Below are 115,343 nucleotides of genomic sequence, written 5' to 3'. Positions count from 1 at the left end.
TGGCGAATATCTCCGTTAATCTCTTGTCTGATATCGATGCAGTAAACCTTAAGCAGGATCCAAATTCTGTACAGTTGGATGGAAAGCTGAATGAACTTGATTTCTTATATAAATTGAATAACAATAATCGGCCTTACCAGTTTAGACTTTCACAATTGTCCAAAAGACAACTACTGGAAGCAAACTACGGTGAATATGCAATAGCTTCTGGGCAGGAATTTCCGATGTTGCTAAAAATGATTATTTCAGATGGACGTCAAGATATAAAAACAGAGATTAATTTTAACAAAGTGACATTTAATGAGCCTGTTGAAATGCCTTTTTCGGTGTCATCGCGATATAAAGTAATCCGATAAGAAGTTATCTATTTCCATTAGATTTATTACTTTCGCATTTAGTTTGCTAGTGTAGATGGATATAATGGAGTTAGGGAAGGAGCAAACACTAAATAAATAGTACTGTAAATGAACTTTAAAAAGACGATATTTAGTATAATAGCATTCATTTTGATGATTGGTATTTCTGCTGCTCAGACCAGAGCCGAGCTGGAAAAGCAAAGGGAAAAACTCACCCGGGAAATCGCTGAATTGCAGAAGACCGTAAAAGAAATTGCCAAGGAAAAATCGTTGACACAACAACAGGTGACAGCTTTGAGTAAGCAGATCAATTTACGTGAACAAAAAATAAATACCATTACTTCCGAGGTAGCGGTAATTAATAAACATATTAACGCAAATACGGCTGCGGTGAATAAATTGAAGGCAGAACTGGAAAAAATGAAACGCGACTATGAAAAGATGGTCATGTTTGCTTTTCGGAATCGGAATGCCTATAACAAACTGATGTTTATTTTTGCTTCCAAGGATTTTAACCAGGGTTTTAGACGTGTAAAGTATTTGCAGCAATTTAATGATTCAAGAAAGTTAAAAGCTGCGGATATCGAAAATACGAAGAAACAGATCGAACAAAAAATTGCGCAATTGCAAGCCGATCGAAATAAGCAGGTCGCGCTGATGAAAGAGCAAGAGAATGAGAAAAGAACGATTTCTCAACAACGCTCAGTTTACTCTGGGCAATTGAGTGAGCTTATCGTTACAGAACGTGGCGTTAAAAAAGATATTACGCAGAAACAAAAAGAGGAGCGTCGCATCAATGCTGCTATTAAAGAAATCATCAGAAGAGAGATTGAAGCGGAAAGAAGACGAGCAGAAGCTGCGCGTCGTGCAGCGGAGGCGGCGGCTGAACGCAATCGGAGAGCAAAAGAGTCTGCAAATGCTCCGAAAGGTAAAAACAATACAAATACTAAAAGCAGTAATACCGCAAGAAAATCGGATTCTGAAGTCTTACGTAGTACACCAGAGGCGATCAAACTTTCCAATGATTTTAGGTCTAATCGCGGTAGCTTACCTTGGCCGGTATCCAACGCGAAGATCATGCAAGGATTTGGTGGTGAAAGTGTTGGTAGAAATGTAAACTGGGATCATGAGTCAGTTAAAATTCAAACATCGAGCGGAGCTGCTGTCAAGGCCGTTTTCGCAGGGGAAGTAAGTAGTGTGTTGACGATGTACGGGCAGCGTATTGTGATGATCAAACACGGTGAATATTTTACTGTATATAATAATTTAGGTAGTGTAAGTGTCTCGAAGGGACAAAAGGTGAGCACAGGCCAGACGATCGGTACGGCAGATGTGGATTCAGATACAGGTGTGCCAATGGTCGATTTCTCTGTCTATCAGGGATCAACACCATTGAATCCGATGTCATGGTTGGCGAGATAAGAAATAATTACTATATTTAATAATTATCACTACATTTGTAGAGAGGGCGAATAGATTTAGTTTAAAAGAATTGAAAAACAAGAAATTATAGATATGTCAACATCATTTTTAATCATGGGTTTGGGAGCGAATGAGATTATCCTTATTGTAATAGCATTGTTACTGTTATTTGGGGGTAAGAAGATTCCTGAGTTGATGCGCGGATTGGGCAAGGGAGTGAAAGAGTTCAAAGAAGGGCAAAAAGAAGATTCTTCGGCTGAAAAGAAACCTGAAGTAGAAGATAACAAATAAGGGTAATTTTACCCGATATTACATAAATACGATTTTGTGAGGAGCAAAATCGTATTTTGTTTTATTTTGGACCTATAGCTGAATAGGCCAAAACCATTTTATACTAAAATCCATTTCTAAACGTTTAGATAATTGTTGATTTTTTTAAAAAAATCAGACCTGGATTTAACAGTAAATTTATGATCGGAAAACAGACGTTAATTTCAATACTAGGAGGGCTGTGTTATGCGTTGCCACTCATGGCTCAGGAAGGCGCTGTAGAAGGCATTAGAGAAGCCACACATCACCTTATCCAAGGGAAGATTGATCGAGAGAAAGAGGAAATTTATCAATACTTGGATAGTATAAAATCAACTGGTAATGGTCGACAGGATGATTCTACCATTGCCGACGAAGAAATACAACTTGTTCGAAAACTAAAAGCAATTGAACGGGAAGTGCCTTTAAACTACTCACCACAGGTAAAAAATCTGATTGCCAAATACACCTCCAAAAATTACAATCCTTATATGTGTAGAATGATGGGGCTTGGACAATATTATTTTCCATTGTTTGACCGTATTATGGATGAAGTGGGAGTCCCGAGAGAACTGAAATATCTAAGTGTCGTTGAATCCTCTTTGAATCCCCGCGACATTTCGAGTGCTGGTGCTACAGGATTATGGCAGCTCATGTATTATGAGGCAAAGACCTACAATCTGACCGTAGATAGCTACACAGACCAGCGTATGGATCCCATCGCTTCCAGTTACGCCATTGCGAAAATACTGAAAGAAGCTTATGAGGAATACGGTGACTGGCTTTTGGCTATTGCCTCATATAATGGTGGGAAAGGTGCTGTTGGACGGGCGATTCAACGTTCGGGTAAAGTAAAACCTACTTTTTGGGATATCGCTCCTTATCTGACGCAACAAACGCAAAACTATATTCCCAAATTCATTGCGATGACTTATGCGATGAAATATGCCGAAGAAAACGATATAAATGCCGCAGATACGGAACTCTCTCTGAGAACCCAAGCATTAGACATCAACAAAAGGATTTCGTTAAATCAGATAGCTGACGCTTTAGATGTATCCAAAGAAACCCTCCGCGCACTAAATCCTAGCTTTAAGAAGAATATTTTAAATGGTACGGAAGAAAATCCTCTGAGATTAGTTTTGCCTGTATCGGATAAGAAAATAGCAACGGAAGAACTTTACGCAGCTCTTAATACACCTGTACCCAATTCTGTAATGACAGGTTCCAACACTAATGAACCTGATGAGCTTTTAAAAGATGGAAAATATAGGGTGAAGGTCGGAGAGACATTTGCTTCAGTCGCGGAAAAATTTGAAGTTACTGTTCAGGATATAAAGTCTTGGAATAACTTGCGCGGAAATAAAATCGTACCCGGGCAAAATCTATTGATCAAGAAGGAAGATAATTTTGTCAATGCCAAATTAGCGCATAATGCCGAAAAATCGGTTAAGAAGAGTCAACAACGAGCTGCTAGCCGTACAGCATATTATGTGGTTAAAAAGGGAGATACCTTATCTCAAATCGCTGATAAAAATGGGGTATCTGTTAATCGGTTAAAAAGTGATAATGATCTGAATGGAAGCCGGATTAAACCGGGAATGAAATTGAAAGTGTCAAAGAAATAGCATGGTTATACTAACCATGCTGCATCTTCTTCGTTATCAAATTCCTCTAGGGTAACAGTGACATGCTCTTTGAGAATAGTAGATAATTTGGTTCCATAGTAGTCACTAAAAATAGGGAATTTGTGATGGCTCCGATCAATTAATACGGCAGTTCTCATCTTCTTTAATGGAACATTGAGAAATACGCCCAAGCCGTAGGCAAGTGCACGGCCACTATTTAATACATCATCAACTAGGATGATAGTCTTGTCTTTTGCAATATCAACAGGCAAATCTGTAGCAGCACTCAGCGATCGGCTTGTTTTCTTCATGGTAACTTTAATCAACAGAATTTCCTTGTCCGAGATGTCCTTTAATATCGCCTGCAGGCGTTGCGCAAATACATAACCTCGATCGGCAATCCCTACTAAAACAAGTGTTTCGTCTTCAAAATTGTCTTCTAAAATCTGATAGGCAATACGGATAGACTTCTGTTTTATTTGTTCTTTATTTAAGATGAGCGTTTTCTTTGAAGACATAATAGTATTTTCAATGATTATAGGGTAAAAATAGGATATTAAATTGTATAAAAAAAGTCCAAAGCCAGTTAAAGCTTTGGACTTTTTTATATCGATAACCGAACCTCTAGTTCAGTTTATTATCTTTTTCTGCTTTCAATATTTCGGCAGTAAGCGATTTATTGTCTTCCGGTAAACGGCCACCGTTATAATAATAGCGTCTCCAGTATGGCTCGTCCAAATTGCTGATCATAACACCCTTGCTAGAAGAAGCATGAGCAAATTTATTATCACCAATATAAACACCCACATGCGTGATGCTTCTGCTTCTGATTTTGAAGAATACCAAATCTCCTGCTTTCAATTCATTCTTCGCTACAGTCTTTACTTGCGAATACTGATTACGGCTATTGTAACCCAATGACGTGTTAAATACTTTGTCATACAATTCGTAAGAAAATTTAGAACAATCAATGCCTCGTTTTGAATCTCCGCCCAAACGGTATGGAGTACCTAGCCATTCGTAAACAAATTGATAAAGTTTTGTGTTTGTTGTTGCTGAGACTGCAACACCCATAATTTGTGAGAAGTATTCTTTGGCGAGGTTATCAGGATCTGATTCAGGTTTGGAGTTTCTGTTGGTTTGTGCCTGCGACACTAGACATAAGCCGATAAATAGCATTGACGCTATAAATTTCTTTGTTTTCATTAAATCGCTTTTTTGTACAACATTTAACTTTTATAATTCAATACTGTCATCTATTTTGGACAGCACTGTTGCGAATATAATACAATATCAGTTTAAGGTCAAATTTTTTTAAAGCTATTTAACGAAATTTTAACAATTTTAACATCTTTCTTAACGCAATTTGGGGATATTGAAATTTAATCGGTGTGTCGAACTTTTACTACAAGCGAGGAGCCGCTTCAAACACTTTAAAATCGTGTTGTTATGCTAGAATACTATCCTTTAAGGCTTGTTTTTGTAAAACTGAAAAAAAATATTAATTTTCTTTAGGAATGTGATAATATTTGTTCTATATTTACAAAACATAAGCAAAAGCAATGAACACAAATACAATTATTACAACGATTATTATTACCACCGGGATAAAACTTAGGAGGAAGTAGTTTCATTGTATATAATTGTAGACACAATATTTCGAAGCGCTTTCCTCAAAAGGGAAAGCGCTTCTTTTTTGTCATAATAAATCAAACTAAACAAACAGTATAGATCAGTATGAAAGTTTTAAAATTTGGAGGAACTTCAGTCGGAACAGTAGAAAGTCTCAAAGCGGTATTGAGTATTGTTAAGAAATCCTACGACGCTAAGGAAAAGCCCCTTGTGGTATTATCTGCGATGTCGGGCGTTACAAATTTACTGACCCAATTAGCAGAAGATGCTGCAGAAGGAAGAAGCTTTACCGATGGACTCAAATCTTTGGAGGATAAACATTTTGCAGTTGTGAAAGAACTACTTGCAGTTAAGTACCAAAACCCAGTCTTCACAAAGCTTAAATTATTTTTTAATGAGATTGAGGATCTTCTCCAGGGGATTTTTGCACTGAGAGAGTTGAGCAATCAAAGCAAAGACCTTATTCTGAGCTACGGCGAACGTTGCTCCAATTATATGGTTTCTAAAGTTATGGAACAGTACATACCAGAGGCTTTATTTATAGATGCTTCACATTATGTAAAGACCGATTCCAGCTTCGGTAACGCGCATTTGAATGAAGTATTGACAGAGCAGCTTGTAAAATCAATGTATATCACTCATAGTGATAAATTATTATTTGTGACGGGCTTTATCGGTAGCAATGAAAATGGCCGCATCACAACTTTGGGAAGAGGGGGATCGGATTATACGGCAGCTATCTTTGGTTCTATATTGGACGCAACAGCAATCGAAATATGGACTGATGTTAACGGGATGCTGACTGCCGATCCCCGGATCGTGAAAAAAGCATTCTCACTCCCTGTGCTTTCTTATACTGAAGCAATGGAGCTATCTTATTTTGGTGCTAAGGTGATTTACCCTCCCACCATGATCCCTGCCTTTTTGAAGAAAATCCCAATTGTCATTCGTAATACTTTTGAACCTGACTTTTCGGGTACAGTAATCCAATTTGAGAGTGGAAAAACAGCATTGCCGATTAAAGGAATTTCCTCTATCTCGGATATTTCTGTGATTAACCTAAGTGGGTCGGGAATGATTGGCAAATCTGGATTCAGTGGGCGGCTTTTTACACTATTGGCTAGAGAGCAAATCAATGTGGTATTGATCACACAATCCTCCTCCGAACACAGTATCACCTTTGCGGTTAATCCATTGGATGCGAAACGCGCGATTCAGCTGATCGGAATGGAATTCGAATTGGAAATTCAGGCAAATAAGTTGGTCATTCCCGCTATAGAGGATAATCTTTCTGTGTTGGCCATTGTCGGTGAAAATATGAAACGGACTCCGGGAATGTCCGGTAGATTATTCGCCGCACTCGGACGGAATGGTATCAACGTAAGGGCTATAGCACAAGGTTCTTCCGAATACAATATTTCGGTCATCATCGGTAAAGAAGATTTGGCCAAAGCGCTCAACGCTGTTCATGATGCGTTTTTTGCGGAACTGAAAAAAACATTGCATGTGTTTAATATCGGTACAGGAAATATCGGTGCAACGCTATTTAAACAATTGAAAGATCAGCACGATTTTCTGCTTGATAAAAATGATATTGAGATCAAAGTTGTTGGGATTTCCAATAGCCGTAAGATGTTATTCAATACCGAAGGTGTGGAGTTAAATAATTGGTCGGCTGAACTTGAAAGCAATGGCTCTGAGGCAGATCTAGCTTTGTTTATCGAGAAGATGAAAGCCCTTAACTTGCCAAACTGTGTGTTTATTGATAATACTGCCAGTAAACTGCCTGCCACCTATTATGAGGATATCTTTAAATCCAATATCTCCATTGTTACCTGTAACAAGATCGCGAATTCTGGAAAATATGCGCAGTATAAAACGCTTCGGGATACTGCACATAAGCATGGCGTGGATTTTTTCTATGAAACAAATGTAGGTGCCGGCCTGCCTATTGTTAGGGTTCTGAAAGATTTGATGCTCAGCGGTGACCGAATCCTAAAGATCGAGGCTATTCTCTCAGGGACCATATCTTATATCTTCAACAATTTTAAAGACGATGCTACTTTTTTCAATGTTGTAAAACAAGCGCAAGAACTGGGCTATACCGAACCGGATCCAAGAGATGATTTGGGGGGAATAGACTTTATGCGTAAAATGTTGATTTTAGCGAGAGACGCTGGTTATGCCGTTGAAGCTGAAGATGTCGATCTTGGGCCGATCCTTCCCGAAGCCTGCCTGAAGGCCGATACCGTGGATTCCTTCTATGCGGAACTACAAAAGGAAAATGTCTATTTTGAAGATATGAAAGCGCGTGCTGCCCGCGAGAACAAAGTAATCCGATATATCGGAAAACTGGAGAATGGAAAGGTTTCCATTGCGATCCAATTTGTGGATGAAAACCATCCTTTTTATGCGTTGTCAGGCAGCGATAATATTATTTCATTTACGACAGAACGGTATAAAGAGCGTCCTTTGGTAGTAAAAGGACCCGGTGCTGGAGCGGAAGTGACTGCTGCAGGTGTTTTTGCAGATTTAGTTAACGTAGGTGCATAAAACTATTTTATAGGAAATAAGGACTTAAGTAATGGCCAATAATTTAAATGTAGAATATCTAAAAGATAAAGTCATCGATTTAGACAAGATGTTACCCGAAGTTCGGGTATTTGCCCCAGCGACTGTAGCGAATATGATCTGTGGTTTTGATATATTGGGCTTTGCCGTAGAGCAGCCGGGAGATGAGGTGATCATGCGGCGCAAACAGCAACCCGGCGTGACTATAAAGCAAATTACAGGCGATGATGGTCGACTCCCGCTCGATCCCGGTAAAAACACGGTTTCGGCTTGTGTTCAATACCTCTTACAAGCACTAAATATTGCCTCCAAAGTAGGGGTAGAAATCGAATTGCACAAGCATATGCCAATAGGATCTGGCTTGGGATCCAGTGCTGCAAGTACCGTAGCAGGACTTTTCGCGATCAATGTTATGCTTGGTAATCCATTGACAAAAGAAGAACTTTTGCCATTTTGTGTCGAAGGAGAACGATTAGCCTGTGGGACGGGGCATGCCGATAATGTTGCACCTGCACTTTACGGGGGCATTACATTGATCAGAGGAAATGAGCCTTTAGATGTTATTTCAATTCCCTCACCGAAGGAATTAGTGGCAGCCGTGGTGTTTCCTCAGGTAGATGTCCCTACACGTGACGCCCGCCAATTAATTAAAGATAAAGTGCTCTTAAAAGATGCTGTGACACAATGGGGCAATATTGCCGGATTGGTGGCTGCATTATTTAAAGAAGACTATGATCTAATTGCCAGGAGTATGAAAGATATTTTGATTGAGCCAACTCGTGCGATCCTTATACCTCAGTTTTATGAAATGAAGGAAATCGCTCTTCGACATGGTGCCCTAAGTTTTGGTATATCCGGTTCGGGCCCCTCCGTGGTCGCAATTACACGGGATGAGCAAATCGCAAAACATATTGCGGACAGAATTCAGGCGCATCTCAAAGAAAATGAAATCGAGAGTTTCGGTTATGTGTCAAAGGTAAATGTCGAAGGACCAAGGGTGTTAAATTAGAGATTTTACTGTACCATGCATTAAAAAACTAGGCAAGGTGCAAAGTATCTTACTGATTGCATAAAATCGTATAATGTGCTCTTTCTGATTAATCAGAATAGATGTACATCAAATAAGTATTAAAAGATGAAATTTTATAGTACAAATAATAAGACATTAGCTGTTTCTTTTAAAGATGCAGTGTTTAATTCGCTTCCAGCGGACAAAGGCTTATATATGCCTGAGCAAATTCCGCAATTGGATCCATTGTTTATCAAAAATATACAACAATATTCCATGCAGGAAATTGCTCTGGAGGTTGCTTCAGCTCTTTTGGGCACTGATATTCCTAAACCAGATCTAAAGAAGATTGTTGATGAAGCGATTAATTTTGAGGCACCCGTAAAATTCCTGAACAACAGTACAGCGGTGTTGGAGTTATTTCATGGACCATCCTATGCCTTCAAGGATTTTGGAGCTCGGTTTATGAGCCGTATCATGGGCTATTTTTCTAAAGCCGATGATAAGTTGCTGGATGTACTTGTCGCAACTTCTGGAGATACAGGCGGAGCGGTAGCCTTAGGCTTCCTTGGCGTAGAGGGAACCCGTGTTACAATATTATATCCTAAAGGCAAAGTCTCCGAGGTTCAGGAGCTTCAGCTGACTACAAATGGTCAAAATATACGTGCCCTGGAGGTAGATGGTACATTCGATGACTGTCAAGCGCTTGTGAAGCAGGCTTTCAATGATCAAGAACTCAATCAGACCTTACGGTTGACTTCGGCTAATTCAATTAATATTGCCCGACTGATCCCACAGACCTTTTATTACTTTTATGCCTATGCACAACTAAGATCTCAAGGGATCAATGAAGTCGTATTTACTGTGCCAAGTGGAAATTTTGGGAATATTGGGGCAGGTTTATTAGCTTATAAAATGGGGCTTCCTGTCAAACATTTTGTGGCAGCAACAAATGTCAACGATACAGTACCGCGATTCCTTTCTTCGGGACAATATGCGCCTAAACCTTCAGTTCAGACATTAAGTAATGCAATGGATGTTGGAGACCCAAGCAACTGGGTGCGGATTCAGGATCTTTTTGCAGGTAATCTAACGGAGCTAAAAGCTATGCTCTCTTCCTATACCTTTACTGACGAGGAAACAAAAGCTGGTATGAATAGGCTTGTTCAAGATGCAAATTATATTGCCTGTCCTCATACAGCTATTGCTTGGTTGGGGGCACAGGCTTATGCGAAAGATCATCCAGGTACCTATGCTTCGGTATTCTTATCGACTGCACATCCTTGTAAATTCCCAGATGCGATAGATGCTGATGTGTTCGCAAAAATTGTATTGCCAGCAGGTGCGGAAACGTTGCAGGGAAAAGAAAAATTAGCAGAACCTTTGGTGGTAAACTTCGAAGCGTTCAAAAAATATCTAATCAACCATAACTAAACGTGGAGGGGGCGATCTTTTGAGCGTCCCCCTTTTTCTCTATTCGTAGGCTATCCTATATCTCTTTTCAAATCTTTAATTCTTGGGGACTTTCACTTTTGGATAGTGTTTTTATAAACTAGTTTTTATCGATTATGGCTTAGGTACTCACTGTTTTTGTTGCTCATGCTATTTATATCATATGTTTCATTTGGATGTCGAAATAATAAGTTAATTTTGCAGTAATGAAATCAGTTTATTTGAATAAGGGTAAGGATAAAGCTGCCTGGCAATTGCATCCTTGGGTATTTTCCGGAGCGATTAAATCATTGTCCGATAAGATTGAAGATGGCGAAATTGTAGGTGTTTACAATGCCGAGCGTGAGTTTATTGCGTACGGCTTGTTTCACAATAGTTCGCGGGTGGCCATCCGCTTATTGGAATGGAATCCACAAGCTCAGATTGATGCGGATTGGTGGTGCATCCGTATTCAAAAGGCCGTGGCAGCTAGACAACATTTGCTGCAGGAAGGCATTACCAATACCGTTCGTTTGATTTTTGCCGAGGCAGACTTTCTTCCGGGATTAATCGTGGATAAGTATGCTGATTTTATTTCTATTCAGGTCCATTCTGTAGGAGTAGAAAAAGTTAAAGATATCATTATAGCGGAGTTAAATACACTGTTAAATCCTACTGGAATCTATGAGCGGAGTGATCTGAAATCTCGTGAACATGAGGGGCTACCAGATACAAATGGCCTTTTGTCTGGCGAGGTACCACCTGAATTTGTGGACGTCATCGAAAATGGCCTTCATTATAAGGTAAATATCATCGATGGACAAAAGTCAGGTTTCTATTGTGACCAACGCGAGAATAGGTTATTAACAGCGCAGTATGTTGCTGATAAAAGGGTATTGGATTGTTTCTGTTATTCTGGTGGATTTACACTGAATAGCTTAAAAGCTGGTGCAAGTGAAGTTGTGTCGGTAGATAGCTCTGCGCTGGCGATTGAAACTCTTGAAAAGAATGTAATCGAAAACGGATTTGAGCCAAGTCGGCATAAAGCAATTTTGTCTGACGTCAATAAGCAATTGCGTAAGTTTGTAGATGAGGGTGAAAAATTCGATTTGATCGTCTTAGATCCTCCAAAGTATGCACCTTCCCGTTCAGCCTTGGAAAGAGCGTCGCGGGCTTATAAAGATTTAAATCGTCGGGGTTTAATGCTGTTGAATAGCGGTGGGTTATTGGCGACATTCTCATGCTCCGGAGCAATGGATATGGACACCTTTAAGCAGGTGCTTGCCTGGGCCGCATTGGACGCTGGTAAAGAGATACAGTTTATTCGACAATTCCATCAACCCGAAGATCATCCTGTTAGGGCCTCCTTTCCAGAAGGAGAATACCTCAAAGGACTGTTGGTACGTGTATTATAAATAAATGCAGATATATAGGTTGATTTGAATAAATCGACCTTTTTAATTTAAAGCGAAATCATGATCAAAGAAAAAGAAACTAGACCTATTTTTTCTATTTTGTTTGCCGTGAGTATGGTGCACCTGCTGAATGATCTTATTCAGGCTGTAATTCCTGCCACATACCCTTTATTAAAAGAAGAGCATCACCTGAGTTTTTCTCAGGTGGGGATGATTACATTAGTATATCAGATTGCCGCTTCAATTTTTCAGCCAGTTGTCGGCTCATTTACGGACAAACATCCTGTTCCATATTCTCAGATTATCGGTATGTCCTTTTCACTTGTGGGCATGTTGTTGTTTTCCCAGGCACATAGCTATGCATGGATATTGTTCTCAGTTTTTCTCGTTGGGATTGGCTCCTCAATTTTCCATCCGGAGTCTTCCCGTGTGGCTTACATGGCCTCAGGTGGCAGAAGGAGTATGGCACAGTCCATTTTTCAGATCGGCGGGAATGCAGGGACAGCGCTAGCACCCATTATAGTTGCTTTTCTGGTCTTACCTCGGGGACAGCAGGCTATTGCCTGGATGTGCTTATTTACAATTGTTGGCCAGTTTATTTCCTATTATATCGGCACTTGGTATAAGCGTCGGCTTGCAAATGTTTCGAGATCGACAAAAAGAGTTATTCGTGTTCCAGATCTTCCCAATTCACGTATTGTCGCAACTGTCATTATCTTATTGTTGTTGATCGTTTCCAAATATTTCTATATCGCAAGTATTACTAATTATTTTCAGTTTTACACGATGAGAAAATTTGGGATCAATGAGGTGGAAGCACAGGTGTATCTGTTTTATTTTCTGATTGCCGTTGCGGTGGGTACCCTACTGGGTGGAGCGTTTGGGGATCGTTTTGGGCGGAAATATGTGATTTGGTTTTCCGTTTTAGGCGTGGCTCCCTTCGCATTGGCTTTACCCTATGTTGGCCTTACAATGACTGGAATATTGATTGTGATCATCGGATTAATATTGTCATCTGCCTTTCCTGCAATTATTGTATACGCACAGGAGCTATTGCCGAGGAAATTGGGGATGGTTTCCGGTTTGTTTTATGGATTTGCATTTGGCATGGGGGGAATCGGGTCTGCGGTACTCGGATGGCAGGCGGATCATACGTCCATTGAATTTATTTACCATCTGTGTTCGTATTTACCCTTAATCGGTGTCGTCGCCTATTTTCTTCCTAATCTACAGAAAACACCCTATAAAGAGATTTAGAATATGATGTATTAAAAAGCGGGAGTATCCAACCTTTTTGGAAACTCCCGCTTTTCTTGAGTTTATTTATATCCCCTTAAAATCTCTTGTGATTAATCAATCCTCAGGGGCTTTTACTTTTTGTATAGTTTTCTCTTTATACTATTTGATACAGTCCATCCATGCTGCTGCCATCAGTTGCGCTCCAGCAAGGGTAGGGTGCACACCATCCGCTGCCCAATAGGCTCCTGGGGCGGATTTTTGTGCGTTATCAAATATTTTTTGATAGGGCAAAAGTATCGCATTAAACTCTTTTGCAATATCGCGTGCCGTCTCTTGGTAGGCTAAAAATTTGGGATACCAGGCATCTGTAATATGGCCTACACCTTTTACGGCAAAAGGTTCTCCAATGATCAGTCTAACATTAGGAAGCTTTTGTAATGTTTCCTGCAACAATTGTTGGTACTGCGATTTATATTCTTCAACAGTGGTTTTTGCACCACGATCTATCGTTCGCCAGAAATCATTTACGCCGATCAAGATGCTTAGCACATTAGGTTTGATTGCTAATGTATCTTCTGCCCAGCGTTTTTGAAGATCAGGAACACGATTGCCGCTGATTCCAGTATTATAAATTTTTAGATTCTTTGCGGCATATTTATTCAATAATTCGCTCGCGGCTAGTAGGGCATAACCGCGACCTAAGGCCGCGGTTTCGTTGGCATTTCTATTATTTCTATCCCGACCTACATCTGTAATAGAGTCTCCCTGAAAAAGGATGATATCTCCGTCATTCAGACTTATTTTTGAAGATTTGAAGTTATCTTCATGGGCGTAAGCTTCATAGCCCAATAAATTGGCTCCAGTCAAAAGTCCGGTGCCAATAATGCTTTTTTTGATAAATGATCTGCGGTTTGTGCTCATTATTAGGTTTTTGTTATACTTAAAGTTACATACTTTAAGCATACTTTTCCAAACCTTTTATAATGATGTTACAGGCTTTTTCAATTTCAGCTTCCGTAATGGTCAACGGGGGCGCCACGCGAAGCGCTGTTTCACAGTGAAGATACCAGTCAATCATGACACCATTTTCCGCGCAGTATTTACTGACGTTATAAACCTGATCAAAGTTGTCCAACTGTAAGCACATCATAAGTCCTTGACCTCGGATTTCTTTAATTGCTGGATGGTTGAGCTTTTCTCTAAATAAGTTGGCCTTATGGGCTACCTGTTCAACCAGTTTTTCCGATTTGATTACGGCGAGTGATGCACGTGCGGCGGCACAGCTCACGGGATGTCCTCCGAATGTGGTGATATGACCCAACATCGGGTTGTCTTTAATGACATCCATTACTTCTTTAGCGGCAACGAAGGCGCCTAATGGCATACCGCCACCAATGCCTTTGGCCAACATCAGAATATCAGGTACAATACCGAAATGTTCGAAGGCAAACAGTTTTCCTGTACGACCAAAACCAGTCTGGATTTCATCGAAAATCAACAGGGTGCCAGTCTCGTCACAACGTTTTCTTACCGCTTGCATATAGGCTATATCGGGAACTCTGACACCAGCTTCCCCTTGAATGGCTTCTAGGATCACGGCAGCAGTTTTATCTGTAATAGTCGCTAGGTCCTGTGGGTCGTTAAATCTAATAAAGTCTATCTCTGGAAGGAGCGGGGCATAAGCCTGACGATAATCATCGTTTCCAATAAGGCTAAGTGCACCTTGTGTGCTTCCATGGTAGGCCTTTTTTGCAGCGATAATCTGTCTTCGCCCAGTATATTTCTTGGCTATTTTCATAGACCCTTCGACAGCTTCTGCACCACTGTTGGTCAGGTATACCGATTGAAAATTTGCTGGTAATTCCGCCAGTAATTCTGTTGCAAACTGGACTTGCGGAGCTTGTACAAATTCACCATATACGGTGACATGCAAATATTGGTCGAGCTGAGCCTTTATTGCTTCGAGCACTTTGGGGTGACGATGCCCGATATTACTCACATTAAAACCGGAGACAAGATCCATATATTCTTCCCCATTTGGCCCATAAAGGTAAACACCCTCGGCCTTAACCACTTCAACCAATCTAGGTGAGCTAGAGGTTTGAGCAGTGTTCATCAAAAATAATTCTCTATTGCTTAGCATGATTATGCAAATGTCCGAAAATAAAAAAGAAGTCTTCAAGACTTCTTTTTTATTTTTGAGGTTATTTCCTCCTATTTTGTAAAGATTTGTAGAGATGTTCCCTAAATTCCTGTTCTACTTCAAAGAATTGTGAAGCTCGGGCGTTGCCTATCACCTTGGCAAATTTTGCGCGGTACTCCTTTTTTATCTGTACTTCTTTGGCATCATATTGCAATACATCCCTCGATCCACCTCTAAAACTATTTTTAGGGGCACCATTTAGTTTCTCTTTCCGGATATCCCATAATGTTTGACTATATTCATTATAGAGTGGAAAGAAATGCTGTGCTTCTCTGGGAGTTAAATCTAGTTCCTTAGTAATATAAGCTATCTTTTCATTTTCAATAGCTTGAAATCGATTTTTGTCTTGCGCAAAGCCCAAGGCAATAGAAAATATACTAAAGAACAATGTTATCCATATGTATTTTTTGTTAAACATCATTATAAGGTATAGTTTAGATAATCTTCTATCTCTTGTTTAGATATATTACTGCCAAATCCTTTCGTTGGAAGATTTGTTTCATCCGTATATTGGGACATATATATTATGTCATCACCTGAGGCCGAGGCAGAAAGATAATTAATAATTTCCTGCTTGGGTATTTCAGATAAATGTTGACTGAGCTGTTCCTCGGCAACATTATCTTGTGCGATCGTATTTTGCTGCTGGAATTGATAACCCCAATAAGCACCTAGACCTAACATGGCTGTGAACGAAGCTGCTACAGCATATCGGGTATACCATTTTTTTTGCTTTCCTAAGCGACGGATCGGAGTTGAATCTCTTTCTTCTTTTATATCCTGAATAGCACCGATAATTTTGTCTGAAAGCGTATCAAAATAATGTGGTGGCAGGTCAAAACCTGTGACAGGAATCGTATCTTTTAATTTTTCTTCTGCAACACGAGCGAAAATAGTTTCTTCAAGATCCGCATGATAATCTACAGGAAGGTCGAAACCATCCGTTGAAATAACATCCTTCAATTCTGCTTCTGCAACACGAGCGAAAATAGTTTCTTCAAGATCCGCGTGATAATTTACAGGAAGGTCGAAGCCATCCGTTGAGATAACTTCCTTCAATTCGGCTTCTGCAACACGAGCGAAAATAGTTTCTTCAAGATCCGCATGATAATCTACAGGAACAGCGAAGCCATCCGATTGGATTTTTTCTTTTAAGTTTTCTTCCGAAATTCGATGAAAGATATTTTCTGTTAGTTTATCTGAATACAGTTCAGGAATAGTGAAGCCATCTCCAGCGACTTGAGCTTTGAGAGAGTCAGCTGCTATTTTGCTCAGCACAACATCAGGGAGTGAATCAAAGTATCCTTCAGGAACCTTAAATACAGAATCATCTGTGCATGCTATCCATTTGACTTGCGCTATTATTTTAGATTCTAAATCACTGAAATAATTTTCAGGCACGCCAAAAGGATTTTCACGCAATGATTCTGGAAGATGATTAGATTCCAGCCCATCATGATATGTGCTATTTTCCTTCATAGTATTTGTTAGAGGCGAATTTCGCTAAAAGGTTTAATCGTGGTTATTAAAAAAAGCCTCTATTTTTTTTACTGCCAAATGGTAAGATGCTTTTAGTGCACCAACACTTGTACCGAGTACATCAGAAATCTCTTCATATTTCATATCTTCAAAATATTTCATATTAAAAACTAATTTCTGTTTCTCTGGCAATGTTAATAAAGCCTGTTGCAATTTCATTTGAGCTTTGTCGCCATTAAAGTAATTGCCATCAGCAAGTGTTTCTGCTAAGTAAGCAGTCGTGTCGTCGTCCAACGACACGTTCTGCTTTTGCTTTTTTTTATTTAAGAATGTAATACATTCGTTTGTTGCGATCCGATATAGCCAGGTATACAATTGTGAGTCTTCACGGAAGTTCCCAAGGTTCTTCCATACTTTGACGAAAATATCCTGAACCACATCATCTGCATCATCATGATCGATTACCATTCTTCGCACATGCCAATAAATCTTTTGCTGATATTTTTTCAACAATAAACGGAAAGCTTCTTCTCGCGTACTTTCTTCGGCGAATTTTGCTATAATTAAAGCGTCATCCATATATTGACCTGTGTAGTTTTGTTATTTTCTTTTGATTACTTTCTGAGCCGCAGCAACGATAGCGTCAGCGTTCAAACCGTATTTTTCCATCAGTTGTGCTGGAGTACCTGATTCACCAAAACTATCGTTGACCGCTACATATTCTTGCGGGCTCGGTAATTCTTTGGCTAATACCTGTGCAACGCTGTCGCCCAATCCACCAAGTCGGTTGTGCTCCTCAGCAGTCACGACACATTTCGTTTTAGCAACCGATTTCAAGATCGCTTCTTCGTCCAACGGTTTGATGGTATGGATATTGATGATTTCGGCGTTGATACCCAATTCTGCTAATTTTTCACCCGCTTGGATGGCTTCCCATACCAAGTGACCTGTAGCGATGATGGTCACATCTGTACCTTCATTCAATAAGATTGCCTTTCCGATGACAAATTCTTGATCAGCCGGAGTAAAGTTAGGAACTACCGGACGACCAAAACGTAAATAAACCGGACCTTCAAATTTCGCTGCCGCAATAGTTGCCGCTTTTGTTTGGTTGAAGTCACAAGGGTTGATTACAGTCATTCCAGGTAACATTTTCATTAATCCAATGTCTTCCAAAATTTGGTGTGTAGCACCATCTTCACCCAAGGTTAATCCTGCATGAGAAGCAGCAATTTTCACATTTTTACCTGAGTACGCGATAGATTGACGGATTTGGTCATAAACGCGACCTGTAGAGAAGTTGGCGAAAGTACCTGTGAAAGGAACTTTACCACCAATAGTAAGTCCAGCCGCGATGCCCATCATGTTTGCTTCAGCAATACCGATTTGGAAAAAGCGTTCTGGGAATTCTTTGATAAAATCGTTCATTTTTAATGAACCGATCAAATCAGCACATAATGCTACTACATTTTCATTTTGTTTTCCAGCTTCCAATAAGCCAGCACCAAAACCTGAACGTGTATCTTTTGACTCTGTGTAAGTATATTTTTTCATTTCTAGTAATCTCCTAAAGTTTCAGTAAGTTGATTCAATGCCGACGCCAATTGTTCGTCATTTGGAGCAACACCGTGCCATTTATGAGAACCCATCATGAAATCAACACCTTTTCCCATCTCTGTGTGCAATAAGATAACCACTGGTTTACCCTTTCCGGTACGTGATTTTGCTTCTTCTAAGCCCGCAACTACTGAAGCCATATCATTTCCTTTAGTCACTTCCATCACATCCCAGCCAAAAGCTTCCCATTTTGCGCGAAGATCACCTAATGACAGTACCTGATCTGTCGATCCGTCTATCTGTGCATTATTGTAATCAACAGTGGCAATCAAGTTGTCAATCTTATTGTGTGGTGCATACATTGCAGCTTCCCAAACCTGGCCTTCCTGCAATTCACCATCACCCATTAATACATAAACTAGATTATTGTCTTTATTCAATCTTTTTGCCTGTGCGGCACCGATAGCAACGGATAATCCTTGACCCAAAGATCCTGACGCAATGCGGATGCCTGGAAGACCTTCGTGTGTCGTTGGGTGACCCTGTAGTCTGGAGTTGATTTTTCTGAATGTTGCCAATTCGCTTGCTTCAAAATAACCCGCATGTGCCAATGTACTGTAAAATACAGGTGAAATGTGTCCGTTTGACAAGAAGAATAAATCCTCTCCTTTTCCATCCATATCAAAGGAAGGATTGCGTTTCATTGCATTGAAATAAAGCGCCACAAAGTAATCTGTACAACCTAAAGAACCACCTGGGTGTCCTGATTGACAAGCGTGTACCATACGTACGATATCACGTCTTACTTGTGATGCAATTTGTTCTAGTTTGTTAATATCTGCACTCATTTTTTTTGTTGGTTTCACAATTGGTCGTAAAGTTAACTATTTTTAAGCTAGATGCTTGTTAAAAAGTGAATTTCTTTATTTAGTATGGGAGTTATAGCGAAGCACATAATGATGCACATAATATTTAGCCAAATAGGTACCTAGCTTGCGAACGGATACCATTTCAATTTTAGACCTTTTCATGTTAAATTTTTTGTACCTTGCTTTTAATTATAAAACCCACAATTTTCAATATGATGCCTAATCAATCTAAACGTTTTCTGTTTGTTGCGACATTTTCCGTACTACACTTCTATTCTTTTGCTCAGGATAAACCCGTTTACCATAAAGATTGGATTGACTTCAACAAAAATGGTAAAAAGGATATCTATGAAGATCCTAAACAATCCGTAGTAAGTCGAGTGGAGGACCTGTTGAGCCAGATGACGACGCAGGAAAAGGCCAATCAAACCGTTACACTCTATGGTTATGGAAGAGTATTGAAGGATGAACAACCTACAATTGCTTGGGACAATGAGATTTGGAAACATGGATTAGCCAACATAGACGAGATGTTAAATAGTCTTGCCTATAATAAGTCGGCAAAAAGCTCTTTTTCTTATCCCTTCAGCCGCCATGCTGTTGCATTGAATAATGTACAAAAGTGGTTTATCGAACATACCCGGCTAGGTATTCCAGTTGATTTTACCAATGAGGGAATACACGGTCTCAACCATGATCGGGCGACGCCATTACCGGCTCCGATTAATATTGGAAGCACCTGGAATACCAAATTGGTCCGAACTGCAGGCGAAATTGTGGGGAGAGAAGCGAAATATTTAGGATATACCAATGTCTATGCTCCGATTCTGGATGTCTCCCGAGATCCAAGATGGGGACGTGTTGTGGAAACTTATGGTGAAAATCCCTTTCATATCGCAGAAATGGGTAAACAGGCTGTATTGGGCATTCAACAACATGGTGTTGCATCAACGTTGAAACACTATGCCGTTTATTCTGTACCTAAAGGGGGACGAGATGGAAATGCGCGGACAGACCCGCATGTTGGTTTTCGTGAAATGCATGAGCTTCATTTATACCCATTTAAACGGGTTGTCCGAGAGGCTAAACCAATGGGTATTATGAGTAGTTACAATGACTATGACGGTATACCAGTCTCATCAAGTAAATATTTTCTGCAAGATTTGCTACGCAAGGATTATGGATTTGAAGGATATATCGTTTCGGATAGTGAGGCCCTGGAGTTTATAAGCAGTAAACATCATGTTGCTGCGGACTATAAGGATGCAATACGGCAAGCCCTAGAGGGCGGACTTAATGTCCGGACGAATTTCGATCCACCGAGTACATACCTGACACCATTGATGGAACTTATCAACGAAGGCAGGCTTGATATGAACATATTGGATCAACGTGTTCGAGAGGTATTGACTGTCAAATTTAAGTTAGGATTATTTGATCATCCGCTTGTCGATAACACAACATTGGCTGACAAGAAAATCCATACACAGGCAGATGAGGATATCTCCCTGCAAGTGAATAGAGAATCCATTGTTTTGCTTAAGAATGAGCAGCAGTTATTACCAATAGATGTCAGTAAGTATAAGCGGATTTTGGTGACAGGCCCTATGGCCGAAGCAACGAATTATACAACAAGTCGTTATGGTCCATCCAATAACCCGATCACAACGATTAAGGATGGGATCCTCGAATATGCTAAAGGTAAAGAAATCCAGGTAAATTACACGAAAGGCATCGATGTTGTTGATAAGAATTGGCCTGAAAGTGAGATTATCCCAACAGATTTGTCCAAAGAGGAAATTGAAAGCATGAAGGCTGGTATCCGTCTTGGAAGCGAGTCTGATCTGATTATAGCCGTCATGGGGGAGTCGGAACGCGAAGTTGGCGAAAGCCGGTCGCGTTCAGATCTAAACCTACCGGGTAAACAGCGTGATTACCTGATGAAGTTAAAAGAAACAGGGAAACCAATCGTTCTGGTACTCGTTAACGGACGTCCACTTTCTATTAATTGGGAAAATAAATACTTATCCGCTATTGTGGAAAGTTGGTTTCTTAGTGGTCAATCTGGACATGTTGTCGCAGAGATGTTGTTTGGTGAGTATAATCCGAGTGGAAAGCTCCCGATTTCTTTTCCAAAATCTGTCGGACAGATTGAAATGAATTTCCCGACTAAACCTGCAGCACAGGCGGGACAGCCAGGGGTTGGCCCTAATGGCTGGGGAAATAGTAGAGTTGTGGGCTTTCTTTACCCTTTTGGTTATGGCTTAAGTTATACAGATTTCCAATTTTCAAATTTGCGTCTAAATAAAAAACAAATTCGCCCAATCGACTCATTGACCGTTACCGTGGATGTGCAGAATATCGGAAAAAGAAAAGGAGCAGAGGTTGTCCAACTTTATATCAAGGACCTTGTATCTTCCGTAACAACTTATGAGATGGATCTCCGCGGTTTCGAAAAAATCGAATTGAACCCTGGTGAGAAAAAGTCTGTTCAGTTTTCGATTTTACCTGCTCACCTCGAGCTGTTGGATCAACATAATAAATGGACTGTAGAGCCTGGGAAATTTGAAATTTTTATTGGAAATTCATCCGCTAATCTACCGTTGAAAGATTCATTTGAGGTGACTAAAGAGTGATGCTCATAGCGCCTGTTTGTGCAAAAGATATATCACCTATGGGGCATACGAGATACAACTAGCTATAAAAAGAAAAAAGGATTCAGCAAAACTTCATATTGCTGAATCCTTTTAAAAATTTTAAAAATTCTTATCGTATCTCTATGATTACATTGCTTCGGCAACAACTTCTGTCACCTCGGGAACCATACGTTTTAATAGTCCTTCAATACCAGCTTTTAATGTGATTGTTGATGAAGGGCAACCGCTACAGGAACCTTTAAGTTCAACGGTCACCACACCTTCGTCGAAAGATTTGAAATGAATAGCACCGCCATCTTGTTCCACGGCAGGGCGTACATAATCATGCAATACCTGTTGTATTTTCACTTCCGTTTCTGTTCCTTCAAAGTTTGTCTCTGTATCCTGATGTACAGTTTTCACCGCAAGCTCAGATTCTACAGCACCTTTTACAAAGTCTTTCAACAAGGCTTCAATATCTTCCCATTCCGCATCTTCCGTTTTGGTAATGGTAACAAAATTGCTTGCAAAAAATACACCATTTACAAAATTGAATTTGAACAATTCCGTAGCGAAAGGTGAATCTTGGGCCGTTTCTTTATTTGGAAAATCTACACTACCATTGATCAATAATTTATTGACCAAAAACTTCATAGTTGAAGGGTTGGGTGTAGATTCGGTATATACGTTGATAGTAGCCATTTAATTTTATTTTTATTCCAAGCAAAGATATATCAAAAGCAGCGTTGTTAAGGTCATCTATAAGTCAAAGCTTACAAAGTGACACCCGTGTAGTTTGAAGGAGTGATAGCCTTTAATTCCGCTTTTACTTCTTCGGACACCTTAAGATTATCTACGAAGGTCGCAATGGTGTCTTTGGTCACATGCGTATTGGTACGTGTTAGATCTTTTAAAGCTTCATAAGGTTTTGGATAGCCTTCTCTACGCAAGATCGTTTGTAACGCTTCGGCAACAACAGCCCAGTTGTTTTCGAGATCATTCGCAAGCGCCTGTTCATTTAAGATCAACTTACGTAAACCTCGCAATGTCGATTTGAAAGCGATTAGGGTATGCGCAAATGGAACCCCGATATTACGTAATACAGTTGAATCTGTAAGATCTCTTTGAAGACGTGAAATAGGTAGTTTGGCGGCTAAATGCTCAAATATCGCATTAGCTATTCCTAAATTTCCCTCTGCATTTTCAAAATCAATGGGATTGACTTTATGTGGCATAGCGGAGGATCCAATTTGGCCAGCAGTGATTTTTTGCTTAAAGTATTCCATGGAAATATAAGTCCATATATCCCGGCATAGATCAATAATTATATTATTGATCCGTTTTAATGCATCACAGCTTGCAGCAAAGTTATCATAATGTTCAATTTGGGTGGTGGTTTGTGAACGGTCCAGTCCTAGAATATTATTGACGAAATTGTTGCCGAAGGCAATCCAGTTGGTCTCTGGATAAGCCACGTGATGAGCATTGAAATTGCCTGTCGCTCCGCCAAACTTAGCTGAATAAGGTACGTTATGTAAAAGTTGTAATTGACGTTCAATACGCTCGATAAAGACATAGAGCTCTTTACCTAAGCGAGTTGGAGAGGCTGGTTGTCCGTGCGTACGGGCGAGCATTGGGATGGCAGACCAGGATGTTGCGAGAGATTTTAGTTCATGAAGCAATTCGTCGATGATCGGTGTATAGCTTTCTTTGATCGCCTCTTTCCACGATAGCGGAATAGCTGTATTGTTGATATCCTGAGAAGTCAGACCAAAGTGAATAAACTCCAGATGCTCCTGAAGCCCTAATTTTTCAAATTGATCTTTTAAGAAATATTCAACGGCTTTAACATCATGATTGGTAACTTTCTCTGTGTTTTTGATCCAGATCGCATCTTCTTCTGAAAAATTACGATAGATATCTCTTAATTTTTCGTTGAGTGTGTTGTCAAAATGTTGTAATTGAGCAATTCCAGATTCGCTCAATGCGATAAAATATTCGACTTCCACACGTACGCGGTATTTTATTAAGGCAAATTCGGAGAAAAAAGCCGCAAGCTCATTGGTATTATTGTAATAGCGTCCGTCAATAGGCGTGACTGCTGTTAAGGATGATAAAGCCATAGATTGAATGATTTTTGGCAAAGGTAAAAAATTGCTTGGAGCTTAGCAATTTAATTGGTGTAGATATAAAAAAAGCCTCCGTACTGGGAGGCTTTTTTATACTTTTTAAATTCTGTTTCAGAGAATTAGTGAGCAGCTTTAGTTGAATCTACAGCAGTTTTAGCTGAATCTACAACAGTTTTAGCTGAATCTACAGCAGTTTTAGCTGAATCTAAAGCAGTGTTTGCTGAATCTAAGGCAGTGTTAGCTGAATCAGTAGCAGCGTCAGTTTTTTTACCAGTTTCACCACATGAAGCGAAGGCTACAGTCAGAGCCAATCCTAAGAAACCTAATTTGAATGCGTTTTTCATTTTATTAAAATTAAAAGTAATTTCTAAATCTTGTTATTTAAGACTTAATACTGGTAATAGAAAAAGGTAACCCCATTTCTTAATAAATTTTTTAAAAAAAAGAGGCTTTTCGTGAGAAAAGCCTCTTTAAATGCGTTATTCAGTTTCTAAAATTATTTTTTAGTAGCAGCTGAATCAACTTTAGTAGCAGCAGAATCAACTTTTTGAGCAGCTGAATCAACTTTAGTAGCAGCTGAATCCAAAGTGTTAGCAGCAGAATCAACTAAAGCAGATGCTGAATCAGTAGCACCTTCAGCTTTTTTCTCAGTGTTGTTACAAGATGCGAAAGCTACAGTTAAAGCTAAACCTAAGAAACCGAATTTTAATGCGTTTTTCATTTTCTAATTTTCTAATTTAAATTGAAATATTTTCTTTTTCATCTCTTAATACACGGAACCCAAAAAGGTAACCCAAAAAATATATTTTTTTTTAAAATCTTTATAAACAGCTGTTAGTCAATTGTTTTTATTTTATTTAATATGTTTTAAAGGCGGCTGTAGATGTTAAAAGTAAGAGTTGTCTAAAAATATGCACAAACGATTAATCAAAGAGACAGTTTTGATATTGTCTTCGCCGCTTATCCAAACAATTTTCAATTATTTTTATTATTTTAAGAGGAAACCAGAAAAAAGAAATTGCAATTATGTTTGATAAAGTTAAGAATATAATGGATTTGGCGAAATCAATTGACTTTGGCAAATTGGAGGAAATCTCAAAAAAAGTGGATTTGGGAGCTGTTATGGATGCAGTTTCTAAGATGGATGATAGGCAGCTGCATGGTCTAATGAAAATGCTAAGCGCAGGAAAGGAAAAAAAGGAATTACCTGCTATCAATGGCGATTTCTATGATATGGATAGCAAATTAAGCGGATCAGACCGCGAACTTCAATTGAAAGTACGGGAGTTTATGGAGGTTGAAGTGAAGCCCATTGTCAATAAATATTGGTTAAGAGACGAGTTCCCTTTTGAAATAGTACCCAAGTTAGCTGCGTTAAATATATGTGGATATACTTACGAGGGTTACGGATGTATGGGAGGAAGCTCGCTGATGGAAGGTGTCATTGCTGCAGAGATTGCTCGGGTAGATGCATCTGTTGCTACTTTCTTTGGTGTACAGAGTGGTTTGGCCATGGGGTCGATTTATATCTGTGGGTCGGAAGAACAAAAACAGGAATGGTTGCCAAGGATGCAAAAGATGGAGGTGATCGGCGCTTTTGGTCTAACCGAACCGGAAGTTGGTTCGGGCGCAGCGGGCGGATTGACAACCACCTGTAAGAAGACTCCTGAAGGCTGGGTTTTAAATGGTCAGAAGAAATGGATCGGAAACTCTACCTTTTCAGATATTACAATAGTCTGGGCCAGGGATCTTGATGATGGAGAAGTAAAAGGTTTTATTGTGCGTAAAGATAATCCTGGGTTCTCAGTTGAAAAGATCAAAGATAAAATGGCTTTGCGCATTGTGCAAAATGGATTGATTACATTAGACAACTGTATCATCCCCGAAACAGATCGTTTGCAAAATGCGAATTCTTTCAAAGATACAGGTAAAGTCCTTCAAATGACGAGAGCGGGGGTTGCATGGATGGCTGTGGGCTGCGCACGGGGAGCCTATGAAAATGCCTTGGATTATACGCGCAAAAGAAAACAGTTCGGCAAGCCTATTGCATCTTTTCAGTTGATTCAAAATCATTTGGTAGAAATGCTATCGAATCTAACGGCAATGCAAACGCTAGTCTTTCGATTATCTGAACTGCAAGATGCTGGACAACTACGGGATGAGCATGCGTCGCTGGCAAAAGTGTTTTGTTCTTTACGGACAAGGGATATTGTGTCCAAGGCGAGGGAAGTCATGGGGGGGAATGGTATCCTGCTAGAGTATAATGTCGCTAGATTCCTTGCAGATGCTGAGGCGATTTATTCTTATGAAGGTACTAAGGAAATCAATTCACTGATCGTTGGAAGAAGTATCACAGGATTTAGTGCTTTTGTCTAAAGCTTGTGCCCTAATTAATTTAGTACGGACAATAATTGATATAAAAAAGGATAGGGTTTTGGTGATCACCAAAACCCTATCCTTTTTTATATTTTACTTGCGCTGAAATCGCATCATGGCAATATCGCCCATGATAAAGGTCAGTGTATTTTCATTGACATCATAACTGTTCACTTTTTCTAATGTAGAAAAGAACGTTGCTTCACCATTGCCTTCGCAAGCCATTTTTGTAGACATGATAGGGCCAAAGCTAATTTGGTGATCATTCGTCTTAAATGTAGCATTGTAATTGTTGCAACTGCTGTTACCATTTATCTTCCCATCCTGTATGTTAAATGTTATCGTTGGTTTGCGGTTGGGATACAGGCCCTCAAGAGCTATACGTGGTCCAGAGATGTAATCAAGCTCCCAGGTCCCGCTTAGATTTTGTTTTTCCTCCATTAACTTAAATTTTGCCAAAGGAGCCATCTTTGCTTTATTTAAACTTAGAATACCATTACTTAGGCTGTAGTTGTCTGCTGTGATTAATGCCTTAGATAAAGCTTGTTCAATCGACATGTCAGGGCAGGCCATCATCGTTGACATCCCTTGTGCAAACTTAATTTTTCCATTGGTTGAAAAGGTCAGTTCGCCACCTATTCCGTTGCAACCACCATTGGCGCTATAACTTTTTTCTTCCAGTTTGAGAAAAGGAACCCGACCGTTGACTTGTCCGGAAACAGCCTTTCCACCGATTTCAATTAATTGCCATTTTTTTCCAATAATGGTAGCGGATGCATTATCCGAATCTGGTTTGCCTGAATTCTTTTTTAATGCTGAACAGCTCGCCAAAGCAAGGACAGCCATCATCAATACCACAAGGTTTCTAAATCTCATCTTTTAAATTTTAATATAAAACATCATTTCTAACGTTTGGTTTGACAAAGTGCTACAAAAGACCATTAACAAAAGAAGGCTTCCTATCGGGAAGCCTTCTTTATCAGTTATATAAATAATGCTATTTATTTTTGTTTTGTTGAGCTTGTTGCTGAGCACGCATCATTTCTTCCATTTTGGCCTGGAAGCTAGATTTTTTCTCAACTTTTGGATTCTTTTTATTTTCTTCCAGTTTAGCTAAGATTTTATCATCATTTACCATTGTACGAATAACCAATTGCGTTAAGAATGTAAACAACGCACTTAGGAAATAGTAATAGTTCAGACCTGCAGGGAAACTGTTTAGGACAAAGAAGAAAATCAAAGGCATGATATAACCCATGTATTTCATTTGACCAGTTGCGCCCGATGTCGCATTGTTATACCAAGTGGTCAACAATGTTGTTAGGGTCATCAAGATACACATCAAAGAGATGTGGTTGAATGATCCAAAAATAGGTGCAAATGTAAACAAGGTATCATAGGTAGACATGTCCTTCATAAACAAGAAGCTCTGTCCTCTCAATTCAAATAAATTAGGAAAGAAATAGAAGAAAGCAATTGTAAATGGCATTTGCAGCACAAGTGGAAGACAGCCTCCGAGTGGATTCACGCCGACCTGTTTATACAGCTTCATCTGCTCTTGTTGCATCAACATCTGATTGTCTTCACCGACTTTCGCCTTAATCTCATCCAACTGCGGTTTCAATACCCGCATTTTGGCCATGGAGACGTAAGATTTGTAAGTCATCGGTGAAAGAATCAATTTCAACATCAGGGTCAACAATAAAATCACGATACCGTAGCTCATATGGAAACCATCTAAGAAATTGAATACCGGTACTGTAATCCACTGATTAATCCAGCGCATAGGTCCCCAACCCATGTTGATGATGGATTGGTAATCATTGCCCTCCGCTTTCAATACATTGTATTGATTTGGACCAAAAAAGAAATTCAATGAATAATTGTTGTCTTTATGATTGTCAAAAGCCAATTCAGCATTGGTGTTGTAAAATTTTACCACATCACCTTCCGTCGCATGCTTTACATCGATTTTCGCATTAACAAATCCATTTTTAGCATTTAGTATATTTGAAAAATAATGTTGTTTAAAAGCAATCCATTGCACTTTCTTTTCCAGTGCTTCATCATCGTCCTTCGATTCAGACAAATGGTCTACTTTACTATCTTCTTGGTAATAAAGGGTAGATTTTTGTCTTTCAGATTCGATATTCTGTTCCTTTTGTCTCAAAATAGTATTCCAGTTCAGCGTCAATGTTTTTTGACTCTGAGGAATTAAGTTTTGAATACCCTTTGTGTTGACATCCAGGCCTACATTGTAACCTTTCCCAGCAATTGAATACACATACTCAATATATTGATCTGCACTGTAGTTCAATTTGAATTTTACCGATTGTTTTCCTTCACCGGATACCTGGATATCCGAAGATTCTGTCGTAAAGAATAAATCGTTTGTTGATACGTTTTGTCCTGCGGCATTGAACTGGAAGCCAAACTTATTGTCTTCACCTTCAAAAAGCATTAATGGTTTTCCGTTGAAATTCTTTTCGCCTTTTAATTCGACTGATTTTACTTTACCACCTTTTGTACTGATTTTGGCAATGATAGCATCATTTTCGAGTGTGATGATTTTTTCAGTTCCAAATTTTGACGCACCAAAAGGTTTTTTCAGTTCAGCTGAATCTGCAATCGCTGCTGTTTGCGCTGTTTTAGCATTTGCGGTAGAGTCATTTGTTGCAGGAAGTCCTTTTGCCGCCTGAGCTTTAGCCTCTTGCCGTGCTTGTTCTTGTTTGATTTCTGATTCCGATGGCTTCATCAGGTAAAATGAACCAGTGATGATGGCAAACATCAGGACCAAACCAATTAGGGTATTTCTATCCATTTTTAATAATTAAACTTAATTAATTCTATCCTTCTCATACTACTTTGATTTCTTGTTGGCCAAAGCAGCGGCTACAAAGCTAACAAAAAGTGGGTGAGGATTTGCAACAGTTGACTTTAATTCTGGATGAAATTGTCCTGCAACGAAAAAAGGATGGTTTTTCAACTCAACAATTTCAACTAGGCCAGTCTCTGGATTGAAGCCAGAAGCGATCATTCCTGCTGCTTCATATTGTTTTAAATAGTCATTGTTAAATTCATAACGGTGGCGGTGTCTTTCGGAAATTTTTGTTTTTCCATAAATTGCAAAGGCCTTGGTTCCTTTTTTAATTTCACAGTCGTAAGCACCTAAACGCATTGTACCACCCATATTAGTGATGTTTTTTTGTTCTTCCATCAGATTGATGACCGGGTTGCTGGTGTTTGCATCCATCTCAAAACTATTGGCATCTTTTAACCCTAATACATTTCTTCCAAATTCAATGACTGAACATTGCATGCCCAAACAGATACCAAAGAATGGGATATTGTTTTCGCGAACATATTTGATTGCATTTAATTTACCGTCCAAACCACGTTCACCAAATCCAGGGGCAACGAGAACACCATCCATGCCTTTTAGTTTTTCGGCAACATTTTCTTTTGTAACGCTTTCAGCGGCGATATAGCTCACTTTTACTTTGCATTCGTTTGTTGCGCCAGCGTGGATAAAACCTTCGGTAATGGATTTATAAGCATCTGGTAGCTCGACATATTTCCCAACCAAAGCAATGTTGACATCATTTGTTGGGTTTTTCAGCTTTCCAAGGAAGTTTTTCCAGTTTTCCAGATCCGGTTCGTTTTTGCTGGAAAGTTTCAGTTTCGTTAATGCCGTTTTATCTAGGTTCTCTTTCAACATAAGTAAAGGGACGTCATAGATCGTCGAGGCATCAATAGATTCAACAACGGCATTGATGTTTACATTACAAAACTGTGCTAATTTTTTACGGATCTCTTGTGACAATTTATGCTCAGTACGGCATACCAAGATATCTGGTTGCACACCATATTCTAGCAATGTTTTCACAGAGTGTTGTGTCGGTTTGGTTTTAAGCTCACCGGCTGCAGCCAAATAAGGAACTAAAGTTAAGTGGATAACCAAAGAGTTATTTGCGCCTAGTTCCCAACGTAACTGTCTTACAGCCTCAACGAATGGCAGGGATTCGATGTCGCCGACTGTTCCACCAAGTTCAGTAATAATAATATCGTATTCATTCGATTCGCCTAAAAGCTGCATGCGGCGTTTGATCTCATCGGTGATATGGGGAATTACTTGAACTGTTTTTCCTAAATATGCCCCCTCACGTTCCTGTTGGATGACGTGTTGGTAGATACGACCTGTTGTTACATTATTTGCTTGTGAAGTAGGGACGTTCAGGAAACGCTCGTAGTGACCCAGATCAAGATCGGTTTCCGCGCCATCTTCCGTAACATAACACTCGCCATGCTCATAAGGATTCAATGTTCCTGGGTCAATGTTAATGTAAGGATCGAATTTCTGGATGGTCACTTTGTAGCCACGTGCCTGGAGAAGTTTAGCAAGGGAGGCTGCAATAATACCTTTCCCTAACGACGAAGTAACGCCGCCCGTAACAAAAATATATTTAGTCATAACAATTAAAGGATTTTCAATTTTATGTGGTCAAAACGACCAATAATAGTTGCTCTATGTACGGGATACAAAGATAGCAATTTTTTATTCAATATTATAATTGAAGATCGACTGAATAATTAAATTAAAAATAGATGTTGCCCAGATTATCGATTGTAGCCTTTAGATTGGGCTGCGATTTTGACTTAATCTCAACACGATAGAACTTATTTGCATTGGAAAAGACAAGTTGATAATGCTTACTGATAGTAATGATTTCAGGATATAATTTACTCAATTCATCAAGAGATGTTGCATAGCGTTTATTCGCATTCCCGTAAATCTGTTGCAGGTAAAAAATATTCCAGGCTGTTTTTTCCAAAGCTAAAAACTGTTCATCCAGGAATTGTTGATTATCTTGTTCCACAAATTTGATATGTCCCCATCGTTCGGGATAATGCATGTTGATCAGACCGATGGGCGACCATACCCAGTTTTCTTCCGCTAGCGGCTTACCCGTATTATCCTTTCTTTTGATATAACCTTTTTCATTGACATCATAGTGCCATTGTACGCGGGAGAAATTTATCTTCCATACTTCATTTGCCTTGATTTGATTTCCTTCACCAAAGTATTTTAGACTTTTGACAGGGATCTTCATTTCGACGGTCCAAAAATTATCTTTGTCGGCTGGATTATTTATTGTTCCAGCATGGTAGACAGCACTCTGGATATCTTTGGTGTCCCAGTTTAAATTAGCTTTTCCACCGAAACGATAAGGTTTGGTCATCAGAAGGTCCATGATCGTGTTCAGCGCATTGACTTCGATTTCAATATATTCCGGAGACTGGAGGTTGGGTTTTAAAAATATCTCAAAATCATTGTCATGATAAATAATGGTGTCTTTCTGTCTAAGATAGCCATTTATATGAGGTTCTTCCAATTTAGCAAAGAGGTAGAGGTTTTCATTATCCCAAAGCATTTTAACACGAGTGTCACATGATGGCGTAGGTTTACTTGTACCTTCGATGTCTTTGAACGCATTTGTCCATGGTGCCTTTGCCCAGGATATTTCGACATCTTTACCGTCAATTTCGATAGGAATTTGAGCTTTTTGGACATAATAGGTCTCGGGCTTAGACTGTAATTGCAGAAAATCACCAATATTTCGCTGTGCAAAAATGGTCATCGACTGTAAAGTAAGGGCAAGTATAAGAAAAACAGTTTTCATTAAAATATTATATGTCTAATTTGCTGCCAAGAAATTCTATGTGTGCAATCGTAATCCTTACACTGTCTATATGAAGTTTTAGACTACCACTGCTTTTTACGTAGGGAAGATTGGCAGCGCTAAAAGTAAGTAAAATGTTTTAGCTAGACAAAGAGGTAGGATTTTTTTTGAGAGATGGGGCTCGATTGTCTTAATTTTATTACAAGGTTTTCTGTATTGCTATCAAGTGATGTTGGCAGAAGTGAAATTATTTCGGGAAGGAAAGCGGTTGATGGCAGAAAATAAAAAAAGGCTTTGAATTTCGTCAAAGCCTTTTTTTATGCCGTGGTAGTCGTAATTAGATTCTTTTTGATTTAATACGAGCAGCTTTACCAGTAAGGCCACGTAAATAGAATAATTTAGCGCGACGAACTTTACCGTAGCTGTTTACTACAATTTTTTCAATGTTTGGTGAGTTTACAGGGAAAATACGTTCAACACCTACACCGTTAGAGATTTTACGAACGGTAAAAGTAGCGTTAGCACCTTCGCTGTTTAATTGGATTACTACACCTTGGTACACCTGCACACGCTCTTTATTTCCTTCGCGAATTTTATAATGAACGCTGATGGTATCTCCGGCTTTGAAAGCGGGAATTTCATTTCTTACTACCGCTTGTTCTTCTACAAATTTTACTAAATCCATGATTTCGAGTAATTATTAACGATTTATATCCTGTAAAAATCGGAATGCAATATTACGACTTATTTTTTGAATACTAAAATACTTTTTGAAAAAACTATTGACTGTTATTCAAATCGGATGCAAAGATATGAAAATGAAATGGATAATCTAAAGTTATTTTGAATATTCCTTTATAGGACTATTAGGACCTGTTTTTACGCTTGATAGTAGCACTGATCTAATCTCATAAATAAAAATATTACTCAATTAATCAGTGATTTAGTGCTAAAATTGAGTTTAGCTCTTGACAAATTGAAAAATTGATTCGATATTTGTGCCACACAAAACAAAGGTGATACCTTTTCGGGGTGTAGCGTAGCCCGGTATCGCGCCACATTTGGGATGTGGAGGTCGTAGGTTCGAATCCTGCCACCCCGACTAAAAAAGCTCTAACAAAAGTTAGGGCTTTTTTTGTTTCTAGGCAGGATGAGAACCTACGACCTATTAAGGAGTTGCTAGGTTCGATCCGGAGGAGGCTCAGGGTGGTGTTTGGGCGTTGTGTGGCTGAGCCAATCCTGCCACCCCGACTAAAAAAGCTCTAACAAAAGTTAGGGCTTTTTTTGTTTCTAGGCAGGATGAGAACCTACGACCTATTAAGGAGTTGCTAGGTTCGATCCGGAGGAGGCTCAGGGTGGTGTTTGGGCGTTGTGTGGCTGAGCCAATCCTGCCACCCCGACTAAAAAAGCTCTAACAAAAGTTAGGGCTTTTTTTGTTTCTAGGCAGGATGAGAACCTACGACCTATTAAGGAGTTGCTAGGTTCGATCCGGAGGAGGCTCAGGGTGGTGTTTGGGCGTTGTGTGGCTGAGCCAATCCTGCCACCCCGACTAAAAAAGCTCTAACGAAAGTTAGGGCTTTTTTTGTTTTAGGTAGATCGAGTACCTGCTACTTCTTAACAAGCTATAAGATTCGAACCAATGGCGGAGGGAAGTGTTTCTTGGCTCCATTATTGTATCCATCCTGTTGCCGATAGCAAGCAATAGAATAGGGAATTAGGGAAAGGAGATGGATTTTTTTCTACAATTTACCTAATTTGGTTGGAATTCTTTAGTTTTGGCTATACTAATTAGTGAAAAATTAAACTATTGTCTCCTCGGCAAAGGAAGGTTTGGAAAAACTCAAAAATACGGATGAACAATGATATTTAACGAAAGAATCGGCGACAACTACCTAAAATACCTGTTTACTGGGGTACTTTCGGCTTTGCTGGTTACAGGGTATGCGCAGGAAGTAAAGAAACAACAGAAAGAGAAGCAACAGCCACAACAAAAAGAACAGCAACAGCAGCAGCATCCCGAACAGGGGACTGCAGGGCAAGTCCAGACGATGGATTCCATTGATGTCGTACGTGACTACCGGCCGATGTTGGCCGATGCCGTCAAGGTGCGTCGGAGCCCAAATATGAAGTTGATTAACCGCGACGCGATCGAAACCGAGCTGCGCCAGATCGCCACCAGCACTTATTTGGCACAACAAAAATATAAACAGGCCTATTATCATGAGTTGATTAAACGTCATCCAAATGCTTCGCAAAGCAATATTGATAATTATCGCATCAGCTATTTGGCCTATGGAGCTGGCGAATACAAAAGAGCGAGCGGTATGCTGGAATCAATAAAATCTTCGGATGCCTTTTATCAGGGTGCGATCATGACTTTGGGCCATATTGCTCTGGAAACAGGTGACAAGCAAGCGGCACGAAATGCCTTTGTCAAAGCAACGACAATGGATCTCGACCGGCAGGTGAAAGCCGATGCGCTTTTTAACTATGCCAAAGTCCTGCTTGCCATGGACTCAACCCAAGCCGCCCAAAAGGTTCTCGAAAAATATATCGCGCAGGAAGTTAAACCTGTCGATCCAGGAGTAAAAAGACAGGAAAGTCCAGAAACACTATCGGCTGAAATCCTTCGGGGGACAACAAACTTCCATGCTGGGGTCAGCTTGCTGGAATCGTTGAAGGAGCGTGGCCGGGAAGTCGATTCTATTTATCAAAAGGTAACTTACTACCGCGGACTGGAGTTTTATAATGAGCGCGCTTTCGAAAATAGCATATCCATATTTATGCGTTCAGAAAAATTTCCGATCGACGCAGAAATGGCAGCCCTGGCTACTTACTGGAAAGCCGAAGCGATGTATGAAGTACGCAAATTCGGAGAAGCGGTGGAAAATTTCTCCCGTTTCCTGAGCTTGCCTGCGGCAAAAAACAACGAGGTCTATAATTATGCTAATTATGGTCTGGCCTATGCTGCCTATAGAAATAACCGGTTTGCACTGGCCGCCGATTACTTTGAACGCTTTCTAAAGGCCGGAGGAAATACAGTGGATGAAAATATACGATATGACGTCATCGCACGTTTGGGCGATTCGTATCTGTGTCTGCGTGATTACGGTCGGGCCAACAGTTACTATGACAGGCTGATCGATGGCAAAGCGCCTAATCAAGACTATGCATTATTCCAACGCGGTGTACTCTTTGGCCTACAGGGCGACAATGAGACCAAGCTCAATACCTTGCGGTCTGTTCTCAAACAATTTCCATCTTCGAACTATGCCGATGATGCGGCCTTTGAAATCCCCTACACCTATTTTACGACTGGAGATTATGATAACGCGCTAAAAGGGCTCCAAGGGATGATCGAAAAGTATCCACGTAGCAGCTATGTCCCACGTGCGCTAATGACCATCGGGCTTGTACAGTACAATAACGATGAACCCGAACCAGCGAAGGCTACTTTCCAACAGGTGGTGGAGAAATATGCGCGAACTGCCGAAGCAGAGCAGGCGATGCGTTTCATTGAAAACATCTACCTCGATCAGGGGGATGCGACGAGCTATATCCGCTATGCGATCGGTAGCAATGTGGGAAATCTGAGCCCAGCGGAACAAGATAACCAGGCTTTCCAGGCCGCACATTCCCTTTTTGCTAGAGGGGAATACGCCGCCGCTGTGGAAGCTATTAATGCCTATTTTGATAAATTTCCGAAACCCAAACAAGAGAAATTTGCGCGGTACATCCGTGGGGTAAGTTCGTACAAGACAGGTCACCCACAGGAGGCGCTGCACGATCTGAATATCATCCTGAACGATTGGACGAGCAAATATACGGAGAATACCCTACTGACAGTAGCAGCACTATATCTGGAGCTAAAGCAATACAATGAGGCCATTGTGCACCTCAAAAAACTGGAACTGAATAACGAATACAAAAAAAACTATGGCTATGCGGTAAGTAACTTGATGGTCTGTTATTTCGAACTTGGCGATATGGAACAGATGGCCAAATATGTGCAGTTGATAAAGGATTACGATAGCGCGACAGAAGAGGAAATTGCCAAAGCACACTTATACAGTGGCAAAGCCTTTCTGCAAGAAAAGAACATCGCCTCTGCCATGAAGGAATTCAATCTGGCGGCCCTAAAGAGCCAAACGGCACTCGGCGCAGAAGCAAGGTACCGTGTGGCACAGCTGCAGTATGATAACAAGGAATACGACAAGGCCCAGGAAACCGCTTTTGATGTCATCAACACTCGGGAGGAACATGAATATTGGGTAGCCAAGAGTTTCATATTGCTTGCTGATACCTATGCGCGTAAAGGCAATACTTTTCAGGCGAAGAGTACGTTGAAAAGTGTGATTGAAAATTATGAAAAAAAGGACGATATTGTCCCCGCAGCAAAAGAACGTTTACAGAAATTGACCAATAAGTAGCAGTAATTTTTTTTGTAAAAAAGGGGCCGTATCAAAATAGCTAGTTTGATACGGCCCCTTTTGTTTATTCCTAACAGTATATAAAACAAAAAAATCAGCAAACTACAGCGACAGTATTTCGGAAAAAACATTTACTGACTTTAGGTAGCAAATGTTATAAGAGCGGGCTTCCCACCAAGAGAAGCTAATTTCGTTCTATTTCCTGAATGACTAATGAAGGCTCAGATAAATGTTTTTTTAATTTCCTGATTGGTAGATATGTAAATACAATCGATAGTACGCCTGCAAGAATAGCGTCCAGAATAGCCATTGCAGTAGCATTTAATTTGTAATGCGTAGACAGACTATATTGTGCCAATAGCAGGCATGCCAACACAAGTAAGCCTGTTACGAAACCATGGAGGATACATAGCTTCGTCATAAATCTATTCTTGTTCAGTTCACTGTCTACTGTTAATGCGATCGACTCCTGTTCTATGGCTGTGATCACCCGCTTGATGATATCCATGGTAAGGACGATCGGTAAAAATATGGCCATGGGAAGTGTCAAACGGGCCAAACTTTGAGATCCAGCAAAAAAATGGGTATATCCAATTTCCTGAAAGCTGGCATAAGCCACCAGGAAATTGAAGAATACATTGGGAAGTATGTAATAAATCGCGCGCTTTCTTAAAAAGCGATTAAGTGTTGTCTTTTTTATTTTCTTGGTTTGAGCAAGTTTTGTCATGTATAATATTATAATGATAAGGTCAAAAAGCCGATAACCTTATCTTTTATTTTAATCGCTTCTTCTTTGGGCAGGAAATCTCCATTGGACATAAACGTAAAATCCATTTGTTGATTAAACGTTGTTGTGACCAAGGTGTTGGAATTCAACCAAGGGAAAGCTACTGTTGGACTGTAGAGGGTTTCCAAGGTGAAATTTTTGTACGCATTTGGCATTTGGATTTTACCCATATTGGAAAGTGTGATGTCATGCCCGCCTGGACTAGATTTTAGCATAGTAATCATGCGCTCCACGAGCGGATGCATCTGCTCCCCCATCCAGAGTAGCTCCTGCGCATTGACTTTTTCCATTTTCTGTGCTAGTTCTGATTTGATGGCATTCGCATTGGCCAAGATATTCTCTTTCCTCTTTTTTAGGGAAAGTTCCACCGTTGGGGCAAAAGCGAACATATGGTCCTGTTTGATCTCAGGAATAAAATGGCGTATATCAACAGGACTGATTACTTTATTTTTTGCCAACTTACCCCGTACCTCCCTAAAAGCCTGAATAAATGCTGTACATAAGACTGCGTGGACTGAAATACCTTGCATTTTACAGACTTTGGTTAAGGCTACCGTTGTTTCCGTATCTAGTTTCCAATGAATTGCATAGTTCTTCCCTGAATTTCTTTTTCTGCTCTTCCTTTGCAGGAAAAAAAAGAGCCTTGCGAACAGTAAATAGCGTTTAGCCTTACGCGATTTTTTCTGCGGCTCAAAGCCCTGCGGAAGGAAATCATTAACCGATTTAAAAAGTGGATAGGGCTGGAGTTCCTGATTAGGATCATCCAACAAACTAAGGAGCTCCCGCATCAACGTGACAATACTGGTTCCATCACAGATACAATGCGGCAATACCCAAAGCAGTTCCGATACATCTTCGCCTTTGATCCAGACCAATTGAGCCAGCGGCTTGTTGTCCGTTTTAAAGGGGCGATACCATTCCCGTTCCGACGCTGTCAGCCAATCCATATCCGTTTGACGTTGGACAATATGGAGTGGAATAGATTCCATGCCTTCCCTGACAACAAAATGGGGCTGTTTGGTATCCATCATCTCTATAACCGAGCGGAGCAAAGGATGTTTCCGTTGAATTTTTACCAGGGCATTCCGAATATGTTCTTCAGCAATCTTCCCTTGGATTTTAGCCGTAAATATACAGTTTAAAGGTGTTTCGGGATCAACATACATGATCCTTTCCACTAGCATTAATTTCCGTTCGATCATGATGCCTCCTGATAATCTAGTTGCTGTCTGATGCGATCTATGATCTCATCACAGATCGCCAAGGCTTCTGTTTCTGGTAAATAGCCTTCGCTTCCCACAAAGGAAAAGTCCATTTGTCCACGAAAGGTAGAAGTGACCATGGTCGTCGTATTGCCTAATGGCCCAATAACGGATGGACTGAAAATGGTGTCCAGGCTGAATTCCTGATATTGATCAGGGATCTGTATGCGCCCCAAGTTTGAAAACATGCAATCGTTGGATGACTTACCTCGTTTTAAAAGTCTGGTAAAGTTCTTTAGCGCATTGTGGGCAGATTCCATCACCATCATGGTGATATAAGGATTGAGCTTCGCTGTTTTGCGTTCCACTTCATCCTGCATCAACCGGAGGTTATCCAAAAAGCTCATTTTCTGCTTCGAAGACATGACAATCATTAATCCGAAAGCAAAAATATGGTCATCTTTTATCTGTGGTGCAAAACGCCTGATATCTACTGGACAGGAAACTTTATTGAATGCCGACGAGCCACGTACTTTTTTAAATGCCTCCAATACTGTTGCACCCAAAAAGGTGTTGACGGTTACTCCTGAAGACTTGCAAAAGGAAATCAGTTGCTTGCTGGTAGTTTCGTCCAGCTTCCAATGGATCAGATAATCATTCTGTCTGTCAATCGCCCTTTTACTGACCGGAATACATTTTATCGCTAAAGCTGCTAGTCTGCCAATGGCTTTTGCCTTAAATCGCTTCTTACCATTCTGTAAAATATGTTCTGGTACGACATCCTCAATACCAAGGATAGGATTTTCCAGTCCGATTTCCGCGGCCGGATTGTCCAGTACTTTTAGAAATTCATACAATAATGCCATGGCCGATCCACCATCACATAAGCAATGATGGAATACAAATAGCATGTCTGAGACTTCTTCGCCCTTAATCCAGACAAATCGGATTAAAGGTTTCGTCTGATAATCGAAGGTCAAATGCCATTCCTTTTTGGATTCCTCTTGCCAGTCGTCTTCACTTTTTCGGTTTACTAACCGTACCGGAATCGATACGGTTAGTTCCGGAACCTGAAACCAAGGTGTATTTTTCTCATCATGTTGGATAAGTGCCCGCAGCCAGGGATGTTTTTCCTGTAATCGGCTCAAGGCATATTTGATATCTTCTTCGCTGAAAACACCACGTAGCCGAAAGGGAATGACGGCGTTGAAGGGTTCAGTTCCATCCCCCAACAGCATGCGCTCACCAAATAATAGTTTTCTTTTCATCGCCTACACCTGTACCAATGTCAAACATTCTTGTTTCACAAAATCTTCCAATAGTGCTACCGCCTGGTCGTTACCGCCAGCGGTTAGAAAGGTCTTTTGTACCTCTTTGGCGGCATTTCGATACTTGGGATTTTCCAATAACTCAAACACCGTGTCCCGCAGGGCATCGATACGCATACGTTTGTATCGGATACTCACACCACAGCCGGCCTGCTCAATAAGTTTGGCTGTATGAAAATGATCATAGGCGATCGGTGTGATCAGCATGGGTAAACCATTGGTAAAGGTGTCGTTCACCGTATTGAAGCCCCCATGGCAAATAACCATGTCCATGTGTGGCATCAAAGCGGATTGGGGAACAAAGCCACTCACAATAAAATTGGAAGGCCATTCTTCAAATATTTCCGGTGGGGTAGCGGCAATAATTGTCACGGGCTGATCGGCAAAGGCCTCGATCAGTTTACCGAAAAATGCTTTTCGAATATCCACGAGTAGTGTACCTAAGGATACAAATACTTTTGGAGTAGTGCTGGCGGCCAAACGCTCCCAGTCAAAAGGGGTATTGTTTGGACGACCTTTGACCGGTCCGACAAATTTCATGTATGGCGGTACCGTTTCAAAACCGGCAAAAGCTTGTGACGTAAATATCAGGTTGAGCTGATGGGAGTGTATAAAGATTCCTTGATCATAAATTCCCACAGCCTTTTGAAGGTCTTTGATCAAATTTTGCTGCCACTCAAATATCTTAGGAGCACTCTTCTCCGTGTCGCCCATGACATCTGGCGGAACGGGCGTCGTCGTCACACAGGGGATCTGGTGTTTATGCGCGAATAACGCTCCCCCAAAAGTAATGCAGTCATTGATGATGACGTTGGGCCGCCATTGGCCAAGAAGACGTTCCAATCCGGGCATCATCATTTTCGCGATGGGGATGTAGGTTTCTTCCAGCGCCAGTTTCATGACTTCGGGGCCCGAACAGGAGGGGCCATCATCCTGACGTTTCAATAGCTGTTGGAGTTCCTCCTGAAAAGGTAGCAGATCCGCTTCAGGATAGATATAACTTCCACCTGCAGGGATATGATGATCAGCTAATGGCGTTATGCCAAACCACCGGACTTCATGCCCACGGGCAAGGAGGCTTGCACCTACACTTAACGTTGGGCTGATATGTCCAAAAAATGGTGGAACAACAAAGAGGAACTTCGCCGGTACATCCGCTCTTGAAGCGATAGGAGTGGCAGTTTGTTCCAAGAGGTCTGCAGCGGTTTTCGTGCCACCCGCATCGACAAAAGATTGACGTACGGTATGTGCAGCTTCACGATAGGTTGGATTATTCAAGATGGTATGGACACTATCTTTTAAATGATGTGCTTTAAAGCGATTGAAATTCAGTCGTTCACCGGCACCGGTACGTACTACGCGACCCGCGACATGTGACTGATCGTAAGCGATCGGGATGACCACAAGTGGCAGACCCTGTGAAAGAGTTTCGGAAACCGTATTATGGCCACCATGGCATACAACAGCATCCAGGTGTGGTAACAGATCCAATTGTGGGATTTGTGGATAAACCATGAAATTTTCAGGCCAGGCATCAAATAGCTGCGGATCTGAAACGACGACGACAGTGAGCTCCGCTCCAGCAAAAGCATCGATAACCTTTTGGAAAAATGCTTTCTTATGCTCATGGTCAAAGGTAGTACCAATACTGACCAGGATTTTTTTTCGATTGCTAGCATGCAATTTATCCCAGTCAAATACAGCCGATCCCCGACGTTCGGCCAGGACAGGTCCTGTGAACTGATAGTTTGAGCTGAGATCCATTTCGCCAAAAAAATAACGGGAGGTTAAGACTAGCGTAAGTAGATCTGAGCAATCCAACGGCTTATCACCCACAACCCCGAGTTCCTGCTGTAAGGCAACAATCTGTTTTTCTTCCCACTCGTGTACTTTCGGAAGCTCGCTGACAATTTTGATCGCGGCAGGGGCTGTAACAGTGGTTGCATAGCGGAGCCCAAGTTTCTTTGCCGCAATCGCAGCAGCAAATAATTGATGGTCACCGATGACTAGATTTGGTGCAAATGTTTCTAATAAGGTAAGGATGCCTTTATAACAATGTCTATTTAAAGGGATAAGTACATCTTCATAAAGAAACTTGATGCTATCAATACCATAGACGATCTTTTTTGAAATGATATCGAGGTACTGTTCACTTTCTTTTTTTTCTTCATCCGTCTGGTCATATTGAATAAGCAAAAGCTTTCCGCCAGCCGGAAGTTTATCGGTTAAGTTTTTGTCGAGACTGATCCAGGCCACCTCATGTCCTCTTTCCAATAGTTCAGCACCAATGCTCAACGTCGGATTGACATGACCTGTCAGTGGGGGGACAACAAACACAAATTTAGCCATGGTTTTGTAATAAAGGGTTAGATAAAAAATCAACGATAGTTTCAGCTATCTGTGTAGGTTCTTGTATGGGGATATTGTGATCTCCCGGAATGAGTTCAAGTTGAGCGCCAGATATTTTTGTTTGCAGCCATTCCCCCGTTGGTTTACAGTTTGATATATCTCCATACAACAGTAAGGTGGATGGCGGTAATGTTGCAGTATCCATTTCATGGAGGAAATATTTTTCCTTGATCATATCCGCTTTGATACTCGTCTGGTTGAATAAAAACTCGTAAAGGCGATGATTTTTTTCAAATTGTCGCTTACCCATTTTCATCTTTGTGGTATCGGTAAAATTGGCGATATAATGCTCCAGAAATTCCTTACTATACTCATCGATGATGTTGCGTGCTTTTTCATCCTGTGGATCCGGAGCCTCCATAACGACGAGTCGTTCCACACGGGTTGGGATCTGCAATGCGGTTTTCAACGCGATTAGTCCACCAAAACTGTAACCCAGCAGATGGACGTTTTGAAGTTGTAGACTATCCAACAAAGCAATCAGATCGAATGACATATTCTCAAGATCATAGCCTTCCGATACACGTTCACTCATGCCATGACTTTTGAGATCATACATAACGACGTGGAAATGCTGCGCTAGGATTGGAGCAATATTAAAATAATAAATAGAGAGGTTGCTGAACATACCATGGATCAGTACCACGGTTTGTTCAGCACCTTTGTTCAGTTCCTGTATATGAACTTTCCTATTGTTGACCGTAATTATTGGCATTCGTGGATATAATTGATGATCATGCGGAGGTCAAGATTAATCAACTGGTCCAGGTCCATCGAAGATAACCAGCCGGTGAAATCAATCTGCTCACCAAAATGCGCTTTGATTTTCTCTGAAAAAGAAACAATTTCAATACTGTCCATTTCAAGGTCCTTTGTAAAGGAACTTTCTGGTGTGATATCCATCTCTTCTACAAATTCTTCGCCGATAACTTCTGTTATAAAGCCTTTTAATAAAGCGAATAATTCTTCGTGATTTAATTTTAATGTGGTGTTTATAGTGTCCATCCGATGATATAATTTTGGTGTTTGATTGTTTTTATTTCTATTTGATTGATCCAAAGATGATCGCCTTGAATACGCTCCACTTCGTATTTTTTAGGGTTGCCTTTTAAGCCTGTACCTAAGAATTTACCATAAGCTTCTTTCGCCACCCAAAAACGGGTCGTCCATTCGGCCTGTTCCCTGTCTTTGAGCAACTCCATTTCTGCATCGGTAAAAACCAGGGGGTAAAACCCAGAACTCCGTTCCGCAATGAGTTCCATGTCAATACCTACAGGGCGATCTGTGCGGGCGATAGCTACGGCATCTTTTACCTTGTGGGCCAGCGAGACATGGATATCTTTTGTGATATCCCCCAAAAGATATGGTTTACCGACTTCATCTGAGCGGATCTCAAAGGTAATGGGATAGCAGGGGAGGTTTTTCTGACGGTTCAACAGCTGTCGCACCGCATCTTTTACGGCGACACGGCTTACCATCCAACTTTTTCGGCGGTTGGGCAGTAGCTGATGGTGGTGCTGTTTTTCCGTTTGGTTGAAATAGCGTTTCAGAATAAAGTCCCAAGAAGCAACCCGGGTGTAGGCTTGGTGAAAGAAGAAAACATCCGGTGCGATTTCCGTTGACAGACGGTTGTGCAGTGGCGACATGGACACGTTCCATAGTGCTTCATCGATTTCCAGCCGTCTGTTTTGCCAGCCACGGATCACACACCATACTTTCCCATTTCGTTCTAGCATGATGTCAGCGATGGCGAACTCATCGTTGAGCTCAGTCAACATACAAGTGCACTCAAACAAACCATCTTGATCATGCATGTTATCGAAAAACTCAATTTCTTTGATTTTAACCGGAAATGCAATGCGATCTTTGGTCAGTGTAAGCTGAAGCCACAAACCGAACAATTGTCCCGCATTATCCAATAGCGAGCCCTTTCCACCATTACCCTTGATCTTGCCAATGATCCCCTTTTGACCTACAGCCGTCACCGCCACAATACCCTGATAGGCTGTTCCATGGAACATATGCTTATCATAGATTTCTTCGGAAGTTCGCGTGATAGGTAGCCTCTCACCAATAGAAAGGTCAACTTGTGGGGGGGCAGGGTGTGCTGCAGACAGCACTACCTCCGCATTTACAAAATTTTCGATATCCAGATAGGCCAGCTGTGGGCGACGCCATTCGCCCTTAACCATTTTTTCAAATGGTTTGGCCACGTTCATCCATTGAAATACACTTACGTGCATAATCTTATGGATCTTGGTCGCAGGTTGTTCCGACTGTGCGATTTCTGCGAGCAACTCAAAGATCATAGTCATCGGAATCACCGGTTCCATGTCCGCTACTTCGGACCATCCCTTTGGCTGTCGCAGCAGGCTATGATCGATCAGGTAGGGATGACTGTCCAAATTGACCTGCAGCATTTTTTCGAAATGTCTTTCAACAGTTTTTTCTAGGATAGGTGGGGCGGCAACGGCTGTTGTAATACCAGAGGCAGCCCGGTTCTGAAAGAGTGTCAATACTTCTTCCTGCATCCGGATCATATCGGCGATATTCTCCTGAAATGCCTGAACCAATGGATGATTGCCCTTTACGGTTGTTCCCACAGTCAGTTGTGGTTGAACGGTATCAAAAGATTTTCCTAAGCTCTTGATCGCATCAAAATTACGGACGATAGGCGAACCGAGCTGTAGCTTCATGCCTTTGCTTGTCGTCTTTTTTATATGGTTATGTACCGCCAGAAAATCCAGCGCCACCGTTTTTCCTTCTACAAATAAAGCCGCAACGATACGTTGTAGCTGAGCAAGTGCTGAACGTGTTACCACACTGGATGCTAAGGTGCTGAAAGCTTTTCCCTTTAGGGTATCGTCAATAAAGCCGATCAGTCCACCAGTACCCACCTGGATGAAGAACCGGACTCCCTCGTCATAAAGCTTTTCCGTTAGCTCGCGGAAACGGACTGGTTGTACAAGGTGTTCGGCACTCAATTGACGGATGGCCTGTTGATCCGAAGGGTAGGGCTTTAATGTTGTTGCCGACCACAAAGGAATCTTTGTTTGCTGAAATTGTACTTTTTCCATACCTGCTAGGATCAGATCCAGCTTGTCTGCCACAAAAGGTGAGTGAAAACCCGACTGGAATGGCAGGATCTGATGGAATATCTGTTTCGCTTTCAACTGAGGTACCAGTTCTTCTAAAGCGGTATTGCTACCGCATAGAATGACCTGATGTGGACAGTTGTCATTTGAAACATAAATATTGGGAATTCCAGTAATCAAAGGTGTAATTTCCTGCAGCCCTGTCCCAATGGCAATAAATTTGGAGTCCTTGAGTTCAAAAGTCTGCGGGTGAAGTACATCAATCAGATCCTTGACCGAACTTGCTTCCGCCAGTTCCGAAGAATAGCCCGCCAGCCATTCTCCTAAGCTATGCCCGGCATTCATGTCCGGATATATTCCCAGTTTTTTTAGGGAATTGTCCAAAATGCTGCAAGAATTAAAAATAGCCAAGGCATCATTCAGGAGTCCTTCACCTTCGGTTTGTATAGGTGCTGATAATCCAAAATAGCGACTGACCGAGTCAATCTCTCCCTTGGCTAAGCCATCTAAACCAGGGAAGACGAAGGCAACCTTGCCTCCCTCTTGTAATAATGGGGCTGAGGTATACCAGATATCCTGCTTATTGCGCCAGGCTTTATCTTTAGAAACGATTTTGATAGCCTTTTCAATCCGTTCTGGGGTTGGATCAAATAGTGCTAGACGATAATTGCCTACACCTACTATGTTGTCGTTATTCCGTAAAGCCGATAATAATTCCGCATGAGTTGGCCGGGCTAGTAATAGCACTGGATCTTTTTTCGGCATATCATAGCCTGTCAAGACCACATGGGCGTTAATACCGCCAAAGCCAAAAGCATTTACTGCGGCCACCTTGGGCAGACCTGTCTTTGACCAGCTTTTTGCTTCCTGCACGGGAGCAAATCGCGTTGTCTGCATGTCGGCGGTCGGGTTTTCGCAATACAGCGTTGGTGGCAATGTATCATGGTATAGGGCCAGACAGGTTTTTATCAGCCCCGCGATTCCTGCAGCCGGCATGGCATGACCAATATTGGATTTGACCGAACCGATTCCAGCCACTTGAGTCGCGTCGTCTTTACCGAAAAATTGCGACAGCGTCTCCAGTTCAGTTTTATCTCCAAGAGGTGTCCCTGTACCGTGAGCTTCCAGGTAACCGATCTGTTTTTCATCCAGTTCAGCATTGATCCAGGCTTGCTGTAGCGCTTTTAATTGTCCCTTCACCGATGGACTCATGACACTTGTACCATGGCCATCACTGCTCACCCCCACACCTTTGATGACCGCATAGATTTTATCCTGGTCACGTACAGCATCTTCGAGTCGCTTTAATACAACAAAACCACAGCCTTCACCGATGAGTAAGCCATCGGCATCCATGCTGAAAGGTTTGATTTGCTGTTTGCGCGACAAGGCTCCCAATTGAGCAAAAATACTCCAAAAGGCAGCATTTTGTCCCGTATGTACTCCGCCTGCAATCATGATGTCACTACGGCCACGCTGCAGTTCCTGTACTGCATGGTCTACAGCGATCAGGGCGCTGGCACAAGCAGCATCTACAGTAAAGGCCACACCACCAAGATTGAAGCGGTTGGCCACAAGCGAAGCTACAAGATTAGGGATTAAGCCCATAGCCGTATCAGCAGCAAAGCGCCCCTTGCGTTCCTGGAATGCTTGTTTTACCTTTTCGATATCAGCCGCTGGCACCTGCGGTAAAAGTTCCTGTAAAAGGGAGGAAATCTGCTCGCCGGTACGTACGATTTCTATGGCACGGGTAGCTCCCGGGCCAGTATAATTTCCTTTCCCGATGACAATTCCCGCTTTTTCCAGTGATACCTGTTTTTGAAATACGCTAGCATCTTCCAATGCTTTCTGTACCAGATCAAGCGTTAACAGGTGATCCGGCTCGGTTCCCTCAACGGCAAGTGGTAAAATGCCAAATGCCGTTGGATCGAACACATAGTCAGAGATAAACCCACCACGTTTGCAATAGAAGCGATCTACAGTCCCCGGACCATCACTAAAATGGACCGGGTCAATGCGGTCAGCCGGAGCGACCTCCGTCGAATCGACTTTATTGATGATATTTTGCCAGAACATATTGGCATCCTGTGCCCCTGGAAAAACACAAGATAAACCAACGATGGCAACATCTGTTTTCTTCATAATCAATAGCTATGACGGTTTACCAATTGTTGCCTGACATAATTAATACTTGGCTTTCCGTACCATATCTGATCTCGTTAAGGAAAATTTCCTTTCCTTCATCCAAAGGAATAAGGGAGATACCTCGGCGTTCGTATTCCGTCTCCAGTGTCTGCGAAACCATCCCGGCACCTTTCCACGGACCCCAGTTGATCGAAATAACTTTTCCTTTCAGTCGCTTATTCAATACATTGGCATAATCATCCAATACGCTGTTTGCTGCGGCATAATCTGTCTGGCCCTTGTTGCCATAAACAGATGCTATACTGGAGAATAAAACGACAAATTGGCAATCCGAACGTAATTGTTCCGCCAATACACGTAAGGGTTTTACTTTGGTGTCAAAGACGCGTCCGAAAGAACTGGTTGTTTTCTGTTTGAAGAGTTTATCTTCCAGCAGGCCGGCACCATGGATCACACCATCGAGCTGTCCATACTGTTCATAAATCTGGTGGAGCAAGGCTGTTAATCCGGCCTCATCACAGAGATCCAGTGATTCATAAATGACGGTGTTTCCTAAACGTTCCATATCGCGGATAGTCCGTAGGATCTGATTGTTCTTATAGATACGGAGGGTCTCTTTCTCAATATGTGCTGGTGCATGGAATAGTCCTGATTGAATAAGGTGCGCCCTGATCTGCTCCTTGGAGGTCATTGTTTCCAGTTCTTTCGGGATCCGGGTGTCTTTCCTTGGATCTGCCGATCTGCCTACAAGGATGTAGGTACAAGGGTAGGAGGCTGACATATGTTTTACCAGCTCGGCGGTAATCCCCTGTCCACCGCCAAGTACAAGGACAACAGATTTTTCATCCAGTTGGATTTGGACTTCTTCGCTGCCTGTAGAAAGTGGCGAAGGTATGATATCGACCGTATGCCGCTGATCATTTTTGTAGATAACCTCTACGGTTTTATCGGTCGTCAAGATCTCTTTTAGTGCAATTTCAGCAATTTGATCTGTTTCCTGTGGTGTGCTTAGGCTGATCAATCGACAGTTGGTCTGCTCAAACTCACGGGCCAGACTTTTAAACAGGCCTGGGTACCCCTGATAGTGGCGCAATGCATGTGTATCATTTGTTTTTTCTACATGTGCTGGGATATCCGAGATCAAATAAACCCATTTGGCCCGGTCCAGATCCATCTTTTTGATCAGATCAACCTGGTCGATAATATTATGTTTGATGGTTGCTGAATAGGTATCTGTAATGATCAGCCCATCGAAGACGGCGAGATCCTGTTCTGGATTGACCAATTCGGCGATGGCACCATGTTTTTCGAGCATGGTTTTGATGGCCAGTGTCTGTTGTCCGTGATCTGGAGCAATGGCAAAACGTTTGCCCTGTAGAATTTCTGTATCTTGTGCTGAGGCTGCATCTGCTGGTGTCAAGTCAAAACGAAGTCTGGACAAGAGCCTCTGCTCAGGAGCTGTTTCACTAACTTCACTGATCCAGGAAGCAAGACCGTTAAGGGTTTTAATCGCTGCTAAGGTTTCCATTAGATCTTCGGCATGTTCGAGATCCTCCCCAAAGCCAATTTTGGTCTTCAGTTCAGCAATGATTTCCATCCGTTTGATCGAGTCTATGCTCAAATCAGCTTCCAGGTCCAAATCCAATCCTAACATTTCTTTGGGATAACCGGTTTTTTCACTGACGATATCCAATATTGCTGTTTGTAATTCCGCAAGGGAGAGCGCAGACTGATTTGATGTTGTGGGGGTAGATACTGCTGTTTGAATGCTAGTTGCTGACTCCGCTGTTGCGCCGCTGAATTCTGTTAACCAGGAAACCAGACCATTTAAGGTTTTTATGGCGGCCAATTGTTCCATGATCGTATCTTCATTGGTATGGTCGAATTTCAGTGTGCCAAGTTCCGTACGTAGGGTACCGATAATTTCCACCCGTTTGATTGAATCGATGCTGAGATCGGCCTCCAGATCCATTTCCATACCCAACATCTCATGTGGATAACCGGTCTTGTCGCTTACTACCTGTAACAATAGTGTTTTAATGTCTTTCGTTGGTGTTTGGACAGCTGTTGCGACAGTGGAATTTTCGCTGAGCGTGGGTTGAACCGTAATGGGGCTTGAAAGATCTGCAGTCACATTTGGTGTGGGGCTTGAATAAACCGGCATAGCTGCTACTTGTGGGGTTTGCCCCAAAAAGGAAAGCATGACATCACGTTGCGCCTGGATCAGCATTTTCATGCTGTTTAAATATTCTTGCAGCATACGCTCAGCAGGTTGTGCTTCTGTCGTTGCAGCTATGGGATTGTTAAGGTTACTCATTTTAATGGGGCTTATGATGGGCAATGCACCATTGACAGGTAAAGATCCGGTGGTTGGATGTGCAGCTTGCCCATTGACACGCCAGATCGTAGGGTTTTTCTTATATAAATTTGGTTGATCTAGCTGAATTTGTTGAACATGACGGCCTTCAAAAAGTTTTTCAATCGAAAAATTGCGACCTGTCCCCAAATATTGTGCGAGCATACAGAGTAGGTGCGTCAATTTGTTGCGGTTGCTGTCTTCTACGTACAGGGTGATCTGATCCTGCTCTAGACAGGATTTGGTCAGGCCGGTCAGTACTTTGCCAGGACCTACTTCGATAAATATCCGTGCGCCATCTGCATACATGGCCTGGAGTTCCTCTACAAAGCGGACAGGTTGAACCAAATGTTCCGTCAACCTTGCTTTTATTTCGGAAGCTGAAGTAGGATATAAGCTTGTTGTAGTGTTTGACCAAACTGGTAGTCGCATTTCTTGGAAAGGAACATCCTTCAACACATTTGCATAAAGTTGCTTTGACTTAGCGACTAAAGGACTATGGAAAGCACAGGCTACTTCCAGTTTTTTAGCGGAGACTCGTTCCTGTTTTAACAGTTCCATGAGTTTCCCGATAGCCGCTGTGCTGCCGGCGACAACACATTGTGTCGGTGCATTGTAGTTTACGGGATAAACGCCTTCCACACGGCCTAGGAGTATTTTTAATCGTTCCGCATCTGCATTGACCGCAACCATGGTACCCGGGTCGCCATTTTCTACTGAATCCAGGATGGATTGGGCACGCTTGCTGCTCAGTTTGACCAACTGATTTTCATCAAACACACCAGCGAAACATAAAGCTGGTAGCTCACCATAGCTGTGCCCCGCCAGCATATCTGGGACGATACCGAGTGACTGGAGGAATTTGGCCAAGGCCAGGTCAACAATACCCAAAAGTGGCTGTGCCAGACGTGTATCTTTAATGGTTTCTTTTTGTTGTTTTAAAGAGTCAGCATCAAACGTAGTTGAAGGAAAAAGCACTTTTTCCAATTCTGGATACTGCGAGATAAGCTTTCGCATTTCAGGGAATACCACAAAGAGATCACGCGCCATATTAATGCGTTGACTACCTTGTCCCGGAAATAAAAACGCTGTTTTACCATCACGTTTATTGACAATAAAAGTGTCTTTGCTTTCAATACCGGATAACACCAGTTCGATTTTCATCATCAGGTCTTCCGCTGTATCAGCAACGATGCTGAGCTGGATCGTTTTTTCAGATGCAACAGCTAAACTGTAGGCGATATCTTTTAGCGGGAGGCTATCGTTGATATCTAAAAGTGCTTTTACCTGACCCAGTTGCCCCTTTGCTTCGTCATAGCTGTCGCCACGGAAAACGAATAGTTCTGATGGCCAGGATTGCAAAGTAATTGTACTATCTTCCTGCGGATGATTCGCAATAACAGCATGGAAATTTGTTCCGCCAAAACCAAAGGCGCTGATGCCAGCATAACGTCTTTTTTCGCCCCATAAACCAGTTTCAGCATGGAAAGCGAAAGGACTTGTTCGTGCATTATAATAGGCATTCGGCTGTTGGAGGTGAAGTGTTGGTGGTTTTACACCATGAAATACTGCTAGGGAAGCTTTGATCAAGCCTGCCAATCCTGCCGCACATTTGGTGTGGCCGATCTGGGTTTTGACCGAACCTAAATGCGTTTGTGCTGGTAAGGCTCCTGAACGGCTGAATAAATTGGTCAGCGCACTCAGTTCTGTTTTATCACCAACAACTGTTCCTGTACCATGCGCTTCAACCAGACCAACAGATGCTGCACTGATACCCGCTTGATTATAGGCACGTTCCAGTGCGCGTACCTGACCGATTTTTCGGGGAGCGGTGAGGCCTAAGGCTTTACCATCACTGGATCCACCCACGCCTTTGATAACGGAGTAGATGCGGTCGCCATCGCGTACAGCATCTTCGTAGCGTTTGAGTACCAATATTGCCACCCCCTCGCCAAGGGCAATGCCGTCAGCATCACTGTCAAATGTGGCACATCGCCCTTTCCGCGAGAGCGCATGTGTGCTGGAGAACATCAGGTAATCGTTAATGCCATTATGCAGATCTGCTCCACCGGCAAGCACCATATCTGATTTACCCAGGATGAGTTCCTGGCAAGCAAGGTCAATCGCTGCGAGCGATGAGGCACAGGCAGCATCCACTGTGAAATTTCGGCCGCCAAGATCCAGTCTATTTGTGATCCGACCAGCGATAACATTGGCCAAAATACCGGGAAAAGAATCTTCTGTGGTATGAGGCAATGCCTCTTTCACTTCCTCATGAAGTTCTCCGAATACCTGTTTGTAGTATCCTCTAAAGCTATAGCTGTTGGCAAGATCATTGCCCCCTTCGGCACCGATGATCACGGAAATATTTTCGCGGTTGATTTGTTTTTCGTCATAACCGGCATCTTCCATGGCACGCTTGGCGACCAATAATGTCAACAACTGTGTTGGTTCAATCGCTGCGAGTGACTGTGGTGGAATCCCGAAAGCCAAGGGATCAAAATCAATTTTCGGAATAAAGCCACCCCATTTGGAATGGGATACATCCGGGCCATCCGAGTCGGGTTTATAGTATAATTCTTTATTCCAGCGTTCGTCCGGAACTTCGGTTACACTGTCTTTCCCAAGAATAATATTGCGCCAATATTCTTCCAGATTTTTGGCCCCTGGAAATATACAGTCCATCCCGACAATAGCAACATCCAAGGGTTTTTCGCTTGATAGAGGTTCTTCAGGTAGTAGCGCGTTCTGGATATACTGCTGGTTATCGATGCCAACATGTTGATGCAGCGCATCTAGGGAGATCACCTTGTTCTGCATGGTTGCGATCTGACCGATCATATACATGCCGAGATCCAATTGTTTACTTTTCGGGATAGCGACTAATTTGTCGCCTTGTCGGTCCACGCCTTTGGCTGCGATACGTAGGCGACCGACGTTTAATTTTTCCAATTTTTCCCAGACTTCCTTCTTATCGACACCGGCAGCCAATAATTTGGATTTTTCTAGGTTGAAGTGTTGTGCAAAGGCTGTATTCAAGCAACGGGTTTCATGTCCTGGTGCTGTCTCCAGGAGGACCGTATCTTTGGCTTGCATCGCTTGTCGCTGAAATTCTTCCTGAATTGCGCTAGTGCTGACTGCTTCCTGTGTATAGAGATACGCAGTTCCCATCAATACACCGACTTTTACGCCGCGGGCGGCTAAAGGAGCCGCCATAATGGAAACAAATGCTGATGAGAATGCATTGTGGATGCCGCCGGCAAAGAAAACACTGATCTGTTCCGGGTGATCCTCTTTTAAGATGCGTTCGATCTGTTTTTCCCAGAGCACAGTGCTCGAAAGAGGACCTACGTGGCCACCGCATTCGCGACCTTCGAAAATGAAATTTTTGGCACCCTCCTTTAGAAACATGTCGAGCAGGGCAGGAGACGGCACGTGTAGAAACGTTGTTATGCCCACTTTTTCAAATACCTTAGCCTGGGCAGGTCGACCACCGGCAATCAGGACAACGGGTGGTTTAGCTTCCAGAATGTAGGCGGTCTGTTCTTCGCGCAGTTCCTGCGGTGCAAAGCCTAAGATGCCCACTCCCCAAGCTTTGTTTCCAGCGAGTTGTTTGGTTTCCATAACCAAGGTTTTCGCTTGTTCACCAGGGAGCAGAGACAGGGCAACAAAAGGGAGTGCTCCAGCTTCCGCTACGGCATTGGCAAAAGCAGGGACATCGCTAACACGGGTCATGGGGCCCTGTGCGATCGGATAACGCAGGCCTAGTTGTTTTGCTAATACATTGTCTCGATCAATCGGCTGTAACGCTTTCGCCTGCTTTAAATGGCCGTACATGGCTTCCTTAAATCCGAAAATAAGCTTTTTCAGTGTTCTGAAATCTTCATAAAGATCGATGGCCAAGGAAATGTCTTGCCCCATTGGGATATAACTCGTAGCAGGATTCAGGTCGGTAAAATATGCCCGGAGTTCGGTCGTAACAACCTGGTCCGATAAGGCTGGCGAGTTCGGACGTACCAGTACACGGTGGTTGGCGATGATTTTAGTTTCAGTTCCGTTTAGTTTTCCACAGAGCGTTTTGAAGTCCTGGGGGACTGAGCTTTCGGGAAAAAGCGCGAGCTGACTATCCAATACAATTCCGGTAGCACCAAGTGCTTTTGCAGCAGCAGCAGTATGCAAACCTATGCCGCCCTGTACCCAAACTGGGATGGACTGAATTTCTTTGATAATCCGTTGGAAGAGTACAAACGTGGATTCATATCCAACGACACCTCCAGCTTCATTTCCTTTTATGATAATTCCTTTTGCGTTAAGCTGTTCCGCTTGTTTGGCTTCTTCCATACTGCTGACCTGATACACTATGGATAGGTGCGGAGCCGTGGGAGCTGGGCTTCCAAAAGGAAGAATGATGACACTTACTTTCTCCGGAATTTCAAGGGATAGAAGTTTATCATTTGGAAAATAAATTCCATAAGTAAATAGAGCAGTCTGATCAAGTTGATTCAGTGCTTCCTGAGCGTTGGCTAAGTTGTGTCCCAAACTTAATACGGGAAATGCACCCGCTTGATGGAGTTTGGGCATGAGATTTACGTCAGGCTTTTCAAAAGGCGTTAATCCAATAATGGTTAAATTTTTCATGCATTGATGATCTTGAAAATATAATAGCAGGAGATCCCATAACAGAAATCAAAACCGTAGTGGTGTTGACGGGAGGGCTGTTATGTTGTAATAAAAGTAATTAATTTTTATTATATTTTTAACAACAAAGGTAATTTAATAATGATTTTTTAACAAAAAAGTAGTAAACGCCTGAGTATTATTAACCATGAGGCTACAAATTTGTTGAAAATCAGTTATAGTCCGTTTTTTAAATGTATGTTTCGAAAAAAATAACTATTTATTTTATGTGTGAATAACTAAAGGAATAATTTTATCTCAAAAGGCTTTTTAATTGTGTTTTACTGTAAATAGGTTGTCATCTTATATTTTTACATTATTTGTATACACTTCTTTGAGTCTTTATAGAATGGATATGGTTACTGATGCGTGTAGTATTCTATTTCGCTTATTGGCTTATATTTAACTTTTAAGTTAAATATAGGAGCTAGCTAATATCTTTCAATAGATCAGCTGATTAGTTTTATTTTTGCATTTTTGCTTGCAAAGAATGCCTAATAAGCGTATATTTGTGCCACACAAAACAAAGGTGATACCTTTTCGGGGTGTAGCGTAGCCCGGTATCGCGCCACATTTGGGATGTGGAGGTCGTAGGTTCGAATCCTGCCACCCCGACAATAAAGCTCGACGAAAGTCGGGCTTTTTTTGTTTTCAAGCAGGAAGAGAACCTACGACTTTTAAAGAAGTTATTAGCATCGATCCAAAAGAGGCACTATCTAATAGCTTAAGGTGATCTAAATGTGGCTTTTTCTTTAGAAATTTAAAAAACTTAATAGGCTAGGGAGGTATTATTTGTCGATATCTCTGTGTGTAGATCATTTTTGTTGTTAAGCTTTCATGACCTAATAATTCTTTTACACGAATCTCACAAGGTATGAACCTTTTCCTTCCTTTTGATGTTTACTTTTGCTAACGAATTATCAAAATAAGCTGTACATTAATATCTAGTTGACAAAATAGCGGGTTAACAGCTAAATTAAAATATTGAATACATTTGGTCGCTACATGTATTTCACATTCCCTAGAAATTTGTAATTTAGTTCTTTGAAAATACATCAGTTACGTTCCTGCTAAATTGAACTTTCGTCTAATTTACCCACTACTGCGCCAATGTATTTTCGCTCGTAATCAATGCCAACGGAACCCATTGGATAAAATTTTTCTGATTGAACTAAAATGAATATTAACTTTTTTTTTACCTTATTTATTTCGTTTTTATTATTGATTTTACCAGAAATGGTCTTTTCTCAATCAACTGATTTTACCATCCAAGAGGTTAAGTTTGAAAGTCAGGGTGTTACTCTCGCGGGGTCAATTTTAAGACCTAAAAACCCATTTGCAGCGGTTGTGATTGTTCACGGGTCTGACCCGGTAAAAAGAGAAATAGAGTTTGCAAAACGTCTTGCTAAAGAAGGTATTGCTGTATTGACCTATGACAAACGTGGAGTTGGAGAATCTGGAGGTGTATATGTTGGACCATCTGTTGGTACGAATAATATAGATACAACTAACCTTAATTTATTATCTAACGATGCAAATGAAGCAGTAAAAACATTTAGAACCTATTTGAAAGGGAAAAAGATACCAATTGGTTTAGTCGGGTTTAGTCAGGCAGGATGGATAATGCCGATTACTGCAAGTAAGAATCATCAAATTGAATTTATGGTTTTATTTAGTTGTCCTACGATAACAACTCTAGAACAACTCCGATTTCAGTTTTATACGAATGGCAATAATAACTTTTGGGAACATCATACAGATGCAGATGCTCGTGAGCATACAAAAAATGACCCAGACAAATATCAATTTGTAGCGACTGACCCAAAAAATTCTTTGAATATGCTTTCAATTCCTGGACTTTGGCTTTTTGGAGAGAAGGATATACAAATTCCCGTAAAGCTGTGTATAGAACAACTAAACTCATTTAAAGTACAAGGCAAACCTTTTGAATACACGTTATTTCCAACATTAGGACATGATACTTCATCTGAAAATATTTCAGAACCCTTCGATATTTCAGTTCAATGGATAAAGCAGAAAACGTTGAGCATGAAACTGTCTAGAAAATGAAAATAGAGTATTGCCCGGCTATTCCACGAGCGGGTAATTTTACTATCTTTTTTAATGCATAATAGCCATCGGCCAAACACCCGCCCCCTTTATTATCTTCGTTATCATGATGTCATGGTTTATTGATGCAATGGTTAATGTGTCGGACCGTATTTTGCATTCTTTTGCAATCTCAATTGGTCACCCAGGTTAAAAAAGCTGTTTTTTCTTGACGCAGCGAAGTTCACGTAGTTTGGTATAATACTTGTAAGTGTACCCAAAAAAATAAATTATGAGCACATTAAAAATGACTTTTAAGAATTGGATGCTGCTATTGCTTGGAGTAATTGCGGTGGGAATGACGTCTTGTAGTAAGGAAACCGTTGATAGCATCGGAAGAGATGCCGCATTGAATATAATCCGTACCGGAAATTGGGAACGCTGGACAAAAACTGTTTCAGGAAATAGCGTTCCTGAGTTAAATGTAACCCGGGAGATGATGGAAGAGGGAGAGACACTTAATTTTGATAAAGACGGTGCTTGGCATAAGAAAAAAGATAATACTGCAGTATCTTACGACTACAGTATGCCCGATGCAAAAACGATGATTTTTGATGGTGTTGAATATAAAATCCAGGAAAATATTGTTTCTACAGTCTCCAAGCTAACATTGGTTAACCAGCAAGGGGCAATTAAAACAACGATGGTAATCAAGAGAAGTTGGTAACCTGATCCGAAGTAGATTGTCGACGGGTTTAAATTAAAGCTGTTGGCAATCTAACTTTTTCATCTATGCATATGATGTTGATGCTTGTTTTAAAATTATTTGTCAATATATCAATGTGTTAAGTTTGTTGGTGAAAATAATTTTGAAAACAAAATATTTTTAGTGTACTTTTGTGCCACACAAAACAAAGGTGATACCTTTTTCGGGGTGTAGCGTAGCCCGGTATCGCGCCACATTTGGGATGTGGAGGTCGTAGGTTCGAATCCTGCCACCCCGACAATAAAGCTCGACGACAGTCGGGCTTTTTTTGTTTTCAAGGGGGAAGAGAACCTACGATCTTATAGGGAGGCTCTTGGGTTCGACCCGAAGGGGGCTCAGGGCAGAGTCTGGGGTATGCGCGGCTGAGCCAATCCTGCCACCCCGACAATAAAGCTCGACGACAGTCGGGCTTTTTTTGTTTTCAAGGGGGAAGAGAACCTACGATCTTATAGAGAGGCTCTTGGGTTCGACCCGAAGGGGGCTCAGGGCAGAGTCTGAGGTATGCGCGGCTGAGCCAATCCTGCCACCCCGACAATAAAGCTCGACGACAGTCGGGCTTTTTTTGTTTTCAAGTGGGGAGAGAACCTACGATCTTATAGGGAGGCTATTGGGTTCGACCCGAAGGGGGATCAGGGCAGAGTCTGAGGTATGCGCGGCTGAGCCAATCCTGCCACCCCGATTAAAAAGCTCTAAAGACTAACAATATGATTACTTTGATGATCAACCTTATTTCTTAATACCAGCTCAGGTCTTTAATATTATACGTACCACTTAGGTTTAATGTAGTGATATCACTACCATGGCAACTAAAATTTTCCAGATATTCCAAGCCGACGATATTTACAGAGGTTAGGGGATTTCTAAAAGCCATAAAGGATCTTAGTTTTGGAAATTTTGTTAGGTCTAAATGGTGACTAATTCTGTTTTCATTAATCCATATCTCCTCGAGCTGAGGACAACTGTCGAATTTGAATTCCTGAATCTTATTTAAATAAGCATGAACTTTTTTAAGTTCTGTAAGCCCACTGATATCGAGACGTGTAAGCTGGTTAAACCCAATGCTAAGCTCCTTAAGTTTTTTCTGGTCCGACAGATCAAGGTGCCGTAAATTATTTTTATTGCAGCTAACGTTAAGTACATTGATGCAGCCTTTAATGTTCATATATTCTAAATGGCTGTCAAATCCATAGATGAATTTGAGGCTAGTCATTCCGGAGAGGTCAACTTCTTTAATATTGTTCTCATAGAAGCCAAGGTCTTCTACGTTGGAAAAATTTTTGATTCCCTCAAGGGAAGTGATGCCCGCGCCATTTACGTAAAGTACTTTAACTGCTTTTGCTTCCGAAAGTTGTATTTTTCCATCGTTATTGGTATCGATTCCTTGGGCTATCAGGCTTCGTGTAAAGTTGATATCTGGAATCTTGACCTCCTGGGCATTAACAAATAAACAGGCATTGAATAAAAAAAAACAGCTTGTTATTAATTTGATAGACATGGTGATAGTTTTAGAGTGTTACATTGACAGTTTGTTCCTCGGATGAAATCTCTGTAAATGATTCCAGACGGTCTACAGTCTCATATAGAAATCGGTATTTTTCCATGATGGGTCTGTCGTAGGAAGAAAGCAGATGTCCGTAACCATTTTTAGTTGTAACTGTTTCAGTTCCCACCTGTCTTTCTCCGATGCCAGATTTTGTTTCATACACCAATGTATTGATGTAATATTTTCCAGGATTTAGACCTTTAAATTCAAAAGAACCGTCGGCTTGGATTTTTGTTAAAATTCGATAGCTATAAGCTTCATTGGACATATAAATATGTTTTTTTCCTTTTTTGTCCTTTTTTTTCAATTCGTACCATTCGTAGAAATAGTCAGTACAGGGATAAAGCTCGACGACATTGACCTTATAGTTGCTATTTCTGGATACCGTGCCACGCAAAGTGGCCTTTCCGTCGCTACTGATCATACGTTTTGCTTGTACGACGTCAAAAGTTGATTTCGGAAAAATTACCTTGGGGGCTTTCTGCGCTTTGATATAGTATGGCACAGAAAATAATAGTAAAAAATTAATAAAAAAAGTTTTCATATAGCCTTATACTGATTGTCTTTAGATTTAATTCGAAACTAGCTATTTTACTGCTATCAAACGTTCCATCTTATAAGATGGTCCTCTTTTTTGAGGTAGCCGCTTTGAGAAAATGTTTATAATCAATTTGTTGCCATGGGAGCGAACCTTGTGTCGTTGAAGCAACTTGGAAACTTTTAAAGTATATTCTTGTCGTATTTAAGATTGTTGAGGTCTTAGGTGTCTAATGAATGTGATTTATACCGGCGTTTTTTTAATGTAAATCAGGTGCCATCTTATAAGCTGGGGCGACTGGGGCGAATCTAAAATATAGTTTTGTCGGTAGCAAAGTGCTATTATAAAATCACATAAATCAAATCGAATGAAAATGAAAAATTTAAAAATTTCAATTTTTAGTGTATTGTTGACGTTTTTTGCGTCGGCCCTGTTTATTGGCTGTGGTAAAGATGACAAGCCATATGACCCAACAGCTGGTTATCCCAAAGATGCTACTGTCAGATATGAAGTGAGCTCCACAACAAACAATACGGCTAGCGTAACCTACACGAACGAAACTGGTGAAGATACAAGTATTGAGAGTGTTGCCTTACCCTTTACTAAAGAAGTGAAGAAAAAAGTAGAATTTGCGGAAATTTTCACTTTATTAAGCTCCATTCCTGTTCGAAACAATGAAAGCGAAGTGTAAGAGTAAAGGTTTTTGTTGATAATAAGCTTGTTGAAGATAAGACGGCCAGTTCCAATAGTGTTAGTGTTGTCGGACAAGCGAGATATCAGTTTGGCCAATAGAATCGAAAAAATAAGGATATTTTAATACTATTTAAGGAAATTTGTTCCGACCAGCTGCAGTTTCCACTGCGGCTGGTCCGCGTTAATTGAATCGTATTGTTTGTCATCAGGAAGGAGGGTAAAGTCACTGAAAATATTGAGTACTGTTATTATATTTAATGCGCTGTCTTCGGAAGGAATTTTTTTATTGATAACTAACACCATAAAATTCCAATAAAAGGATGGGGTAAAACATGCTTCAGCAGTATGTAAATCAGCTCTTGTTTCAGTGTGCTCAAAAGTGAAATTCCAATTTGGTAGATAATAAAAAAGAAAGTATATTGCTTATCTATAATGTTTGTAAATTGACAACATCTATGAATATAGCTGAAGGAACAAAACAGCTGTTTAATGTTAAATTATTCTAACCATCTTCTATGAGTTCGATCTGGCATATTATTTATATCGGCGGAATTTTTATGACTTTGTTCCTTTTCATTTTGCTTGTCAGTAAACCTAAAAAAAATACCGCGGATAAAATTTTAAGCGTTTGGCTTTTTTTTGCTTTTTTCGATCTTATCTTAGTGGGATTGTATGGTTCAGGAGAGATCCAGAAAATGCCCACACTATTTGGTTGGGAAATGCCTTTCCCTTTTTTGCATGGTCCATTTTTGTATCTATATATATTGTTTGTAAGCGGGCAACAGCGGCATAAATGGCTTTACCTATTGCATTTTATTCCCGCAGTGATCGTATCAATTATATTGGCGTTCGTGTTACCTGTAGCAGTAGTGGAATATAAAGAAAAATATTACTTGACGCATGAGTTTGATACATTAATTATGGTTCTGGTGGTTGGCTTTATGATTTCAGGAGTTGTATATATCATCTTATCCTTTATTCTTCTACGTAAACATAAACAGAACATTATCGGTCAGTTTTCCAATACGGAGAAAATTACCCTCAATTGGATGCGCTACCTTATTTCTGGGATGGGAGCGATCTGGATTGTTGTCATATTTGATCCTAACCCTGCTGTTTTTTTTATAGTGATCACATTATTTATTTTTTTCTTTGGGTATTTTGGCATTCGACAGGTCGGAATTTTTTCCCACGTGTTGTCATCACATGAGGTGTTTCTCTTAAAGGATTTGGAAGCTGCTGAAGAAGTAAAAGAGCGCAGCCTTGTATCGGAACCAGCTGAGAAGGTGAAATATGAGAAAACGAGACTGGAAGAATCCGAGGCCGCATACTTTCATATGAAACTGAATACGATCATGAAAGAACAGAAATGCTATCAGGACCCGGAGTTAACATTGGGTGATTTAGCTAAGATACTAGATGTGCATCCTGTTATCCTTTCGCAGATCATCAATTCGAGGGAAGAAAAATCCTTTTATGATTATGTTAATACCTATCGTGTAGAAGCCTTCAAAGAGTTGTTGAGTCGGCCAGAAAGTAGACAATACACTTTATTGGGGCTGGCATTCGAATGTGGTTTCAATTCGAAGACCAGCTTTAATCGAAATTTTAAAAAAATAACCCAACTATCTCCCAGTGCCTATGCACGTCAACAGCAAGTTGTATTCAAACCTGAGGCCTAGGTCATGGATGTAAGGATAGTAATATGAGTTCCGTAAATGCTCAGCTAACTTCAGCTCCTAATAATCGAAATAGGCTTTTTTCTAGAATTGCTGTCGATAATTGTGATGCAGCTCTTAGGCTTTTTTAACATGAGATCCCTTGGATACCAGCGTCGAAACAGTTAAATTGCTGGAAATTTATTGTCAATTAGAATATAAACATAAACAATATGAAAAGAAAAGCGGCATTTCTTTTGGGGCTATTGGCTTCCGCTGCGCTACCGCAGGCAACTTTCGCTAAAGATTCAATCATCGAATCAATTGTCCAGGACCAGGAGATTGACGGAAAGGAATTGATTGGGCGATGGGATATAGAGGTTGACGTTAATGGTACGCCTGCACCTTCCTGGCTTGAGGTGAAATTGTCAGGTTACAAAACCTTAGTAGGTCACTATGTGAGTACTTCGGGGAGTGCAAGACCTGTTTCACAGGTTTTTTATGAAAATGGAAAGTTTAAATTTGCAATACCTCCACAATGGGAGAGCGGAAAGATGAATTTAAGTGTGGAAGGTGAGATTCAAAACGGAACATTACAGGGCACAATAACAGAGCCTGATGGCAAAACACACCGCTTTAAAGGTGTACGTGCACCAGAATTAAAAAGAGCAGCTGCCGTTAAATGGGGAAAACCGATTCAACTTTTTAATGGCAAGGACCTGTCGGGGTGGAAAGCTACTGGCAAAACAAACCAATGGGTTGTGAAAAATGGTATACTAACCAGCCCTCAATCAGGATCTAATCTTGTTTCAGAACAAAAGTTTGAAGATTTTAAATTGCATGTTGAGTTTAAGATCCCGGCTGGAAGTAACAGTGGTGTTTATCTAAGAGGACGTTACGAAGTACAGATTGAGGATAGCCCGAAAGAAGCGCATCCGAATGCAGTGCTGTTTGCAGGTGTATATGGTTTTCTTGCCGCAAATGAGATGGTGAACAAAGGAGCCGGAGAATGGCAGACCTATGATATCACATTGGTTGGACGTCTGGTGACAGTGGTTGCCAATGGCAAAACAGTTATTAGCAACCAAGAGATCCCTGGTATCACCGGAGGAGCTTTGGACAGTAGAGAAGCTGAACCAGGCCCGATTTATTTTCAAGGCGACCATGGACCGGTCGAGTTCCGAAAGGTAATCATTACACCGGCCGTTAAATAGGGCAATATAAATTTATTTTAGAAGAGACTATCTTTTTGATGTGCACCTTAAAAGTTGAACAAAGCTAGAATTTAACTTTTCCGGAGCATTCAATCGAGGGGTAGTCTCTTTTTAGATACCGATCACCACAACTACAATGTCTTCATTCTGGTATGAAGTATAGTACCGGTCGATCGAACCATTCTCTTTGTATTCTTGAAGCTCTTTAAATATTAGTTTTTTTAAGATACCTTTTCCTTTTCCGTGAATAAACTTGATTTCGTTCATTTCCCAATAAATAGCTGCATCCAGGTTGGATCTTAAGAAATCAATGGATTCTAGCATAAGTTCGTCAGCAGAATAGTCTTCCCAATCTTCAAGGAATGCATCTGCATGTAGATCAACTATAGCGGGTGGTTTGCGCATAATTCAATATTTTACAGTGCCGCAAATGTAAAACAAAACAATGACTTAATAGCTGAGGTCAGCTAGGAAATAGACAGCATCGGCAAATTTTTCATGCCATTTTTTGATAATGGCGGCAATTTCATATTCTTCTTCCTCGGCATGAGTAAGCATTAATAGTTCGATTGCATCCAGTAATTGTTTGTGATCCAGAAATAAACCATCATAATCGCGGTAGGCTGAGACGGTTTCCTGAATAAGCTGTAAACTATCGTATCGGATCAGCATCATCGTATGGCGGGAAGAAATACGGTCTATTAGCCATTCTTTTTTGAAATCAGATGCGATATGCCGATCACATGCTTCGTTAAATAGCATTTCGAATTCAACAATCTGACTTTTTAGACCTTGTATAGCGGATTGGAGTTCCTCAAAAGTACTGATAATCCGTTCCTGTGTCTCCATATTTCTTGATATAATTGCCATGATATTTTACTTAAAGTTTATACAGTGTTGGTTATTAATGTTTTAAATAAAAGCATGTAAGGTATATACAAATGGTTTGGAGAAATGTTTTCCTATTCATAAATAATAATAGACGACTGACCTGTAGGATGTTGCCTGATATAAGGTGGAACCTATCTGTTGGAGTTTGTTCCGGAAAAATAGTTTTTGCTTCCTCAATGTGAGAAAATAGGTAATCTGCTTTTTTTTTACGTTATTCGCATAGCATAAAATCGGATTTAAAATTGTATTGAATGAAGGAGAAAGCTATCGGAAATTATCAATTAGAAATTTGTTCCAATTCAGTTGCTTCGGCGATCGAGGCTGAAAAAGGCGGAGCAACACGTGTTGAATTTTGTCAAAACTTAGAGAACGGCGGAACAACGCCTTCTTTTGGCCAATTGAAGTTGGTACGTGAACTTGTGCATATTGGTGTTCATGTATTAATTCGGCCTCGGGGGGGAGATTTTCTATATACCGAAGAAGAGATATTAGAAATGATCGCAGATATTGAGCTATGTAAGGAATTAGGGATGGACGGAGTTGTTATCGGTGCGTTGAATGCTGATGGTACCGTGGATAAGGTCAATACAAAGCGTTTAGTTGATGCTGCACGGCCTATGCATGTGACCTTCCATCGTGCTTTTGATCGTGTCGAAGATCCCTTTGCTGCATTGGAAGATGTCATTGCCCTAGGTATAGATCGTATACTCACTTCCGGTTTGAGAAATTCAGCTTTATCGGGGGTGTCACTACTGCAACGATTGATCAGGCAGGCTGCTGGACGTATCGTGATTATGCCGGGGGCAGGGGTGGACGCATCTAATATCAGGACAATTTTGGAAGAAACCGGTGCCATTGCTATACACAGTTCAGCAAAAGAGAGCCAGCCTTCAAAGATGCAGTTTTCGCAGGATCAGGTTAAGGGAATGGATGAGCCGCAGTGGATAAGCTCAAAAGAAAAAGTCCACCAAATGGTAGACTTATTAAAAAGCCTTTAAAGTATAACTTTAAAGGCTGCTAGTTTCTTTTTGCTTATTTAGCTTCTGCAGCTAATTGATTTAAGATAGCATCGTTTTTAACGATTTGGTTGCTAGCTTTCATTTTTGATCTAGAACCTAACTCTACGTTAGTTCCTAATTTCAAGAACTGAACTTCAACACGTGAAACAGTTTTATTTCTTCTATCTTTTCTTTTTAAACGTGTAACTCCCATTTTGATAATATTTTTATTGTTTAAAATAAAACGAGGTCGGAAGCGGATTCGAACCGCTGTAGGAGGTTTTGCAGACCTCAGCCTAGCCACTCGGCCATCCGACCCTATTTTTTTCCTTTTGAAGGTCTGCAAAAATAAAACTTATAATTGGAATTAAAAAATCTTTGTGATAAAACTTTTGTGTTTTTGAGCATTATTCTGAAAACCAAGCCCGTAGTTTTTAGGAAGCCGATAGTCCAATCCTTATAAACGCCTGTTTTAAATGGATAGCGCGAGTTGAAAAACTTGAAGAGTATCCTACTTACTGTATCTTTTAAAGGACAATCAAAAAAAACGAGATTTAACTTTTTTCTTTTGTTTCGAAGTGAATATTAGTCGCTTACGTATTTTGGAATAGATATTGCAAATGGGTATGTCATAAATCTCATACAGGAAGTATATGAGAGAAAATGATAAAAAAGAATAAAGTAAATTAAATTAGGAAACATGAAAAAACTATTATTATCTGCAGCAATTTTATTTGGTTCATTGGGTGCTTTTGCACAAGGAGGATTGGGATACGGACTACGTGCGGGTGTAAATATTCCTAAATATTCAACTGAAAATGGAAGTTCAGAGTCTAACACAGGCTTTTTTGTGACAGGTTATTTAGATGCGCCTGTATCTCCATATTTCTCTATTCAGCCTGGATTGTCTTTACAAAATAAAGGTGGAAAAGAATCTGCGAGTAACGGTTCTAGCTCTGGGGAATTTAAGCAAAGTATTATGTCTTTGGATATCCCAGTCAATTTAGTGGCTAAACTCCCTACCGGTGGGTCAGGTAATTTCTTCGTCGGAGCTGGACCATATGTGGGATTTGGATTAAGTGGTAAAAATAAAGTCAAAGGTAATGTCGGAGAATTTGGGGCAGAGGGCGAAACTGATGTAAAATTTGGAAGTGGTGATGGTGATCATCTAAAACGTACGGACTTTGGTGTAAACTTCCTGGCGGGTTATCAATTAACGAATGGCTTTCAGATCAATGCCGGTTATGGTTTAGGTTTGACCAATTTAGCACCTAATGGTGGTTCAACCAAAAACCGTGTTTGGTCTGTGGGAATCGGTTTTGGACTATAAGAAATATAAGTACTTAAACTTATTATGAGGAAAGAGTCCCTGCATGTGTAGGGACTTTTTTATTTACCTAAAACTAAGTCATTCGAAATTGTTATTTTTATTCAAAAGAATATGCAATGAAAAGATTTCTCTCCCTACCATTCTATGTAAAGTTAGCCTGTATATTGATTAGTATCCTTCTCTTAGGCTATCTGGCGAAGATCGGCGATACGATACTGATTCCAATGATTTTAGGTTTGCTGTTCTCGCTGCTTTTGATACCGTTGAGCAATTTTATGGAGCGGAAGTTACGCTTTCCAAGGACATTGGCCGGAATACTCAGTGTGATTATTTTTTTTGGTGTATTGGGCTACGGTCTTTTCTTATTGGCCTCACAGCTCACGCTGTTGAAAGAAGATTTTCCAGCATTTAAAGAACAGATTATGGATGGCGCAGGCAAATTGCAAAGTTGGGTCAGCCAACAGTTTGGAATACAACATAAGGAACAAATGGAATTCATTAATAAGACGGCATCCAAATCAGTTGATTCCGGTACCCTGTTTTTAGGAACGGCATTGGTTTCACTTTCCTCTTTGTTTATTTTATTTGTTTTTACATTCCTGTACACTTTCTTCCTACTGATTTATAGAGGTCATATTGTGAAGTTCCTTTTATTTGTCAATCGTGTCGAAGACCGTCCGATTGTTGTGGATGTCGTCAGACAGATTCAATATGTGGTTAAGAAGTATTTGATCGGTCTTTTGATCCAGATGAGTTTGGTTTCACTTTTGGTTTTTATCTGCCTCTCCTTAATTGGTGTGAAGTACAGTTTACTCTTGGCTTTAATCACAGGCGTATTCAACGTACTGCCTTATGTAGGTATTTTCTCATCCATGCTGATTATCTCCATTCTTACTTTCGCTACCTCGTCATTGACCCATGTTGTGTTAGTCATTCTAGCATTGATTATTATACATATGATTGACAGCAATTTTATTGTTCCCAAAATTGTCGGATCAAAAGTAAAGGTCAATTCTCTATTTGCCATGCTTTCCATTATTATTGGCGAAATGGTTTGGGGTATTTCTGGGATGTTCCTGGCTATTCCAATATTGGCAATTCTTAAGATTGTGATGGATCGTATCAAGGAGCTTAAACCTTGGGGATTCTTATTAGGGGAGGAGGATAGTAAGGATGAGCTGTATAGGGATCTTTTTGAGTCCTTAAACCCGAGAGAGAAGAAAATTGTTGATGAGGTGAAGGAGTAATTTCATTCAAATTATTACCCCAATTGTTTGGTTTCATCACTATTTTCTACTACCAATTGAAGGAAGCAAATAGTGATGGTTTAGATTACCATACAACGCCCGCACAAGAACCTTACTAGTTTGGCACAACAAAATTGCAAGGATGGGACAAGCCTGGCACTATCACAAGACTGTCTAAGTACTGCCTATAAACAAGGATCGTACAGGAAAACCAACCTATAAAGCATAGAAAATAGCCGATTGTTGCATCAAAAAACTACGGTTGATTCGCCGCTGTGCTCCCAAGATCTGCCGCGGTGAATCTTAGGTGGCAAGAGGTACTTCGAAGCGAAAAAATAGCAATTGGTAATCACAACTGATGAATACCCTGCGAAATTAAGGCGTTTTTTACTCGTCTGTGGTTTGAAATACAGTAAGACGAGTATCATATTGCATAAAAAAAATAACAGCTCAAAAGGCTTTAAAATGCTTTGGTCATTTATTGGTGCATAGAACTAATTTTCAAAGCGCCTTTCTCCTAGATTTATTCATTTGATGTTACAAAATTACAGGTGAATTGCTGGAGGTAAAAAAGGTAGGAAACGAAAAAAGGGGCTTTTCTTACGAAAGGCCCCTTCTTTTTTCAGTGACTGAAATCTATCACACTTTGATTTCTACTTCAACACCTGAAGGTAATTCAAGTTTCATCAATGCGTCAACAGTTTTAGCGTTTGATGAATAGATATCCAACAATCTTTTGTAAGCACACAATTGGAATTGCTCACGTGCTTTTTTGTTAACGTGTGGTGAACGTAATACCGTGTAGATTTTTTTCTCAGTAGGCAATGGAATAGGACCACTAACAACTGCACCTGTAGGTTTTACTGTTTTTACGATTTTTTCAGCTGATTTGTCAACCAAATTGTAATCGTAAGATTTCAATTTAATTCTGATTCTTTGGCTCATAGTATATGATATTATTAAAAAATGACCGCTGATTAGAGCTATTAACAACCAGCGGTCGGTTTATTTTTGAGTTCTATTATTCAACAGAACCTTTGATTCTACCTTTAGATTTTGCGATTACTTCATCAGCAACGTTACGTGGAGCTTCAGCATAGTGATCAAATTCCATTGTAGATGTTGCACGACCTGAAGTGATTGTACGTAATTGAGTTACGTAACCGAACATTTCAGAAAGTGGAACCAATGCTTTGATTACTTGTGCACCGTTACGTGAATCCAAACCTTGCATTTGACCACGACGACGGTTTAAGTCACCCATTACATCACCCATGTTTTCTTCTGGAGTCAATACTTCAACTTTCATGATTGGCTCCATCAATACTGGTGAACATTTAGGTAACGCCTCACGGTATGCCATTTTAGCTGCCAATTCGAATGACAATGAATCTGAATCGACTGCGTGGAATGAACCATCAATCAAACGAACTTTCATACCAGAAAGCGGGTAACCAGCCAATACACCATTATTCAATGATGCTTCAAATCCTTTTTGAACTGAAGGGATGTATTCTTTTGGAATTGCACCACCCACGATTTCGTTTACGAATTGAAGCGCTGATTTTGAAGCATCGTAGTCTGCGTCTACCGGAGAGATAACAACTTTGATATCCGCAAATTTACCACGACCACCTGATTGTTTTTTGTATACCTCACGGTGCTCAGTAGTACCATTGATAGATTCTTTGTACGCTACTTGAGGAGCACCTTGGTTAACCTCAACTTTGAATTCACGTTTCAAACGGTCGATCAAGATCTCTAAGTGAAGCTCACCCATACCAGAGATAACTGTTTGACCAGTTTCTTCGTCAGATTTAACAACGAATGTAGGATCCTCTTCAGCTAATTTACCAAGACCAATACCTAATCTATCCACGTCAGCTTGCGTTTTAGGCTCGATCGCTAAACCAATTACTGGCTCAGGGAAAGTCATTGACTCTAATACGATAGGCGCTTTTTCGTCACAAAGTGTATCACCAGTTTTGATGTCTTTGAAACCAACAACAGCACCGATATCACCAGCCTCGATGAAAGGGATAGGGTTTTGTTTGTTCGCGTGCATTTGGAAGATACGAGAGATACGCTCTTTGTTTCCTGAACGTGTGTTCAATACATAAGAACCTGCATCTAACTTACCAGAGTAAGCACGGATGAAACATAAACGACCTACGAATGGGTCAGTCGCAATTTTGAAACCTAAAGCTGCGAAAGGCTCATTAACAGATGGTTTACGCTCAATTTCTTCACCAGTATCAGGGTTAGTACCTTTTACAGCCTCAACATCTAGAGGTGAAGGCAATAACTCCATTACTAGATCCAACATGGTTTGAACACCTTTGTTTTTGAAAGATGAACCACAAACCATAGGAACGATAGAATTATCCAATACGGCTGCACGTAATGCATTTAAGATTTCGCGCTCAGTCAATGAGTTTGGATCATCGAAGAATTTCTCCATTAATGACTCATCGTAACCAGCTACTGCTTCTAATAATTTCTCACGGTATTCAGCAACCTCATCCAACATATCATCAGGAATAGGCACTTCAGTGAAGGTCATACCTTTATCATGCTCGTTCCAAACGATACCACGGTTGTTGATCAAGTCAACCACACCTTTGAAAGTATCTTCAGCACCGATAGGCAATTGTAAAGCTACAGCCTCAGAACCCAACATATCTTTTACTTGTTTTACAACTTTCAAGAAGTCAGCTCCTGAACGGTCCATTTTGTTAACGAAACCGATACGAGGTACTTTGTAACCATCAGCTAAACGCCAGTTTGTCTCAGATTGAGGCTCAACACCATCAACTGCAGAAAACAAGAATACCAATCCATCCAATACACGTAACGAACGGTTTACCTCAACCGTGAAATCCACGTGTCCAGGTGTATCGATAACGTTTACTTGGTATTTGTTGTTACGGTAGTTCCAGAATACAGTTGTTGCAGCAGAAGTGATCGTGATACCACGCTCAGCCTCTTGCTCCATCCAGTCCATTGTTGAAGCTCCTTCGTGAACTTCACCAATTTTGTGGTTTACACCTGAGTAATAAAGGATACGCTCAGTTGTTGTAGTTTTACCAGCATCGATGTGTGCAGCGATACCGATATTTCTAGTGAATTTTAAATCTCTTGCCATAATATTTTTAAGCAGCTGGCCACAGGGGCCTTATGTGTTTAAATGTAATGTTAAATAAGTACACCGACCTTGATAAAAGAGTGTTCGTTTATCGGAGGTCGGTGTAATCATATTTTTTTGAATGTCTTCAAAATTAGAATCTGAAGTGTGAGAACGCTTTGTTAGCTTCCGCCATTTTGTGCGTATCTTCTTTCTTCTTAACAGCAGCACCTTCACCTTTAGAAGCTGAAATGATTTCTCCTGCTAATTTTTCGAACATTGTTTTTTCACCACGTTTACGAGCGTATGAAATTAACCATTTCATACCCAAAGCAATTTTACGCTCTGGACGAACTTCCATAGGAACTTGGAAGTTAGCACCACCTACACGGCGTGATTTAACTTCAACAGCAGGCATAACGTTGTTTAAAGCTTTTTTCCAAGCTTCTAAACCGCTTTCTTGTGTTTTTTGTTCTACTAATTCTACTGCATCGTAAAAAATATCATAAGCGATAGATTTTTTACCATCTACCATCATATTGTTTACGAAACGTGTTACCTGAACGTCATTAAACTTTGGATCAGGTAAAATGATTCTCTTTTTCGGTTTTGACTTTCTCATTTTTCTTTCCTCCGTTTAATTATTTCTTTTTACCTTTTGCTGGAGCTGCAGCTGCTTGTCCTGGTTTAGGACGCTTAGTTCCGTATTTAGAACGACGTTGGTTACGACCTGCTACACCTGAAGTATCTAATGCACCACGGATGATGTGGTAACGTACACCTGGTAAATCCTTAACACGACCACCACGGATCAATACGATCGAGTGCTCTTGCAAGTTGTGACCTTCTCCAGGGATGTAAGCGTTGACCTCTTTACCGTTTGTTAAACGTACACGAGCTACTTTACGCATTGCTGAGTTTGGTTTTTTAGGGGTAGTAGTATATACACGTGTACATACACCTCTTCGCTGTGGACATGAGTCCAACGCTGGTGACTTACTCTTATCAACCAGAGCTACTCTACCTTTTCTAACTAATTGTTGAATAGTAGGCATTTACCTGTTTTTGTTTATAAATTTTATACCTAAATTATTTTAAGTTCGCAAAGATACTGATTCCGTTTTGAATATTAAATAGTTAGTGTATAAAATTTAGATTATTTTTTCGAAATAGAAGCTCTCTTTTCCCTGAAGCGAAGCCATTTCCGCCTATGGGTTGACAAGTTCGCGCTCCTTCTCATGCATGCTGTCCTTGGCCAAAATGATTTCGCTGGGTGGAAGTTTCATTTTCCCGTCTGTCGAAATCGGTCCAGCACCCGTCTGTGTCATTCTTCGCAGTAACGAAATGACCAGGTTCATTGTCGAAATGATCACGCCACCTGTCTGCTCGGTTTTGTCCTTGCTGTGTATAATTTAGTCGAGCTGAATTTTTATTTGCCTACATGGAAAAATGATTCCGACGCTGGTCAGACTCAATCTGACATCGCGCAGAATCGATATTTTACTTGTCGAAATGCGGTAAACACAGTGCGAAATGTTTCCTTTTCCCGGAAAGCGCAATAATATGTAAGATTTACCGTGATAATTTTGCCCCTCGTTTAATACTTGTATAATCCAACCTTGCGCTAGCAAGTCTAACAGCTCACAGTGATTAATATGATGTTGTAAAATATGGACAATAATAGTGACGTTGTCTAGCCTTGGCGCTAAAAAATGAGATTTTATGTGTAACTCGTAAAAATCTTTATTGTCTTGAATACTAGTTGCTCTGTGTTTTTTTGTAAAAATATTCTTCTACTGGTTTCTGAGTATATTTACTTTTTTGCGTGTTTATGCTTCTTTTTGGCAAGAGGTTTGTCAAATACGAACAGATAATTAAAAGTAAAAATAAATTAAAAGAATTCAGATTATGAAAATGAAATTGATGTATGCAATCGTATTGGCGCTAGTGACCTTCGCTTTTGTGGGATGTTCTAAGGATAAAGATGAGCCTATTCAAACAGGTGGAAGTATCGATGCAGCAGTAGGTACTTATAAAGGGAGTTTGGATATCGTAGGAGTGGGGGAAAAGTTTAATAAGACTATTAAAGTAACCAAAGTGGGTGATGGTCGTATTAAAGTTGAGGTAGAAGATAGCTCTCTGAAATTACCTTCTCGGGAATTTAACGTAACAAATAATATGGATTATTCAATACAATCGGCAGCTACAGAACCCGGAGCAATGTTTTTATTTGAGGTTAAAAACAAGACAGTTACTTATTTAGCTAAACCGTTAGCTGAAGGTGAAACAACTTTTAAATTTGATGGTACAAAGCAATAAAGTTTAAGAATTGGAAAAGCCGTGTCACCAATCCTGACACGGCTTTTCCAATTCTTAAGTTTAAGACAACAACGTAAAGTCAATCTGTCGTTTATCCAGATCCACTTTCTTCACCCGGATCTGCACCTCATCGCCCAACTGAAATTTCTTTTTCTTCCGTTGGCCAATAATCGCATAGTTCTTCTCATCAAGTACATAGAAATCATCCGTGATATCGCGCAAGCGTACCATGCCCTCACACTTGTTTTCTTCAATTTCCACATACATACCCCATTCAGTTACACCCGAGACAATACCAGTGTATTCTGTACCGATCTGATCCTGTAGGTATTCTGCTTGTTTGTATTTGATGGATGCACGTTCTGCCTCAGCGGCCTTTTTCTCCATCTGCGAAGAGTGCTCCGCCATCTTTTCGTAGTGCTCGGCATTGACCTTTGTACCACCGTCCAGGTAGAACTGCAAAAGACGGTGAACCATCACATCCGGATACCGACGGATCGGGGAGGTGAAATGGGTATAATAGTCAAATGCCAAGCCATAATGGCTTGTTTTCTTAGTCGTATAGATGGCTTTGGCCATTGAACGTACGGCCAAAGAGGTCAGCATATTCTGTTCCTTACTGCCTTCGATCTTGGTCATTATCGCATTGAGGGATTTCGCTGTTTCTTTGTCTGTTTTAATGGTCAACTTATGGCCAAAACGTGCCGCAAACTGCGAAAATGTAGTCAACGTCTCAGGGTTCGGAACATCGTGGTAACGGTATACAAAGGTTAGTTTGTTTTTGCCACGCCCTTGTTTACCAATATATTCAGCTACCTTACGATTTGCCAACAACATAAAATCTTCGATCAGCTTGTGGGCATCTTTACGTATTTTGGTATACACGCCTGTAGGTTTACCGTTTTCATCTAGGGTAAATTTAACCTCTTCACTTTCAAAAGCAATTGCACCATTTTTAAACTTACGCTCGCGAAGGATATAAGCAAGTTCATTCAATTTTAGGATTTCCTGGCTGAAATCACCGGATTTGGTCTCGATGACTTCCTGCGCCTCCTCGTAGCTAAACCGTCTGTCCGAATGGATAATCGTACGGCCAAACCATTGCTCATGGATATTGGCTTTTTCATCCATTTCGAATACCGCCGAAAAACAAAGTTTATCTTCATGTGGACGCAATGAACACACGCCATTGGACAAACGCTCTGGAAGCATCGGAATAACGCGGTCAACCAGATAGACTGATGTCGCTCGGTTGAAAGCTTCTTTATCCAGCTCTGTATCCGGAATCACAAAATGAGACACATCGGCAATGTGTACACCGATCTCATAATTACCGTTCTCCAATTTTTGGAAAGATAGGGCATCGTCAAAATCTTTGGCATCTGCAGGGTCAATCGTAAATGTGGGGACGGTTCTGAAATCACGTCTTTTGGCGATCTCCTCCTTGCTGATTTTCTCCGTGATTTTATTGGCCTCAGCTTCTACTTTCTTTGGGAATTCCAATGGAAAGCCATAGTCAGCCAAGATTGCATTCATCTCAGTATTGTTTTCACCCTTGGTGCCCAGTACATGTTTGACTGTTCCCACAGGATTCTTACTGCCACTTGGCCAGTCGATGATTGAAACCACGACTTTCTCTTTATCTTTGGCACCATTTAGGTTGTCCAGTGGAATAAAGATGTCGTGCAACATCTTGCGGTCATCGGCGATAAAAAATGCGAAATTATTTGAAATGCTGATCGTTCCGGTAAAGTCGGTTTTGGCACGTTGAAGGATTTCAACAACTTCACCTTCTTTTTTGCGGCCACCTTTTCTCTTTTCAAAAGTGTGTACTTTAACAATATCTCCGTGTAGGGCCTGCCTGAGTTTTCGGGGCGCAACATAGATGTCGTTTTCAAATTCATCATCCGGAATAATATAGGCGGAACCATCTGCAGTCATATCCACCTTTCCGGTGACATACACTTTGATCTGCTTGAGGTTAAATTTTCCGCGCTCTACTTCCACAAAAAGCCCGCTTCGCACATTGTCCTGTAAAATATCAGCAATGGCAACTTTGGAATCGTTGTCCGTCAGGTTCAATTTGGAAGAAACTTGTTTATAGTTGAGCGGCTTGTTTCCTGATTTCTCGAAAATATCGATAATCAGTTGTGTTAATACCTCTTTATAGGGATTTTCTTTTCTTGTCTTCATTCGTGTTATTATTTACTCATCTGTGTTCGCAATCAGGGTCATTTGAATGATAGCTGCTGTGCTGAGCCTGCATTACGAACTAGTAGGTCCATTTTTTACTGGGATATTAAATCCTGTATATACAATAAACCGACAATTTGCGTAATCTTTATCCGCAGATTCGCTGGTTGATACAAGGTACGAAAAAAACAGCATTCGACTGTACAATAGCTGGTCGAATTGGAGCTAATCCGATTCCCATACTATAGACAGATCAAGGGAGAAATTGTTTTGAAGCTGTATGTTGCGATTTATTTTTTACAATGATTACATACGCCGAGTGCGTTTACGGCAATCGCCTCGAGACTAAACCCCTCCGGAATAGCCACTTTGGGCAATGTAATTTCATCTAGACAATAGACCGAGTTGCACACCCGACAGATGAAATGTACATGTTGGTCATGATGGTCGTGTTCAGAGCAGTTGGTGGAACACATAGCATAGGTAGCGGTTCCGTGCAGATCAAAGATCTTGTGGATAATACCTTTTTCCTCAAAACTGGCCAATACACGATACAATGTCACACGGTCGATATCCTTACCCAATAATTTCTCCAGTTCTGGCTGGGAAATGGCCGAATCTTTCGTTGAAATAATTTCGAGTACCTTTAAACGAGGTTGGGTAACTTTTAAACTATTTCGTTTCAGAATTTCTGGATATACGGTATTGGATTGTTCCATGGACTTCTTCGTTAAACCTTAGATCAACTACAAAAATAAGCAATTTATCCACATAAGAAAACCGATAAGGTTAAGATTATTGTCATCTTCCCCTTATCGGTTTGAACCTATATCTAAATATAGTCTATTTTATTTACCCGCAGCTTTCGCGTGGTCAGCTAAGAATGTTGCTAAACCGCTATCGGTCAATGGGTGTTTTAATAAGGATAAAATTGCTGATAATGGACCTGTCATTACATCCGCACCGATTTTAGCACAACCCAAGATGTGTGCGCTATGGCGTACGGAAGCAGCTAAGATCTGTGTTGGGTATTGATAATTATCATAAATCAAACGGATATCTTCGATTAATGCCAATCCGTCTGTAGAAATATCATCCAAACGGCCGATAAAAGGAGATACATAGGTCGCACCAGCTTTTGCAGCCAATAAAGCTTGGCCAGCAGAGAATACCAATGTACAGTTTGTTTTAATACCTTTTTTGCTGAAATATTTGATTGCTTTCACGCCATCTTTGATCATAGGAACTTTTACCACGATTTTGCTGTCCAGAGCAGCCAATGCTTCGCCTTCTTTGATCATTTCTTCATAAGTTGTAGAAATAACTTCAGCGCTCACATCGCCGTCAACAATTGCACAGATTGCTTTGTAGTGGTTGATTACGTTCTCATCACCGCTGATACCCTCTTTAGCCATTAAACTTGGATTGGTTGTTACACCGTCTAATACGCCTAAGTCCTGGGCTTCCTTAATTTGCTCTAGGTTCGCTGTGTCAATAAAAAATTTCATTGTGTATATTATTGAATGATAATTATTTGATTATTTTAATGTTCAAAATAATAAGCGCAAAGTTATTGATTATATTCCAGTATTACACATCTATTTCGATGAATTAAATCATTATTTTTCTAAAATAGAATCTCTTACCGTTCTTTTTTGTTATACTTTTATAGTCTATCTTTATAATATATGCAGGTTTTTAGGGCGCTCCATTATAGAAATTTCCGTTTACATGTAATAGGGCAGGCAATTTCCCTGATGGGAACTTGGATGCAGCGGATAGCAATCAGCTGGCTGGTCTATGAACTGACAGGTTCCGTCTTTTGGTTGGGTTTTGTTCAGTTTATTTCCTTATTGCCCTCCTTGGTTTTGTCTCCATTTATCGGAAGTTTTGTTGATAAGCATAAGAAGTATAAGTTGGTGTTATTGACGCAGATCGGCCTGATGATACAGGCGGGTATGCTGACCTTGGTGGTTTACCTCAAGTGGGAGACTGTGCTGTGGCTTTCAGCCCTGGGTTTGATACAAGGGGTCATCAATTCCTTTGATGTGCTCGGTAGACAGTCTTTGATGATGTATCTGGTAGGCGACCGCAAGGACCTGCCAAACGCTATTGCGCTCAATTCGACCATCTTTAACGGAGCCCGCATGCTTGGCCCCGCCATTGGCGGGATTTTACTCAGTAGCTATGGTGAATTGGTCTGTTTTGCTCTGAATTTTATCAGTTTCGTTCCTGTCATTATTACGCTGCTGATGATGCGGGTGGATGAAACCCATGTGCAGCTAAGCAAAGGGAGCAACTGGGAGGGATTGGTCGAAGGATTTCGCTATCTCAAACGTTCGCCGCATATCTCTTCTTTGATTATTATTATGACCTTTTCCAGTTTGGTCGTCATTCCTTACACTTCACTTTTGCCCGCCATCGCAAAAGAAATGTTTCATGGAGATGAGCGTATATTTTCCTGGTTTGAAAGTGCTGCCGGATTGGGGGCCATGATCGGTGCATTTAACATGGCGCGACTGAAATCAGGAACGAATCTACGCTATCAGGTGATGGGAGCTGCAGCGCTGATGGGGCTAGCGCTTCTTTTCTTAGCGCATTCAAGTATGTTACAGATGGCTTTGGTCTATGTGATGCTAGTGTCCTTTGCCATGATGATGCAAAATTCCAGTATCAATACCTATATCCAGACACACGCCATACCCATATATCGAGCCAGGGCTATTTCATATTATGTCATGGCTTTTCAGGGTATATTTCCAATAGGAACACTCATGATCGGTTCCTTAGCCAGCTACTGTGGTCTCCGGGCAACCTTATATCTAATGGGGGGGCTGGGAATAGTCATTGCTTTGCTCTATTATACCTATCTACGGATGCATATTCATAAGCGGCTTTTTCGATTTTAGTATCGAGTAGTTAGATTTTAGGAGTACGAGCCGAGGGCTTACTTACTTTTGATTTTTCGGTCCCGCAAGCGTAATGTTTGTTTTGCGTAATCAATAACAGCCCCATAATCGGCGAAAATATCACCACCCAATACGCCGATCACAGGATCCAGATCCATTTGTTGATAGGCGTAATTGATCGAACTTAGATCAAGTACCGCGGTTTTCAATTTACGGATGTGCCAGGTACCGATTGTCAAACTGGGAATTTCCATGTTAAAGCTTTCCATCGAGTTGGTCCCAAGACCTGTAGATAAGGTTTCTGAGGGTTCCAACAGCAATTGATCTTCCAAAAGATGTCCCAGTTGGGTTTTGTCAAATACGGTTTTAGACGCTCCTGTATCGATGACCATTTTAAAGCTGCGTTCGTATAGTGTCACATCTACCAGAATATGTGTTCCTTGTCCCTGAAGATCTAATATTTGAAAAGGTACTGTTGTCATATTCCCAAACATAGCCAAAAATTTAATTAAAAAAGAAGGTTAGCGGCGGCTTATCCTCCTGCAAACGTAAAATCTTTTCTACAACATGAAAAAAGGCTGTTATTACAAATAACAGCCTCTTCTCGCACTTGTTTATGTTGATTACAATACCTTTATCTCTTTCAATACATTATTCATGGCGCGCACGGCATCGGCACTTTTGCTGAACTTCTCCTTGTCTTCCTCATCCAGTTGTAAGGGAATAATGCGATCCCAACCTTTTTTGTTAATAACTACGGGCACACCGAGATTAATGTCCTCCTGACCAAATTCACCTTCGAGATATACTGAAGCGGTAAATAATTTACCTTGGTCACGGACTATACTTTCTACCACCGCGGCTGTAGCAGCACCGGGAGCATACCAAGCCGACGTACCGATCAGGCTCGTTAATGTCGCGCCACCCACCATCGTCTTTTGGACTATCTCCGCCTGCTCTTCGGCCGTAAGAAAATTACTGACCGGAATGCTGTTCCACGTGGAGTGCTTGATCAGCGGGATCATGGTTGTATCACCGTGACCACCAATGACAATGGCATTGAGATCAGCTGCCGAAGCATTTAATTTTTCACTCAATTGATATTTAAATCGGGCTGAATCCAATGTACCGCCCATTCCGATAATCCTATTTTTAGGCAAGCCGCTCGATTTGAGTGCAAGGTAGGTCATGGTATCCATCGGGTTGGAAACAATGACAATAATGATATCCGGAGAGTGTTTAACCAAATTCTCTACAACTGATTTGACAATATTTGCATTTGTCCCGATCAATTCCTCCCGCGTCATTCCCGGTTTACGCGGAATCCCCGAGGTGATAACCGCAACAGTAGAGCCGGCTGTAGATAGATAGTCATTGGTAACACCCTTTATTTTGGATTCAAAACCCAATAAAGCTGCGGTTTGGGCCATATCTTGCGCTTTCCCTTCTGCAAACCCTTCCTTGATATCCAATAACACAATCTCCTCAGCGACATTTCGACGGATTAAATTGTCAGCTGTAGTTGCGCCTACAGCTCCTGCACCAACAATAGTTACTTTCATATGTAAATTATTTGTTTATTCATGAGCTAATTTCTCCTGCTAAAACATTCATATCGCTTTCGGCAGTGTTTATGGCCGTATGGAATATCCAGTCTATTTTCACGAATGCTTGTGCTATTTTTAGACATGGATATTTCATGAGCATGTATGTGAATGAGTAAATATTGCTTGAATTTAACGAATTATTGTCAGTAAATCAATCAATTTCACTGGAATAACTTGTTTTTTTAGGAAGATAAATGCGGGGTCAGGACTGATTGTGCTATTTTCTATACTTGTTATACAAGATGGTTAATTGATAGGTATCTTGCAAGTGCAAAATTCACCTGCAAGATACCCCGGACACTTGGACCTATGCTTACTTTGCAGGAACTTCGATCTCGATTGTTCCCTCTTCCAATGACAGGATGTTTTTGCCTTGTAGGCTCCCTGTTTTCTTTAAATTTTCGAAGAATTCTTCTGTAGTTCCTGCATGGGCAACTTGGATAGTTGACTTGTCTTTTTTAAATTTTAGGTTTGCGCCTTTTACGCCTTTGCATGAAGCTATGTTGTCCTTAAATTTATCAACATCGTCATAGGATGCTATTCCTACGACATGTATGGTAGTTGCAGGAGACATGGAACTATCGGCCTCTTTTTTGTCTTTTTTCTTGAATAGACCACCAATTGTTTTAAGTGTCTTGCCAGCTCTGTTTACTGTTTCCGCTGCACCTTCAGCCGTATTTAGCGCATAGTCTACCTTGGACTGCGCTAATGCATTGTGGCCTGTGGAGATTGTGATAAATACAATTCCCAATAGTCCACAAATCTTCATGATGTTTGATTTCATAATTTTTTTGAATTTTAATTGTTATTCATTTAACATGTGTACAATATTCTTTGATCTGCTTTGAGAGATAAAGTTATGGCAACTAATGTTCAAAAGCGCTCCACCTTATAAGGTGGTCGCTTTTTGGAGATCGCTGACCGGGTTAGACTTTAAGGGGAAAAGCCGAAATGAATCTATAAAAAGAATGAGCCCGATAAAAATACCGAGCTCATTGTATTGATTATATTCTTGAAGTTGTTCACCTTATAAAAGGCTCTTCATGTCGAAAAAGCCTCTTGATCTACTGAATCTTCCGTCATAGACTGATTTTCGGGCATAGCATAGGTCGTCCGTACGGCCTGATATGGAAACTAGAATGGATAACCGATTGCCAGATTGAACATCAGGTTATCTTTGCGCCATTGCGAACTGCCAAAATCGATGTCCTTAAATACCCAGCGTTCTCCTTTAGGTAAATATGGGATACGGAATGGAATCGAAAAATCCGTTCGGATGATCAGGAAGGTAAAGTCGAAGCGCAAGCCGGCACCACCACCCACCGCGAGTTCATTCAAAAAGTTTTTGCTGAATTTAGCACCAGGTTTGTTCACATCTTCCCGTTGCAACCAAACGTTACCTGCATCAATAAATGCTGCCCAATGGACAAACCCAGCCAGTTTTGAACGATACTCTGTGTTGAACTCCAACTTGATGTCACCAGTCTGATCGGCATAGAATAGTCCATTGCTCAATTTCTCTGGTGCCACTGTCCCAGGGCCGATTGCACGGGCACCAAAGGCCCGGATACTGTTTGGCCCACCGACATAATACTGTTTCAAATAGGGTAGGGAACGCGAGTTACCATAGGAATAACTCAATCCGAGACTTACCCTAGATGCCAATTGCGAATTCTCTGAAAGCTTCATGTAATGCCTGCCATCACCGCTTAGTTTAATATATTGGGAGAAGTAGGCGTCGAATAATTTGAAAGTCTTGCCTTTATTAAAATCGGCTCCTTTGATTAAGCCAAGGATATTACCCGAAAGATCCAAATTGCCTTTGAAATAGAACGTGTTCTTCAAATGTTGCTTCATCGTATTCTGGAACGTGAAGTTATAATTGGGGCCAATCGTAAACTGAGGGTCGATCGCATGTCGTAACGCTGGAATGGTATCCATCTGCTTTTGGTAATTTTCCGAAATGCCTTTAGGCTGCACATAGGTAATTTCCAGCAAGGCAAGATCATGTTGTTTTTCTTCAGACTCTTGCCAGATATAACCATAATCCAATGCAATTGAATTCAAGGTATAGGCTTTACGACGGTTTAAGAATTCATAACGTCCTTTGACATAGGTTTTGGGAATAAAACGACGGGAAGGATCAATGCTTCCGAAAGGACTAAGGATACGTGGAAAAGTCAATGTCGCTTCTGCACCATAACGGTAATAACTCGAATTTAGATCCGCATTTCCTCCAGTCTGGGTCTCATAACCTCCAAAGACATTAAAGCTCAATTGCTCCGCACCCTTAAATGCATTGCGCAGTGTCCAGTTGACATTGACCTCCGTACCGTTGTACACAGAAGCCATTTTTCCCAGTAGCTCTACCCGGAGGGACTTTTTGGGGAGCGGTGTTAGGTAATAATAGACATCAAGTGCGTTTGGCACCTCTTTGCTATCCACAAAGTTGTTTTTGACAAATTTCCAGCTGTTCAGGTTGACCAAATGGCTGATCGTCTGGTTGTGCGCCGTACGGTTGTACGTATCTCCGGGATGAAAAAAGATATGCTTGGCAATAACAGGTTTCCGAAAAGTGCGCCTGCGGTCAATAAAATAATAACTGCTATCGTACAGCTCGGCATTTCGGGTCGATCGTTGATAACCGGAACTGGTCTCCGTGTAGTTCGGAAAAATATAGATCTTATTGATTTTTGAGGGTGTCTTCGCCTGGGCTGGTGTTTCCTTTTTTACCGTCACATACATGTCGACCCTGTTGTTTCGGTGCGAACTGTCCACTTCAACCAAAATATAATCTGGACTAAAATAGTAATACCCTTTGTTTTTAAGATCAACGTCTATGCGGTCACGCTCATTTAATATGACATCCAAACTGTAATTTTTTCCTACTTGAAGCAAACTTTTGTCGGATGATGAACGAATGTCCCGGCCCAGTTGTGTGGTGCTGTCAACATCAAACTTGACCGATCTGATCCGGTAGATCAGGTTCGGTTTGGCGGTGTAGTTTACAGTGGCTTTCTTTTCCTCAACCAGTGTATCAGATGTTACCTCCGCATTAAAAAAACCGATGTTTTCCATGCGGTTACGCAACAGGTTTTCATTGTACTCGCGGTTCACGTCACTCAGCAAGACAGGTTCCTCGCCAATTTTCTTGAAGAATTTTTTGATGATATTTTTATTGGCGGAATCACCGGCCATATTATTAAAATATAACTTAAACGGTACACCAGCCAGACGTTTATTGGGTTTAGGCATCAGTGATGACTGGAGATAGGTTGACAGTTTTTCCTTATTCTCCTTGGAAATTGTATCCGAATCTATGATCACATTACCCTTGACGTATAGACTTTCACCTTCTTTCAGATTCTTGGTGGAAGAACAGGACGCGATAATCGTCGTTAATGTCAATATTCCAATGGCAGATCTCACTTTAGCCCACATGATAACTCCTTTCCTCATCTTCATTTTTAATTGCAGTCGTTTTTATCGTATCCAAATTCGTTTTGGGACTCGGCTGTTTTGGCTGACTTTTGCTCGAATCCAATTGTTGTTTACGTTTTTCCTTTTCGCGTTCTTCAATACGTTTTCTATATTCCGGACTATGCAGCATCAAACTATCTCTGATGACAGTTCTTACGCTATCCCGATAGACCGAATCCGTTTCCATACGTTCCACATTGAAACGTTTTCTGAAGCCTTTACTATCCGTATCATAATACTCTTTGAGTTTTTTTGAACTCATCCAGATTTCTTTAAATTTATTATAATCCATATTGATGATAAAGCCGATACCAGTCTCGACATATTGTCCCTGAAGCGTTACCTGATATTGGTTTTTGCGATAGACGCGGGCAAAATAACGGCCATCTTGGGATAATTGATAATCCAGTTGGATATCACCGGCAATATTATTGGCGGTTTCACCGGGTCTCGTATTGCCCTCAACCTCAAAATTGGAGCCTACCGTAATCTTCAGGCGGTCATTCAGCAGCATTTTGGATACGCCGATATTTAAATCGGTTCGTGTTTGTCCAGCGCCGGTTGCATAATCCTGTTCAGATGTGAGGTTGAAATCCAGCTCTACACCAGTGATCAATTCCGAAGCCAAGCGGTTCAACTGTCCACTAAGGAATGAACTGATGCTATTCCGGACGATAGCCTCGGTACCACCACCGCCAGATAAACTTTCAAATGGGTTGGTCGACATAAATCTTCCCAATACAATAAGTGAGAATACTTGTTTATTGAGCTCCGATGGGTTTTCACGGAGGGTAGTCAAGGCATTGTTGACTTTGCTGACCACATCCTGGGACACAATAGAGTTATTCTCATCCAGATCAATATCAAAACCCAATTGTGGCTGGAAGAGTTTGTCGGTGATTTTTAGCAACACATTGAATGGTACGCGTTGTTTATACAGGTTCGCGTTTTCAGATCCCAATTGTGTGGCGACCAGCTCTAAGGTAGGTGCTTTGGTCGTATAGGCTGCTGTAATATTGAGCCGCGCATCCAATGGGTCCCCGTTCCATGTGATCGTACTTCCTTTTTGGAAGGTAAAATCTTTTTTAACCGGCCCAAAGCTAAAGGAGTAGCTTCCTTTGTCTACGGTAAATGTGCCGGACAAGGTAATTTTACTGCTGGCATCTATACCTGCATTTAATTCGGCCTGACCCTGGATATTCAGGGCATCCTGTGAACCCGCATCCAGGAGAATCTTAAACTTTGCTTCCTTATCTGTCTGTAGGTTCAGATCCACATCCATTCCGGTCAATTTGGTAACAGTCATCGAATCCAATTTCGCAAATACATTCGCACGCGCGGTATCACTCTTGTCAACAAATTCGACCACTCCTTTACGGTCGGCCATGCCCGGATTTTCATTTGGCATGACAAAGGTAAAATCAGTATCACCTAGGACTTTAATTGTTCCATCTACAGCTGGTTTGTCCAGATTTCCTCTGATCCTGAGGTTGGATGTCAGATACATCTTCCCATAGAACATATCATTGTCTGTCTGGGTCGAGTTCAGTACCTCAAAATTGTCCGTATTGACATTGAAATTAAAATCAAAATCAGTGTAGGTTTTGGTATCTATCGAACCCGTAACTTTGGCAATATTTCCTTTCTTATCCTCCAATGCAAATTTCGTGAAACTGATTCCGCTATTATCAAAATGCACAGTCTCATCTTTTGCTTTGAAAAGAGCATTCAACATCGCAATATTAAACTGGGCTTCTTTAAACCTGACATCGCCATCGATCAGCGGTTTGGATGGTGACCCGGTAATTTTCAGTTGACCTTCAAGGTTTCCCTTTGAATCTTTCAGATAGCCCAAACTAAATGCCTGCACCGTCTGCATCGTCAACGGCTGGATATCCAATGTGAAGTCCAGGCTCGATTCGCCTTTCGGAGGACTGATAAAATCGCCACTTAAAACGACATTATTGCCATTTTCGCTAATACTGATCTGCGCATTATAGGTGTTTTCTTTTTCATTGTTGACTTTGATATTCACATTTCCGACAGTATCTTTTCCAACATAGAATTTATCGATGACCAGATCCGAAACAAATACCGGACTGCTTTCCAGACGTGATATTGTCGCCTGTCCATTGATACCACCACCCAGATCTACGATATCACTTTCCAGCATTTTACTTAAGGTTTCGATACGGAAGTTTTTAAAGGAAATATTTACCGGTGAATTCAATACGCTGTCCTGCGAAGAGATATTCAGTTCCTGCCCCTTATTGCTCAGGACAAAATCTTTTGCCTGAATACCGGTGCTTCCAAATTTAAGTACGTTGGCAGGATTTACGTTCCACTTGTCGTAGTTTAGCATTAAGCCATCTTGATGTAGGCTGAAAACAAAAGCACCATTGTCTACCGCCATATCTCCGCCCAAATGGTACTGTTCTTTCTCTTTTTTATCTTTTATCCATAATCCAAAATCCAGATTATTCTGAATGACAGAACCACTAAATACAGTATTGACAAGCTCGATATTGTTGACCTTGATCTTATTGATCAGCGCCGAATAGTATAAGGTGCTGTCCAGGGTATTGATATCCAGTGTCACGTTATTGATCTCTGTTCCACTATAGATTATTTTTGGTGCATCCAGTTTGGCCAGTATCGTTTTGGTCTCACTATTAAACATCCCATCCAGTGTGATGTCTTTCATCTCCGTCAGTTCCGGAACAAAATCCTGGACAAATCTGGTTCGGGTCAGCTGCGCCGAAAATTCAATATTCTGGGGTTCATATTTAGGTACCTTCACAGGTTTTCCGGGTTGATAATAAACTTGCAGAATATCTTGAACAGCATTTTGTAATTCCAGAATCTTATACTTCCCGACCAAGTGGGCATTTAAAAAATCCGATTTTAACAGCAGTAAATTTCTTGCGGTATCCGCTTTTGCTATCAGTGATATACTATCCAGTGAATAATAGGCATCATTGTAGGCAATAGAAGAATTGGTAATATGCGCCTCCCCATTTAAAAAATTGGGGTCTGCTGAAGTAAAATGTCCCACCATTTTACCATGGTATTTGAAATCGTCCTCCATCAGTTTCAGATTTTTGAGATTGATGGTGTCCACCATCAATTCAAAATCCACCTGTGGATACTTAGATTTCATATTAGCGGTAGCATCCAGCTTTAATTTGATATTGGGGTCTGGACTTACAACAGAAGCTTTAATATCTCCTTTGTCTGCGGTTAGATTCATATCGATATTCTGATAACGATAACCTAAAGCGTCTACACGGTTTACTTTGCCGTCGAAATTGGCAACAAGCTTTTTGGGGTCTGTACCATGCCCTTTTAATTTTCCTTCAAATGAAAGTATACCCAAAGTACTATCCATTTTCATGATCTTACCAATATCAAAATCACGGATGCTAACAAAAGCATCGTAAGTTGTATCCCTGCCCGCCATGCTCACTTTCCCATCAAATTTGGCTGTTCCCTTTTCAGTCACCAGGGAGAGGTTCGTGTCAAAAGCGGTCATGCCACCTTTAAAGGTTCCAGTTAATCCAATAGTATTCGGTAACTGGAGGCCTGTTGGTAACATACTTTTAGCGACCAGTTTTTCAATATCCGAGCGACCTGTCGTTAATTTTTTCAGATTGAGGTCCATGGACATCTTATCTACATTGGGTAAGCCCTTTAGTCGCAGGCTTGCGACAACTCTTGTATTGGATAAGGTCTGGAAATCGATATTGGGAATATTTAGGTCATTTAATTTCCCCACCACGCGACCGTCAATATTAAACTTCTTGTCCATCAGGGGTTTCATAACCTGCATTGTATCAAGGAACGGCGCAAAATAGTAAATGTCACGCATATCGACGCGGCTCTTCTTGATTGTCGCATTGACGTAGATCAGTTCGGGTTTCTTTGTAATAATATCCAATGAAGGATAGCTCACTTTGAGGTAATCCCGAATGAGTGTACGTGGAGTCTCCGCATAGAGGTTTTTAATTTCTGCCCCTGTATTGGTATATTTAAAGTCCCCCTTGAGCTGTTTGATGACGAGGCCCGAGTGATCGGATGCGGTCAGTTCATGCAATGACCCACTGATTGAGTCCGCGCTGTAGTATAAATCCGTTAAGTTCGTTTTTATTCCGGGAATCTTGATGTTGAAATAATCAAAACCTTTCATACGGGCTTGGTTGTCATCCCGGTAGGCTAGGCTTGTGTTGTTGATCCTGATATCTTTGGCAGAGACGACCCACTTGATTTTTGTCGTATCAGCAGTCGTGTTGTCCTTTGATGGAGTTTTCTTGGCTATTTTACCAAAAAGCACATCATTGTCGGAACCATCCAGTTGGATGGTTTGAATATCCACCAATTCCTCGTTTAAATCAATCTTGTTGATGTCTGCGCGGAGATTCTTGATGTTAAACTTGGTTTTCAGTGCACTGGATTGATCCTCATAACGGACGAGGATATTGGCCAGATCGGCAATCTGTATCCCTACATCCGGCAGTAGGGTAGTTGTCTGTGCCGTTTTGTCTGTGATACCAAAATCTTTGACCGTTGGTGCCGTGCCATCCACGACTGGTCGCCACTGTTTTACAGTTGCATTTAACCCGTCTATTTTTACCTTCGGTAGATTGAAGGCCATGTTTTTGGTCAGGTCAAATTTCTTGATATTGGTGTTTAGTGTCCCCAAATAAACGTCAGCACTTGTTCCAATAACATCATCCGCATAAACGATATGAAATTTATCAAGCTTTACTTTATCGAGGTTGAACAATAGGGCAGAGGTCGTATCGGCAGTAGGCTTGCTCTCCTTTTCGGAGGCGAATGCTTTGACGATATAGTCAAAGTTAAAAGAACTGTCCGGTAGTGTTCTGCGGATTTTTGCCGTCATCCCTTTTGCTTCGATGCTCTGGATCTCTACCGTATTTTTCAATAACTTGAGCATATTGATATCGACAGCAATGCGCTGCCCTGCAACAAGGGTATCTTTGCTCTGGTCTTCCAGATAGATATCCTCTAACACTAATTTTTTGGGAAAATCAATATTGATGTAACCGATTTTCACCGGTGTGCCTATCTTTCCTTCAACATACTGAGTTACTTTACCCGCAATATAGTTCTGAACGGAGGGTATTCGGATTAAAAATACAATTAGAATAACCAGCGCTATGATTACTCCAATAATCCACAATATTGTTTTGAAAGCAATTCGGGTAAATCTGTTCAACGTATAATTTGATTTAAGTATCTATTAATAAAAATTAAAACGGAAAAAAGTTTGCAAAGTTTTTCAGATATTAACTTATATCGCCGCCATTTCAGCAAACTAAAATAAATTTGCTTGTATATGCAAGTTTAATTTGTGCAACATATGTCGACAAATTTTAAACAATTTCCCACCCATCCCTAAAAACATTGTTATTGAAGGGATAATTTATAAAACACATCAAATAATTGACCAAACCATTTTTGGAGTATAAAGTTTTTTGTTTTTTAATTTTATGCTAACAAAGCATGCGATATCGATCAATTTGTCAACGACATTATTCCATTAGTTTTTTGTATTTTCCCCAATTTTCAAAGATTACCCACAACCAAATGATGAAAAGTACAGCCCAGATAATTAATCCAGTTTGGCTATAAAAGATCATATTATGTGTGAAAATGCCGATTAGTATTGGAAAGATGACCAGTGCGCCTACTGTTCTGGTCTTCGGGAGAATGAACAACAAGCCACCGAGGATTTCAATGATTCCGACCAGCGGCATCAGCCATTTGATGGTGCCGAAAGCTTGAAATACCTTCTGCATATCCATGTCCATGGGCGGCACGGGCATATAATGAAGAAGCTTATCCAGGCCAGCATTGATAAAAAGTAGGCCAAATAAAGCACAAAGGATATTCTTAATGGTTTTCATGATCGTAAATTTTAAGGTCGAATTAATTGACAGTGATTGTTGTTGGCGGTTCTGCGGAATCATCCGGTTTTTCCTCCTCTTTCTTTTCGCTGTTTCGTTCCACCGTGATTGTACATTCAGTCAGCAAGGCCGCTACGGCACCTATGGCTGCAAATACAGGTGCTAAGATTAGACCGATTGCGCCAACAGTAACTGGAAAATTCATGATCTCTTTGCCATGTTTGTCTGAAATACTGATTTTATTCACATTACCCTCTGCAATGATTTCTTTGATCTTTTGTAAAAGGTTTTCACCATTGATTTGAAATGTCTCCTTGAATCCCATGTTGATATAATTTAAGTTCGCTCTTATAAAGTTATTCATTTTTTTTACAGGAATTCCTATAAAGTTAAAAATCGACAGTTGGCAAGGGCAAAAAATATTTATCATTCCATGGAATCACATATGGATATGAAAATGAAAAAGAGAAACCTCACAAAAGTGAATACGCACCCCTTGATATTTGGAGCGTGTATGAGAAGTATGAATAGGTTTTAATAAAATAGGGGCTGTCCTATTTTTTTTGGACAGCCCCTATGAAGAAATATCGTCTATATCTTTTAACCTAAAGTGGTTAAACTATCTTGGAGAATCTTGATTTTAGCTTCTGCATCGGCTTTCTTACTTTTTTCGTTTTCTACGATTTCAGGTTTTGCATTTTGTACAAAACGTTCATTGGAAAGTTTTTTGTCTACGGAGATTAAGAATCCCTCCAGGTAGGCCAACTCCTTGGTAATACGTTCGCGTTCCGCTTCAACATCGACATTGTTTTCTAGGAGTACGTAACATTCATCCTTACCTGCTAGGAAACTTGTTGCACCAGCTACTTTTTCTGTTACAAATGTGACTGCCTCCAGGTTGGCAATTTTCGTGATGATCGCGATGTACTGCGCAAGATCAATGTCAGACTGTTGGTTGATCGCTAAAGGTAGTGCTACCTTCGGTGAGATACCTTTCGAGTTGCGGATATTACGAACTTCAGAAATGATCTGTTGTGCTACAGCAAAATCTTTGATAATCTGCTCATTAAATGCACCCACTTTTGGAAATTCAGCAACAATGATACAGTCCATTTCCTCTTTTGTGCCGAAAAGCTCATCATGCCACAGTTCCTCTGTTAAGAAAGGCATAAAAGGATGTACAAGTGTCAATATACGTTGGAAGAAAGATTTGACCATTTCCAAAGTTTCTGAAGCTATTGGCGAACCATAAGCTGGTTTGACCAGTTCAAGGTACCAGGCACAGAAATCATCCCATACCAATTTATAGGTTGTCATCAAGGCATCTGATAAACGGTAATGCTTGAAGTTTTCTTCAATTTCAGTCAATGCTTGGTTGAATCGTGCATCAAACCATGCTGCGGATATTTTGTCCGACGCGGATGACGGCGCATCAATAACCTCTAAACCTTTTACCAAACGGAATGCATTCCAGATTTTGTTAGCAAAATTGCGCCCCTGTACACACAGTTCCACATCAAATGGTAAGTCATTTCCAGCAGGAGCTGTCAATAACATGCCCATCCGTGTGGCATCAGCACCATACTCATTCATCAAATCAATAGGGTCAGGTGAATTACCCAAAGATTTTGACATCTTGCGTCCTAACTTGTCCCGTACAATACCTGTAAAATAAACATTTTCGAAAGGGAGCTGTCCACGGAATTCATAACCCGATACAATCATACGCGCTACCCAGAAGAAAATAATATCCGGAGCAGTAACCAAATCCTGTGTAGGATAATAGTAGTTGATTTCCGCATTTTCAGGTTCATTGATGCCATTAAATACAGATATTGGCCACAACCAAGCTGAAAACCAGGTGTCAAGCACATCTTCATCCTGACGTAAATCTGCAAGCGTTAGACCCGCATTGCCCGATTTTTGCTGCGCCAGTGAAAGTGCTTCTTCGGCAGTCTGTGCAACGACAAAATCATCGTTACCATCGCCATAGAAGTAAGCCGGTATTTGGTGTCCCCACCACAATTGTCTTGAAATATTCCAATCGGTTACATTCTCCATCCAGTTGCGGTAGATGTTTTTGAATTTCGTCGGATGAAATTTAATGGTATCATCCATGACATTATCCAAAGCTGGTTTTGCCAGGTCCTCCATTTTCAAGAACCATTGGTTGGAGATCTTAGGCTCAATAACAGCACCAGTTCTTTCAGATGTTCCGACATTATTGGTATAGTTTTCGACTTTTTCCAATAGTCCTTTTTCTTCCAGTTCTTTTTCGATCTCTTTACGTACTTTGAAACGATCCATGCCAGCATAATGTAGGCCGTTGTCGTTTAACTTCGCCTCATCGGTAAAGATGTCCACAAATTCCAGATCGTGCTTTTTACCCAATGCATAGTCATTCACATCGTGGGCTGGAGTTACTTTAAGGCAGCCGGTACCGAACTCAAGATCTACATATTCATCTTCAATGATATTCACTTTACGTCCTACGATAGGTACGATCACTTGTTTTCCTTTCAACCAGGTGTAGCGTTCGTCGTTTGGATTGATACATACCGCAGTATCCCCAAAGATTGTTTCAGGACGTGTCGTCGCAACGACAATATATTTGTCCGTTCCTTCAACCTGATATTTCAGATGATATAATTTTCCGTTCTTTTCCTTGTAAACAACTTCTTCGTCAGAGATATTGGTTTTTGCTTCTGGATCCCAGTTAACCATGCGGTAACCACGATAGATTAATCCTTTATTATAAAGGTCAACAAATACACGGATCACAGATTGATATAATTCAGGATCCATGGTAAAACGGGTGCGGTCCCAATCACAGGAAGCGCCTAGTTTTTCCAGCTGCTTTAAGATAATGCCACCATATTTCTCTTTCCATTCCCAGGCATGCTTTAAAAAATCCTCACGGGATAGGGATCTTTTGTCAATCCCTTGCTCCTTTAACATAGCGACGACCTTAGCTTCAGTGGCGATGGATGCGTGATCTGTTCCCGGTACCCAACAGGCGTTTTTGCCCTGCATACGTGCGCGGCGAATCAAAACGTCTTGAATGGTATTGTTCAGCATATGGCCCATGTGCAATACACCAGTGACATTCGGTGGCGGCATTACAATCGTATAGGGTTCACGTTCATCAGGAGTGGAACGGAAAAATCCGTTCGCTTTCCAATAGCTGTACCATTTTTCTTCAGCTTCTTTTGGATTGTAAGTTTTCGCTATGCTCATTTTAAATTTTATATACAAATTTTTTAAGGAATACAAAAGTAAGGAATTCTACGTTATTTTCCTTGTTATCATTGATCTTGTTGTTGATGATAGATCAAGGACTAGTAACTAAAGATGAAAAGGGCAAACATTAGAGATGAAAGATCGAAGACAATGTCTAATGAGACAAAAAAAAAGTCGGAACCATCCGAATAAGCCGAAGGCTTGTACAAGTAGAATCTCAATACTCACTACTAACTACTCCATACTCAAACCTTAATATTTTTTTAATCTTTTCTTCATATTACGAGTTGGTTAGCTTAGTTTTAATGTAAATTAGTGTAAATTTGCCTGTTTTATTTTTACACGAAGGGATGCAACGATTTGCGAACGAACTTAGAGCGTTAACACAATATTTCTTGTTTTGGCTAATTATCTGTTTTATAGATAGATTTATTTTTATTTCTGCTTTTTTTGAGAAAATAGGAACTGCTCATTTTACCGAGATTTTTAGAATTTATTTTCATGGATTAAGTCTTGATTTTTCGGCTGTATCCTATATCTGCGCTCTTCCCTTTCTTGTTTATTGTATTCTTGGATTTTTCCCAAAGATTCATCCCAAACGGACCATCCTTGATATTTACACGATCGTTGTTTTGGTTTTATTTTTTGTGACCAGTTTTATCAATGTCAATATCTATCGGGAATGGGGGGATAAAATATCTAAGCGTGCGATAGATGCTTTTCTTGCTTCACCCTCTGGTGCAGTCGCTTCCGCGGAATCTACACCGGTCTTTTTTCCGATCATGGGGATGTTAGTGGGCATCTGCTGTGGGTATTTTCTCTACCGCTGGATGTTCAAAAAAGTATATTTTTATAATCTCAAATCACCGGTTGGAAACTTCCTGAAACTAGCCTTAGGAGTTTTTGTTCTCTTCACCTTTATCCGTGGCGGCTATGGCCGTGCGACTTTAAACCCAAGTAAGGCCTATTATTCTGAGGTTACTTTCTATAATCACGCTGCTGTGAATACCCAATGGTCGCTTCTGCGCGACTTTTTCACCAAGAGTACAAAACTAAAAAGTCCTTATGATTTTTATGGTTCGGATAAACAGGGGATTCAGGAGCTCCTCAAGCCTGCATTCCAGTGTCAACCCGATTCAGCGATTGAAGTGTTATCTACCACACGTCCCAATGTCGTCATCATTATGCTGGAAAGTTTTGTTGGAGACCTTATCCAATCGTTGGGAGGGGAGAAGGGAATTACCCCACATATGGAAGAACTGATCAAAGAAGGGATTTTATTTGATCATATCTATTCCGCAGCTGACCGTTCGGATAAGGGAATGGTCGCCATATTGAGTGGATTCCCTGCTCAGGGGCCTGAAAGTATTATTAAATACATCGACAAACACGAGAATATGCCCGCCATTGGTCAGGAATTTGACCATGCGGGGTATGAAACTTCATTTTATCATGGGGGACAAAGTGAATTTTATAATTTCAAGTCCTATATGTTGACCCATGGTATTTCCAGAGTGGTGGATAACGCCAACTTTGGCCTGGATGCGGAGCGGGCTTCCTGGGGAGTTTACGATCATGTAGTATTCAATCAGATGATCAACGATTTTAACAAGGAGAAACAACCCTTTTTCTCAACCATATTTACATTGATCAACCACGAGCCATTTGAATTAAAACATGGTTATAAATTTGGTAGTAACAACAATGCCGATAAGTTCCGAAGTACTGCGAACTACACTGACTCAGCTGTTTTTGATTTTATTGATAAAGCGAAGAAAGAAGCTTGGTATAAGAATACACTTTTTGTGATTGTAGCAGATCACGGCCATCGTTTACCATCGGAAAAATGGGAACTTTTCCATCCGAATAGATTTCATATCCCGTTGATCTTTTTCGGCGACGTGATTAAACCTGAATATCGGGGTAAAATCTTTAATCGCATCGGAAACCAGACGGATTTAGCAACGACACTGTTGACACAATTGAAACTTCCGACCAGTAGGTACCATTGGAGTCGCGATTTATTTAATCCAACGACGCCACAGATTGCTTTCTATAATTCCAAAGATGCTTTCGGTGCAGTAACACCACAGCAGTCGGTATCTTTTGATAATGTAGGCCGGATCATTAATTATAGATCCAATAAAGAATACCCCGCTGCCAAAACAGATAGTATATTGAATATTGCCAAGGCATATTATCAGCAGGTTTATAGTGAATTTCTAAAATATTAACCTGATAAAATGCCTCTTGTATGAGAACCGAAAGTATTCGGGAAATATAGGGGGCGGATGCCTTTTAAACTGCCAAAGGTAATAGGAGACGTTAAAAAGGGGAAAAATGAACTGATGAATAAATAAACTGTTTACATATGAAATTAAGAGGAATATTAGCTCCCTATTTTGCAGTCGCCATTCGCTTTATCTTTCTTTTGGTTATTTATGCCCTGCTCAGATGGGGATTTTACCTGTTGAATGCTTCATTATTTCCCAACGTAAACGCCGCAAAACTCGTTGTGATGTTTGGAGGTGGGCTACGTTTTGATATAGTTGCTTTGCTCTATCTGAATATTCTCTACATCGTTATGCAGACGGTACCCGGACCATTCATAGCTAATCCGACCTATCAACGGATTTCCAAATGGATCTTTGTGCTTGTCAATTCGCTTGGGATTGCCCTGAATCTAATTGACTATGCCTATTATCCCTTTACCTTAAAACGGACTACCGGTACGGTCTTGAGCCAGTTTTCGAATGAATCCAATCTTTTTAAATTAGCCTTTGATTTTTGTCTTGATTACTGGTATCTCCTGCTGGTGTTTGCATTATTTGTTTATGGTTTGTCGAAATCTTATCGATTGATCCAACTGGAAAAACCGAAAAGCTATTCCTGGAAATCTTTCTTTGTTCAGCTGCCGTTCTTTTTATTGACTGCTTTTCTTTTTATAGGTGGTGTTCGCGGGGGCTGGGCACACAGTACCCGTCCGATTACACTGAGCAATGCCGGTGATTATGTGGACACGCCCGAAGAAATGAATATTGTGCTCAATACACCGTTTAGTATATTGAAAACATTAAAAGCTGTCAGTCTCAAGCCCGTACATTATTACTCGGAGCAGGAACTGACAAAGCTGTATGATCCGGTCCATCTCCCACAGACCGACAAGCCTTTCAATAAAAAAAATGTTGTTGTGCTCATTCTGGAAAGTTTCGCCAAGGAACATTTCGGTGAACTGAATAAAGATATTCAAGGGGGAAAATATAAAGGATATACGCCTTTTTTAGATTCCTTGATCCGCAACGGTTATACCTTTACGGATACCTATGCCAATGGTCGCAAATCCATCGACGCCTTGCCTTCGGTGATTACGGGCATTCCTTCCATTGGCGAACCTTTTGTGCTTTCTGTGTATTCGGGCAACGAAACCACCAGCTTGGCTAAGCTTTTAGGAAAAAAAGGGTACGAAACTGCATTTTTCCATGGGGCTCCGAATGGCAGCATGGGCTTCTCTGCCTATATGAAATTGGCAGGAATCCAGCATTATTTTGGTAAGAACGAATATAATAACGATCAGGATTTTGATGGGATCTGGGGAATCTGGGATGAACCTTTTCTACAGTTTACCGCCAATAAAATCAATACCTTAAAACAACCGTTTTTTGCAAGCTTCTTTTCGCTGTCCTCGCACCATCCCTTTAAGGTACCGGAAAAGTATCAGGGTAAATTTCCGAAAGGACCACTACCGGTACAGGAACCTATTGGCTATACCGACAATGCACTTCGCGAATTTTTTGCCACAGCATCTAAAATGCCCTGGTTTAACAATACCTTATTTGTAATCTGCGCTGACCATGCTACGGTAAGCTATCTCCCCGAGTATCAGACTGCCGCGGGAGGATTTCAGATTCCGATTATATTTTATGCTCCGGGTGATAAGCTAGTGGGAAAGACGGATAAATTGGTGCAGCAGATCGATATTATGCCTACCGTCTTAAACTACCTCCATTACGATGAGCCCTACTTTGCTTTTGGGTCGGATGCATTTAAGCCGGGAAAGGATAATTTTGTTCTGAATAATAATGCAGGGAGCTATAATTTTTATTACAAAGACTATATGATGTCTTATGATGGCATTAAACCAGTCTCCCTCTATAATATGAAACAGGACCGATTGATGAAACAGGATCTGATCAAACAGCATCCAGCGGTCTTGGACACCATGGAAACCAAGATGAAAGCTTTCATTCAACAATATAACAATCGGATGATCGACAATAAGCTGACCTATAAAAAGTAGGTCAGCTTAATTCGATTGCTGTTTTTGAAACTTGATCCGGATGCTTCTATCGATCACTAAGAGGACTAAGTCATACACGATATAATATAATGGCATGCTAACAATAAACAATAAGATAAATCCACGGGCATTATGATCAAAAATCCCATTGACCAAGTAATTAGCGACACTGGTCCAAAACCAGCACAAAATATTAAATGTGGCTGGTACGATCAGATTTCCAATTAACAAAGCATAACGGTAACCGCCTATTTTGTGTTTTTTGTAGATATACCTAATGTGTAAACAGCATAGCACAATGAATCCGATCAATGCAAGGAGTTCTGGATGGATCCAAAGGATGACGTTCGCGAGTAAGGGCGATTTTTCCCCAACTTCGATCGTAAAGCTCTCTTTTTTTTCGACAGACTCGATTTTCCAATGAATCAGCGTGTCTGTTTGCTGTTGGGCTGCGCCTAGATCCGCTGTATATATCTTTATTTTATTCCCCGTGTGTAGGTATAGGTCAATCGGACCAAAGGAAGACCAGTACTTGGAAGGAAATAGGAAATATTCAATTTTATATTTTCTGATGATATCCCGACGGTCATAGCCCATAAAAGCACGGTATTGAACTTTGATACTGTTTTCACCCTTATGAAGTTTAGCTGTAAAATAGAATCCGTCACTTAACTCAATTCGTTCCCATTCTTCTTTTCCGTAGTTGATCTCATAATAACCATTGTTGACCCGCAAAAAGGAAAACTGGGGTTTTCGCTGATCCAATGGAATAGATTTAATCTCTTTTTGGTTAACATTTACCCTTTCTAAGCGATCTAGATTGAGGGCAAGGAACACCAAAGGAAAGTCCATGTTTTCCTCCGCATGGATAATATACTCGATATTGAATTGGCTCTGGTAATCATAATCCAGCGTGTCTTGCACAAGCTGTATATCTATGCGCTCGCGAAGTACTTTCGCTTTACTTGAAGGAACCAATTGCGCTGTAATACTATGGGCGCTATAAGGATTGGCCATGTTGGCTGAGAGTGCCAATGTAGCGAGCAAAAGAATAATTGTTAGACCTATTATCTTCCTGTTCATAATTTGTTTGTTTAATAGCATCCATGCTGCCGGCAAAAAATGAATCTTGTTAGCTGTTTGACTTGCCGATAAGCCGCTCAGCAAAAAATAGCTGCAAGTGAAAGTATAAAATAAAAAGAAGAAACCATCATGATTTATTCGACGCGAGTAAACTGAACAATTGCGCGCACGGACACTTTATAATAACAGTTTAATGCACAAATGAACTCATGAATACAAAAAAAACAAATTTATATGGACAAAAAAATATGGATTTATATTCGTGGTCAGGAATTCAACAAAAGTTGTAGCAGCCGGGCTAGGCGGAGGATAATGATTATATCCAATTTATATTCGTAAAATCCTGAAAAAAAAAGGACCTGTACGATTACCGTACAGGTCCTTTTGTATAATTTGATAACAATTATACACCCAACAATAAACGAGCTGGATCTTCTAATAATTGTTTTACACGAACCAAGAAGCTTACTGACTCACGGCCGTCAATAATACGGTGATCGTAAGAAAGCGCGATATACATCATTGGACGGATCACAACCTGACCATTCTCAGCGATCGGACGTTGGATGATGTTGTGCATACCCAAAATTGCTGATTGCGGAGCGTTGATGATAGGAGTTGACATCATGGATCCAAATACACCACCGTTAGTGATTGTAAATGTACCACCAGTCATTTCGTCGATCGTTAATTTGTTGTCACGTGCTTTACCAGCCAATGTAGCAATTGCTTTTTCGATTTGCTCTAAAGACATCGATTCAGCATTACGGATTACTGGTACAACCAGACCTTTAGGTGCAGAAACAGCGATGGAAACGTCAGCGAAATCAGAATACACGATTTCATTTTCTTCGATACGGGCATTCACTGCTGGCCATTCAGCCAATGCTGTAGTTACTGCTTTTGTAAAGAAAGACATGAATCCAAGACCGATACCAAATTTCTCTTTGAACGTATCTTTATATTTAGCGCGTAGATCCATGATCGGTTGCATATTGACTTCGTTGAAAGTTGTCAACATAGCAGTTTCGTTTTTAACAGCGACCAAACGTTTTGCGATAGTTTTACGTAGCGAAGATAATTTCTCACGACGCTCATTTCTAGAACCAGCAACCGGCGCAGCAGTTGTTGTAGCGGCAGGAGCAGCAGGTTTCGCAGCTGGGGCTGCAGCTTTAGCAACAGGTTGAGCCTTTTCAGCATCTTCTTTTGTGATGCGGCCATCTTTACCTGTTCCTTTTATAGTTGAAGGATCAATTCCTTTTTCTCTCAAAATTTTTGCGGCAGCAGGAGAAGCTGTGCCAGCAGCATAGCTATCTGGATCTTCGTCTTTTGAAGCAACAGCAGCCGGAGCAGCAGTTGATGATGCCTCAGCAGCAGGCGCAGCAGCAGGCGCAGCAGCAGGCGCTGAATCGCCAGTCGGAGCTCCACCTTCTTCAATTGTACAAACGACAGCACCGATTTCTAAAGTATCGCCTTCTTGCGCAATGATTCTTAAGATACCCGCTTTTTCAGCTGGTAATTCAAACGTCGCTTTGTCTGACTCCAGTTCGGCGATGTTTTCATCCATCTCCACATAATCGCCATCTTGTTTCAACCATTGTGATAAGGTTACCTCCGTGATTGATTCACCTACGGTTGGTACTTTAATTTCTAAGCTCATATATAATGTTCTTTATTGACAATTGCGTCCTATACATAAGACGCAATTGATTTTAAATTGTTTTTATTCGAATGATTTATTTAAGATCTCTGCTTGTTGGGCAACGTGTTGTTTCATATAACCTGTTGCTGTACTTCCGCTTTCTTTACGGGCTACGAAACCTGTGAATGCAATTTCGGTGCCCATCAGTTTGCGGCAATAGTAAGACCATGCGCCCATGTTCTCATTTTCCTCCTGTACCCACACAAACTCTTTCGCTTTATTGTATTTTTTACGAATAGCCTTCAATTGCTCAGTTGGAATTGGGAACAATTGCTCGATACGAACGATGGCGACATCTTTACGTTTATCAGCTTCCTGTTTTTCCAATAAGTCATAGTAAACTTTACCCGAGCAGAACAATACGCGTTTTACATCTTTTGCCGCTACATTTGCATCATCGATGACCTCTTGGAACACACCCTCTGTGAAGTCTTTCAATGGCGAAACCACTTTAGGATGGCGCAACAATGATTTCGGTGTAAAGATCACCAATGGCTTGCGGAATTCACGTACCAATTGACGACGTAACAAGTGGAAATAGTTGGCTGGCACTGTACAGTTAGCTAAGATCATATTCTCATCTGCACATAATTCAAGGAATCTTTCGATACGCGCCGAAGAGTGCTCAGGTCCCTGTCCTTCCATACCATGTGGAAGCATCATCACCAAACCGTTTGAACGTTTCCATTTTGTTTCAGCACTTGACAAATATTGATCTACGATGATTTGAGCACCATTGTAGAAATCGCCAAATTGTGCTTCCCAAATGGTCAATGAATTAGGGTTTGAAGAAGCATAACCATATTCAAAACCTAAAACAGCATATTCGGAGAGTAAGGAGTTATAAATCGAGAATTTGTCACCACCTTTGATATTTGCCAATGGAATGTATTTTTCTTCCGAATCTTCCAATGTCAATACCGCATGACGGTGCGAGAATGTACCACGTTGTACATCCTGACCCGAGATACGAACACGGTTTCCTTGATCCAATAAAGTCGCATACGCCATCAATTCACCCATTGCCCAATCATACGAATCGTTGCTGATCATTTTTGCACGATCTTCAAATAAACGAGTGATCTTACGGAAGAATTTTTTATCCGCAGGTAATGTGGTGATTTCTTTCGCTAATTTTAAGAATAAATCCTTTGTAACTTTAGTTTTATCCGTAGTGGTAGAGACTTCCCCTTTCTTCGCTGGGCGCAATCCTTCCCAGGCACCTTTAAACATCGGAATATCTTCCGTCAATACTTCAACTGTTTTTGCTTCCTCAAGTTTGGTCTGCAATTCAGCTTTAAATACCTTTTCTATATTTTTCGAATACGCTTCATCAATACTTCCTTCGGCGATTAATTTTTTTGCGTATACTTCTTTTGGATTCGGATGTTTCTCAATGATTTTGTACAACAAAGGTTGTGTGAACTTAGGTTCATCAGCCTCATTGTGACCAAATCTTCTGTAGCATAACAAATCGATAAATACGTCTGTCTTGTATTTTTGACGGTATTCAACAGCTAAATTAATTGCATAAACGACAGCTTCTGCATCATCCCCATTGACATGGAATACAGGTGAAGAAGTGATTTTTGCCACGTCTGTACAATATGTTCCAGAACGTGCGTCTTTATAGTTCGTTGTAAATCCGATTTGGTTATTGATGACAATATGTACTGTACCACCCGTTTTATAACCATCGAGTTTGGACATCTGAGTTACCTCGTATACCACACCCTGACCAGCGATTGCTGCATCACCATGAATAATGATCGGCGCAATTTTCGATGAATCACCATCGTATTTGAAGTCAATTTTAGAACGTACCATACCTTCTACAATAGGATCTACTGTTTCCAGGTGCGAAGGGTTAGGTGCCAAACTTAAATGGACAGATTTACCATCGTTTGTTTTAACCTCAGATGAGAAACCTAAATGGTATTTTACGTCACCACCAAAATTTACTTCGGGATCGTCTGCATAAGTTTTACCTTCAAATTCCGAGAAAATGGATTTGCTAGATTTACCCATGATATTGGTCAAGACGTTCAAACGACCGCGGTGAGCCATACCGATAACAAACTCCTGGATGCCAATTTCCGCACCTTTTTCGATGACCGAATCCAATGCAGGAATTAAGCTTTCTGCACCTTCTAAAGAGAAACGTTTTTGACCTAAAAATTTAGTACCCAAAAAGTTTTCAAATACAACAGCATCATTAAGTTTGTTTAGGATTCTCTTTTTGGTGTCCAAAGAGAATTTTGGCATATTACGGTCCGCTTCCATACGGTCCTGTAACCATTTTATTTTCTCCGGATTACGGATATATTTGAATTCTGCACCAATAGAACGGCAATAGGTATCTTCAACCAGTTGACGGATATCTTTTAATGTTGCTGGACCCAAACCAACTTCAACACCTGCATTGAAAACTGTGCTCATGTCTGCCTCAGCAAGACCAAAAGTTTCCAATTCTTTACCAGGGTAGTACTTACGTCTTTCGCGAACGGGGTTTGTGTGTGTGAAGAGGTGACCGCGGTCACGGTAACCATTGATCATGTTCAGCACATTGATTTCTTTCAATACGTGCTCAGGAGTTGCTTCGCCTACTGAAGTTGTTGTTCCACCAGCATGTTGACCGAAATCAAAACCTTCAAAGAATTTTTGCCATCCGAAATCTACCGATTGAGGATCTTGCTTGTACGATTGATATAAGCCATCGACATAAGCCGAATCAGCATTACTCAAATATGTCAGATTGTCCATTTACAATTAAAACTATGAAATTTGTCAAAGTTATGAATAAAAAAAGAGTTTCTAATACTGAAATTGAATAATTTAATCAATAAATCTATCCAATTCTTAACATTTTTAGCAGGTTTTAAAAGTGCCTTGCAGTGCCCTACAAATTTCTTTTGTTTTGAAATTATTTATTTCTGCCGAAGATTTATTTAGCAAGCAATTCATCCAGTTTTGGAAGACCATTGGGGAAGTTGGTTTTGATCAATTTCTGCCAGTCCAAAGCCTTATTGTCCTTATCACTGGTGCCCACTCCAGCAACATGGGACCATTGTCCGTATAAGGTGGCCGGAGAATAGTCCAAAAGCTGTTCCTCAAACCATGACGCTCCCTTTAACCAATTGACCTGATATTCATGTACCAGATAACTTGCGGCGATCAATCCCGCCTGATAGGGAATATAACCCGTTTTTTTGAGTTGTATCATGGTACTATTGATGAAATCATCAGCTGTCTGACCCGATTTCCACTGCTCAAATAACTCTTCATTAACCGTTAGTACAGGAATATCCACGGTGCCGTTATTTTTAGCGCCCAATGGCTTAAAAAATATATTGGGGTATTTCTTGAGCATAAAACGGAAATAATCCCGCCAAAGTAAACTATCTATTATTTTCTCGAATCGTTTGTCTTTTTTTCCTTCTTCCAATTTCTTAATGTTGTTGTAAAGAAGAATCGGGGACAAAGCTCCAGCAGCGATAAAAGGACCCAATATCATCGGGTCTTGCTCTGTCTCTGGATAGGTGGACAAAACTGAGTGCATAATGCTCAATGCAGTGTCTTCACCGCCTAATATATAGATGTCATCAACAGACTTGATGTCCTCATCTGAATAGCCCAGGTCCTTTAACGTGGGGATCTTCGTGTCCTCAAGGTGCGGTGGCGTCAGGAAATTTGAGGGAAATGGAATCGGTTGACGTACCGAACTCTCGCGTTCCACCTTTTTCTTGAAAACGGAAAACGCATTTGGAATATCCTTGATCGGAAAAGGCAGATCCTCTTTATGGTAAAGTGTGTGCCCGATAAAATGACGCAGGTTGATTTTGCTGTTCCAGAGCTTACGCTCTACTTTCTCTGAAATAGAAGTCTCGCGCAATGCAACTTCACGATGGTGATAGACCTCGTTGACCTGATATTTTTGAGCAATTCGTGGGATAATGTCTTCTGGCTTACCAATATAAGTCAGCAGGTCGCTGCCATGGCTTTTTAATTTTTCTTTTAAGGCCGTGACAGCTTCGATAACAAAGGCTGCCCGCAGCACACCTGTATTTAAATTGCCAAATTGATTGCGGTCGAAATAACGGGGATCAAAACAATAGACTGGAATGATAAAGGAACTCTTTTCCGAGGCTTGATAAAATACTTCATTGTCATGAAGTCTTAAATCATTTCTAAACCAGATCATTGTAGCCCTTTTGTCCATAGAGGTGAAGATAAATACTTTTTAGTGCAGCCTATTTTCAGAAGATTTACAAATATATAAGGATATTATGTTTGTGAAAATATTTAGGCGTGAATTGACACAAAAAGGACAAAGAAGCGGTTTTGGACAAATCGTCCTATATCAAAAAAATCAGCTAGGAGTTTTATTCTCTTAATTTTATGTGTAGAAAATACCCCGATCTATTAATGTTCGCCCCTTGAGCTATGAAAACAAGTTGTTACAACAGAAAAAATAAAAATAGTGTTAAACTTATTTGAGCTTTCTCTGTTCTAAAATTAGGGAATCGTGATATGAGTTAGTCAACATATTTGAAGAGAAAACCAACATGGACTTTTGCAATCTTATAGGATAGTCAAAATGAGATCCAGTCAAAAATCATGCTGCTCATTTAAATCGCAGAAAGCAGCATTATGACTACCTAAAATAGGCAAAATAAATAGTGGGAAATAGCAGCAAAAAGCTCATTTATACCCTTAAAAGCGAATGCTCATAAATAATTATAAGAATGAAGAAGGTTTTAATTAGTGGGCTAAATACCTATTTGGGACGACGGGCGTCATGCTATTTACAGACGGAGGATTTTGATGTGACGGGTTTGGTTCGCAACTTATCTATTTTTAATAAAATTGTGAAAGAGAAAGTAACGGCAACATTATTTGAGCTTGATCTGTTGCGGAAAGGGCCGGCTTACGATAATTTTCAGATTAGAGACCTCAACTTCGCGATCTATTTTACGCAGGTTCCGACGCTGGATAACGATATACAGCTTCAGCTGGAACTACTTGGCCTGCGTAATTTCGTTGAAATCTGTAAGCGGGCAGGGAATAACCGCGTGATTTATGTAGCCCGGTTGATGGATGAGCATTTTTTAGAACCTGTCCGTAATCTATTGGAGGCCTTGCGTGTACAGTATACCATTGTTGTTAAAAGCAGTGTTATCGGAAAGGAAAGTGTCCTGAACCGGATTTTTGGCAAATTGGCCAAACGGCAAACGATATTTTATTGGAACTGGGTTGCTTCCCTGAAATTTCATCCCTTGCCCCTGCTGGATGTGTACCGTTGGCTGCGGGAAATGCCTTGGGAGGAAAATTTTATATCCGAGATTATCTACCTCGGCGGGCATGAAGAGGTGACGTTTAGAAACCTATTTTATCAATTTCTAAATTATACTTCCGGGACACAGAAACGTGAGATCGGTGTGAATAAATTTTTTGCAAAATTACTGCTGAGCCGATTAAACGATATCAATAAGGAAGATATTGATGAGTTTAGAAGAGTACTCTATTATGAAAAAAATGTAGATAATTCGACCTGGCAGAAAGTTCAGCCCTTTGAATTTACGCCACTGAAGGCCTATGTTAGCATGGATACCTGATTTTTTTCTGATTTTTTTGATTTCTATTGTCAGAAAGAACCTTCAGTTGGTTTTCATGACTGTTGGTGCTCATAAGGACATGATGTTTTTTTCTGAATTGTCTATTTTTTATCGATTCATATTCGCCTAACGCTATTCCTTAGGCAGCACTATAGTGCTGTCTTTGAGGTAGACGATAGTAAGCAGGCTTTTTAGCTTACTGACCTGATGAAATAAATTAGCTTGTCAGTGTTATTCCAATAGCGATAAACAGGGATGAATAATTATTACTTCTAAAATATTCTGTTAAATTTGTGGATTAACGCGTTGATACAGATTTAATATATGGGATACAATAGTCTAGCGGCATGTGTTGCGGATCTTGAAAAACATGGTCATTTAATCCGGATTAAAGAAGAAGTCGATCCTTACCTTGAAATGGCCGCAATTCACATGCGGGTGTTTGATGTGGCAGGGCCGGCATTGTATTTTGAAAATATCAAAGGTTCAGAATTTCCCGCTGTATCCAATCTATTTGGTACATTGGACCGTTCGAAGTTTATGTTCCGTGACTCATTGGATCATCTTAAGAAGTTAGTGGACGTCAAGATGAATCCAGGCGCTGTGCTAAAAAATCCATTTCAATATGTCGGTTCATCCATGACTGCGCTAGGTGCCCTACCTTGGAAAAGAAAGGCAGGAGCTCCGATCCTTCATGGTAAAACAAGCATTAGCAAGCTTCCCCAGATCGTTAATTGGCCTATGGATGGTGGTGCTTTTGTGACCATGCCACAGGTCTATACGGAGGATGTAAATAAGCCGGGAATTATGCATGCTAATCTGGGCATGTACCGGATTCAGCTTTCGGGCAATGACTATATCCCGGATCGGGAAATAGGATTGCACTACCAACTGCACCGCGGAATCGGTATACATCAGACCAAGGCCAATGAACTTGGTATGCCACTTAAAGTAAGTATTTTTGTGGGTGGTCCGCCTGCGCATCCCCTGTCTGCGGTCATGCCGCTGCCAGAGGGACTTTCTGAAATGATCTTTGCCGGAGCTTTAGGCAATAGACGGTTCCGCTATTTTTACGACGACGAAGGTTTTTGTATTTCTGCGGATGCGGATTTTGTGATCACGGGAACTGTGTACCCTAATGAAAATAAACCGGAGGGGCCATTTGGTGACCATATTGGCTATTACAGTCTCACTCATCCGTTTCCTTTAATGAAAGTGCATAATGTATACCATAAGAAAGACCCGATCTGGTCTTTTACCGTGGTGGGCAGACCACCGCAGGAGGATACCAGTTTTGGGGCATTGATTCACGAAATAACAGGCTCGGCCATCCCACAGGAAATCTCAGGCTTGCATGCTGTCAATGCGGTGGATGCGGCTGGAGTACATCCCTTATTATTTGCTATAGGATCAGAACGCTATACACCTTATCAACGTGTGGACCGGCCGCAGGAAATTTTAACCATCGCCAATCAGATTCTTGGAAAAAACCAACTGAGCCTGGCGAAGTATCTTTTTATTTCAGCACACGAGGATGATCCTAAATTGGATATCTATGATATTCCGGCGTTTTTTGCACATATCCTGGAACGGATTGACCCTGCACGGGACCTTCATTTTCAGACAAATACGACGATAGATACCTTAGATTATTCAGGTGATGGATTAAACGCTGGGTCGAAGGTGGTGTTTGCTGCTGCCGGGACAAAGAAAAGGGAACTGGCAAGAGCATTGCCTGCAAATTTTGATCTGCCGCGACCTTTTAACCAGGCAAAGCTGGTGATGCCGGGTGTATTGGCGATTGATGGAAAAGCCTTCACCACCTATGCAGATGAGACTGAGGTGATTCGCCAGTGGTGCCATGTGGCCGAAGGATTGGCTTGGGAAGGTTTTCCCCTGCTGGTTCTATGCGACGATGCCAGTTTTACAGCCGAGACAGTGAATAACTTCGTCTGGACAACCTTTACGCGGAGTAATCCCGCCTTTGATATCCATGGAATCAAAAGCTTTACTTCCTTCAAACATTGGGGCTGTGAAGGCCCAATGATTATTGATGCCCGAACGAAACCACATCACGCTCCGGCATTGATTAAAGATCAAGCCGTTGAAAAGCGGGTGGACCAGCTGGGGGCAAAAGGCGGCTCGCTGTATGGTATTATTTAACAATTCGGTAGGAAAGACTAAATACAAAGAACTTTAATAAACAATTAGCATAAAGCATATACAAAATCTGATGAAAATAGAAGAATTATTAGCGAAGTCAAAGGGAAGCCAACTTCAGTTTCAGGAAGTCCTGGATCATATCGCAGAACAGTATACCTATACCCCAGCATCCTTTCAAAACGGAAACCTGAAAAACTCGGCAACCGAAAACCAGGGGAGCGCAAAAGTATTGTATTTTGCCAGATTAAACAATCTTTCAGAAACGGATACCTTGGGCCTGTTTGCAGAACATTATCAGAATGTACTCGACAACCCGATAGGAGATGGTCACCAGAATATCAGACAGTTTATGGCAAATGGCTGGGATAGTGTTGCCTTTGAAGGGGATGTGCTGGCCAGTAAATAAGTAGGAACTGTTACCAACGATCCTTGTTAAAAACGAACCAGTAGTTCTTCGATACAGTTTTGCACTATCAAATATAAACGGGGCAGTCCACTGGACTGCCCCGTTTATATGCATTCCGCAGCCTTATTCATGGATTTAAATCTCAGGGCTTTTAACCCTTGCTTTCGCAATCTTCGTCTTTATTGCCTCCGAAATAGACCATCCAACAGATGCCAAACTGATCCTGAAATGAGCTGTATAATTCTGCGAAAAATGTTTCGCCCAAAGGCATTTCCACTACTTTTGCGTTGACACTAAGTGCTTCGTAAAGTGCTGTGGCTTCATCGCGATCGTCGCACATCAACATGACATAGGTATTGTTGCCCTGCGCATAGGCCTGACCAAAGCCTGGAATGACATCAGCCCCCATAAGCATACTCTCGCCATTGATGGAAATGGCCGTATGGCAGATCTTGGTTTTTGCTTCATCCGAAATGGGAGGCATGTGCGGGTCCGCTGGAATATCGCCATATCGCATATAACCTGGATTTTTTGTTTTAAAAACCTTTTCGTAAAATGTGAAAGCTTCTTCACAGTTACCGTCGAAATTTAAATAAGCGTGTAATTTTGCCATGATTTCTAATTTTTGAATATATTGATTGTTTCTTTTGGCGTGCATCTTTATCTTTTTGATGATTCCAAAAGATCCACGCAATACCTTATTTTCTCAAATTTTCTTTCCTATAGCATAGCAGCCAGGTGGGCTATCTTCGGAAGTGAAGATAAAATTAAGCGGAACCTTCGATAAAAATCTTGCCCTAAGACAAGATTTGAAAATAAACTTTCGCAACAGGAAAATCTTTAATTCCCGTGTACAATCTCTTTGCGGATACGGCTCAATGAGGTGTCCGTGATACCAAGATAAGAGGCAATATGTTTTAAGGGAGCCTGCTGGATTAGAATAGGTTTTTCTTTAATCAGACGCAGGTATCGACTGGTTGCTGGTTCGGTGATCATGGCAATTGCTCTATTTTTACTGTGCACTAGTTCCTGCGCCATCCATGAACGCCCCCATTCCCTAAATTCTGGGATGCGGTGAAACAATTCCTGATGATCTTCAAATCGTATTTTCCAAAGCTTTGTATCGGTAAGTGCCTGAATATTTTCAACTGTAGGGCTGCGCTGGAAAAAAGATGCTACCTCGATCACCACATCATGATCACTGCAAAAACCGATCGTAACTTCATTGCCTTCATAGTCGTGCAAAAAAGAACGGGTAAGTCCATATTCTATTAAATAATAAGCATTGGATACTTGCCCTTTGCTTAGTATAAAATCACCTTTTTTGATTGTAATGGCTTGATGTTTCTCTTTTATGGAATTCAGTTCGTCTGCTGTGATAGCAAGGCCCTGATAAAAAGTTCCTATTAAATCCATTGTCCTTGGTTTATTTGATTACACAGTGAATTTAAAGATAAATCTTGAATTGTGTTGTTAATCTATTGTGTGATTATTGTAAACAAATGAGGGTTTTGTTGTTAATTTTATTTGTTTGATTTGTATTTTTTAATAAAAACTCAATAAAAATTAAAAATTATTATGAATTTAGTTTTTAATTGTTTTACTTTGTGTCAAGAACATAATGTAAAAACGAAAAATTTAAAATTTTCATAATATGTGTGGAATTATTGGCGCTTTTGAATTGAAGCAACCTGCAGACTCATTGAGATCCCAAGTATTGGAAATGTCAAAACGTATTCGTCACCGTGGTCCAGATTGGTCTGGCATCTTTACGGGCGAAAAAGCTTTATTGGCCCACGAGCGACTAGCTATTGTTGATCCGAAATCAGGTAGTCAACCTTTGTACAGTCCGGATGGCAAAGTTGTATTGGCTGTAAATGGCGAAATCTATAACCACCATGAATTAAGGAATAGCCTTCCTGATTATGAGTTCGCAACACAGAGTGATTCGGAGGTTGTATTAGCATTGTATTTAGCCAAGGGCCCATCGTTTGTAGATGAGTTGAACGGTATCTTCGGTTTTGCGTTATATGATTCCCGTGATGATTCATTTTTTGTTGCACGTGACCACATGGGGATTATTCCCCTGTATTACGGAAAGGATAAGCAGGGACAACTGTTTGTCGCTTCTGAATTAAAGTCTCTGGAAGGCTTCTGTGAGACGATAGAGCAATTTCCTCCAGGACATTATTTATATAGTAAGGAAGGTACCACACCACAACGCTGGTACCAACGCGATTGGGAAAGCTATGAAGCTGTGAAAGATAACGCGACTGATATTGCTGTGCTGCGTAAAGCCTTGGAAGACGCGGTGCATCGTCAATTAATGTCAGATGTACCCTATGGTGTATTGCTTTCAGGTGGGCTTGACTCTTCGGTGATTGCAGCGGTAACGAAAAAATTTGCATCCAAACGTATCGAAACCGACGATAAAGAAGATGCCTGGTATCCACAATTGCATTCTTTTGCAGTGGGATTGAAAGGTGCTCCGGATTTGATCGCGGCACAAAAGGCTGCGGATCATATCGGGACGATCCATCATGAAATCAACTTTACGATACAGGAAGGTCTGGACGCGATCCGCGACGTGATCTATCACCTCGAAACCTATGATGTCACAACTGTGCGTGCGTCAACACCAATGTACTTATTGGCACGTGTCATCAAGTCAATGGGTATTAAAATGGTGTTATCCGGTGAAGGCTCTGATGAGCTTTTCGGTGGCTATCTGTATTTCCACAAAGCACCCAATGCACAGGAGTTTCACGAAGAGACCGTGCGTAAGCTGAAAAAACTATACCTCTACGACTGCTTGCGGGCCAATAAATCACTGGCAGCCTGGGGTGTTGAAGGAAGAGTGCCTTTCTTGGATAAAGAATTTATGGATATTGCTATGCGCATCAATCCATCGGACAAGATGATCCGTGATGGGCGGATGGAGAAATGGGTGGTGCGTAAAGCATTCGAAGATTATCTTCCCGAAAGCATTGCCTGGCGCCAAAAAGAACAGTTTTCAGATGGCGTTGGCTATAGCTGGATAGATACTTTAAAGGAGCAGGCTGAAAGTAAGGTTTCAGATCAGGAATTTGCAGCCGCTGCCGAACGTTTTCCTATCAACACGCCAAAAAATAAAGAGGAGTTCTTATATCGTACAATCTTTGAATCACATTTTCCTTCTGCCGCCGCTGCACAGACCGTTCCTTCCGTGAAATCTGTTGCTTGCAGTACACCAGAAGCCCTTGCTTGGGATGCTTCTTTCCAGAACCTGAATGATCCATCTGGAAGAGCAGTAGCTTCTGTACATCAGGAGAGCTACGAAAAATCCAAAGTAGAAGCTGTGTAGATAATCAACCAACCATATACTAATGTTGTTATAGGGGTATCTTTGGATGCCCCTATTTTTTTTGAATATGTTTTTTGAATTAAAATTAGTAATTTTCGGAAAACAAATCCTGCAGAACCTACAGGAAGAAGAACGAATTAAATCACAAATGAAACTATATACTAAACAGAGAAATTTGAAGTCTTTTGGGCTGGCATGTATGTTATTGAGCAGCTCAGCAGTTTTTGCGCAAAATAAAGATGCTGTCGTCGCTGCAATTGTCCAGGAAGCCCAGGCAAACTCACAGCTTGAGAACTACGCCTTTGAACTAGTAGATATGATCGGTCCACGTTTGGTTGGGAGCCCACAGATGCAACAGGCACACGACTGGGTGGTCAGACAGTATGTCGCACTAGGAGCAGATGCACGTAATGAACCTTATGGAGAATGGCGCTCTTGGGAGCGGGGTACCTCTCAAGCGACGATGACTTACCCACGGATTAAATCACTCGAAGGAACACAGCTGGCCTTCAGTCCGATGACGAAGGAAAAAGGTGTGGAGGCAGAAGTTGTTGCAATGCCCTTGTTTAGTTCTCAGCTCGATTTCCAATCCTGGCTAAAGACAGTAAAAGGTAAAATTGTCCTAATCGGAATGAACCCGGTCTCGGGTCGCTCTGATGCGAATTGGAAAGAATCTGCCTCGGCCAAAGGTTATGAAAAATACCAAGCCTTAAAAAATGAACAGCTCAAACAATGGGAGCTCAGTATGACCTATACCGGAAGTACAAGGCGTACGCTACCATTGGCATTAGAAACCGCTGGTGCTGTAGGTGTGATCGATTCGTATTGGACAGAACTGCCGGGGCTTACACGGATTTTTGATGCGAAATCTAAGCAGATTCCTGTTTTTAATATTACGATGGAGGACTATAGTCTCCTTTACCGCATGGCTACACGGGGAGTTAAACCGCGCATACTTTTACAGGGTAAATCCAAAGAGCTGGGTACGGCGAAAACTTATAATAGCATTGCCGAAATCAAAGGGAAAGAAAAGCCAAATGAATATGTGGTCCTGTCAGCACATTTAGATTCATGGGATGGGGCTTCTGGTGCGACAGACAATGCCACGGGGGTGATTACGATGATGGAAGCGGTTCGTATCCTGCGAAAAGTCTATCCCGAAAATAAAAGAACGATCCTGGTCGGCAACTGGGGAAGTGAGGAGCAGGGTTTGAACGGCTCGTCGGCTTTTGTGGAAGATCATCCCGATATCGCAAAAAATATTCAGGTGGTATGGAACCAGGATAATGGAACAGGACGTATTGTTCGTATTGCTGGAAGTGGTTTTGAAAAGGCCTATGAATATATCGGACGTTGGTTGCAGTATTTACCCGAGGAATTTCGTAATGAGATCCAAACGAGCTTTCCGGGAATGCCGGGGACAGGCGGTAGTGACCACTCTTCTTTTGTCCAAAAAGGAATCCCGGCCTTTGGTCTTTCCTCGACCTCCTGGGATTATGGGAAATTAACCTGGCATACCAATCGGGATACCTACGATAAAATTGTCTTCGACGAAGTCAAGCAGAATGCCATTATTGTTGCGGTATTGACTTACCTCGCTTGTGAAGAGCCTGAATTGGTGTCCAGGGAGAAGATCGTATTGCCTGTGGATAAAACCGGTAAACAAATGCAATGGCCGACGAATTTGCAGTCCAAAAGGACTAGTGGCAATTAATGATGAAACAGTAGCCCGGTTTGCTATTGAACAATTTGTGCTTACTAACACAAAGGCGCCAATCGGAAAAGAAAGGCGCCTTTGTATGATGAGCTGTTAACTATTTGTTTTTTAGATGCTGATTAAAATAATCTGCAATTTTTTCATACATATGGATGCGATCCTTGCCCATCACATTATGTTCGTGGGTAGGGTATAGGAAATAATCGACCTGTTTCCCGGCCTTAATACAGGCTTCCAAAAATTCCATGCTGTTTTGCTGCACGACCACTGGATCTTGTGCGCCATGGATGATCAACAGGCGTCCTTTTAGCTGATCCGCTTTATTCAACAGGGAGGTTAATTTGTATCCCTCAGGATTTTCCTGCGGAGTGTCCATGTAACGCTCGCCATACATCACTTCATAAAACTTCCAGTCAATTACAGGCCCTCCAGCGACTGCCGCTTTAAAAATATCATTATGATGCAGCATAAATGAAGTCGTCATAAATCCACCGAAGCTCCAGCCAAAGATGCCCATGCGTTGCTGGTCGACAAAGGGTTTTGATTTTAAGAATTCAATTCCTTTAAGCTGATCTGCCATTTCATTTTGGCCAAGATTACGGTGAGTAGCCGTATAAAAATCACGACCTCGGTAATTGGTGCCGCGATTGTCCATTGTAAAGACGATATATCCCTGTTGGGCCATATAGAGATCAAAGTAACCTGCTCCACCCAGCCATTTGTTGGAAACCAATTGGGAATGAGAACCGCCATACAGATAATACATGACCGGATATTTCTTAGCGGGGTCAAAATCATTTGGATAGATGATACGGCCGGTCAGCGGATATTTACCGTCAGCCGAAGTCAGTTGGACGAATTCTATTTTTGGATTATTAATTTTTCCGCTGAATGGATTGTCCGCTTTGACCAGGACAGTTCCCTTACCTGATTTGACCTCCTTGATCTGGATCATGTTTGGAGTCTTCAGGTCGCTATATTGATCATAGATATACTTGCCATCCGTACTCAAAGAAGCTTGGTGTATACCCGATTCATTAGTTAGTTGTACTGTTTTTCCGGATTTAAGATTTACTTGAAATAATTGACGGTCCATACCATTATTGGTGACACCGATATAACTTATGTTGTTTCCATCTGCCGAGAAATCCAATAGGTTTTCCAATACAATATCCTTGAAGCCTAATTTTTTGATCAGCTTTCCTTCCGTATTGTACAGGTAAAGTTGGTTGTAGCCCTCTTTGTCGGATTGGTAAAGAAACTGATCTGGAGCGTTTGGTAAAAAGGTTAGCGGATTTTCCGGCTCTACCCAAGTTGTTGCGCTTTCCTCAAATAATGTTTTAACCAGCGCTCCGGTTTCAGCATTGTATTTATTGAACTTGAGGTCATTTTGACCGCGGTTGAGAACACCTACGTAAATGAATTTGCCTGAAGGATCCCAGGTTACGCTGGTCAGGTATTGTTCGCTATGATCTCCGGTCTGTAAGGTTACTTTTTGTCCTGTTGTACTGTTGTAGACAACCAGTGTTACCTCCTCCGATTTTTGCCCTGTCATGGGGTATTTTATCCATTTGATTTCGGCAACTTTAGGACTCCATTGGGGGAGAGGATAGTTGGCGACCATGGTTTCATTTTTGCGGTAGTAGAGCAACTTGTCATTCTGAGCATTCCACCACATACCTTTTTTTATGCCAAATTCCTGGCGGTGTGTATAATCACTACCATTGACGATACCTTTGTCGCTGTCGTTTGTTACTACTGTTACTTTGCCGTTTTTGTCCACGATGGAAATGTTATTGTCCATCAGATAGGCAATTTTAGAAAGGTCTGTGGTCAGTTCACGGTTGGCACCCCGACTATCGTTGCCGATAAAACTTTCAATACTTTTGGATTTGAGGTTATAAACAACCGTATATGTCTTGTCCTTTCCATCTACCTGAAGTAAGAGCGAATTGCCATCATGCCATTTGTAGTCGTAAGGGAACATACGTAAACTGAACGTTTCATTCGGCATAGCGGTTTTTAAAGCAGCTTCTAGTGCTGTCTTGGATAACAAGGTAGTCTCCGTCCAGTTGTTTGCAGCACTTTTGGAGAGCAGGTTTTGATAGGATTTATCGAGATAGGCGAGGCTGTTTGATTTTGGGATCCAGGAAGCAGCTGTAATCGATGTGGGCGCATAGGTGCGCGGTCCGAATACCGTTTCTTCCAAATTAAGGTTTCGTTGGGCGTGGCTGGTTAAGGCACTTGCCAACAAGAAGAATAGCGCAATTCTTTTCATTAGAATAATTTATTTTTAATGATGCTGAGCCAATCATAGGCGTTTTGTCCCTATGATGGGGGTGGCTTCTAAATTTTATAGGGCTAAATTAGAAAAATAGCCCTATAAAACCTAGTACAGAATTGTTGCTTGCCTAACTGAAATTGCTGTCAGGCCCTATAGTTTGCGGAGCCAGATATTTCTGAATTGGACCAGATCACCATGATCTTGCAGGATAATGGGGCCAGGGCCATGAGCCACTTGTTTCGGAAGTCCGATATACTCTGTCGTACCATCAATCTGTGTGTTGTTCTGGACCACGACGCCATTGTGAAGTACCGTGACCGTACCTTTGCTGATCAGCAGGCTGTCTTTGTTAAACTGGGGAGCTTTGTAAATGATATCATATACATGCCATTTGTCCGTTGCAATGACCTGGGCTAGCGGTGGACGTTGTTTATAAAGACTTCCTGCGCCACCATTTACATAGGTCGGATTGTTGTTGTTGTCCAGGACCTGGATTTCATATAGCCCCTGTAAGAAAATACCACTATTTCCCCTGCCTTGACCCTCGCCTTTGATAAGCTCAGGACTCTTCCACTCAATATGGAGTTGGAAGTCACTGAAATGCTCCGTGGTCTCGATATTTCCGCTGCCAGGTTT

85 protein-coding genes and 4 tRNA genes (2 of these 89 running past the window's edge) are annotated in these 115,343 nt (G+C 41.0%); 32 read left to right on the top strand and 57 right to left on the bottom strand.

What is annotated here, in order from left to right; translation table 11 throughout:
* The 4 genes from BWD42_RS17355 to BWD42_RS17340 all read left to right on the top strand — a co-directional run.
* On the top strand, window positions 1–356 hold the end of the coding sequence (locus BWD42_RS17355) for a DUF4292 domain-containing protein (RefSeq protein ID WP_077437653.1). The gene continues 448 nt to the left of window position 1, outside the view; only the last 356 of its 804 coding nucleotides appear in the window; its start codon lies off the left edge, out of view; it ends in the stop codon at window positions 354–356.
* A 108-nt stretch (window positions 357–464) separates the two neighbouring features.
* Entirely contained in the window at window positions 465–1,778 is a 1,314-nt protein-coding gene (locus BWD42_RS17350; RefSeq protein ID WP_077437652.1) for a murein hydrolase activator EnvC family protein, read from the top strand.
* A gap of 93 nt (window positions 1,779–1,871) precedes the next feature.
* Window positions 1,872–2,069 (top strand): twin-arginine translocase TatA/TatE family subunit, encoded by a 198-nt coding sequence (tatA, locus tag BWD42_RS17345; RefSeq protein WP_217700098.1) that lies wholly within the window; start codon window positions 1,872–1,874, stop codon window positions 2,067–2,069.
* A gap of 179 nt (window positions 2,070–2,248) precedes the next feature.
* Window positions 2,249–3,715: a LysM peptidoglycan-binding domain-containing protein gene (locus BWD42_RS17340; RefSeq protein ID WP_077437650.1), complete on the top strand. Its 1,467-nt coding sequence runs from the start codon at window positions 2,249–2,251 to the stop codon at window positions 3,713–3,715.
* Window positions 3,716–3,720: 5 nt separating this feature from the next.
* On the opposite strand, the gene BWD42_RS17335 is transcribed toward BWD42_RS17340, so the two are convergent.
* The gene (locus tag BWD42_RS17335) at window positions 3,721–4,233 is read right to left on the bottom strand and encodes a phosphoribosyltransferase family protein (protein ID WP_077437649.1); all 513 of its coding nucleotides are present in this window, start codon (window positions 4,231–4,233) and stop codon (window positions 3,721–3,723) included.
* A 106-nt stretch (window positions 4,234–4,339) separates the two neighbouring features.
* Window positions 4,340–4,921, bottom strand: coding sequence for a C40 family peptidase (locus BWD42_RS17330; RefSeq protein WP_077437648.1), 582 nt, complete (start codon window positions 4,919–4,921; stop codon window positions 4,340–4,342).
* Window positions 4,922–5,452: 531 nt separating this feature from the next.
* On the opposite strand from BWD42_RS17330, the gene thrA reads away from it, so the two are divergent.
* From thrA to BWD42_RS17305, 5 genes are all read left to right on the top strand, one after another.
* Entirely contained in the window at window positions 5,453–7,900 is a 2,448-nt protein-coding gene (thrA, locus tag BWD42_RS17325; protein WP_077437647.1) for a bifunctional aspartate kinase/homoserine dehydrogenase I, read from the top strand.
* A gap of 88 nt (window positions 7,901–7,988) precedes the next feature.
* The gene (locus BWD42_RS17320) at window positions 7,989–8,927 is read left to right on the top strand and encodes a homoserine kinase (RefSeq protein WP_077437763.1); all 939 of its coding nucleotides are present in this window, start codon (window positions 7,989–7,991) and stop codon (window positions 8,925–8,927) included.
* A 126-nt stretch (window positions 8,928–9,053) separates the two neighbouring features.
* Window positions 9,054–10,361 carry a threonine synthase gene (gene thrC, locus BWD42_RS17315; RefSeq protein ID WP_077437646.1) on the top strand — a complete coding sequence of 436 codons (1,308 nt, stop codon included), beginning with the start codon at window positions 9,054–9,056 and terminating at the stop codon, window positions 10,359–10,361.
* Window positions 10,362–10,585: 224 nt separating this feature from the next.
* A complete protein-coding gene (locus BWD42_RS17310; RefSeq protein WP_077437645.1) occupies window positions 10,586–11,773 on the top strand; it encodes a class I SAM-dependent rRNA methyltransferase in 1,188 nt (395 codons plus the stop codon).
* A 60-nt stretch (window positions 11,774–11,833) separates the two neighbouring features.
* Window positions 11,834–13,030, top strand: a complete 1,197-nt coding sequence (locus BWD42_RS17305; RefSeq protein ID WP_077437644.1) for an MFS transporter — start codon at window positions 11,834–11,836, stop codon at window positions 13,028–13,030.
* Window positions 13,031–13,171: 141 nt separating this feature from the next.
* On the opposite strand, the gene BWD42_RS17300 is transcribed toward BWD42_RS17305, so the two are convergent.
* The 7 genes from BWD42_RS17300 to BWD42_RS17270 all read right to left on the bottom strand — a co-directional run bounded on the left by BWD42_RS17300 (window position 13,172) and on the right by BWD42_RS17270 (window position 19,099).
* On the bottom strand, window positions 13,172–13,933 hold the full coding sequence (locus BWD42_RS17300; RefSeq protein WP_077437643.1) for an SGNH/GDSL hydrolase family protein: 762 nt from the start codon (window positions 13,931–13,933) through the stop codon (window positions 13,172–13,174).
* Between the two features lie 34 nt (window positions 13,934–13,967).
* The gene (locus BWD42_RS17295; protein WP_077437642.1) at window positions 13,968–15,155 is read right to left on the bottom strand and encodes an aspartate aminotransferase family protein; all 1,188 of its coding nucleotides are present in this window, start codon (window positions 15,153–15,155) and stop codon (window positions 13,968–13,970) included.
* A 61-nt stretch (window positions 15,156–15,216) separates the two neighbouring features.
* Window positions 15,217–15,636 carry a hypothetical protein gene (locus BWD42_RS17290; protein ID WP_254846264.1) on the bottom strand — a complete coding sequence of 140 codons (420 nt, stop codon included), beginning with the start codon at window positions 15,634–15,636 and terminating at the stop codon, window positions 15,217–15,219.
* Complete coding sequence (locus BWD42_RS17285) at window positions 15,636–16,694, bottom strand: hypothetical protein (protein ID WP_077437640.1); 1,059 nt, start codon at window positions 16,692–16,694, stop codon at window positions 15,636–15,638. Before BWD42_RS17285 ends, BWD42_RS17290 begins: the two co-directional genes overlap by 1 nt.
* A 33-nt stretch (window positions 16,695–16,727) precedes the next feature.
* The gene (locus BWD42_RS17280) at window positions 16,728–17,273 is read right to left on the bottom strand and encodes an RNA polymerase sigma factor (protein WP_077437639.1); all 546 of its coding nucleotides are present in this window, start codon (window positions 17,271–17,273) and stop codon (window positions 16,728–16,730) included.
* Window positions 17,274–17,294: 21 nt separating this feature from the next.
* Entirely contained in the window at window positions 17,295–18,248 is a 954-nt protein-coding gene (locus tag BWD42_RS17275; RefSeq protein WP_077437638.1) for a transketolase family protein, read from the bottom strand.
* Window positions 18,249–18,250: 2 nt separating this feature from the next.
* Window positions 18,251–19,099, bottom strand: coding sequence for a transketolase (locus BWD42_RS17270; RefSeq protein ID WP_077437637.1), 849 nt, complete (start codon window positions 19,097–19,099; stop codon window positions 18,251–18,253).
* Window positions 19,100–19,332: 233 nt separating this feature from the next.
* Here BWD42_RS17270 and BWD42_RS17265 point away from each other — a divergent pair, with 233 nt between their 5' ends.
* Window positions 19,333–21,756 carry a glycoside hydrolase family 3 N-terminal domain-containing protein gene (locus tag BWD42_RS17265; protein WP_139351197.1) on the top strand — a complete coding sequence of 808 codons (2,424 nt, stop codon included), beginning with the start codon at window positions 19,333–19,335 and terminating at the stop codon, window positions 21,754–21,756.
* 147 nt (window positions 21,757–21,903) lie between these two features.
* Here BWD42_RS17265 and BWD42_RS17260 read toward each other — a convergent pair whose 3' ends face one another.
* The 4 genes from BWD42_RS17260 to BWD42_RS17245 form a co-directional block, all read right to left on the bottom strand.
* Window positions 21,904–22,458, bottom strand: a complete 555-nt coding sequence (locus tag BWD42_RS17260) for a NifU family protein (RefSeq protein ID WP_077437636.1) — start codon at window positions 22,456–22,458, stop codon at window positions 21,904–21,906.
* A gap of 71 nt (window positions 22,459–22,529) precedes the next feature.
* Window positions 22,530–23,879, bottom strand: a complete 1,350-nt coding sequence (gene purB, locus BWD42_RS17255; protein WP_077437635.1) for an adenylosuccinate lyase — start codon at window positions 23,877–23,879, stop codon at window positions 22,530–22,532.
* A 125-nt stretch (window positions 23,880–24,004) separates the two neighbouring features.
* Entirely contained in the window at window positions 24,005–24,229 is a 225-nt protein-coding gene (locus tag BWD42_RS17250; RefSeq protein WP_077437634.1) for a hypothetical protein, read from the bottom strand.
* Between the two features lie 152 nt (window positions 24,230–24,381).
* The gene (locus BWD42_RS17245; RefSeq protein ID WP_077437633.1) at window positions 24,382–24,606 is read right to left on the bottom strand and encodes a hypothetical protein; all 225 of its coding nucleotides are present in this window, start codon (window positions 24,604–24,606) and stop codon (window positions 24,382–24,384) included.
* Window positions 24,607–24,911: 305 nt separating this feature from the next.
* On the opposite strand from BWD42_RS17245, the gene BWD42_RS17240 reads away from it, so the two are divergent.
* On the top strand, window positions 24,912–26,261 hold the full coding sequence (locus tag BWD42_RS17240; RefSeq protein WP_217700097.1) for an acyl-CoA dehydrogenase family protein: 1,350 nt from the start codon (window positions 24,912–24,914) through the stop codon (window positions 26,259–26,261).
* 93 nt (window positions 26,262–26,354) lie between these two features.
* Here the strand turns inward: BWD42_RS17240 and BWD42_RS17235 are convergent, their stop codons facing one another.
* From BWD42_RS17235 to rplS, 5 genes are all read right to left on the bottom strand, one after another.
* Complete coding sequence (locus BWD42_RS17235) at window positions 26,355–27,137, bottom strand: META domain-containing protein (RefSeq protein ID WP_077437631.1); 783 nt, start codon at window positions 27,135–27,137, stop codon at window positions 26,355–26,357.
* Window positions 27,138–27,258: 121 nt separating this feature from the next.
* Window positions 27,259–29,082, bottom strand: coding sequence for a membrane protein insertase YidC (yidC, locus tag BWD42_RS17230; protein ID WP_077437630.1), 1,824 nt, complete (start codon window positions 29,080–29,082; stop codon window positions 27,259–27,261).
* Window positions 29,083–29,121: 39 nt separating this feature from the next.
* The gene (locus BWD42_RS17225) at window positions 29,122–30,732 is read right to left on the bottom strand and encodes a CTP synthase (protein WP_077437629.1); all 1,611 of its coding nucleotides are present in this window, start codon (window positions 30,730–30,732) and stop codon (window positions 29,122–29,124) included.
* Between the two features lie 124 nt (window positions 30,733–30,856).
* The gene (locus BWD42_RS17220; protein ID WP_077437628.1) at window positions 30,857–31,942 is read right to left on the bottom strand and encodes a carbohydrate-binding family 9-like protein; all 1,086 of its coding nucleotides are present in this window, start codon (window positions 31,940–31,942) and stop codon (window positions 30,857–30,859) included.
* 337 nt (window positions 31,943–32,279) lie between these two features.
* Complete coding sequence (gene rplS, locus BWD42_RS17215; RefSeq protein ID WP_077437627.1) at window positions 32,280–32,627, bottom strand: 50S ribosomal protein L19; 348 nt, start codon at window positions 32,625–32,627, stop codon at window positions 32,280–32,282.
* 343 nt (window positions 32,628–32,970) lie between these two features.
* Between rplS and BWD42_RS17210 the strand changes: the two genes are divergently transcribed.
* Window positions 32,971–33,044: transfer RNA gene (locus BWD42_RS17210), tRNA-Pro, on the top strand.
* Between the two features lie 757 nt (window positions 33,045–33,801).
* Window positions 33,802–36,372 carry a tetratricopeptide repeat protein gene (locus BWD42_RS17205; RefSeq protein WP_077437626.1) on the top strand — a complete coding sequence of 857 codons (2,571 nt, stop codon included), beginning with the start codon at window positions 33,802–33,804 and terminating at the stop codon, window positions 36,370–36,372.
* A 184-nt stretch (window positions 36,373–36,556) separates the two neighbouring features.
* On the opposite strand, the gene BWD42_RS17200 is transcribed toward BWD42_RS17205, so the two are convergent.
* The 8 genes from BWD42_RS17200 to BWD42_RS17165 are packed head-to-tail and all read right to left on the bottom strand — an operon-like array spanning window position 36,557 to window position 54,332.
* Window positions 36,557–37,099, bottom strand: a complete 543-nt coding sequence (locus BWD42_RS17200) for a hypothetical protein (protein WP_077437625.1) — start codon at window positions 37,097–37,099, stop codon at window positions 36,557–36,559.
* An 8-nt stretch (window positions 37,100–37,107) separates the two neighbouring features.
* Window positions 37,108–38,361 carry a condensation domain-containing protein gene (locus tag BWD42_RS17195; protein ID WP_077437624.1) on the bottom strand — a complete coding sequence of 418 codons (1,254 nt, stop codon included), beginning with the start codon at window positions 38,359–38,361 and terminating at the stop codon, window positions 37,108–37,110.
* Window positions 38,358–39,629: a condensation domain-containing protein gene (locus BWD42_RS17190; RefSeq protein WP_077437623.1), complete on the bottom strand. Its 1,272-nt coding sequence runs from the start codon at window positions 39,627–39,629 to the stop codon at window positions 38,358–38,360. Before BWD42_RS17190 ends, BWD42_RS17195 begins: the two co-directional genes overlap by 4 nt.
* A gap of 3 nt (window positions 39,630–39,632) precedes the next feature.
* Window positions 39,633–42,038: a glycosyltransferase gene (locus tag BWD42_RS25010; protein ID WP_077437622.1), complete on the bottom strand. Its 2,406-nt coding sequence runs from the start codon at window positions 42,036–42,038 to the stop codon at window positions 39,633–39,635.
* The gene (locus BWD42_RS17180) at window positions 42,031–42,813 is read right to left on the bottom strand and encodes an alpha/beta fold hydrolase (protein WP_077437621.1); all 783 of its coding nucleotides are present in this window, start codon (window positions 42,811–42,813) and stop codon (window positions 42,031–42,033) included. The genes BWD42_RS25010 and BWD42_RS17180 overlap by 8 nt, the downstream gene beginning before the upstream one ends.
* A complete protein-coding gene (locus BWD42_RS17175; RefSeq protein WP_077437620.1) occupies window positions 42,804–43,103 on the bottom strand; it encodes an acyl carrier protein in 300 nt (99 codons plus the stop codon). Before BWD42_RS17175 ends, BWD42_RS17180 begins: the two co-directional genes overlap by 10 nt.
* Window positions 43,091–47,335, bottom strand: coding sequence for a type I polyketide synthase (locus tag BWD42_RS17170; protein WP_077437619.1), 4,245 nt, complete (start codon window positions 47,333–47,335; stop codon window positions 43,091–43,093). The genes BWD42_RS17175 and BWD42_RS17170 overlap by 13 nt, the downstream gene beginning before the upstream one ends.
* Before the next feature lie 19 nt (window positions 47,336–47,354).
* The gene (locus BWD42_RS17165) at window positions 47,355–54,332 is read right to left on the bottom strand and encodes a type I polyketide synthase (protein ID WP_077437618.1); all 6,978 of its coding nucleotides are present in this window, start codon (window positions 54,330–54,332) and stop codon (window positions 47,355–47,357) included.
* A gap of 580 nt (window positions 54,333–54,912) precedes the next feature.
* On the opposite strand from BWD42_RS17165, the gene BWD42_RS17160 reads away from it, so the two are divergent.
* The 4 genes from BWD42_RS17160 to BWD42_RS17145 all read left to right on the top strand — a co-directional run bounded on the left by BWD42_RS17160 (window position 54,913) and on the right by BWD42_RS17145 (window position 57,424).
* Window positions 54,913–54,986 (top strand) — tRNA-Pro (locus BWD42_RS17160).
* A gap of 561 nt (window positions 54,987–55,547) precedes the next feature.
* A complete protein-coding gene (locus BWD42_RS17155; protein ID WP_077437617.1) occupies window positions 55,548–56,441 on the top strand; it encodes an alpha/beta hydrolase family protein in 894 nt (297 codons plus the stop codon).
* Between the two features lie 271 nt (window positions 56,442–56,712).
* Window positions 56,713–57,147: a hypothetical protein gene (locus BWD42_RS17150; protein ID WP_077437616.1), complete on the top strand. Its 435-nt coding sequence runs from the start codon at window positions 56,713–56,715 to the stop codon at window positions 57,145–57,147.
* 203 nt (window positions 57,148–57,350) lie between these two features.
* Window positions 57,351–57,424, top strand: a tRNA-Pro gene (locus BWD42_RS17145).
* Between the two features lie 495 nt (window positions 57,425–57,919).
* Here BWD42_RS17145 and BWD42_RS17140 read toward each other — a convergent pair.
* Window positions 57,920–58,681 carry a leucine-rich repeat domain-containing protein gene (locus BWD42_RS17140; RefSeq protein ID WP_077437615.1) on the bottom strand — a complete coding sequence of 254 codons (762 nt, stop codon included), beginning with the start codon at window positions 58,679–58,681 and terminating at the stop codon, window positions 57,920–57,922.
* Window positions 58,682–58,691: 10 nt separating this feature from the next.
* Complete coding sequence (locus tag BWD42_RS17135) at window positions 58,692–59,273, bottom strand: hypothetical protein (RefSeq protein WP_077437614.1); 582 nt, start codon at window positions 59,271–59,273, stop codon at window positions 58,692–58,694.
* Window positions 59,274–59,640: 367 nt separating this feature from the next.
* Here BWD42_RS17135 and BWD42_RS17130 point away from each other — a divergent pair, with 367 nt between their 5' ends.
* Entirely contained in the window at window positions 59,641–59,958 is a 318-nt protein-coding gene (locus tag BWD42_RS17130) for a hypothetical protein (protein WP_139351196.1), read from the top strand.
* A gap of 128 nt (window positions 59,959–60,086) precedes the next feature.
* Here the strand turns inward: BWD42_RS17130 and BWD42_RS24800 are convergent, their stop codons facing one another.
* On the bottom strand, window positions 60,087–60,263 hold the full coding sequence (locus tag BWD42_RS24800; RefSeq protein WP_175992084.1) for a hypothetical protein: 177 nt from the start codon (window positions 60,261–60,263) through the stop codon (window positions 60,087–60,089).
* Window positions 60,264–60,475: 212 nt separating this feature from the next.
* On the opposite strand from BWD42_RS24800, the gene BWD42_RS17125 reads away from it, so the two are divergent.
* Together BWD42_RS17125 and BWD42_RS17120 are read left to right on the top strand one after the other, a co-directional pair.
* Window positions 60,476–61,642, top strand: coding sequence for a helix-turn-helix domain-containing protein (locus tag BWD42_RS17125; RefSeq protein WP_077437612.1), 1,167 nt, complete (start codon window positions 60,476–60,478; stop codon window positions 61,640–61,642).
* Window positions 61,643–61,851: 209 nt separating this feature from the next.
* Complete coding sequence (locus BWD42_RS17120) at window positions 61,852–62,832, top strand: DUF1080 domain-containing protein (protein WP_077437611.1); 981 nt, start codon at window positions 61,852–61,854, stop codon at window positions 62,830–62,832.
* A 111-nt stretch (window positions 62,833–62,943) separates the two neighbouring features.
* Here BWD42_RS17120 and BWD42_RS17115 read toward each other — a convergent pair whose 3' ends face one another.
* Together BWD42_RS17115 and BWD42_RS17110 are read right to left on the bottom strand one after the other, a co-directional pair.
* Complete coding sequence (locus tag BWD42_RS17115) at window positions 62,944–63,237, bottom strand: hypothetical protein (RefSeq protein ID WP_077437610.1); 294 nt, start codon at window positions 63,235–63,237, stop codon at window positions 62,944–62,946.
* Window positions 63,238–63,282: 45 nt separating this feature from the next.
* Complete coding sequence (locus BWD42_RS17110) at window positions 63,283–63,702, bottom strand: hypothetical protein (protein WP_077437609.1); 420 nt, start codon at window positions 63,700–63,702, stop codon at window positions 63,283–63,285.
* A gap of 272 nt (window positions 63,703–63,974) precedes the next feature.
* Here BWD42_RS17110 and BWD42_RS17105 point away from each other — a divergent pair, with 272 nt between their 5' ends.
* The gene (locus BWD42_RS17105; RefSeq protein WP_077437608.1) at window positions 63,975–64,721 is read left to right on the top strand and encodes a copper homeostasis protein CutC; all 747 of its coding nucleotides are present in this window, start codon (window positions 63,975–63,977) and stop codon (window positions 64,719–64,721) included.
* 34 nt (window positions 64,722–64,755) lie between these two features.
* Here BWD42_RS17105 and BWD42_RS17100 read toward each other — a convergent pair whose 3' ends face one another.
* Both BWD42_RS17100 and BWD42_RS17095 read right to left on the bottom strand, forming a co-directional pair.
* Window positions 64,756–64,935 (bottom strand): spore protein, encoded by a 180-nt coding sequence (locus BWD42_RS17100; protein WP_077437607.1) that lies wholly within the window; start codon window positions 64,933–64,935, stop codon window positions 64,756–64,758.
* A 33-nt stretch (window positions 64,936–64,968) separates the two neighbouring features.
* Window positions 64,969–65,039 (bottom strand) — tRNA-Cys (locus BWD42_RS17095).
* A gap of 382 nt (window positions 65,040–65,421) precedes the next feature.
* On the opposite strand from BWD42_RS17095, the gene BWD42_RS17090 reads away from it, so the two are divergent.
* The gene (locus tag BWD42_RS17090) at window positions 65,422–66,051 is read left to right on the top strand and encodes a porin family protein (RefSeq protein WP_077437606.1); all 630 of its coding nucleotides are present in this window, start codon (window positions 65,422–65,424) and stop codon (window positions 66,049–66,051) included.
* A 116-nt stretch (window positions 66,052–66,167) separates the two neighbouring features.
* Window positions 66,168–67,298: an AI-2E family transporter gene (locus tag BWD42_RS17085; protein WP_077437605.1), complete on the top strand. Its 1,131-nt coding sequence runs from the start codon at window positions 66,168–66,170 to the stop codon at window positions 67,296–67,298.
* 639 nt (window positions 67,299–67,937) lie between these two features.
* Here BWD42_RS17085 and rpsJ read toward each other — a convergent pair.
* The 5 genes from rpsJ to BWD42_RS24795 form a co-directional block, all read right to left on the bottom strand.
* On the bottom strand, window positions 67,938–68,243 hold the full coding sequence (rpsJ, locus tag BWD42_RS17080) for a 30S ribosomal protein S10 (protein WP_028070501.1): 306 nt from the start codon (window positions 68,241–68,243) through the stop codon (window positions 67,938–67,940).
* A 76-nt stretch (window positions 68,244–68,319) separates the two neighbouring features.
* A complete protein-coding gene (gene fusA / locus BWD42_RS17075) occupies window positions 68,320–70,443 on the bottom strand; it encodes an elongation factor G (protein WP_077437604.1) in 2,124 nt (707 codons plus the stop codon).
* A 133-nt stretch (window positions 70,444–70,576) separates the two neighbouring features.
* A complete protein-coding gene (gene rpsG, locus BWD42_RS17070; protein ID WP_077437603.1) occupies window positions 70,577–71,044 on the bottom strand; it encodes a 30S ribosomal protein S7 in 468 nt (155 codons plus the stop codon).
* Window positions 71,045–71,063: 19 nt separating this feature from the next.
* Window positions 71,064–71,477: a 30S ribosomal protein S12 gene (gene rpsL / locus BWD42_RS17065; RefSeq protein WP_002993550.1), complete on the bottom strand. Its 414-nt coding sequence runs from the start codon at window positions 71,475–71,477 to the stop codon at window positions 71,064–71,066.
* 153 nt (window positions 71,478–71,630) lie between these two features.
* On the bottom strand, window positions 71,631–71,780 hold the full coding sequence (locus tag BWD42_RS24795) for a hypothetical protein (protein ID WP_175992083.1): 150 nt from the start codon (window positions 71,778–71,780) through the stop codon (window positions 71,631–71,633).
* A 550-nt stretch (window positions 71,781–72,330) separates the two neighbouring features.
* On the opposite strand from BWD42_RS24795, the gene BWD42_RS17060 reads away from it, so the two are divergent.
* Complete coding sequence (locus BWD42_RS17060) at window positions 72,331–72,741, top strand: hypothetical protein (protein WP_077437602.1); 411 nt, start codon at window positions 72,331–72,333, stop codon at window positions 72,739–72,741.
* 60 nt (window positions 72,742–72,801) lie between these two features.
* Here the strand turns inward: BWD42_RS17060 and rnr are convergent, their stop codons facing one another.
* The 3 genes from rnr to fsa all read right to left on the bottom strand — a co-directional run bounded on the left by rnr (window position 72,802) and on the right by fsa (window position 76,442).
* Entirely contained in the window at window positions 72,802–74,934 is a 2,133-nt protein-coding gene (rnr, locus tag BWD42_RS17055) for a ribonuclease R (RefSeq protein WP_077437601.1), read from the bottom strand.
* Between the two features lie 290 nt (window positions 74,935–75,224).
* A complete protein-coding gene (locus BWD42_RS17050) occupies window positions 75,225–75,653 on the bottom strand; it encodes a Fur family transcriptional regulator (protein ID WP_077437600.1) in 429 nt (142 codons plus the stop codon).
* 129 nt (window positions 75,654–75,782) lie between these two features.
* Window positions 75,783–76,442: a fructose-6-phosphate aldolase gene (gene fsa, locus BWD42_RS17045; RefSeq protein WP_077437599.1), complete on the bottom strand. Its 660-nt coding sequence runs from the start codon at window positions 76,440–76,442 to the stop codon at window positions 75,783–75,785.
* Window positions 76,443–76,622: 180 nt separating this feature from the next.
* Here fsa and BWD42_RS17040 point away from each other — a divergent pair, with 180 nt between their 5' ends.
* Window positions 76,623–77,843, top strand: coding sequence for an MFS transporter (locus BWD42_RS17040; protein ID WP_077437598.1), 1,221 nt, complete (start codon window positions 76,623–76,625; stop codon window positions 77,841–77,843).
* Window positions 77,844–77,881: 38 nt separating this feature from the next.
* Here the strand turns inward: BWD42_RS17040 and BWD42_RS17035 are convergent, their stop codons facing one another.
* The 8 genes from BWD42_RS17035 to BWD42_RS17000 form a co-directional block, all read right to left on the bottom strand.
* On the bottom strand, window positions 77,882–78,337 hold the full coding sequence (locus BWD42_RS17035; protein WP_254846263.1) for an aspartyl protease family protein: 456 nt from the start codon (window positions 78,335–78,337) through the stop codon (window positions 77,882–77,884).
* Window positions 78,338–78,466: 129 nt separating this feature from the next.
* The gene (locus tag BWD42_RS17030; protein WP_077437597.1) at window positions 78,467–79,405 is read right to left on the bottom strand and encodes a malate dehydrogenase; all 939 of its coding nucleotides are present in this window, start codon (window positions 79,403–79,405) and stop codon (window positions 78,467–78,469) included.
* A 358-nt stretch (window positions 79,406–79,763) separates the two neighbouring features.
* On the bottom strand, window positions 79,764–80,234 hold the full coding sequence (locus BWD42_RS17025) for a hypothetical protein (protein ID WP_077437596.1): 471 nt from the start codon (window positions 80,232–80,234) through the stop codon (window positions 79,764–79,766).
* A 350-nt stretch (window positions 80,235–80,584) separates the two neighbouring features.
* Complete coding sequence (locus tag BWD42_RS17020; protein WP_254846262.1) at window positions 80,585–82,909, bottom strand: BamA/TamA family outer membrane protein; 2,325 nt, start codon at window positions 82,907–82,909, stop codon at window positions 80,585–80,587.
* Window positions 82,881–88,166, bottom strand: coding sequence for a translocation/assembly module TamB domain-containing protein (locus BWD42_RS17015; RefSeq protein WP_077437594.1), 5,286 nt, complete (start codon window positions 88,164–88,166; stop codon window positions 82,881–82,883). Before BWD42_RS17015 ends, BWD42_RS17020 begins: the two co-directional genes overlap by 29 nt.
* A gap of 316 nt (window positions 88,167–88,482) precedes the next feature.
* Complete coding sequence (locus BWD42_RS17010; RefSeq protein WP_077437593.1) at window positions 88,483–88,857, bottom strand: DoxX family membrane protein; 375 nt, start codon at window positions 88,855–88,857, stop codon at window positions 88,483–88,485.
* A 22-nt stretch (window positions 88,858–88,879) separates the two neighbouring features.
* The gene (locus BWD42_RS17005) at window positions 88,880–89,221 is read right to left on the bottom strand and encodes a DUF4342 domain-containing protein (RefSeq protein ID WP_254846261.1); all 342 of its coding nucleotides are present in this window, start codon (window positions 89,219–89,221) and stop codon (window positions 88,880–88,882) included.
* 236 nt (window positions 89,222–89,457) lie between these two features.
* Window positions 89,458–92,094 (bottom strand): valine--tRNA ligase, encoded by a 2,637-nt coding sequence (locus BWD42_RS17000; protein ID WP_077437592.1) that lies wholly within the window; start codon window positions 92,092–92,094, stop codon window positions 89,458–89,460.
* Between the two features lie 353 nt (window positions 92,095–92,447).
* Between BWD42_RS17000 and BWD42_RS16995 the strand changes: the two genes are divergently transcribed.
* On the top strand, window positions 92,448–94,331 hold the full coding sequence (locus BWD42_RS16995; protein ID WP_077437591.1) for an LTA synthase family protein: 1,884 nt from the start codon (window positions 92,448–92,450) through the stop codon (window positions 94,329–94,331).
* A 137-nt stretch (window positions 94,332–94,468) separates the two neighbouring features.
* Window positions 94,469–96,394 (top strand): LTA synthase family protein, encoded by a 1,926-nt coding sequence (locus BWD42_RS16990; RefSeq protein ID WP_077437590.1) that lies wholly within the window; start codon window positions 94,469–94,471, stop codon window positions 96,392–96,394.
* Between the two features lie 6 nt (window positions 96,395–96,400).
* On the opposite strand, the gene BWD42_RS16985 is transcribed toward BWD42_RS16990, so the two are convergent.
* The 4 genes from BWD42_RS16985 to BWD42_RS16970 form a co-directional block, all read right to left on the bottom strand.
* On the bottom strand, window positions 96,401–97,477 hold the full coding sequence (locus BWD42_RS16985; protein WP_139351195.1) for a hypothetical protein: 1,077 nt from the start codon (window positions 97,475–97,477) through the stop codon (window positions 96,401–96,403).
* A gap of 403 nt (window positions 97,478–97,880) precedes the next feature.
* Window positions 97,881–99,137 (bottom strand): 2-oxoglutarate dehydrogenase complex dihydrolipoyllysine-residue succinyltransferase, encoded by a 1,257-nt coding sequence (gene odhB, locus BWD42_RS16980; RefSeq protein ID WP_077437588.1) that lies wholly within the window; start codon window positions 99,135–99,137, stop codon window positions 97,881–97,883.
* A gap of 63 nt (window positions 99,138–99,200) precedes the next feature.
* Complete coding sequence (locus tag BWD42_RS16975; protein WP_077437587.1) at window positions 99,201–101,942, bottom strand: 2-oxoglutarate dehydrogenase E1 component; 2,742 nt, start codon at window positions 101,940–101,942, stop codon at window positions 99,201–99,203.
* A gap of 181 nt (window positions 101,943–102,123) precedes the next feature.
* Window positions 102,124–103,398 carry a deoxyribodipyrimidine photo-lyase gene (locus tag BWD42_RS16970; protein WP_077437586.1) on the bottom strand — a complete coding sequence of 425 codons (1,275 nt, stop codon included), beginning with the start codon at window positions 103,396–103,398 and terminating at the stop codon, window positions 102,124–102,126.
* A 526-nt stretch (window positions 103,399–103,924) separates the two neighbouring features.
* Here BWD42_RS16970 and BWD42_RS16965 point away from each other — a divergent pair.
* From BWD42_RS16965 to BWD42_RS16955, 3 genes are all read left to right on the top strand, one after another.
* Window positions 103,925–104,794 carry an NAD(P)-dependent oxidoreductase gene (locus BWD42_RS16965; protein WP_077437585.1) on the top strand — a complete coding sequence of 290 codons (870 nt, stop codon included), beginning with the start codon at window positions 103,925–103,927 and terminating at the stop codon, window positions 104,792–104,794.
* Between the two features lie 324 nt (window positions 104,795–105,118).
* Complete coding sequence (locus BWD42_RS16960) at window positions 105,119–106,957, top strand: UbiD family decarboxylase (protein ID WP_077437584.1); 1,839 nt, start codon at window positions 105,119–105,121, stop codon at window positions 106,955–106,957.
* Between the two features lie 70 nt (window positions 106,958–107,027).
* A complete protein-coding gene (locus BWD42_RS16955; protein WP_077437583.1) occupies window positions 107,028–107,363 on the top strand; it encodes a HopJ type III effector protein in 336 nt (111 codons plus the stop codon).
* Between the two features lie 151 nt (window positions 107,364–107,514).
* Here the strand turns inward: BWD42_RS16955 and BWD42_RS16950 are convergent, their stop codons facing one another.
* Complete coding sequence (locus BWD42_RS16950; RefSeq protein ID WP_077437760.1) at window positions 107,515–107,976, bottom strand: VOC family protein; 462 nt, start codon at window positions 107,974–107,976, stop codon at window positions 107,515–107,517.
* A gap of 227 nt (window positions 107,977–108,203) precedes the next feature.
* Entirely contained in the window at window positions 108,204–108,779 is a 576-nt protein-coding gene (locus BWD42_RS16945) for a Crp/Fnr family transcriptional regulator (RefSeq protein ID WP_077437582.1), read from the bottom strand.
* A gap of 238 nt (window positions 108,780–109,017) precedes the next feature.
* On the opposite strand from BWD42_RS16945, the gene asnB reads away from it, so the two are divergent.
* Together asnB and BWD42_RS16935 are read left to right on the top strand one after the other, a co-directional pair.
* Entirely contained in the window at window positions 109,018–110,706 is a 1,689-nt protein-coding gene (gene asnB / locus BWD42_RS16940; RefSeq protein ID WP_077437581.1) for an asparagine synthase B, read from the top strand.
* A 148-nt stretch (window positions 110,707–110,854) separates the two neighbouring features.
* Entirely contained in the window at window positions 110,855–112,420 is a 1,566-nt protein-coding gene (locus BWD42_RS16935; protein ID WP_077437759.1) for a M20/M25/M40 family metallo-hydrolase, read from the top strand.
* A 100-nt stretch (window positions 112,421–112,520) separates the two neighbouring features.
* On the opposite strand, the gene BWD42_RS16930 is transcribed toward BWD42_RS16935, so the two are convergent.
* Both BWD42_RS16930 and BWD42_RS16925 read right to left on the bottom strand, forming a co-directional pair.
* Entirely contained in the window at window positions 112,521–114,701 is a 2,181-nt protein-coding gene (locus tag BWD42_RS16930) for a S9 family peptidase (RefSeq protein ID WP_077437580.1), read from the bottom strand.
* A gap of 156 nt (window positions 114,702–114,857) precedes the next feature.
* Window positions 114,858–115,343: the 3' portion of a DUF1080 domain-containing protein gene (locus BWD42_RS16925; RefSeq protein WP_077437579.1), read on the bottom strand. The gene runs 243 nt beyond the window's last position; only the last 486 of its 729 coding nucleotides appear in the window; its start codon lies beyond the right edge, outside the window — the gene reads right to left on this strand; the stop codon is at window positions 114,858–114,860.

The sequence above is a fragment of the Sphingobacterium sp. CZ-UAM genome (assembly GCF_002000245.1).
Lineage (GTDB): Bacteria > Bacteroidota > Bacteroidia > Sphingobacteriales > Sphingobacteriaceae > Sphingobacterium.
Note: the sequence above shows the minus strand (reverse complement) of the source record. Positions and strands in the feature narration are given on the sequence as shown.

Bases quoted from the DNA above. Each gene is read 5' to 3' on its own strand.
- BWD42_RS17350 (WP_077437652.1), top strand. From the start codon at position 465: ATGAACTTTAAAAAGACGATATTTAGTATAATAGCATTCATTTTGATG.
- tatA (WP_217700098.1), top strand. From the start codon at position 1,872: ATGTCAACATCATTTTTAATCATGGGTTTGGGAGCGAATGAGATTATC.
- BWD42_RS17340 (WP_077437650.1), top strand. From the start codon at position 2,249: ATGATCGGAAAACAGACGTTAATTTCAATACTAGGAGGGCTGTGTTAT.
- BWD42_RS17335 (WP_077437649.1), bottom strand. From the start codon at position 4,233: ATGTCTTCAAAGAAAACGCTCATCTTAAATAAAGAACAAATAAAACAG.
- BWD42_RS17330 (WP_077437648.1), bottom strand. From the start codon at position 4,921: ATGAAAACAAAGAAATTTATAGCGTCAATGCTATTTATCGGCTTATGT.
- thrA (WP_077437647.1), top strand. From the start codon at position 5,453: ATGAAAGTTTTAAAATTTGGAGGAACTTCAGTCGGAACAGTAGAAAGT.
- BWD42_RS17320 (WP_077437763.1), top strand. From the start codon at position 7,989: ATGTTACCCGAAGTTCGGGTATTTGCCCCAGCGACTGTAGCGAATATG.
- thrC (WP_077437646.1), top strand. From the start codon at position 9,054: ATGAAATTTTATAGTACAAATAATAAGACATTAGCTGTTTCTTTTAAA.
- BWD42_RS17310 (WP_077437645.1), top strand. From the start codon at position 10,586: ATGAAATCAGTTTATTTGAATAAGGGTAAGGATAAAGCTGCCTGGCAA.
- BWD42_RS17305 (WP_077437644.1), top strand. From the start codon at position 11,834: ATGATCAAAGAAAAAGAAACTAGACCTATTTTTTCTATTTTGTTTGCC.
- BWD42_RS17300 (WP_077437643.1), bottom strand. From the start codon at position 13,933: ATGAGCACAAACCGCAGATCATTTATCAAAAAAAGCATTATTGGCACC.
- BWD42_RS17295 (WP_077437642.1), bottom strand. From the start codon at position 15,155: ATGCTAAGCAATAGAGAATTATTTTTGATGAACACTGCTCAAACCTCT.
- BWD42_RS17290 (WP_254846264.1), bottom strand. From the start codon at position 15,636: ATGATGTTTAACAAAAAATACATATGGATAACATTGTTCTTTAGTATA.
- BWD42_RS17285 (WP_077437640.1), bottom strand. From the start codon at position 16,694: ATGAAGGAAAATAGCACATATCATGATGGGCTGGAATCTAATCATCTT.
- BWD42_RS17280 (WP_077437639.1), bottom strand. From the start codon at position 17,273: ATGGATGACGCTTTAATTATAGCAAAATTCGCCGAAGAAAGTACGCGA.
- BWD42_RS17275 (WP_077437638.1), bottom strand. From the start codon at position 18,248: ATGAAAAAATATACTTACACAGAGTCAAAAGATACACGTTCAGGTTTT.
- BWD42_RS17270 (WP_077437637.1), bottom strand. From the start codon at position 19,099: ATGAGTGCAGATATTAACAAACTAGAACAAATTGCATCACAAGTAAGA.
- BWD42_RS17265 (WP_139351197.1), top strand. From the start codon at position 19,333: ATGATGCCTAATCAATCTAAACGTTTTCTGTTTGTTGCGACATTTTCC.
- BWD42_RS17260 (WP_077437636.1), bottom strand. From the start codon at position 22,458: ATGGCTACTATCAACGTATATACCGAATCTACACCCAACCCTTCAACT.
- purB (WP_077437635.1), bottom strand. From the start codon at position 23,879: ATGGCTTTATCATCCTTAACAGCAGTCACGCCTATTGACGGACGCTAT.
- BWD42_RS17250 (WP_077437634.1), bottom strand. From the start codon at position 24,229: ATGAAAAACGCATTCAAATTAGGTTTCTTAGGATTGGCTCTGACTGTA.
- BWD42_RS17245 (WP_077437633.1), bottom strand. From the start codon at position 24,606: ATGAAAAACGCATTAAAATTCGGTTTCTTAGGTTTAGCTTTAACTGTA.
- BWD42_RS17240 (WP_217700097.1), top strand. From the start codon at position 24,912: ATGTTTGATAAAGTTAAGAATATAATGGATTTGGCGAAATCAATTGAC.
- BWD42_RS17235 (WP_077437631.1), bottom strand. From the start codon at position 27,137: ATGAGATTTAGAAACCTTGTGGTATTGATGATGGCTGTCCTTGCTTTG.
- yidC (WP_077437630.1), bottom strand. From the start codon at position 29,082: ATGGATAGAAATACCCTAATTGGTTTGGTCCTGATGTTTGCCATCATC.
- BWD42_RS17225 (WP_077437629.1), bottom strand. From the start codon at position 30,732: ATGACTAAATATATTTTTGTTACGGGCGGCGTTACTTCGTCGTTAGGG.
- BWD42_RS17220 (WP_077437628.1), bottom strand. From the start codon at position 31,942: ATGAAAACTGTTTTTCTTATACTTGCCCTTACTTTACAGTCGATGACC.
- rplS (WP_077437627.1), bottom strand. From the start codon at position 32,627: ATGGATTTAGTAAAATTTGTAGAAGAACAAGCGGTAGTAAGAAATGAA.
- BWD42_RS17205 (WP_077437626.1), top strand. From the start codon at position 33,802: ATGATATTTAACGAAAGAATCGGCGACAACTACCTAAAATACCTGTTT.
- BWD42_RS17200 (WP_077437625.1), bottom strand. From the start codon at position 37,099: ATGACAAAACTTGCTCAAACCAAGAAAATAAAAAAGACAACACTTAAT.
- BWD42_RS17195 (WP_077437624.1), bottom strand. From the start codon at position 38,361: ATGATCGAACGGAAATTAATGCTAGTGGAAAGGATCATGTATGTTGAT.
- BWD42_RS17190 (WP_077437623.1), bottom strand. From the start codon at position 39,629: ATGAAAAGAAAACTATTATTTGGTGAGCGCATGCTGTTGGGGGATGGA.
- BWD42_RS25010 (WP_077437622.1), bottom strand. From the start codon at position 42,038: ATGGCTAAATTTGTGTTTGTTGTCCCCCCACTGACAGGTCATGTCAAT.
- BWD42_RS17180 (WP_077437621.1), bottom strand. From the start codon at position 42,813: ATGCCAATAATTACGGTCAACAATAGGAAAGTTCATATACAGGAACTG.
- BWD42_RS17175 (WP_077437620.1), bottom strand. From the start codon at position 43,103: ATGGACACTATAAACACCACATTAAAATTAAATCACGAAGAATTATTC.
- BWD42_RS17170 (WP_077437619.1), bottom strand. From the start codon at position 47,335: ATGAAGAAAACAGATGTTGCCATCGTTGGTTTATCTTGTGTTTTTCCA.
- BWD42_RS17165 (WP_077437618.1), bottom strand. From the start codon at position 54,332: ATGAAAAATTTAACCATTATTGGATTAACGCCTTTTGAAAAGCCTGAC.
- BWD42_RS17155 (WP_077437617.1), top strand. From the start codon at position 55,548: ATGAATATTAACTTTTTTTTTACCTTATTTATTTCGTTTTTATTATTG.
- BWD42_RS17150 (WP_077437616.1), top strand. From the start codon at position 56,713: ATGAGCACATTAAAAATGACTTTTAAGAATTGGATGCTGCTATTGCTT.
- BWD42_RS17140 (WP_077437615.1), bottom strand. From the start codon at position 58,681: ATGTCTATCAAATTAATAACAAGCTGTTTTTTTTTATTCAATGCCTGT.
- BWD42_RS17135 (WP_077437614.1), bottom strand. From the start codon at position 59,273: ATGAAAACTTTTTTTATTAATTTTTTACTATTATTTTCTGTGCCATAC.
- BWD42_RS17130 (WP_139351196.1), top strand. From the start codon at position 59,641: ATGAAAAATTTAAAAATTTCAATTTTTAGTGTATTGTTGACGTTTTTT.
- BWD42_RS24800 (WP_175992084.1), bottom strand. From the start codon at position 60,263: ATGGTGTTAGTTATCAATAAAAAAATTCCTTCCGAAGACAGCGCATTA.
- BWD42_RS17125 (WP_077437612.1), top strand. From the start codon at position 60,476: ATGAGTTCGATCTGGCATATTATTTATATCGGCGGAATTTTTATGACT.
- BWD42_RS17120 (WP_077437611.1), top strand. From the start codon at position 61,852: ATGAAAAGAAAAGCGGCATTTCTTTTGGGGCTATTGGCTTCCGCTGCG.
- BWD42_RS17115 (WP_077437610.1), bottom strand. From the start codon at position 63,237: ATGCGCAAACCACCCGCTATAGTTGATCTACATGCAGATGCATTCCTT.
- BWD42_RS17110 (WP_077437609.1), bottom strand. From the start codon at position 63,702: ATGGCAATTATATCAAGAAATATGGAGACACAGGAACGGATTATCAGT.
- BWD42_RS17105 (WP_077437608.1), top strand. From the start codon at position 63,975: ATGAAGGAGAAAGCTATCGGAAATTATCAATTAGAAATTTGTTCCAAT.
- BWD42_RS17100 (WP_077437607.1), bottom strand. From the start codon at position 64,935: ATGGGAGTTACACGTTTAAAAAGAAAAGATAGAAGAAATAAAACTGTT.
- BWD42_RS17090 (WP_077437606.1), top strand. From the start codon at position 65,422: ATGAAAAAACTATTATTATCTGCAGCAATTTTATTTGGTTCATTGGGT.
- BWD42_RS17085 (WP_077437605.1), top strand. From the start codon at position 66,168: ATGAAAAGATTTCTCTCCCTACCATTCTATGTAAAGTTAGCCTGTATA.
- rpsJ (WP_028070501.1), bottom strand. From the start codon at position 68,243: ATGAGCCAAAGAATCAGAATTAAATTGAAATCTTACGATTACAATTTG.
- fusA (WP_077437604.1), bottom strand. From the start codon at position 70,443: ATGGCAAGAGATTTAAAATTCACTAGAAATATCGGTATCGCTGCACAC.
- rpsG (WP_077437603.1), bottom strand. From the start codon at position 71,044: ATGAGAAAGTCAAAACCGAAAAAGAGAATCATTTTACCTGATCCAAAG.
- rpsL (WP_002993550.1), bottom strand. From the start codon at position 71,477: ATGCCTACTATTCAACAATTAGTTAGAAAAGGTAGAGTAGCTCTGGTT.
- BWD42_RS24795 (WP_175992083.1), bottom strand. From the start codon at position 71,780: ATGAACCTGGTCATTTCGTTACTGCGAAGAATGACACAGACGGGTGCT.
- BWD42_RS17060 (WP_077437602.1), top strand. From the start codon at position 72,331: ATGAAAATGAAATTGATGTATGCAATCGTATTGGCGCTAGTGACCTTC.
- rnr (WP_077437601.1), bottom strand. From the start codon at position 74,934: ATGAAGACAAGAAAAGAAAATCCCTATAAAGAGGTATTAACACAACTG.
- BWD42_RS17050 (WP_077437600.1), bottom strand. From the start codon at position 75,653: ATGGAACAATCCAATACCGTATATCCAGAAATTCTGAAACGAAATAGT.
- fsa (WP_077437599.1), bottom strand. From the start codon at position 76,442: ATGAAATTTTTTATTGACACAGCGAACCTAGAGCAAATTAAGGAAGCC.
- BWD42_RS17040 (WP_077437598.1), top strand. From the start codon at position 76,623: ATGCAGGTTTTTAGGGCGCTCCATTATAGAAATTTCCGTTTACATGTA.
- BWD42_RS17035 (WP_254846263.1), bottom strand. From the start codon at position 78,337: ATGTTTGGGAATATGACAACAGTACCTTTTCAAATATTAGATCTTCAG.
- BWD42_RS17030 (WP_077437597.1), bottom strand. From the start codon at position 79,405: ATGAAAGTAACTATTGTTGGTGCAGGAGCTGTAGGCGCAACTACAGCT.
- BWD42_RS17025 (WP_077437596.1), bottom strand. From the start codon at position 80,234: ATGAAATCAAACATCATGAAGATTTGTGGACTATTGGGAATTGTATTT.
- BWD42_RS17020 (WP_254846262.1), bottom strand. From the start codon at position 82,909: ATGAGGAAAGGAGTTATCATGTGGGCTAAAGTGAGATCTGCCATTGGA.
- BWD42_RS17010 (WP_077437593.1), bottom strand. From the start codon at position 88,857: ATGAAAACCATTAAGAATATCCTTTGTGCTTTATTTGGCCTACTTTTT.
- BWD42_RS17005 (WP_254846261.1), bottom strand. From the start codon at position 89,221: ATGAATAACTTTATAAGAGCGAACTTAAATTATATCAACATGGGATTC.
- BWD42_RS17000 (WP_077437592.1), bottom strand. From the start codon at position 92,094: ATGAGCATAGCGAAAACTTACAATCCAAAAGAAGCTGAAGAAAAATGG.
- BWD42_RS16995 (WP_077437591.1), top strand. From the start codon at position 92,448: ATGCAACGATTTGCGAACGAACTTAGAGCGTTAACACAATATTTCTTG.
- BWD42_RS16990 (WP_077437590.1), top strand. From the start codon at position 94,469: ATGAAATTAAGAGGAATATTAGCTCCCTATTTTGCAGTCGCCATTCGC.
- BWD42_RS16985 (WP_139351195.1), bottom strand. From the start codon at position 97,477: ATGAACAGGAAGATAATAGGTCTAACAATTATTCTTTTGCTCGCTACA.
- odhB (WP_077437588.1), bottom strand. From the start codon at position 99,137: ATGAGCTTAGAAATTAAAGTACCAACCGTAGGTGAATCAATCACGGAG.
- BWD42_RS16975 (WP_077437587.1), bottom strand. From the start codon at position 101,942: ATGGACAATCTGACATATTTGAGTAATGCTGATTCGGCTTATGTCGAT.
- BWD42_RS16970 (WP_077437586.1), bottom strand. From the start codon at position 103,398: ATGGACAAAAGGGCTACAATGATCTGGTTTAGAAATGATTTAAGACTT.
- BWD42_RS16965 (WP_077437585.1), top strand. From the start codon at position 103,925: ATGAAGAAGGTTTTAATTAGTGGGCTAAATACCTATTTGGGACGACGG.
- BWD42_RS16960 (WP_077437584.1), top strand. From the start codon at position 105,119: ATGGGATACAATAGTCTAGCGGCATGTGTTGCGGATCTTGAAAAACAT.
- BWD42_RS16955 (WP_077437583.1), top strand. From the start codon at position 107,028: ATGAAAATAGAAGAATTATTAGCGAAGTCAAAGGGAAGCCAACTTCAG.
- BWD42_RS16950 (WP_077437760.1), bottom strand. From the start codon at position 107,976: ATGGCAAAATTACACGCTTATTTAAATTTCGACGGTAACTGTGAAGAA.
- BWD42_RS16945 (WP_077437582.1), bottom strand. From the start codon at position 108,779: ATGGATTTAATAGGAACTTTTTATCAGGGCCTTGCTATCACAGCAGAC.
- asnB (WP_077437581.1), top strand. From the start codon at position 109,018: ATGTGTGGAATTATTGGCGCTTTTGAATTGAAGCAACCTGCAGACTCA.
- BWD42_RS16935 (WP_077437759.1), top strand. From the start codon at position 110,855: ATGAAACTATATACTAAACAGAGAAATTTGAAGTCTTTTGGGCTGGCA.
- BWD42_RS16930 (WP_077437580.1), bottom strand. From the start codon at position 114,701: ATGAAAAGAATTGCGCTATTCTTCTTGTTGGCAAGTGCCTTAACCAGC.